The following is a 115343-nucleotide window of genomic DNA, read 5'->3' on the forward strand; positions in this document are numbered from 1 at the left end:
CCTGTACGGCAGTGAACATGATCAACGGCAAGGCGGTTGCCAGCGTCATTTTCTAAGCTGCCTGTACGGCAGTGAACCTGATGAATAAGCGCGTGTTTGAAATCGCCCTTTTCTAAGCTGCCTGTACGGCAGTGAACGCTGCGACCATCCCGGCTAACCCCGCCGGGACTTTCTAAGCTGCCTGTACGGCAGTGAACCCGTCCCGCGTGCGCTGGTCTGGTTTCGCGCATTTCTAAGCTGCCTGTACGGCAGTGAACCGGTAGCCGTGCGCCTCGCCCTCTGTGCGCCATTTCTAAGCTGCCTGTACGGCAGTGAACCCTATCTTTGGGATGCTGGGGCAGGTGCCAGTTTTCTAAGCTGCCTGTACGGCAGTGAACTGAAAGGAAACTACGCCATCTTATTGTTAGAAAAGAAAATAATCAACTTCCTGCATAAAACCCTTTTTTCTGGTACGTAAATTCGCATTATATAAATCAAAAGGTTACGTAATCATAAAAAAAAAGGGTCTAGCCGGTGGCGTCAGGGGCCTACTTCGGACGTCACAAACTACATTCAGGAAATAATGTGAACTACCGTTTCTGCACGTTGAGGCGCAACGACATCTGCAACCATAGAATGCGTGATGTCATGGAGCAGTCCTGTAAGAAGCGGCAGCATGTCGCGGTCAAAATGCGACACCAGCAGCACATGATTCAACGCCCGGCAGTAATCACACTTCGTTTCTGTATCTTCAAGCAACCACTCTTTTTGTCGCGGTTGTTCCGCTTCTTCCTCAAATTCCACCACCTGAAAATCACGCATTGATTCTGTGAGGCCGGATTTCACCTCTTCCAGGTAGGCTCCGAGACAACGGCAAACGGGCTGCGTTTGCGGAAGTGATTTGCAATCCAGCAGGATTTCGGTGAGCAGTTGGCAGCGCTCTGCAAGGGTTGGGAGATCGGGGTTGAGGGAGAGTTCGGTGTAGAGTTGGGCGAAGCTATTAATATTAGTCATATGTGATCCTTTATGCACGCAAGATTATCTGTGCACACACTTTCAGGACACCAATCCCGGCACCTGATTTTGCAGGTGCGCCGCCATTTTATTACTGTGGATTTATCCAGCAACTGACTTCGAAAGAAACTGGAAAGCGCCTCGCAAAATTCCTCTGCGGCCTGCTGCCCTCTCCCACGGGGATAGGGAGAAAAGCAGGCATAAAAAAACCGGGCTATAGCCCGGTTTTTAAGACCTACCTTACAACTCAGTGAGCCGCTTCCGGCTTGTGCTTCGCCGCACTCTGGAAATCGTACGTCAGCTCGTTCTTCGCCTGATCCAGCGCCACGGTCACCTGACCGCCGTCCACCAGCGAGCCAAACAGAAGCTCGTTCGCCAGCGGTTTCTTCAGGTTGTCCTGAATCACGCGCGCCATCGGACGGGCCCCCATCGCGCGGTCGTAGCCTTTCTCGGCCAGCCAGTTGCGGGCCTCCTGGCTCACTTCCAGCGAGACGCCTTTCTGATCCAGTTGAACCTGCAGCTCGACGATGAACTTATCCACCACCTGATGGATCACCTCGGTAGACAGGTGATCGAACCAGATAATGTTGTCCAGACGGTTACGGAACTCCGGCGTGAAGATCTTCTTGATCTCCTCCATCGCATCGGTGCTGTTATCCTGGTGGATCAGGCCGATGGATTTGCGCTCGGTTTCACGTACCCCGGCGTTAGTGGTCATCACCAGCACCACGTTGCGGAAGTCCGCCTTGCGCCCGTTGTTATCGGTCAGCGTCCCGTTGTCCATCACCTGCAACAGGATGTTGAACACGTCCGGATGCGCTTTCTCGATTTCATCAAGCAGCAGGACCGCATGCGGATGCTTGATCACCGCGTCGGTGAGCAGGCCGCCCTGGTCAAAGCCCACGTAGCCCGGAGGTGCACCAATCAAACGGCTGACGGTGTGACGCTCCATATACTCGGACATATCAAAGCGCAGCAGCTCGATGCCCAGCGCCTTAGAGAGCTGAACCGTCACCTCGGTTTTCCCCACGCCGGTCGGGCCGGCAAACAGGAAGGAACCAACGGGCTTGTGGTCATGCCCCAGGCCGGCACGGGCCATCTTGATCGCTTCGGTTAAGGCCTCAATGGCTTTATCCTGACCAAAGACCAGCATTTTCAGGCGATTGCCGAGGGTGCGCAGCGTATCGCGGTCGCTCTGAGAAACGCTCTTCTCAGGAATACGCGCGATGCGGGCGACCACGGACTCGATATCCGCCACGTTCACGGTTTTCTTACGCTTGCTGGCCGGCATCAGGCGCGCACGCGCCCCGGCCTCATCAATCACGTCAATCGCCTTATCCGGCAGGTGACGGTCGTTGATGTATTTCACCGCCAGCTCCACCGCCGCACGCACCGCTTTCGCGGTGTAACGCACGTCGTGGTGCGCTTCGTACTTGGTTTTCAGGCCGTTGATGATCTGCACCGTTTCGTCAACCGACGGCTCGGTGACGTCGATTTTCTGGAAACGACGCGCCAGCGCGCGATCTTTCTCAAAAATGTTGCTGAACTCCTGGTACGTCGTGGAGCCCATCACGCGGATCTTGCCGCTTGAAAGCAGCGGTTTGATCAGGTTTGCCGCATCCACCTGGCCACCGGAGGCCGCACCTGCGCCGATGATGGTGTGGATCTCATCGATAAACAGGATGCTGTTGGTGTCCTGCTCCAGCTGTTTCAACAGCGCCTTGAAGCGTTTTTCAAAATCACCGCGGTATTTAGTGCCCGCCAGCAGCGAGCCAATATCCAGCGAGTAGATGGTGCAGTCGGCAATCACTTCCGGCACGTCGCCCTGCACAATGCGCCAGGCAAGACCTTCGGCAATCGCCGTTTTACCCACGCCTGACTCGCCCACCAGTAGCGGGTTGTTCTTGCGGCGACGGCACAGCACCTGAATCGCGCGCTCCAGCTCTTTATCGCGGCCAATCAGCGGGTCGATGCCGCCAACGCGAGCAAGCTGATTAAGGTTGGTGGTGAAGTTTTCCATACGATCCTCCCCGCCTGCTTGCTCTTCATTGTTATTGACCTGATTGCTGGAATCCGATGCCTGGTTAGGCTCGTCTTTGCGCGTTCCGTGAGAAATAAAGTTAACCACGTCGAGGCGGCTGACTTCGTGTTTGCGCAGCAGATAGGCAGCCTGTGACTCCTGCTCGCTGAAGATGGCGACTAAGACGTTTGCGCCAGTCACTTCGCTACGTCCGGAAGACTGGACGTGGAATACCGCGCGCTGCAGCACGCGCTGGAAGCTGAGCGTCGGCTGCGTGTCGCGCTCCTCTTCACTGGCTGGCAGCACCGGTGTGGTTTGTTCGATGAAGGCTTCGAGTTCCTGACGTAGCGCCACCAGATCCACGGAGCAGGCTTCCAGCGCTTCGCGGGCAGATGGGTTGCTAAGCAGTGCGAGCAGTAAATGCTCGACGGTCATAAACTCATGTCGGTGCTCACGCGCTCTGGCGAAAGCCATGTTTAAACTGAGTTCCAGTTCTTGATTGAGCATAGGCACCTCCCCCAATTTTATGCCTTATCAGGCCTTTTCCAGCGTACACAGCAACGGATGCTCGTTCTCCCTCGCATAGTCGTTCACCATCGCCACTTTGGTTTCCGCCACTTCGGCGGTAAAAATGCCGCAGATAGCTTTGCCACGATAATGAACGGTAAGCATCAGTTGCGTTGCACGTTCTACATCATAAGAAAAGAACTTTTGTAGCACGTCAATAACAAATTCCATCGGCGTGTAATCATCGTTCATTAACATAACTTTATACATAGATGGCGGTTTTAGCGCGTCGCGCACTTTATCTTCCGCCAGCTGGTCAAAATCCAGCCAGTCGTTGGTCTTACCCATTTTGCATAACCACTTTGAATCTACCTCAGATGTTAGATAACAATCATCTATTACTGTCATCCGCGATGTCTGTCACAAACTGTTGCAATAGCGTTAACTGCTTCAAACTTTGGTTGATTATTGTCCCAACTCCAGCGCCAAACGCTTGACGACGTCTTTCGTTTATCTAAATTGTACAAGCGTGAGATGGCGAGGTTTTGAACAGCCCCCACTCCACCACCGGTTCATTCCATCTTAATTTATAAGATTTACGAAGGATGTCGAAGCATGGAAATGGGTACTGTTAAGTGGTTCAACAACGCCAAGGGGTTTGGCTTCATCTGCCCCGAAGGCGGCGGCGAAGATATCTTCGCTCACTATTCCACCATTCAGATGGATGGTTACAGGACGCTCAAAGCCGGGCAGTCCGTCCGGTTCGATGTACACCAGGGACCAAAAGGCAATCATGCAAGCCTAATCGTACCCGTTGAAGCAGAAACGGTTGCATAGCTCTCTGTTTTATTGTGTACATCACGCAGTCAAAATGCCAGCCCGATCGGCTGGCATTTTTATTTTCGGGTTATTCCCGAGCCAGCGCGTCCACCGGATCCAACCGCGCCGCGTTGCGCGCGGGCAGCCAGCCAAACAAAATCCCGGTAAAGGTGGAACACAAAAACGCGGTGAGTATCGCCATTGGCGAGAAGCCAATCTCCCAGCCGGGTAAGAAGAGCTGGAGCGCAAAGGCAATCATCATCGAGAGCGCAATGCCCATCGCGCCGCCCACCAGGCATACCAGCACCGCTTCAATTAAAAACTGCTGAAGCACGTCGCTGGCCCTGGCCCCGACCGCCATGCGGATGCCAATCTCCCGGGTGCGTTCAGTTACCGACACCAGCATGATGTTCATCACCCCGATACCGCCAACGACCAGCGAGATCACCGCCACCAGCGTCAGGAACAGCTGAAGAGTACGTGTGGTCTTTTCCGCCGTTTTCAAGAGGCCGTCCATATTCCAGGTGAAGAAATCCTTCTTCCCGTGGCGCAACGTTAACAGCCGTTCCAGCTGCTGTTCCGCCAGCGCGCTGTCGTAGCCCTCCTTCACGCGCACGGTGATGGAGTTAAGCCACGACTGGCCCATAATCCGCCCGGAGATGGTGGTATACGGCAGCCAGACGCGCAGGATCTTGCTGCTGCCGAACATCGACTGCTTCTCTTCCGCCACGCCAATGACCGTGGCAGGCATGTTGCCGACGAGGATCACTTCGCCCACCACGTTCGCTTTATTGGGGAAAAGCTGCCTGCGCGAGTTGGCGTCCAGCACCACCACCTGCGCCCTCCCCGCCAGCTGCTCGGCGTTGAAAGTGGCCCCTTCGCTGAAGGTCATGCCGTAGACGTTGAAGTAGTCGCCGCTCACGCCGTTGGCGCTGGCCGCCACGTCGATGTTGCCGTAGCGCAGACGCAGGTTTTGCGAGACCGCAGGCGTGGCGGAGTTCACCCACGGCTGCTTCTGAATCGCCGCCAGATCGTCATACTTGAGCGCCTGCTGATACTGCGGCTCGTCGTCGCCGAAGTCTTTGCCGGGATAAACGTCAATGGTGTTGGTCCCGATGGCGCGGATATCCGCCAGCACCAGCTGCTTGGCCGCGTCGCCCACCACCACAATCGACACCACCGAGGCGATACCGATAATGATGCCGAGCATGGTCAGCAGGGTGCGCATTTTGTTGGCCGCCATCGCCAGCCAGGCCATGGTCAGCGCTTCACGAAAGCCGCTGGAGAACTGCGCCCAGCCGGTCGACGCAGGCAGCGCTTCCTTCGGTGCCGCCGCGCGGGACTCACGCGGCGGCGGGTTGCTCACCAGCTCGCCGTCGTGGATCTCTATAATCCGTTCGGCCTGCGCCGCTACCTGCGGATCGTGGGTAACGATAATCACCGTGTGACCCTGATCGCGCAGCTGGTGCAGGATCGCCATCACCTCTTCGCCGGAGCGGCTGTCGAGCGCCCCGGTCGGTTCATCCGCGAGGATCACCTGCCCGCCGTTCATCAGCGCGCGGGCAATACTCACGCGCTGCTGCTGGCCGCCGGACAGCTGCGACGGCTGGTACTCCACCCGCTCCGCCAGCCCCAGACGCGTTAACAGCGCCTTCGCGCGCTCAAGGCGTTTCTTCCGCTCAACGCCCGCATACACCGCGGGAACCTCCACGTTCTGCGCCGCGCTCAGGTGAGAGAGCAAGTGGTAACGCTGGAAGATAAAGCCAAAGTGTTCCCGGCGCAGCTTCGCCAGCGCGTCGCCGTCCAGCGTCGAGACGTCCGTCCCGGCCACGCGGTACGTACCGCTGGTGGGTTTATCCAGACAGCCGAGAATGTTCATCAGCGTCGATTTACCGGAGCCCGATGCCCCGACAATCGCTACCATCTCGCCCGCCTCCACGCTCAGGGAGATGCCTTTCAGCACCTCTACCGGGCCGTCGCCGGACGGATAGCTGCGACGAATGTGCTTCAGCTCAAGCAGCGCGGTCATTTAGCGGCTCCGGGCAGGCTTTCGCTGATAACAACCTCCTCGCCCTCTTCCAGCCCTTTCTCCACCACCACGTCGGTGTCGTTGCGCGCGCCAATCACCACCTCGCGCTCGCGCGTTTCACCGTTGCGCAGCACTTTCACCTTGTAGCGATTGTCCCCGGCGGATTCACCCAGCGCGGAGAGCGGAACGGTCAGCACGTTCTTCACGCCGGTCAGCTGGATGTGCACCTGCGCGGTCATGTCCAGGCGCAGCACGCCCTTCGGGTTTGGCACTTCAAAACGCGCATAGTAGAAAATGGCGTCGTTAACCTTTTCCGGCGTCGGCAGAATGTCTTTCAGCACGCCTTCGTAGCGGGTCTGCGGATCGCCGAGTACGGTAAACCAGGCATTCTGACCCGGCTTAAGATGGATCACGTCCGCCTCGGAGACCTGGGCCTTCACCAGCATGGTGCTCATGTCCGCCAGCGTCAGAATATTTGGCGCCTGCTGGGCGGCAATCACCGTCTGGCCCTGCAGCGTGGTAATTTGCGTCACTTCCCCGGCCATCGGCGCGACGATCTTTGTGTAATCAAGATTGGTTTTCGCCGTATCCAGCGAGGCCTGATTACGCTTGATTTGCGCGTCGATCGTGCCAATCTGCGCCTGTTTCACCGCCAGTTCAGTCGCGGCGGTGTCTAAATCCTGTTTCGAGATAGCCTGGGTTTTCGCCAGCGCCTGCTGGCGGGTCAGCGTCACCTGCGCCAGGTTACGCTCTGCCTGCGCCTGCGCACGCTGCGCGCGCAGCTCCATCAGCGTCGCTTCCACTTCGCGGATCTGGTTCTCAGCCTGCTCGGGATCGATAACGCCAAGCAACTGGCCTTTTTTCACCTTGTCGCCAATCTCTACCGACAGCGTTTTCAGCTGGCCGCTGACCTGAGCGCCGACGTCAACTTTGCGCAGCGCATCAAGTTTGCCCGTCGCAAGGACATTTTGCTGCAGTTCACCCGGACGAACGATCAGCGTCTGGTACTGCGGCACAGGCGCGTTAAGCACCTGCCATAACCAGAATCCACCGGCTACAATCACCAGCGCCAGCAGCAGAAACAGCGTTCTGCGTTTTCCCTTGAGGTTCATAAATATTCCAAATAAATGTTCTGGCAATAATAAACGTTGATTCTATCTAAACGACTCCTTAACGAAACCCCTGTTCTCCGAAATCACCCTAATTTGTTTACAAGACGTTGATATTTCCCCTGCTGAAATAGCGGTATTCCAAAAGACTCAGGATTTATCATGTCTTCTATCGTCGATACACCTCTTCCAAACCTGACGCAGCCGACATCCGGCTGGCAGCTCTTCAAAAACCTGGCGTTCGGCAAGATCGCGCCCGGCCTTGCATGGCAGAACCCCGCCTATCGCCGTAAGTTCATGCTGCGTTCTCTGGCGACGCCCGTGAGCACCTCTCGCCTGTTAACAAACCTCGCTAAGCAGCCGCGTCTGATGCAGATGCTGCAGGTGCAGCCCGGTCTGCCGTGTCGGCTTCATCGTCCCTGGCTGACGGTGAAGATGGATCGCCAGCACGCGCTGGAATCCCTGAACTGGCACTATCAGGCCATGAGCCGCCAGCTCCCGGCCACGCTCCTGAAGGGCTATCTTTCGACGCAGGGGACTACGCTGCTGACCTTAACCGGGAAAGATGAACAGCAATTTACCGTCCGCCTGTGTGCCGATGCGTTCCTGGATAAAGAGGGAGAGGCCACCCTCACCTTCTGCGACGTTCAGAATACGGTGCTGGCGGAGCTAACCTTTACGCTCTGCCAGTTTGAAGGTAAATCGACGCTGTTCATCGGCGGTTTGCAGGGCGCGAAAGCGCATGTTCCCCATGAGCTGATCCAGAAAGCGACGAAGGCCTGCCACGGTCTGTTCCCGAAACGCCTGCTGGTTGAAGCCGCCATGACGTTCGGCGCCGCATTCCCGGTCGTGCAGATTGTTGCCGTCAGTAATGCCACCCATATTTATCGCAGCTGGCGCTACCGCAAGAAAAAAGAGGGAAAACTGCTGGCCGATTACGACGGCTTCTGGAGTTCCCTCGGTGGGGAAAAACAGGAGAGCGGCCACTTTATGCTGCCGCTTGCCATGCCGCGTAAACCCGTGGAAGAGATCGCGAGCAAAAAACGCGCCGAATACCGTCGCCGCTACGCGCTGCTGGATAGCCTGATTCAGCAGGTGAAACAGGCGACCGAACGTTAATCCGCCCTTCCGCGTGCCAGCCACAGCACGCGGGAGAACATTTTCCGCAGCAGGGTCGGAACCGCCTCTACGCCCCGCCTTCCCGCTTCCGTCGCCACTTCAATGGCTAAGTCCGGTTTCGACGAACGGTGAATAGCTTTGGCGATCACGCGCCGCATGTTCATCGGGACGTCGACCGGCACCATCGCAATGCGGTGGAATACATCGTCAAAGCCCTGACGGTACATAAAATGCTCCATGTCCATCGCGGGCAGCATCGTTAAATGGTCCCGTTCTTCTTCCCGCTCGTTGTTCAGCAGGCTGCGCACGGTTGAGGCATATTTTTTCCCCGCTTCGTCGCCGTCCACCAGCACATGCCATTCAATTCCCATTCGGCGGGCAAATTTTATCAGCGGTTTTAATCCCGACTGGGCAAATTCGATCACCTTAATACCTTCGGCATCAAAATGGTGGCCGCACTGGCGCGCCAGTTCGTTGATGACCCAGGTCTCCGTTTCCCCCTCCACCAGCAGCCAGCAGCGGGCGAAGAGCGACGAGGCGCGATTAAAGCGTATATGAAACGCGATTCGCCGCCCGTCTTCGGCGTTCATCCCGCCGGGCCCGAGGCGGTACGCGGATACGCGGGAGGACTCGCGCACCAGACGGCAGATGTGCTCCACCGGCGTCAGCGATAGCAGCTCACCGGAGTTGGTGGTGGTAATCCGCTGGAGCGGCAGCAGATTCAGCAGGTGCCACGCCACGGAGAGCATGATGGGGTGCAGGCGCGTTTCCGGATCTTCCACCAGCAGCAGCGGGCGGGCATCCCGGTCAAGACGCACGGTGCCCTTCGCCTGCAGAAGCGTTGAAAACAGCCCCAGCAAAATCACCCGATGGGTACGCCCGCCGGGCCGGTCGATCATCCGGTTGATGATGTCGAGATAGCGCCAGCTGCGCTGTTCATCATGAGAACGGCGGCGCATCAAACGATGGCGCGACTCCGAGGTGCCCTGCTCGGAAAAATAGTGCTCCAGCAGTTGCACCATCGCCGACAGCCCCTGACGAATTTGACCATCGGTGAGGTTTTGCGGACGCGACACCAGCTCTCGCGCCAGGAAATCCAGCTCGCGGGCGGTGACTTCCACCTCCGGCATATTCGGTACGGTGCCGTTACGAATACGGCGCATAAAGCGCGCATCGCGCAGGCGTAACACCGGCGTCAGGCGGATAAGGTGACGCGCCAGATCGTCGATATTCTCCAGCGGAATCGGGTTGGCTTTCTCATCGAGGAATTCACGCAGGGTCAGTACCCCCTCGTTTTCCGCCATCTCACCTTCCAGCCGATAGAAAATCCGGTGGAAACCGTCGTCGCAGGGCACCCAGCAGGGCGACAGCGGGCGGAAGCGACGCACGCGGTGACGGCCGGGTTCGGATTCACGGAACGTCAGGATGATATGCAGGTGCTTCTCGCGGCCCGCGATATCGCCGGGCGGGAACCAGAAATCATCGTGGACGAAGTGATACAGCTTGTCTTCGGGTGAAAGCAGCAGCGTCAGCGCATCAAGCAGGCTGGACTTACCCCACGCGTTCTCGCCGATCAGGACGTTGTTCTGCTCCAGCTGCAGCGACAGGCGGTTAATACCGCGAAACCCGACAATTTCCACACGTTCGAGAAGCATAGATCCCCCGCGAAATGATCACTTTTTCCTTTAAGTTATCAGCAGTATAGCGGCAGGAACCCTGGCACGACAGCAGAACATTCACCCTTGCGGGATTTGAACTATGCTCTATTTACCGCTGATTTGAACAAGGATTGACATCACATTGCCTTAAATCAAATTAACCGAATTTATTTAAGTGGCGAAGGGATGTTGTTGGTTTTTAAAATACGGGCTCTTTGAGTCGTCATCCCTTTATGGCGATATATCCCGCGCGCGGGAAAACGCGTGGAAAATTATTTTGAGGTGGTTATGTTTAGAAAATTGGCAGCAGAATGCTTTGGTACATTCTGGCTGGTATTTGGTGGCTGCGGTAGCGCCGTTCTGGCAGCAGCATTCCCGGAATTAGGTATTGGTTTTGTCGGCGTCGCGCTGGCATTTGGCTTAACCGTATTAACCATGGCTTTCGCCGTGGGGCATATTTCCGGCGGTCATTTTAACCCGGCGGTGACATTAGGCTTATGGGCGGGCGGGCGTTTCCCGGCGAAAGAGGTTATTGGCTACATCGTGGCGCAGGTGGTTGGCGGTATTATTGCGGCGGGCGTGCTGTACGTCATTGCCAGCGGTAAAGCAGGCTTTGACGCGGCGGCCAGCGGCTTCGCCTCTAACGGCTTCGGCGAACACTCTCCGGGCGGTTATTCCATGCTTTCTGCCATTGTAATTGAAATTGTACTGACCGCAGGCTTCCTGCTGGTGATCCACGGTGCAACCGACAAACACGCGCCTGCAGGCTTCGCGCCCATCGCCATTGGTCTGGCGCTGACGCTGATCCACCTGATCTCCATTCCGGTGACCAACACCTCCGTTAACCCGGCGCGCAGCACCGCCGTCGCCATTTTCCAGGGCGGCTGGGCGCTTGAACAGCTGTGGCTGTTCTGGGTGATGCCGATCGTCGGCGGTATTCTGGGCGGCGTGCTGTACCGCACTCTGCTGGAAAAACGCGATTAATCTTTCCCTCCCTCTCCCCGTGGGAGAGGGCCGGGGTGAGGGCAACAGGCCGCACCCCCACATAGACACAAGCCGGGTAAGGCGCAGCCGCCACCCGGCTTTTTTATTGCTCCTTTACCTGACAGCCTTTATTGGGTAGTGTCTCTGGCGCTTAACAGAAACTCAAAAGGACCGGCTGTTCATGTTTTCAGGACTCCTCATTATTCTGCTGCCCCTGATTGTGGGCTATCTTATTCCGCTGCGTCATGAATCGGCCTTAAAGCTTATTAACCGTTTTCTCAGCTGGATTGTTTACGTCATTCTGTTCTTTATGGGGATCAGCCTGGCCTTCCTGGATAATCTGGCGACAAATTTACTTTCCATCCTGCATTATTCTGCGGTCACCGTGGTGGTTATTTTGCTGTGCAATATTGCCGCCCTGCTGTGGCTGGAACGCACTATTCCGTGGAAAAATAATCACCACCAGGAAAAGCTTCCCTCCCGAATTGCAATGGCGCTGGAATCATTAAAGCTCTGCGGCGTCGTGGTGCTTGGATTTCTTCTGGGCCTTACCGGATGGACATTTTTGCAGCACGCGACGGACGCCAGCGAATATACCCTGATCTTCCTGCTGTTCCTGATTGGTATTCAGCTGCGAAATAACGGTATGACGCTGAAACAGATTGTCCTGAACCGTCGGGGAATGATCGTTGCCGTTATGGTTGTCGTCAGCTCAATGGTCGCGGGCGTGATTAATGCCTTTATTCTCGATCTGCCGCTGAAAACCGGCCTGGCGATGGCCTCCGGGTTTGGCTGGTACTCCCTCTCCGGTATTCTGCTGACCGAATCCTTCGGCCCGGTGATCGGCAGCGCTGCCTTCTTTAACGATCTGGCTCGAGAGCTGATTGCCATCATGCTGATCCCGGGTCTGGTTCGCCGCAGCCGCTCGACGGCACTGGGCCTGTGCGGCGCCACGTCGATGGACTTTACCCTGCCGGTCCTCCAGCGTTCTGGCGGGCTGGAGATGGTGCCCGCAGCCATCGTTCACGGCTTTATTTTGAGCCTGCTGGTTCCCGTCCTGATGGCGTTTTTCTCTGCCTGATACCTCTGTGGCGGTAGGGCTCCTGCCGCCAAAATTGCGCTAAATCAATCTCCCTCTATTTTGTCGCAGAAAGCTCTTTTCACCGTTCTGGCACAGGCATACCCTTAAACATGTATATTAAATATAACTTTTACAGGTGTGATTATGTTTTGTGTGCAATGTGAACAAACCATCCGTACCCCGGCAGGCAACGGCTGCTCTTACGCGCAGGGTATGTGCGGTAAAACCGCAGAAACATCAGACCTGCAGGATCTGCTGATAGCCGCCCTGCATGGTCTTTCCGCCTGGGCCTTCAAAGCCCGTGAATACGGCATCGTCGACCATTACGTCGACAGCTTCGCGCCGCGCGCGTTTTTCTCCACGCTGACTAACGTCAACTTCGATTCTCCGCGCATCGTCGGCTATGCCCGCGAAGCGATTGCCCTGCGCGAAGCTTTGAAAGCGCAGTGCCTGAATGCCGATACCAGTGCCCGCGTGGACAACCCAATGGCGGAGCTTCAGCTGGTGAGCGACGACCTGGGCGAGCTACAGCGCCAGGCCGCAGAATTTACCCCTAATAAGGACAAAGCGGCGATTGGCGAGAACATCCTTGGCCTGCGTCTGCTGTGCCTGTACGGCCTGAAAGGTGCAGCGGCCTATATGGAACACGCGCACGTTCTCGGGAAGTCAGATAACGACATTTACGCCCAGTACCACAAAATTATGGCGTGGCTCGGCACCTGGCCTTCCGACATGAACGCCCTGCTCGAGTGCGCAATGGAAATCGGCCAGATGAACTTCAAGGTCATGAGCATTCTGGATGCCGGTGAAACCAGCACTTACGGTCATCCGACCCCGACGCAGGTCAACGTCAAAGCGACCGAAGGCAAATGCATCCTGATTTCCGGCCACGACCTGAAAGATCTCTACAACCTGCTGAAGCAGACCGAAGGCACCGGCGTTAACGTCTATACCCACGGCGAAATGCTGCCCGCCCACGGCTACCCGGAACTGCGCAAGTTCAAGCATCTGGTGGGTAACTACGGCAGCGGCTGGCAAAATCAGCAGGTAGAGTTCGCCCGCTTCCCTGGCCCTATCGTGATGACCTCAAACTGCATCATCGACCCTACCGTGGGCGCGTATGACGACCGCATCTGGACCCGCAGCATCGTCGGCTGGCCGGGCGTGAGCCACCTTGAAGGCGACGATTTCGGTCCGGTTATCGAGCAGGCGCAGCAGATGGCGGGCTTCCCGTACAGCGAAATCGAACATCTGATCACCGTTGGCTTCGGTCGCGAAACGCTGCTGGGTGCGGCAGATTCTCTGATTGACCTCGTCAGCCGTGAAAAGCTGCGCCACATCTTCCTCGTTGGGGGATGCGACGGCGCGCGCGGCGAGCGTAACTACTTTACCGATTTCGCCACCAGCGTGCCGGATGATTGCCTGATCCTGACCCTGGCGTGCGGTAAATACCGTTTCAACAAGCTGGACTTCGGCAACATCGAAGGCCTGCCGCGCCTGATTGATGCAGGCCAGTGCAACGATGCTTACTCGGCCATCATTCTGGCGGTCACGCTGGCGGAAAAACTCGGCTGCGGCGTCAACGACCTGCCGCTCTCGCTGGTGCTCTCCTGGTTTGAGCAGAAAGCGATTGTCATCCTGCTCACCCTGCTCTCTTTGGGCGTAACCAACATCGTAACCGGCCCGACCGCGCCAGGCTTCCTGACGCCGGACCTGCTGGCGGTGCTCAATGAAAAATTCGGTCTGCGTTCCGTGACCAACGTTGAAGATGATATGAAACAACTGCTGAGCGCGTAAGGAGCGATTCATGACCATGCCAACTTCACAATGTCCGTGGCGGATGCAGGTTCATCACATCCATCAGGAGACGCCGGATGTGTGGACGCTGTCGCTGCTCTGCCACGACTACTATCCGTACCGTGCGGGCCAGTATGCGCTGGTCAGCGTTCGCAACTCGGCGGACACGCTTCGCGCCTATACGATCTCCTCCACGCCGGGCGTGAGCGAGTACATTACGCTCACTATCCGCCGCATTGATGACGGCGCAGGTTCTCAGTGGCTGACCCGTGACGTGAAGCGCGGAGATTACATCTGGCTGTCTGACGCGCAGGGGGATTTCACCTGTGACGACAAGGCAGACGATAAATTCCTGCTGCTGGCGGCGGGCTGCGGCGTAACGCCGATCATGTCGATGCGCCGCTGGCTGGCGAAGAACCGCCCGCAGGCCGACGTGCAGACGATCTTCAGCGTGCGCTCTCCGGAAGATGTGATTTTTGCCGAGGAGTGGCGTGATTATCCGGTGACGCTGGTGGCGGAACACAACGCGACCCACGGTTTTGTGCCCGGTCGCCTGAGCCGCGAGCTGCTGCAAAGCGTGCCGGACATTGCGAACCGTACCGTGATGACCTGCGGCCCGGCGCCGTACATGGATATCGTGGAGAAAGAAGTTAGAGCGCTTGGCGTGACCCGCTTCTTCAAAGAGCAGTTCTTCACGCCGGTGGCGGAAGCGGCAACCAGCGGGATTCAGTTCACCAAACTGCAGCCCGCACAGACCTTCTTTGGCCGCGTGGGCACCACGCTGCTGGAAGCGCTGGAAAGCAACAAGGTGCCGGTAGTCGCGGCCTGCCGTGCGGGCGTGTGCGGCTGCTGTAAAACGAAAGTGGTTTCCGGGGAATATACCGTCACCAGCACCATGACGCTGTCCGACGCGGAAATTGCCGAGGGTTACGTGCTGGCGTGCTCGTGCCATCCGCAGGGGGATTTGGTCCTCGCATAAGCAATAAACGTTCGATCGTAGGCCCGGTAAGCGTCAGCGCCACCGGGCTTTTTTGCCGGGTGGCACTGCGTTTACCCGGCCTACGTTGTGCATGCTGCCTGTACGGCAGTGAACTGGAACAATCTACACCTATCACCTTGTCAGATAAAGAATTCCCCTAAAAAATACCCCTTAAACCCTTTTTCATCACAAATAATTCCGCTTAATAAAATCAAAGAGTTAAAAACCACCAATAAAAAGAGGCCAGAGACCCTTATATTTTCAGTACCCAGCTTTATTGCCACGCAGGCGCTTTCCCTAACGCAAACCGCCCTGCCCCTAAACACGCCACCGCCAGCGAGCCAACAAAGAAGTACACCAGACTTTCAATCGCCCATGCCCCAACCTTATCGAGCGCGAACGTTTCACCCATTCCCACCATCAGCCATGCCACGATCATCGTTAACGCCAGCACCAGCGCGGCCGGGCGCGTAAAGAGCCCGACAATAATCAGGATCGGTGCCACCACTTCGCCAACCAACACGCCGTAGGCAATAAATCCCGGCAGCCCTTTCTCCACAAGCATGCCGCTGATAAAGCCCACGCCGCCAAACAGCTTATGCAAACCGTGAAAAAGCATCAGCCCACCGACGGCAAGTCGTAACAAGAGTTTGCCTAGATCGTCGTACGATAACTTTTCATTAACAGCAATTAACAATGATTTAACCATTTGAAATGATTCCTGTTTTCACTGAGACATCACCAGATTATGCCGAAGCGTTGCGCGTGAAAAGCACCTTTTAAATGGGGGGATTTGACGGGCAATACAGTGACTTTCTTCTAAGCTTGTAAGCGATATCACAAAAAGGAGACGGACAACCATGAAACAAACCGTGGCTGCATATATAGCGAAAACGCTCGAACAGGCTGGCGTAAAACGTATCTGGGGCGTGACCGGCGATTCCCTGAACGGGCTTAGCGACAGCCTGAACAAGATGAAAACCATCGAATGGATGCCGACCCGTCATGAGGAGGTCGCTGCCTTCGCCGCCGGTGCCGAAGCGCAGCTCACAGGAGAACTGGCCGTGTGTGCAGGCTCGTGCGGACCTGGCAACCTGCATCTGATCAACGGCCTGTTCGACTGTCACCGTAACCACGTGCCGGTGCTGGCGATTGCCGCCCATATCCCCTCTTCCGAAATCGGCAGCGGCTATTTTCAGGAGACGCATCCGCAGGAGCTGTTCCGTGAATGCAGCCACTACTGTGAGCTGGTTTCATCCCCGGAGCAGATCCCGCAGGTGCTGGCGATCGCCATGCGCAAAGCCGTACTAAACCGTGGCGTTTCCGTGGTCGTTATCCCGGGAGACGTGGCGCTCAAGGCTGCGCCTGAAGGGGCCAGCACCCACTGGTATCACGCCCCGCAGCCGGTGGTGACGCCAGCCGAAGAGGAGCTGAAAAAGCTGGCGCAGCTGCTGCGCTACTCCAGCAATATCGCCCTGATGTGCGGCAGCGGCTGTGCGGGCGCGCATAAAGAGCTGCTGGAATTTGCCGGTAAGCTCAAAGCGCCCATCGTCCACGCCCTGCGCGGCAAAGAGCACGTCGAATACGATAACCCGTACGATGTGGGCATGACCGGGCTGATCGGTTTTTCTTCCGGCTTCCACACCATGATGAACGCCGACACGCTGATCCTGCTCGGCACCCAGTTCCCGTACCGCGCGTTCTATCCGACGGATGCCAAAATCATTCAGATTGATATCAACCCGGCCAGCATCGGCGCGCACAGCAAGGTCGATATGGCGCTTATCGGCGATATTAAATCCACCCTTGCCGCCCTGCTGCCGCTGCTGGAAGAGAAAACCGACCGCAAATTCCTTGATAAGGCGTTGAGCGACTACCGCGACGCGCGCAAGGGGCTGGACGACCTCGCCAAACCGAGCGACAAAGCCATTCATCCGCAGTATCTGGCGCAGCAGATCAGCCATTTTGCGGACGACGACGCTATTTTTACCTGCGACGTCGGCACGCCCACCGTCTGGGCGGCGCGCTACCTGAAGATGAACGGCAAACGTCGCCTGCTCGGCTCGTTCAACCACGGCTCGATGGCCAACGCCATGCCGCAGGCGCTGGGGGCAAAAGCGACGGCACCGGAGCGTCAGGTCGTGGCGATGTGCGGCGACGGCGGGTTCAGCATGCTGATGGGGGATTTCCTGTCGGTGGTGCAGATGAAGCTTCCGCTGAAAATCGTGGTCTTTAACAACAGCGTGCTGGGCTTCGTGGCGATGGAGATGAAGGCCGGCGGCTATCTGACAGACGGCACCGAGCTGCACGACACCAACTTTGCCCGCATCGCCGAGGCCTGCGGCATCACCGGCATCCGCGTCGAGAAAGCCTCAGAGGTGGATGAAGCCCTGCAGCGCGCCTTCTCCATCGACGGTCCGGTACTGGTTGACGTCGTCGTCGCCAAAGAAGAGCTGGCGATCCCGCCGCAGATCAAGCTGGAACAGGCCAAAGGTTTTAGCCTCTACATGCTGCGCGCCATCATCAGCGGGCGCGGTGACGAAGTGATCGAACTGGCAAAAACCAACTGGCTCAGGTAAAACGTTTCGCATGACCTCTTAAAATAAAGGGATGTGAAATGATTGATTTGCGTAGTGATACCGTTACCCGCCCGAGCCGCGCCATGCTCGAAGAGATGATGGCCGCCCCGGTCGGGGACGACGTCTACGGCGATGACCCGACGGTCAACGAACTGCAGCGCTATGCGGCAGAGCTGAGCGGCAAGGAGGCCGCGCTGTTCCTGCCGACCGGCACGCAGGCTAACCTGGTGGCACTGCTCAGCCACTGCGAGCGCGGCGAAGAGTATATCGTCGGCCAGGGTGCGCATAACTACCTGTACGAAGCTGGCGGCGCGGCGGTGCTTGGCAGCATCCAGCCGCAGCCGATTGACGCCGCGCCGGACGGCTCCCTGCCGCTGGATAAAGTCGCGGCAAAAATCAAAGCTGACGATATTCACTTCGCCCGCACCCGGCTGCTCAGCCTCGAAAACACCCACAACGGTAAAGTGCTGCCTCGCGAATACCTGAAAGCGGCGTGGGCGTTTACCCGCGAGCGCAACCTCGGCCTGCACGTCGACGGCGCGCGCATCTTTAACGCCGTGGTGGAGTATGGCTGCGAGCTGAAAGAGATAACGCAATATTGCGACTCGTTCACCATTTGCCTCTCAAAAGGGCTGGGCACGCCGGTGGGTTCGCTGCTGGTCGGCAGCGCAGACTACATCAAGCGCGCCAACCGCTGGCGTAAAATGACCGGCGGCGGCATGCGTCAGGCGGGCATTCTGGCGGCTGCGGGACTGTACGCGTTAAAAAATAACGTGGCGCGCCTCAAGGACGATCATGACAACGCCGCGTGGATGGCAACGCAGCTGCGCGAGATCGGCGCGGACGTGATGCGTCACGACACCAACATGCTTTTTGTGCGCGTGGGCGACGAGCACGCCGCTGCGCTGGGTGAGTTTATGAAAGCGCGTGGCGTGCTGATCAACGCCTCCCCGGTCGTGCGCCTGGTGATGCATCTCGACGTGAGCCGCGAACAGCTGGCCGACGTGGTGAAACACTGGCAGGCGTTTTTACAGGGTTAAGGAGTATCACGTGCCGCAACATATTCTGGTGCTTGGCGCCAGCGGATATATCGGTCAGCACCTCACTACTGCATTAAGCCAGCAGGGGTATCAGGTGCGGGCAGCGGCACGCAATACCGAGCGCCTGCAAAAGCTTGGTTTGCCTGGCGTGACCTGTCACAACGTCGATCTCAACTGGCCGAAGGAACTCCCCGCGCTGCTGGAAGGGGTCGACACGCTTTACTACCTGGTCCACAGCATGGGCGAAGGCGGGGATTTTATCGCCCACGAGCGTCAGGTGGCGATGAACGTCCGCGATGCCCTGCTGCAAACCCCGGTTAAGCAGGTGATTTTTTTAAGCTCGCTCCAGGCACCCGAACACGAGCAGTCCGACCATCTGCGCGCCCGCCAACTGACGGCAGACACGCTGCGCGGGGCGAATATTCCCGTCACCGAACTGCGCGCCGGGATCATCGTCGGCGCGGGTTCCGCCGCCTTCGAAGTAATGCGCGATATGGTCTACAACCTGCCGGTGCTGACCCCGCCGCGCTGGGTGCGCTCGCGCACCACGCCGATTGCGCTGGAGAATTTGCTCCACTATCTGGTGGCCCTGCTGGATCACCCGGCAGAGCAACACCGCGTGCTGGAGGCGGCAGGCCCGGAAGTGCTGAGCTATCAGGAGCAGTTCGAACATTTCATGCGCGTCAGCGGACGCCGCCGCTGGCTGATCCCCATTCCCTTCCCGACCCGCTGGATATCGGTGTGGTTTTTGAATGTGATCACCTCGGTTCCCCCGACGACTGCCAAAGCACTGATCCAGGGGCTAAAACACGATCTGCTGGCGGACGATCGCGCGCTGCGCGCCTTAATTCCCCAGGACCTGATCCGCTTTGACGACGCGGTGCGCCATACGCTGAAAGAAGAAGAGAAGCTGGTAAACTCCAGCGACTGGGGCTACGACGCGCAGGCCTTTGCCCGCTGGCGCCCCGAGTACGGCTATTACCCGAAGCAGGCGGGCTGCACGGTAAAAACCTCTGCCAGCCTTCACGCGCTGTGGGAGGTGGTGAACCAGATCGGCGGCAAAGAGCGGTATTTCTTCGGCAATATCCTCTGGCAGACGCGCGGTGCGATGGATCTGCTGGTCGGTCACCGGCTGGCGAAAGGCCGCCCGGCGCATCCGTATCTTAAGCCAGGCGATGCGGTCGACAGCTGGAAGGTGATCGTCGTCGAGCCGGAAAAACAGCTGGCGCTACTGTTCGGCATGAAGGCGCCGGGGCTGGGGCGGCTCTGCTTTACGCTCAAGGACAAAGGCGATCATCGGGAACTGGACGTTCGCGCCTGGTGGCACCCACACGGGATGCCGGGTCTGTTCTACTGGCTGTTTATGATCCCCGCCCATCTGTTTATCTTCCGGGGAATGGCAAAACGCATTGCGCAACTGGCAGAACAAAAGACGAAAATAAGTTAATAAAACCCTCTTTCTTTCACCTTTCCCATTGCAACACATCGTAATTCACGAAAGAATGCGCACGAAATTCTTTTCAACACAGTGGATTGATATGAAGGTACTGGTTACCGGGGCGACCAGCGGCTTAGGCCGAAATGCGGTCGAATTTCTGCGCAACAAGGGCATCAGCGTCAGGGCCACCGGTCGCAACGAAGCGATGGGGAAACTGCTGCAAAAAATGGGCGCGGAGTTCGTCCATGCCGACCTGACGGAGCTGGTCTCCTCGCAGGCGAAGGTGATGCTCGCCGGTATCGACACGCTGTGGCACTGCTCCAGTTTTACCTCCCCGTGGGGAACCCAGGAAGCCTTCGATCTCGCCAACGTGCGCGCCACGCGTCGTCTGGGCGAATGGGCCGTCGCCTGGGGCGTGCGTAACTTTATCCATATATCCTCCCCGTCGCTCTATTTTGATTATCACCACCATCGCGACGTGCAGGAAGATTTCCGCCCTGCTCGCTTTGCCTGCGAGTTTGCCCGCAGCAAGGCGGCCAGCGAAGAGGTGATCGATCTGCTGGCGCAGTCAAACCCGCATACCCGTTTTACCGTCCTGCGCCCGCAGAGCCTCTTCGGACCGCACGACAAAGTGTTTATTCCGCGTCTGGCGCAGATGATGCACCACTACGGCAGCGTGCTGCTGCCGCGCGGCGGCGATGCGCTGGTGGACATGACCTATTACGAAAATGCCGTCCACGCCATGTGGCTGGCAAGCCAACCGGACTGCGATAAGCTTATCTCCGGTCGCGCCTATAACATCACCAACGGTGAACCGTGCACGTTGCGCAGCATTGTGCAGCGGCTGATTGATGAACTGCAGATCGACTGCCGTATCCGTTCCGTGCCCTACCCGATGCTGGACATGATCGCCCGCAGCATGGAGCGTTTTGGCAGTAAATCCGCCAAAGAGCCCGCGCTGACGCACTACGGCGTATCGAAGCTTAACTTTGATTTTACGCTGGATATCACGCGCGCGGAGACTGAGCTGGGGTATAAGCCGATTGTGACGCTGGATGAAGGCATTGTGCGCACGGCGGCGTGGTTACGGGATCACGGGAAGTTGCACCGCTAGCCTTTTTGCCCGGTGGCGGCTTCGCCTTACCGGGCCTACATCCCCTCGCGCCTCCGGGGAGAGGGGAAAGTGCAAATACTAAAACGGCAACCTTTCGGTTGCCGTTTGCTTTTACAGAGCCGTCCAGGCATCAGCCCATGCCAGACCTGCGCCTGGTTCATAGTATGCCGGGGAGTTGTTACACCAGCCGCTGTACGGGAACGGTTTGCACTGGAACAGTTTACCGTGGTTGTTCACGATATCACCTGCGTTGTACTTGCTGTTCGCGCTCCACGCCTGGTAAGTACCTTCGTCACCTGATGGCGTTGCCGCTTTCGCTTTCACGTTCAGCAGGTAAGTGGTGGTATTGCTCAGCTCGCCATCGCTGACGGTCAGGCTGATTTCAATCTGCTGCGCCGTTGCGGACTCAGGCGCCTTGAAGGTCACCACCGCTTTATCTTCGCCGGTCACAGTCTGGCCATCCTGAGAATGCCAGGTGTAGGTCAGCTTGTTGCCGTCCGCGTCGGTAGAGCCTTCCGCGCTCAGAGAAACCTGTGCGCCCGCTTCAACGGCACCGATTGGACCCGCAATCTGCGCAACCGGCGCGTGGTTCACCGCAACAGGTTCAGCCGGGGTTTCATCCGGCGTTGGCGCTGGAGCTGGTGCCGGCGTTTCATCTTCTGAAGGCGTTGGCGCTGGCGTTACCGGGGTTTCGTCCGGCGTTACGGCAGAGCCGTCATCGTTCACGATATTGACGTTATAGAACTTCTGCACGCACTTGGTATAGTCGCCGTCTTTGAACGCGCTGAACGGCGTCTGGTAGCCCACGAGCTGGCACGAGTAGGTCTTACCGTCTGGCGTATCCGCGCTCCATCCCCAGTCCTGCTCCCAGTAGATCTTCAGGGCGCCGGCACCGTATTCGTCGAACTGCTTCATGTTGGCGCAGCCCAGCACTTCATTGGCCGGAACAGGCACTTTCAGGTAGTTCGCGAACTCTTTGTAGTACTTGATACGGTTCTGAGACTGAGCAATTTCAGTCGGGCCGCCGCACTCTACGCCGCCGTTGATGATCTGGGTGGTCACACCGAAGCCAGGGACCAGACCGTTGGCTTTATCATGATCGTTCGGCTGCCACGTGCCGTCGATAACCTGCAGCATGCTTGGTTTTGGCGGCTGCGGGTAGGCGAAGAAGAAGATCGCGCTCGCCAGGTTCAGCCAGGTATCCGCCACCAGCTCAGGTTTATCCAGCAGGGTACGCACGTCGCCGTACATTGCTTCGGAGAACGGACCGTAGTTGTAGTTGTAGGACAGCTGCTTCGCGCCGCGACCGAAGTAGCTCAGGAAGTCGCCGTCTTTATCCTTACCGCACGGCCAGGTCTGGCCCTGCCATACTTTCGGGTCACATTCGCCGTTATAGCCGCCCTTCTGCCCTTCGCTCCAGCCCATTTCACGCACGTGGACCAGCGCCTGACGCCACTCGGCTTCCGGACGCCAGCTTTCGTGGCCGCCGGTTTCCTGGGCAAAGTGGGCAAACATGGTGGCCAGCTCTTTGCGGCAAATCGCATCGCTGTCGCGACCGTCGTTATAGGTCTTACACAGCGCCGGGAATTTACCTACGGCTTTCAGGAAGTTGCTGTAGGTATAGGCCTGAGCGCGCAGCGGGAAGAGATAATCCCAGTCGCTGGCCTTCACGATCCCTTCCACGCGCTTAACGTTGTCCGGGTTCGCCGCACGGCCTGGCTCAATCATTTCGACCTGCGCGTTATCAAGGGTCTGAATCGTCTCTTTAACGGAGGTCATCAGCGGGAAGTTAGTGAGCTCCTGCTCTTTCTTCGCCAGATCGCTGGCTTTCATGGTGTACGGCTCGCCGGTGGTCGCCTGCAAAGAGGCAGCCTGCGCCATAAAAGGTGCAACGCAAGCACCAGCAACAAGTACACTCAGTAACGTCCTTTTGTTCATTTCAATATTCCTGTTTCGTTAAGATTAAAAAAAGAATCCCGGTTTATGTATTAATCCATTAATAAATAAACCACAGACAGCTGTTTTCACTTTTCGAAGAACACCAAAAGGAATTCTTCAAAAAATAAAAAACGTTAATAACGCGCTGCTAATTTCAATTCCTGATATTTTTTCCAGACTTTGTGGGCATACATCATACGCTGCGGATAATTCTCTTTTTTCAACCCGGCGTTATAAGCTCCCACCGCTTCCCAGTTATAGCCGTAGACCTTAATCATGTTTGAGAGAATTGACGCTCCCACCATAATTGAGGTACAGGGTTCGGCCATCAACTGATATTCATCAATGCCTTTGCTCTCAAGCTCCGTAAAGTGCGAGCTGTTTATTTGCATTAATCCCACATCGCGAGTGCCATCGTGGTTTTGCCCAACCGCATACGGGTTCATCCCGGATTCAACGTTAGCAATGGCATACAGTAAATAAGGATCGACATGATAATAATGTGCAGCTCTGTCCCAACAATTTGCCAGTGCGCTTTGGCTTATTATCAATAACAATAATATTAACTTTTTCATTTTTACCTGCTGACATTTGCGGTTATTTCTCCTGGCCAACATCCTGTAAAATGAAGTTTGAATTGCTCCCCCCAATAAGGGGGGAGCATTTATTGGGCTAGATTATTTGCAGTCTGTTGCTGCGCCTTCTTTTACCCATACGTCGCTGTTAGCCGGGTTATCACCACGGGTCCACCATTTGGCACGGTAAACGCTGCCCTGGTAAGTGGTGGTATCACCGCCGTTATAGACCAGGTCAGAACGCCAGTTCATCTTCACGTTGCTCACCAGTTCCCATGCATCCACACCGAAGCCAGGCTGGTTGCCCTGCGTCCAGTACTTCGCTTTCCACACCAGATGGTCGAAGCTTACGGTATCGCCATTGTTGTAGATTTTGCTGGCATCCCACGCAGCATATTTGCTGGCGTTAGCATCGACAGGCGCATCGCAGCTACCGGTTGCAGAACCTTCGTCAGATGGCGGAGTCACATCATCAGCCGGAGGGGTCACATCGTCAGCTGGTGGGGTCACATCGTCAGCCGGAGGAGTCACCTCATCAGCCGGTGGCGTTACGTCAGCCGGTTTAGGATTCACAGTCACCTGCACGTTAGACTGCACGCTGGTTTTACCATCCGTCACAACAACGCTCAGCGTGTAAGAAGAGGTATTGTTCACCTCTGGCGCAGTGATGCGAACGTTAGCAGTATCGGTACCCGTTGCGTTCATATCAGCCGGTACGCTCCAGCTGTAGGTCAGCGCATCGCCATCAGGATCGGAGGCTTGTGCATGCAGAGAAATCGCTTCACCGGATTCAACGGTAACGGATTCCATGGCATTGATCACCGGAGCCTGGTTGGCCTTAGGCGCTTTGTTCACTACCTGTACGTCGATAGCGTTGCTCAACCCTTTCGCGTCGGTCACGGTCAGGCGGAACACCAGGTTCTGATCGCTGGTCACGGCCGGTACGCTGAAGCTGGCTTTCGCTTTGGTGCTGTTCGCCAGGGTCACGGTGGCGCCGGAAACCTGCGTCCATTTATAGGTCAGCGCATCGCCGTCCTGGTCGCTGGAGGCTGAGCCGTCGAGCGTGACAGTCGCCGGGCCCGTTACCGTCATGTCGGTTGCAGAAGCGACCGGCGCATGGTTGGTTACAACCGGCTCAACAGGCGTAGAGCTGCCGCCCAGCAGACTTTCGTTCATGGCATTCAGGATATCGCCGTTATCGGATTCGATAGACCATGCGAACAAACCACCCAGGTTTTTGCTCAGCACGTATTTGCCTTTCGCATTGACGGAACGGGCGTTATCGTATGTCACCAGCTCACCGGTGGATTTGTTGAACACGTACGGCGCTTCTGCTGCTTCGTCGTATTTGTATTCCCAGCCTGGTTTGCCCAGCATCTGGTTTACAATCTGACGGTAGTCAACAATACCGTTTTCCCATGTCCCTTTGATTGGACCTGTCGCGGTACCGGTGAATGGATTGTCACCCGTGTAACCGTGAACGCCGGTCCAGCCGCGGCCATACATGCCCGCACCGACGACGATCTTGCCAGGCTGAACGCCCTGCGCCAGCATCTCTTTCACTGCGTTATCGGTGGTGTAGTTGGTATCTGGTTTCCAGGACGCACCGTACAGCGCGGTCTGGTGACCCAAATCGGTATTACTCCACGCACCGTAGAAGTCGTAGCTCATCAGGAAGATATGGTCGATGTACTGCTGCGCGGTGTTGTAGTCCACGTCTTCGATCTTATCTTTACCTGCACCGATTGCCGTGGTCAGCTCGTAGGTACGGCCAGTTTCCGCAGACAGCTCGTTCAGCATCTGACGCAGGTCATGCATCAGCGCGGTGTAAGTCGCTTTGTCGGTCTGCGGGTTACCCAGCTTGGCGTTCTCACCGCCGCCGCCCGGGAATTCCCAGTCGATATCCACACCGTCGAATACTTTCCAGGTGGTCAGGAAGTCTTTAACGGACGCAACGAAGCGGTCACGCAGCACTTTGTTATCCATCTGATAGAACGGGTCAGACAGAGTCCAGCCGCCTACGGATGGCAGGATTTTCAGATCAGGATGGGCTTTTTTCATCGCCATCAGCTGGCCGTAGTTGCCTTTGTACGGGTCGTCCCAGTTGCTTACGCCCTGCTGAGGTTTTTGCAGCGCAGCCCACGGGTCGTGGATCGCCACGGTGTAGTCCTGGCGGCCCTGACAGGCGCGTTTCAGAGACTCCAGCGCGCCGGAGGATTTGGCGCTGTCGTTAATGCCGTCGCCGCCACAGATTGGAATGAAGCCGTACAGCAGGTGGTTAATGTTCGCGACAGGAATTTTGTCTGCCGAGAAGTTACGGTCGTACACGCCCCACTCAGGGAAGTAAGCGCCAACCACTTTATCGGTGTGCTGCGCGAACGCTTTGTTGTTTTCCAGCAGCGGGGTGTTCAGAGGAAGCAGGTGGCTACCGTCGGTGTCCGCCACGATGATCAGCTTGCTGGCGCTCTTGGTGCAGCCGCTGTCGTTACACAGCTCGACCTGCTCCTGATAGCGTCCGCCTTTCTTCACTTTAAAGGTCGCAGAGCCTGCGGCACTACCCGCACCGGTCCAGACGGTCTTGCCGTCCAGCAAAACTTTTGCAGACGTTGGGGCATCGCCGCTCCAGACGTTCCACTCCACCTTCACGTCAACGCCATCTTTATGCACTTTGATGAGGTTGTTGTAGTCCTGTGCCGCCTGATCCACCTCTACCAGCGCAAACTTATCATTGCCTGATGTAATTGACGGTGTACCCGGCGCCGCTGCAAATACTGAGCTTGTTGCGGCTGCAACAAAAAGCGCCAGATATTTAGGCTTCATAAATTTCATTTTTTATTTCCTGATAAATTTATTCGTAACGTAATAATCCATGTCTTCCTTGAGAGCATGGAGTCTATTTGCGTAATGCGTATTTAACCAACCTGAAAACCGTGACAAAAAACGTCTTGCTGCGTTGTATTCCTCCATAAAAAGATACAAGCCCAAATTCCGTGTAGCTTATATCTTTTACGATACACTGAGCGCAAAGAGACATCCTTCTCTTCCACCGTCAAAAAAACTTATAAAAAAACTTGACCTGTATATTTAAAATATGAAAGCAAACTGCTGTCCAATAAACACGACTATTCCAGCAAATGACAGATAGGGTCCGAAAGAAATAGTGAGGTTATTTTTATTTAAATTATTTAACGCGAAATAGCCCGCGATACCGCTCAACGCTGCGGCAAGTTCAATTGAAGGCAGCGCCTGCCAGCCGCACCAGGCACCTAAGGCCGCCAGCAGCTTAAAATCGCCGTAGCCCAGTCCTTCCCGCCCGGTCAGCAGGCGAAAGGCCCAGTAAAGCAGCCAGAGCGACAGATAGCCCGCTACCGCACCGAACAGCGCGTCCTGCAACGGCAATCTGTGGTCAAATGCATGGAGTAAGAGACCTGCCCACAACAGCGGCTGGGTCAGGCAGTCCGGAAGAAGCTGATGCTGCCAGTCGATTATCGCCAGAGGCAGTAAAAACAGCGCGAGTAACCACAGCGAAAACAACCCCTGAACGTCCGGCATGCACCAGGCCGTAACGCCAAAAAACAGCGCCGAGAAAAATTCGATCAAAAATAACCGCAGCGGGATGGTCGTGCCGCACTGGTGGCAGCGTCCCCGTAATAACAGCCAGCTGACCAGGGGAATATTTTCCCATGCAGCAAGCGTGTGCTGGCACACCGGACAGTGCGAGGCAGGAAAGAGCAGATTGCCGCTTCCCTCTTCATCCATCACAATTCCCGGCAGGCGCTCGGCAACAACGCCAAGAAAACTGCCCATAATCCCGCCCAGGATCGCACTCATTATCGGAAAACTAACCGGGCAGGCCTCCCGGATCAGCGAGAAGGTATTCATGCGTTTTTTGCCCAGGTGAGCTGCACCTGCGCTTTTACATCGCTGAGATGGTCAACCGGCGTGAGGTTTATTTTTTGCAATCTGACGCCGGAGGTCTGATTAATTTCGCGCAGCCAGTTTTTTAATTCATAAACATTTACCCGATTAACCACGAACGATAAAGTTTGTCCCTCCTGGCGCACGTCCGTCAGCGACAGGTTAATTTCATTGGCGCTTTTCTCGACCACTGTGCGTGGATTATCCGTTTTGACTAACTGAACCTGAAGATGATTTTTATCAATTTCATTGCGCATCCAGTTAAGCGTCTCTTTTTGTCTTTTAAGCGTCGATTTACTATTTTGAATCATATTATCCAAAGGGATGACTCCTGCGTAATACACCGCAGCCCCAAGCAGGGCAACGATGCAGAGTTTTAAAATAACTTTCTCCCGGGCGCTGTAGTTCTGGTAGCGTGATTTCAGCTGCGCGATTCGCTCTTTCATTTATGTTTCCCTGCGATCATGGCGGTATAGGGTTCGGTGGTTGAAACAGGCTGTAAGGTAAAATCGAAATTCTCACGGGTCTGGTTAACAAACGCCTGCAACGCGGGCTGGTTTTGCGCGCTGACGCTCAGCGTCAGCGTGTTTTGCTGCGCATCGTATTCCAGCAGATCGATTTCCATCGCAGGCACTGACTGCCGGGCGGCCGCCAGCTCGTCCAGCTGAAGGAAAATCCCCTTACTCTGTTTTTTGACGTTCTGACCAAAGTGATATTTGATATTGGTCTGGTGACGCATGCTGGGGAAATGGTGCTTATACACCTGGAGGATCTCCTCCTGTATCTGGTTTTCCTGCTGCACCAGCATCCAGGCCATCGCAACGCGCGGCCCCAGCAGCAGGCCAACGGACAGCAGGGCCGCAATCGCCACTGCGGCTTTCATGCTTTTCGCGACGCGCCCGTTACCGGCCTTAAGGCTGAATTCACCGTGAAGCAGATTCACGCGACAGGCCTGCCACTGCGGCTGGATCAGCACCAGCGGATGCTGCCAGGGCTGGGCAATGTCGACGTCCACACCAGCAGGCGCTTCGCCGTAACAGCACACCTCCCCCTCTCCGGCCTTCTGCATCAGAAGCGGCAGCAGGCTCGCTTCCATTTCGCTGGCAACATGCGGTGATAAACGTAGCCAGTAGCCGTCGTCCTGAGCGACAAGAGTACTTCCGCCAGCCGTCACGGGCAGCAGCCAGGCATCCGGCAGCACCTGGATCACTTTTAACCCCGCCTCCTGACAGCGGCTTAACCACCCGCGCAGCAGATCGGCGTCTATCGCCACCGCATCAACCTCAGCGCCTTTTTTGTTCAGCACCGTCCAGTGGAGATTATCCACCTCGCCAATCAGCGTCTCTTCCGCCATCCAGGAGAATGCCGTCGCCTGAGAGGCGACTTTCTTCGGCAGCGTAAAATGGCGGAAGATCATGCTGCTGGCGGGCAGCAGCAGACAAACACGGGCCGCCAGTGGGTGGTCCGCCAGCGCGTCCAGGCTCTCCAGCGTCTCAACCTGCTGGCTGCCGGAGACACACCCCATTATTTTCCCGCCCTCGCGGTTATCGGGACGAACAAAAAGTACCTGTTTCATAGCGATCTACTTTTCTTATTCAATCATTCGGTAACGACGTTGCCACGTCACGATCTCACCGGCCTCGTTATTGACCTGAAGCTGGCTAACCACGCGAAGCGTTAATTCATCGGTATTGCCGGTATAGTTCACGCGGAAATACCGGCTGCTGATGGAGAGAAGCTCAGCCACCTGCGGGAGATCGTCTTTCAACTGCGGGAAGGTCTGCTCCAGCGCTTTGCTGAAGGTTTCCATATTTTCCCAGCCGGTTTCTGGACGCGAATCAATCAGGCGAACGGCATCATCTTCCGTTAATTTTCCGGGGAACAGCGCGGCCAGTAAGGCGGCCTGTTCCGGTTTCAGGGTGTTCACATCCACCTTGCTGGCAGAGTCCGGCAGCGCGCAGAGCAGCTTGCTCACCTTCGGGTATGCCGCTACCGGGAACGCGGGCAGCTGTTTGATCTCCGCAATGGTGCGCATCATCTGGTTCGCGGGCTGTCGGGCGGGCACAACGCCCGCCCAGGCATCGCTCTCTGCACCGTCTTTGGCCGTCGTCGCGTCGCCATCGAGATAGTCCACCAGCTGTTGATACACCTCTTCTGCCGTAGTGTGGCTGATGCCGCTTTCCGTCAGGATCTGTTCAACAATCTGCTCGTTGCGCGGTTTTTCCGGCACGGCGGGCGCGTTTTGCCCCTGTGGTATTTTCTCTGCGGCCAGCAGGTTATTAACGTTAAAGCAGTCCTGCGCGTCTTCCACCTGACTGAGCACCGTATAATCTTCGCCCCGCGTCTCCAGCGGCTGGTGCCAGTCGCCTTCCAGGTTCAGAGCCTTGTTTTCACCGGTGGCGTCGGTCTGCAGGCGGTCCTTCACCACCTTCTCCTGCGCCTGCATCGCCCAGCGCAACTGCTGCTGGCTGACCTGATAATGGGTTTTCTGCAGATTGCGACAGAACTGCTGGCTAATTTTGGCGGCCAGCGCCGACATCATGACCAGCAGGATCAGCACCACCAGCAGCGCTACCCCTTTCTGTTTACGTAATGCACTCATGATTTTGCTTCCGGTGCCGGTGCCGCCACCGGCGCAGGCGTGGTCTCTGGCGCAGCGGCGGGCGCTGGCGCCGCCGCTTCAGGCATATCGCCCGGGGTCGTAAAGACCCAGCGCCAGGTATCGCCATTTTCCATGGTCAGCGTCAGCTCCACGCCGTCCGGCAGATGCGCCGGGTCGCTCCAGCTTTTCTGCCAGCCCTGACGATAAAAACGCCACTGCAGGGATTTCACCTCGCTGACAATCGGCACTTCATCGGGCTTCGCGTCCACCGGGCCATCAATCACCGGCCAGACGTCGCGATACAGACGCCCCTCTTCCAGGCGCCAGCGCACACGCTCCAGCTGGATCGTTCCGCTCACGCCATTCAGCGTGGTCAGCTCAAGCGCATCATCCACCTGACGAAACAGATCCGGCTCGTTACGCGGGGCGCGCGCCTGCAGCTGGTAGAAATCGCGCTCCATCAGATTCCAGGCCCGCTGCAGCTGATTGAGCTTCGCGGCGCTGGCGTCGGTTGCCGAACTGGTGCGCATTGCGCCGTCCAGAATTTGCCAGGCCAGGGTGCTGATCACCGCGAAAATGGTCAGGGCAATCATGATCTCCAGCAGGGTAAACCCGCGCTGGCGTCGCGTTTTTTTCACTTGCTCTCTCCCGGCGGAACGATCTGCAAAGCGATAACCGGCTGGCTGTCGTCCCCTTCCGCGTAGACGCGAATGGCGTTCGCCCAGCCGTTGTCGGCGGTTTTCACCCGCTGCTTGCGCCAGTTCCAGCTGCGCCCGCCCATGATTTCCGTCCCCTGCGCCTCGGCGTCCGGGAAGTCGGTTTTCGTGAGCTGCGCTTCCGCCAGCTGATTTTCCGCCACCCAGCTGGCCTGCAGCGTGTCGGCCAGGCCGTGAGTGAAACGCACGTTCAGGGAGACGGAGTTCATCAGCGCCAGCGCGGCGGTGGAGAAGATCACCAGCGCGACCATCACCTCCAGCAGCGTCATCCCCTTTTGCTTTTTGCCGTTAGCCATCGTTCTCTACCGATACAGGCGCAGCGCCTTGCGACACCACGCGGAAATGGTGCTGTTTGTCATAGCTTTGCAGCGTCAGCGTGAAGCGGCTGATTTCGCCGTCCGGTAAAAAGAGCACCTGCGGATCGGCGCTTACCGTGGCGGCAAGGCGCTGGGGCGAGAGCGAAACGTGCATCTCTTCCGGGAAATCGCCTTTGGTGGTAATACGCCCGGCGGATAACGGCACCCAGTGACGTTCGCCGTTTTTATCCTCGAGCGTCACCAGCTGATAATTATCCGTCGTGATGACCAGCCCGACGATATTTCCGTCCATCACCGCACGGTCTGAACCATAATCAACGAGGGCTTTTAATTGCTGGCCAAATATATCCGCACCGCTGCGTGAAGGTATTGTTGACACCACCATCATGGCGCAGCTGGCAAATATCACCAGCGCCAGAATAATTTCCAGCAACGTAAAGCCGCGTTGTTTATTCATTATTTCTCTTTCTTATCCAGAGACCAGTTCGTAATATCATCGGCGGTATTGGCTTCACCGTCCGGACCGGCGGAGAAGACGTCGACCGCGCCGTGTTCGCCCGGGCTAACCAGAATATAATCTCCGCCCCACGGGTCCTGCGGCAGGCGACGGATATAGCCATCAGCACGGTAGCCGTTTGGGATTGGCGCGATTTCAGGCTTGGTGACCAGCGCCTGTAAACCCTGCTCGGTTGTCGGGTAGCGGTGGTTATCCAGCTTATACATATCCAGCGAACCTTCGAGCGCGACAATATCGCTGGTTGCTTTTTGCGTATCTGCTTTTTCTTTATTGCCCATTAAGTTTGGCACCACCATGCTCGCCAGTACGCCGAGAATAACAATGACCACCATTAATTCGAGCAAGGTGAAACCCGCCTGACGCGCCAGGTTTTTACGTTTTAAAGCCATGATTTAACCTACCATATTATTAAGTTGCAGAAGCGGTTGTAATATTGACAGCACGATGAATAAAACAATCGTCGCCATGGATACCACCAGCGCCGGTTCAAATACCGACAGCGTTAATGTAATTCGATGCTGCAATGCCGATTCCTGGTTTTCCGCCGCGCGGTCCATTAAATTGCCTAATTCCCCGCTCTCTTCGCCGGAGGCAATCATATACAGCATGGTTGGCGGGAATAATTTCGCCTGTTCCAGCGCGGCATAGAGCGATGCCCCCTGACGCACGGTATCCGCCGCCTGCTCCAGCACCTGCCGGGCGTAGAGGTTTTCGATACCGTCCATCGCGATGTACATCCCCTCCAGCAGCGGCACGCTGCTGGCCTGCAAAATGCTCAGGGTGCGGATATAGCGGGCGCTGTTGATGGCGCATACCAGCTTTTTGATCGGCGAGCCGTTCACCAGCCAGCTGTGCCAGCGAAAACGGTTTTTGGCGTTTCTCAGCCAGGTCTTAAAGCCGACAAACCCGCCGCCGAGGATCCCCACGATGTAGATCCCGTACGCCTGCAGAAAATCACTCACCGCAATCAGCGTGCGGGTGGTGATCGGCAGCTGCTGCTTCATGTGGGTGAACTGCTCGATCACCTGCGGCACCACCGCCACCAGCAGAATGCTGATGACCGCGATGGCGACCACGGTCAGGGTAATCGGGTAGACCATCGCCTGCGTCAGCTTGCTTTTCATCTTCTGGCGCTGCTCGTTGTACTCCGCCAGCTTCTCCAGCACGTCGCCCAGGTGGCCGGTTTTTTCGCCGGCCATCACCAGGGTGCAGTAGAGCTTGTCGAAGGTGCGCGGGAACTGGCTAAACGCGTCGAACAGCGTGTGGCCTTCCACTACTTTCTCGCGGATCTCCACCACCATCGCCGCCAGCTTTTTGTCCTCCGTCTGCTTCGAGATAGCCTTCAGGGCGCTCTCCAGCGGCAGCGCGGCGTTGACCAGCGTCGAAAGCTGGCGGGTAAACATCGACAGCACCGGCGTGGAGAGCTTTGCGCCGGTTTTCGCTTTACCGGACGCCGCCGCCTCGCGGGTTTCGTTGATGCTGACGGGCATCAGCTTTTGCTCGCGAAGCCACTGGCGAACCTGCTTTTGCCCCTCGGCCTGCAGCGTGCCGCGCTGGGTTTTCCCCGCGCCGTCCGTTGCGGTCCAGGCGTAGAAGGCCATTACGCATCCCCCCCACGCTCGGCGGTGACGCGCATCACCTCTTCCAGCGAGGTCACGCCGCTAATCACCTTCAGCAGCCCGTTTTCACGCAGGCTGTAAGCCTGCTTAAAGAGCTGCGTCTCGATGGACATTTCGTCCTTATCTTCATGAATGGCGCGGCGCATGGTGCTGTCCACCACCAGGAACTCATGAATACCGGCCCGGCCCTGATAGCCGCTCTGGCGGCAGTGTTCACAGCCCACCGCGCGGTAGATTGCTTTTGGCGGCGCGTCCATAAAGCTGAACAGCGCTTTTTCATTGGCATCCAGCGGACTGGTGGTCCGGCAGTGCGTACACAGCCGACGCACCAGACGCTGGGCAATGACACCGAGCAACGATGAACCGATTAAAAAGGATTCCAGCCCCATATCCCGCAGGCGGGTGATCGCCCCTGCGGCGCTGTTGGTGTGCAGCGTAGACATGACCAGGTGACCGGTAAGCGACGCCTGCACCGCAATTTGCGCGGTCTCACCGTCACGAATTTCCCCGATCATCACCACGTCCGGGTCCTGACGCAGAATGGCGCGCAGCCCGCGGGCAAAGGTCATGTCCACGCGCGGGTTAACCTGCGTCTGCCCCACCCCTTCCAGCTCGTATTCAATCGGGTCTTCTACGGTCAGAATGTTGCGTTCGTGACCGTTCAGCGCCGAAAGAATGGCGTACAGGGTGGTACTTTTACCGGAGCCTGTCGGCCCGGTGACCAGGATAATGCCGTGCGGGCGGTCAATCAGCCCTTTCAGCTTCTCCAGCTCTTCATCAATCAGGCCCAGCTTATTGATGTCAGGCTTAAGATTGCTTTTATCGAGCAGACGCATCACCACGCGCTCGCCGTACTGGGACGGAATGGTCGAGACGCGCACGTCGATCGCCTTGCGGCCAATGCGCAGGGAGATACGGCCATCCTGCGGCAGGCGCTTCTCGGCGATGTCGAGTTTTGACATGACCTTGATGCGCGATACCAGCAGTGGCGCGAGCTTGCGCGCAGGCTGCAGCACCGGGCGCAGCACGCCGTCAACGCGGAAGCGAATGCTCAGCGTGCGCTCGAAGGTTTCGATATGAATATCCGACGCGCCGTCCTTCACCGCCTCGCCGAGAATGGCGTTGATCAGGCGGATCACCGGCGAGTTTTCGTCGTTATCGAGCAGATCTTCGTTATCCGGGATCTCCTCGGTTAACGCCATCAGGTCGATATCGGCGTCCATATCGTCCACCAGCTGCTGCGAGACGCCGCTGCTCTGCTGCCAGATTTTGGCCAGCATCTCGTCAAACGCTTCCGGCGTGAGGGTGACCGGGACGAACGCGCGTCCCAGCACCCGGCGCACTTCCAGCAGTGCAAATGCCGGGGTGTCATCACGGATATAGACGTCATTGTTATAAAATAAAACGCCGTTATCTTTTGCGTAGCTGCTGCTACACAGTGTTTTACTCAGTTCGTCCACGTTGCCCCTCCGCCTTACTCTTTAAACGGATTGCGTGTCGCGCTGGTTTTCACCGGTGCGGCATGGGTGGCCGTCTTAGTGTCGGCAGACGGAAACGCGGGCAGAATGGCGTTATCCGCTGGCTCAATAATGCCGAGCTTTTTCTCCTCCACGCGCTGCATCTGGCGAACGCGGATCTGGTCATATTTCTCTTTCGACGCGGCGCTGTAGTTGTCGTCGTCACGCAGGACGGTGGTATGGATAAACACCATCAGGTTGCGTTTCGACGTGTCCTGCGAGGTGTAGCGGAACAGCTGGCCCACCAGCGGGATATCGCCGAGCAGCGGCACTTTGGAAACCGACTGCTTGGTGACGTTTTCCATCAGGCCGCCGAGCACCACCGTCTGGCCACTGTGGACCATCACTTCGTTATTGATGGTGCGAGTGTTGAAGGTTGGGCCGAGGCTGGCGTCTTCCGTCGCGCTGTTGTCAACGCTGGAAACTTCCTGCTCAATCTTCAGGTGGATCATGTCACCGTCGTTAATCTGCGGCACAATTTTCAGCTTGGTACCGACGGTCTTACGCTCAACGGAGTTAAAGACGTTGTCGCCGCTGGTGGTCTGCGAACCGGCAAGGACCGGCACGTCCTGGCCCACGTTAAACGACGCTTCTTTGTTATCCAGCGTGACCACGCTCGGCGTGGAGAGAATGTCGTTTTTACCGTCGGTGGAGAGCGCGGTCATCAGGGCGCCGAAGTCGCCGTTGAAGAAACCGGTCGCCAGGCCAGTGAAGCTTGCCTCCTTCATGGTGCCGTTTTTAATCTGGCTGATAGGCAGGCCGGTTGAGCCGAACTGCACGCCGCCGTGCTTGCTGGTCCACTGCACGCCGAGATCCAGGCCGTTACCGTCCTGCACTTCAGCAATGATCGCTTCCACCAGTACCTGCGGACGGCGAATGTCGAGCTTGTCGATCACCTTCTCCAGGGAGTTCATCACGTTAGGCTGCGCGGTGATCACCAGCGCGTTCGTTGACTCGTCGGCGCTAATATTCAGATCGCTGGCCGACGTGGCGGTTTTCGACTTCGGCGCACCCGCCTTGTCTTTCAGCTGCTCGCCAATACCGGTCAGCACCGGAACCACTTTGGTGGCGCTGGCGTATTTGAGGTAGAAGACGCGGGTATTCCCCTCGTTGTTCTGCTCGCGATCCAGCTGATGGATCAGGGAACGGGTGCGCATGCGCGCATCTTCCGAACCGCTGATCACCAGGCTGTTGGTCTCGTCATCCGCTACCACCTTGGTGGCGAGCTGCGGCGCGTTCTGCCCCTTCTGCTCTTCGTTGTTGAGGTTGTTCAACATGTCGGAGAGCTCTTTGGCGGACGCAAAGCGCAGCGGTACGATTTCGCGACGCTGAATGCCGTCTCTGTCGACGCGCTGCACCAGATCCACCAGGCGGTTCACCACCGAGGCTTTCCCGGTTAACAGCAGGACGTTCGACGGCTCAAAATGCACCACGTTACCGATACCGGTGGCATCGTTCAGCTGGCGCAGCAGCGGGGCCAGCTCACGCACCGGCACGTTTTCCATGCGCACGACGCGGGTGATGATCTCATCGCCTTTGCCCGGATTTTTGCTGTCGGCCAGCGGGGCCCCGGCGGTGCGGGCTACGCTTGAGCGCACCACTTTGACCATGCCGTTGTCCATCGGGATCACCGACAGACCGTACAGGTCCAGCACGCTCAGGAAGAACTGGTAATACTCATCTTCCGTCAGCACGTTATAGGTTCTCACCGACACCGTGCCCTGAACGGACGGGTCGACGAGAATGGTTTTGTTAAGATTGCGGCCTACCGTATCGATAAACTCGCGGATATCGGTATTTTTAAAGCTCGCGCTAAAGTTGGCTGCAAGCAGCGAACTGGAATATAACGACAATGCGGTCAGCGCCACGCACGCCCAAGGAAATTTCTTCATGTCTGTACACTTGTTAATTGTTTAGAACATTAACCCGAATATTTTCAAGGTGAGCGTGACGTCTGACGACGACCTCCGCTTCTTTCATTTTCGACCAGTTGGCAATAATACTTTTTGCCTTTGCTTCATCGGTCATATCGACAGAGTTGACTTTCACAGCCACGTCGCCCTTTTCCAGCCCGGAATGGCTGAAGAACGCTGAGGCATTCCTTGGATTGATGTTGTAGCCTTCCAGTTGGCCTTTTTCGATTACCGGTTTTAACACCAGATAATCATCCAGATGCACGCTTTCCGCGCCTGCATCTTTCGTCGATTTGGTTACCGGGCCGCTGTCAACGCCGCCCTTAAAATAGTCAGGCTTATTTAATGCCAGTACCTGCGTAGCACCTTCATAATTAACCACCACATTGTCTTTGTTAATTTCCTGAATAAAGGCATCGTTAAAACCGGTCAGCGGCTCGCCTTCGCGATAGCTGCGCTGGCCTGCCGAGGTTTTAATCACCGCAAAGGAGAGCCAGGCATCGTCACTGCTGACAATTCCTTCAATTTCCGCTGCCAGCGGGGCTTTCGCGGCAGCCGGTAAGTTATCCTGACGCACCGCAGCCGTGAACAGAGTAAATGTCTTTTCTTCACGACGATTTTTCAGCGGCTGTTCATCAGATTTAGCCAACTTATTCGTAACTTTTTTATAATCTTTAAACGTCAGATAGCCTTGCTGGCCGCAAAAAATTAACAGCACAAACATAATACAAGGCGTTATCCACCGTGACAGAAATGAGAACCTCATTTTTCATCTGGCCTTTAGCAAAGCGGAAATAAGCAGCGTCGGGCTGCGCCAATATGTGTGAAAAATAGTAATTAACTGCCGTAAATACGACCATCGACTTCGCCATTAACTTTAATAAAAAAAACTATTGACCAAATAAAATCGGGATGTTAGGTCATTGCAACTGGATATTTTTACCCTGTGCGCAAATTGACCACCCTGTGGCGTTGCTTTACTTTCTCGTCCTGTTGCTATTCCTAATCAGAGACGGTAAGTCGTTATGTATCAGAGCCACTTTAAATTTAAACAACCGCCATTCAGAACAATCACGGGTTTCTCCGGCGATTTTCTGGTGCCTTATCATCAGGACGTATTCAACCTGCTGAAAGAGAAAAGCCAGGTGGCGGGAATTATCGGGCTCTTTTGTAACGACGCACCGCTGCTGGGCCACTTCAGCGATGCGCTGAAGGCCAGCCTTCCTGGCGCCATTGCCATCAACGCGTTTCCTAAGCTGAGTGCCAGTAGCCTGCTGTACAAGCTCAACCCGGGAACGAAAGAGAGCAAGAGCCGCATTCAGGCGGTGGATGCCGTGCTGCATCAGTGGCAGGGCGGAAAAAACCGCAGCAAAACCCTGGTCATCCGTCACGCGGAAGCGATGAAGGAGAACTGCCGTGAGGTGCTGGGGATGTTGCTTACGCGTGCTCAGGAGCTGGAGTTCCGTCTGTCCATCGTGCTGATGGGCAGCGCGGATCAGGAAGCCGCCCTCTTACACCCATCTGAACTTCGCGAATATGCCCATACCCGTCATACATTGCGTCCCCTGACCTGCCGGGAATTTCTCAGCTATGTGCAGGCGCAGTGTGAAGAACACGGGTGCGAGAATTCGCCGCTAACCCCGGCGCGCGTGCGCAAGATGCACGCGCTGACCAAAGGCAACATCAGCAAACTGAATGAACTGGCGCACCTGTCAATGCTCGCGGCCTGGACCGAACGTGCAGCGCAGGTCAGCCCGCGTCATTTACGCCTGGCGGCAGGCGAGATCCTCCCGGCAAAAAAACACGGTAAGCGCCTGGCGACCGTGGGATTGTTCGCCTCGGTTCTGTTCGCCGCCTGCGGATGGTATTTAACCGCCTCAATCAATGCAAAACTGCCGATTCAGCTTCCCGTACCGGCGAGCTGGAAACAGCAGAAGTCAAAAGCCGACGCGCCTGTCGTGCCGGTTATCGACAATGAAGTGGTTAATCAGCCGGATGCGATGCATCAGCTGTACCTGATGTGGGGGTATGACGCCTCCGCGGATGATGCGCTGTGTCAGAACGCCGGGAAGGTCAATCTGATGTGTAAACAGGGTAACGCGTCACCGGATACGCTGGCACAGGAGGGTTATCCGTGGGTCAGTGAACTCAAAACCGGTAACCATCTTAACTACGCTGTTGTCGCCCGCGTAGGCGATGACTCGATGGATCTGCTGATGAATAACCGCACCTGGCAGGTGAGCCGCAGCTGGTTTAACCAGCATGCCACCGGTAACTTTACCCAGCTGCATCGCCTGACGCCGGAAGGCAAAGATGCCATCAGCGCCGCCAGCGATGCGAAAGACATGGGCTGGCTGGATCAGGCGCTGAGTCTGGCTCTTGGCCAGCCTGAAACCCATGCTCAGACCTGGACGGCTGAGATGATGAAACGCACCCGCGAGTTCCAGCAAAAAATGCATCTGCATGTGGATGGTATTCCAGGGGAAGATACGCTGATGCAGTTAATGCGTGAAACCCATACCACGCCGAGCGTGTTGATTCAGGCCACGCATGCCACACCGGACGCCAACACGCAGGAGAAGCATTCCTAATGTCTACCATCTGTCTTGCGGCTCAGCGCAGCTACACCACCGGAGAGGCGGTCTGGTTTTCGTACCGCCTCCCCAGCCTGAGAAAAATTTGTGGTCATACCTTTTTATGGGTATTGGGTTTGTGCGCCCTGGTCATGGCAGGGCTGTACGCGCATATTTACTGGAATTTGCGCCACCCGACCCCTGAACCGGTAAAAGCGAGCGTCGCTAAACCGGAAACGCAGCTTTCCGATATGCATTATGTGTACGTGAGTAAACCGTTCCCGCATCCGCATCCTAAACCGGCGCCGGTACGGGAAGAGATGCCGCCCATGCAGGATCTGCCGATAAGCACCGATGATGCTGACTGGCAGCAGGCCCCTGACAGCACCGTGCCGCAGGATGCCGGGCACGATACCTCGCGTGATACCCTGCCGGGAACCGAGGCGCACGAAAACGCCACCGCGTCGTCGGGAAGTGAGGATGCTTCGTTAGCCGAATTGTTTAAGCAGGCGTTGAAAGAACAAGAGCAGGATTATTCTCAAGGCAAAATTCCCGCGCCGCCGGTTGACGAAACGCAGGATCAATCGCAAAGCAGTTTGTTGCATAACGATAACGTCCAGTCTCCTTTGAGTAAAAAAGGAGACCGGCTGGAGTAGTTAATATTTTTCAGGGAGCGTGGTGAGGTTAAGCAGACGACCTTTCTCTACCACAATATATTGACCTTTTTTCAGGTCGGAGAGGATTTTAATAATGGTACTGCGGGCCAGGTTGGTATATTCCTGAATATAGTCATAGATATTAATATCGCGCTGCTGGTGAACAATCAGCTCATTAATTTCGTAGAGGAATTCGCGGACCACAGAATAGGCGCTACGGGCGACCAGAACATCATCGCGTTTGCTCAGCAGGCAGATGTACCAGGAGAGCACTTTGGTCAATTCAGGCCACAGATTTTTCTCGGTCATAAGCTGCGCGAAGGCCTCTTTTTTGATGCTGCGTACCACGGTGTTTGCGCGGACCAGGCCGTACATATGGGCTGACTGATAGAAAATAGCGGACAGGCCAAACACGCACTGTCCGGTGACGGTAAACATGCAGAGTTCGTCTGATTCACGACGGAATTCGACTTCGCCGCTGACGATAATATGAATATACTGAGAGTCAGCAGTGGAAATTTTCTGCCATTTCTTTAAGGTTTTCTCTTCAAAACCTTCCGTGGCAGAAATAATGGCTTCCATTTCAGGTTGTGGACGTAATTTTTTACCGTAAATGCTTAACATTGTTATACCCATTTAAGATTAGATTTATTAGACATAGCATGGCCGCGGCATTAAAACCGAAAACCAACAATCTTTTCCTGATGAAAGGCTCAAGGAGAAAATAAGAACACCTGCCGCCAGCAATATTTTTTTGATTTACTTAGCAAGCTATGTGTCTATCTTAAATCCGGATAATTTTAAGTCAATTTACTAAAAATGAATTGAGTTTGTACTTAAGATTAATCTCAAGCACAAATAAGGGGAAAACGCGCATTCGGGCGCAAACCGAAGGTTTACCCCTGCCCGTATTTCTCTAAAAGGGCTTCTGCAATGGCCATCGTTTCCACATCCGCGACGCCGTTCCATACCTGCGGGCGATAGTGCATCTGGAAGGCGGTGATAACGCGTTGCTGCTGCTGATCCGTGGCGTTGTCCGGCACCTCATAGCCATAGCGCATCAGCAGGTCGAGCAGGGCTGCACGATCTACCTCCTGATAGCGCGGACGACCATTGATATAGAAGTTCACGCGCCCGGCATCGGGCCAGGCCCCAATCCCCTGCTTCGCCAGCGCCTGCCAGGGAAACAGCGGGCCGGGATCGTCCTTACGCTGGGGCGCGATATCAGCATGCGCCACCACGTTCTGCGGTTTAATGTCATACCGGGCGATAATGTCTTTCGCCAGCGGGATAAGCGCCGCGATTTGCGCGGGCTCAAACGGGGCGAAAACTTTCACACCGTCGCGCTTCTGCCAGCCGCGGTTCTCCAGCTCAATGCCGACAGACGTGTCATTGATCCGGTTGGTGCCGCGCCAGAAGCTGATGCCCGCATGCCAGGCCAGCTCGCTCTCCGGCACCAGCTGCCAGATGCGCGGTTTGCCGTCGGGTGCGGGCGGCTTCGCAGGGATGAGATAGTGGGAGCTGACGTTTTTGTCCGTCAGCGTGGCCAGCGAGGTGTCGAAGTCGTCGGCGGTGTAGTGGATCACCAGCACCTTTATGCGCGGGTAGGCCGCCTGCGCCTGATGGCGAGTATCCAGCTCGTAGGCACCTTTATCAACAATGCCTTTTTCCTGGGCGCATCCTGCCAGCAACATCGCCAGCAGGAGCGTTGAAAGCGAGCGCTTCATCGACGGGTTTTCACCGCCGTGCCGCTTACGCTCACCATCAGCATGCTCGAATCTTTGCCGACGGTTTCATAATCAATATCGATTCCTACAACGGCATCTGCTCCCAGCGCTTTGGCCTGCTCGCCCAGCTCCTTAAACGCAATTTCGCGCGCTTTACGCAGCTCTTTTTCGTACGCGCCGGAGCGTCCACCGACGATGTCACGAATCCCGGCAAAGAAATCCCGGAAAATGTTCGCGCCCAGAATCGCTTCGCCGGTGACCACGCCGCAATACTCGGTAATGGTCTGTCCTTCCAGGGTTGGCGTTGTTGAAAACTGCATACTTTCTCTCCTTCTTTAGCGTTCAATGCGTTAGCAACAGCATTATCGGTTCGTTACGCTATGATTGAAAGGATAGTTAATAAATAAGGAAATCAACATGCGCTACTCTGCTTTAACACTTTTAGTGCCCTGCGCGCTGGTGCTCAGCGCCTGTACTACCACGGTCACGCCAGCCTTTAAGGATATCGGTACCCGCAGCGGCCCCTGCATAGACGGCGGCCCGGATACCGTGGCGCAACAGTTCTATGATTACCGCATTCAGCATCGCGGAAATGATCTCACCGCCCTGCGCCCGTACCTGAGCGATAATCTTGCAAAACTGCTCAACGATGCGACTCGCGATCCGCAGCATAACGCCCTGCTGAAATCCGATCCGTTCTCCAGCCGCAGCACGCTGCCGGACAGCGCCGAGGTGGCCAGCGCGTCAACCATCCCGAACACCGATGCGCGGAACATTCCGCTGCGCGTGAAGCTGACCCAGGGAACCCAAACCTGGCAGGACGAAGTGCTGATGATCCGTGAAGGCCAGTGCTGGGCGGTGGACGATGTGCGCTATATCGGCGGCAGCGTTCATGCCCCGGCCGGCACGCTGCGCCAGTCGATTGAGAACCGCTAGATCATTAGTGATAAAAATGTTACCCCCGTAAAATGTCCGGCATTTCACGTGGAATGCCGACATTTATACTCGCCGACCTTGCCGTTCGCTATTTTGTGCTATGTTTAAGAGGAAATGCGGGTTATATTTAACTTTTAACGCAGAAATATTGCATAACTATTCTGTCAACGGTACTATCTGCGGCCTCAATTGCTATAGATTGCCTGGATGAGTAAAGACTGCCCCGATGAGTATTAAACTAAACGGCATTAACTGCTTCTACGGCGCACACCAGGCGCTGTTTGACATCACGCTGAACTGCCCGGAAGGCGAAACGCTGGTTTTACTTGGCCCAAGCGGTGCAGGCAAAAGCTCCCTTCTGCGCGTCCTTAATCTGCTTGAAATGCCCCGTTCCGGTACGCTGGCTATCGCCGGTAACCATTTTGATTTCGCGAAAACCCCGTCAGATAAAGCTATACGCGAACTGCGTCAAAACGTCGGCATGGTCTTCCAGCAATACAATCTCTGGCCGCACCTGACGGTGCTGCAAAACCTGATTGAAGCCCCGTGCCGCGTGCTGGGGTTAAGCAAAGATCAGGCCATCGCGCGTGCTGAAAAGCTGCTGGAGCGTCTGCGCCTTAAGCCCTACAGCGACCGCTATCCGCTGCACCTCTCTGGGGGTCAGCAGCAGCGCGTGGCGATTGCCCGCGCGCTGATGATGGAGCCCGCGGTACTGCTGTTTGATGAGCCGACCGCGGCGCTGGACCCGGAAATCACCGCCCAGATCGTCAGCATCATTCGCGAACTGGCGGAAACCAATATTACGCAGGTCATTGTTACCCACGAAGTGGAAGTGGCGCGTAAAACCGCCAGCCGTGTGGTCTACATGGAAAACGGGTATATCGTTGAGCAAGGTGACGCGAGCTGCTTCGCGAACCCGCAAACCGATGCCTTCAAAAACTATTTATCTCATTGATTGTGTCAGGGGAAATATAATGAAAAAAGTATTACTTGCCGTGCTGCTTGCTGGCGTTACCCTTTCCGCTACCGCAGCCCAGACCATTCGTTTCGCCACGGAAGCCTCCTACCCTCCGTTTGAGTCCATTGATGCGAACAACAAAATTGTTGGCTTCGACGTAGACCTGGCAAACGCCCTGTGTAAAGAGATCGACGCAACCTGTACCTTCAGCAATCAGGCGTTCGACAGCCTGATCCCAAGCCTGAAGTTCCGCCGTATTGACGCCGTCATGGCAGGTATGGACATCACTCCTGAGCGCGAAAAGCAGGTGCTGTTCACCACCCCTTACTACGACAACTCCGCCCTGTTTATTGGTCAGAAAGGTAAATTCACCTCTGTCGATCAGCTGAAAGGCAAGAAAGTCGGCGTGCAGAACGGCACCACGCACCAGAAGTTCATCATGGATAAACATCCGGAAATCACCACCGTTCCGTACGACAGCTACCAGAACGCGAAGCTGGATCTGCAGAATGGCCGTATCGACGGGGTATTTGGTGATACCGCTGTCGTGACCGAGTGGCTGAAAGCCAACGACAAACTGGCGCCAGTGGGCGACAAAGTGACCGATAAGGACTACTTCGGTACCGGTCTGGGGATTGCCGTTCGTCAGGGCAACACCGAGCTGCAGCAGAAATTCAACGCTGCGCTGGAAAAAGTGAAGAAAGACGGCACCTACGAAACCATCTACAAAAAATGGTTCCAGAAGTAATTCCTGATGAATGAAATTTTTCCTTTAGCAAGCGCCGCCGGGATGACCGTCGGCCTTGCCGTTTGCGCACTGATTATCGGCCTGGTGCTGGCAATGTTCTTTGCGGTGTGGGAATCAGCAAAATGGTTCCCCGTCGCCTGGGCGGGCTCCGCGCTGGTCACCGTACTGCGTGGGCTACCGGAAATTCTGGTGGTCCTGTTCATCTATTTCGGCTCCTCACAGCTGCTGCTCACGCTGTCGGACGGCTTCACGATGAATCTCGGCTTTGCGCAGATACCGGTGCAGATGCAGATTGACAACTTTGACGTCAGCCCGTTCCTCTGCGGCGTGATTGCCCTATCCCTGCTCTACTCCGCGTACGCGTCGCAAACCCTGCGCGGTGCGCTGAAAGCGGTACCGCAGGGGCAGTGGGAATCCGGTCAGGCGCTGGGCATGTCGAAAGCAGCGATCTTCTTCCGTCTGGTGATGCCGCAGATGTGGCGCCACGCCCTGCCGGGCCTGGGCAACCAGTGGCTGGTATTGCTGAAAGATACCGCGCTGGTGAGCCTGATCAGCGTGAACGATTTGATGCTGCAAACCAAAAGCATCGCCACCCGTACTCAGGAGCCATTTACCTGGTACATCGTGGCGGCGGCTATCTACCTGGTAATCACGCTGCTCAGTCAGTACATCCTAAAGCGTATTGACCTGCGTGCGACGCGCTTTGAACGGAGACCAGGCTGATGCTTGAATATTTCCCGGAGCTGATGAAAGGGCTGCACACCAGCCTGACGCTGACCGTGGCGTCCATCATTGTGGCGCTGATCCTGGCGCTCATCTTCACCATCATCCTGACGCTGAAAACGCCGGTGCTGGTTTGGATCGTGCGCGGCTACATCACCCTGTTTACCGGTACGCCGCTGCTGGTGCAGATCTTCCTGATATACTACGGTCCGGGCCAGTTCCCGTCACTGCAGGCGTATCCGGTTATCTGGCACCTGCTCTCTGAGCCGTGGCTCTGCGCTCTGATTGCCCTTTCGCTGAACAGCGCGGCCTATACCACCCAGCTGTTTTACGGGGCGATCCGTGCCATCCCGGAAGGACAATGGCAGTCCTGCGGGGCGCTGGGCATGAGCAAAAAAGACACGCTGGCGATTCTGCTGCCGTACGCCTTCAAGCGCGCGCTCTCCTCTTACTCCAACGAAGTGGTGCTGGTGTTCAAAAGTACCTCGCTGGCCTACACCATCACCCTGATGGAAGTGATGGGTCACGGGCAGCTGCTGTACGGGCGCACCTATGACGTGATGGTGTTCGGCGCGGCCGGCGTGGTGTATCTGGTGGTGAACGGTCTGCTGACGCTGATGATGCGACTGATTGAGCGTAAAGCGTTAGCGTTTGAGCGCAGAAATTAATCACGCGAGTGCATAAAACGTAATTATCAGAGCGGATAACCCGATGGCTTATCCGCTTTTTTTTATACCTCATACAATATTTAATCATATTTATTGCATATAAATTCATTAACTGGCATTGTACATCCATGCCGCAGACACGGCGCATAATGACAAGATAGACAGACGGGAGCATTACAATGAAAAAGTTAGTTCTGGCCGCACTACTCGCCACCTTCGCCGCTGGCGCATCCGCTGCTGATAAGATCAATTTTGGCGTTTCGGCCACCTATCCGCCGTTTGAATCGCTGGACGCCAGCAATCAGATCGTCGGTTTCGATATCGACCTGGCGAAAGCCCTGTGCAAGCAGATGCAGGCCGACTGCACCTTTACCAACCATGCCTTCGACAGCCTGATCCCGTCGCTGAAATTCAAGAAATACGATGCGGTGATCTCCGGGATGGACATCACGCCGGAGCGCAGCAAGCAGGTGGCGTTCACCGACCCGTACTACGCCAACTCGGCGGTGGTGATTGCGAAGAAAGGGGCTTATAAATCCTTTGACGAGCTGAAAGGCAAACGCATCGGGATGGAAAATGGCACCACGCACCAGAAATACCTGCAGGACAAACATCCTGAAGTGAAAACCGTGGCCTATGACAGCTACCAGAACGCGATTATCGACCTGAAAAATGGCCGTATCGATGGCGTATTCGGCGACACCGCGGTAGTGAACGAATGGCTGAAAACCAACCCGCAGCTGGGTACGGCAACGGAAAAAGTGACCGATCCGCAGTACTTCGGCACGGGCCTCGGCATCGCGGTACGCCCGGATAACAAAGCCCTGCTGGAAAAACTGAACGGCGCGCTGAAGGCGATTAAAGCAGACGGCACGTACCAGAAAATCAGCGAGCAGTGGTTCCCGCAGTAATCTCTTTTTGCCGGGTGGTCTGGCCTACGGGGGTGGTCTGTAGGCCGGGTAAGCGCAGCGCCACCCGGCAATTTCTCACAGCGGCACAAAGAACCTGAACCGCGCCCCGCTCACGGACTCCATCAGCCTGATCCCGCCGCCGTGCAGCTCCAGCATTCGCTTAACGATTAACAGCCCTAACCCGCCGCGGTTCTCCCGCGATGCCTGGGTATTCAGCGCCGAAGGCCGCTGGAACAGATCGTCGCGCAGCGCGGCATCCACGCCCGTTCCGGAGTCTGCCACTTCGACCTGAAGCCGTTCATTCTCCTGCCAGACCGCCAGACGAATTTCCCCGCCAGTGGGCGTATGACGCATCGCGTTATCGAGGAGGTTGGTCACCACGCGCTCGATCATCGACACATCGGCATTGACCAGCGGCAAGGGGCCCGGCACGTCAATATGCAGATTCACCTCGCGCGTGCGGGCGGTAAGCTCAAACTTCTGCGCCACGTCGGAAATCAGCTCTCCCATCGCGAAACGCTCGCGCTGCGGCTTAATGCCGCCGTGCTCAAGGCGCGCCAGCTCGAAAAGCTGCTGGGAAAGATGTCGTACCTTTTGTCCCTGACGCAGCGCGGTGGCGAGATACTGCTGGTGCTCCTGCGGCGTCAGGGTGGCGGATTTGAGCGACAGGGTTTCAAGATAGCCCAGCAGCGAGGTCAGCGGCGTGCGAAGATCGTGCGAAATGTTGGCGATAAACTCCCGGCGCTGGCGATCGCTGTCGGCCAGCTGGTCCCACTGGCGGGTAATTTTCCGCGCCAGCTCGATGAAACTGTTGCGCAGGAGCGCCACTTCGTCATTGGCCGCGGCATCCGGCGGCTGTGCTGCGAGCAGCCTGATTGCGCTAATGCTGTCCTGCTCCAGGCCGGTGACCTCTTCCGTCAGGCGCTTAACCGGACGCGTTACCCAGTACCAGACCAGCAGACCCGCCAGCAGGCCAAACAGCGCGACCCACAGCAATGACCAGAGCACCGTGCTCCAGAGCGCCTTATGCCAGGCCATTTCCGCCAGCGCGTTCGACTCCTCGCCCTGCAAAATGATGTACAGGTAGCCCTTAAGCTCGCCGTCCTGTCGCAGCGGCGTGGCGCTGAACACTTTTTTATTTTGACTGCGCGGGTCGTCGCCCAGTACCGGTATGGCGGTACCGCTCAGGAAGGTCTGAACCGGTGCCAGGTCGATTTTTTGCCGCTGAATATGGCCGGGCGGTGCGGCATCGGCCAGGATTTCGCCGTCCGGCGAGATAACGTACAGTTCAACGCTCGGGTTGAAGGTCATCAGCCGGTCGAACAGCGGCTTCAGCGCGGTGCGGTCAACCCTGCCCTGCGCGTCCAGAATCGGTTCCCGCTGGACGATCTGCTGCGCCAGGCCGCCCGACAACCGCTGCACCATCGCGTTGCCGTACTGCATACTGCTGTAGAGCTGTACCGCGCAGGCGACGGTAGCACAGAGCATCATCAGCAGGACAAACAGCAGCGTCAGACGCTGGCTCAGGCTAAAGCGGCGCATCATGGTTTGGCTCCGCAAATTTATAGCCCTTGCCCCAGACGGTGCGAATTATCTCCGGCTCGGCGGCGTCCTTCTCAATCTTGATGCGCAGGCGGTTGATATGGGTGTTGACGGTGTGCTCGTAGCCTTCGTGCTGATAGCCCCACACCTGCTCCAGCAGCGCCAGACGGGAAAACACCTCGCCTGGATGGCGGGCGAAGAAGTACAGCAGTTCGAATTCGCGCGGGGTGAGATCCACCACCTGGCCGTGAAGCAGCACGCTGCGCGCCAGAGGATCGATCGTCAGGCCGTGGGCCTGAATTTGCCCGTCAGCCTGCGCCTGCCCCATCGCCTGCTGGCGGCGGAACAGCGCTTTGATGCGGGCAATCAGTTCCTGCACTGAAAAGGGTTTTGCCAGATAATCATCGGCGCCGGTTTCCAGCCCGGTGATGCGGTCGGTTTCGCTGCTGCGGGCGCTGATGATGATCACCGGCAGGTAGCGGGTCATCTGGCGGATGCGGCGACAGATCTCCAGGCCGTCAACGTTGGGCAGCATCAGGTCGAGGATCACCGCATCCCACGGCTGTTTTTCAAGGCGCTGCAGGGCGTTGCCCCCGTCGGGCTCGTGGGTGATGGCGTAGCCTTCGTCTTCTAAGTTGAGCCGCAGAAGCGCCGCGATATCGTGGTCGTCTTCCACCAGCAGGATCTGCTTCATGGGTAAGCCTTTATTCATCTCTTATGACGTAAGCTTACCTGATTTTATGGGCGGGCAGAGTTCACATTTTGTTTAAGATTTCACGAGCAACGTCAGGACTTCATAATGCGCGGTATGCGGGAACATATCGAAAAGCTGCACGCGTGCAATGCGATAGCCCGGCAGTTGAGCGATGTCTTTCGCCATGGTCTGCGCGTTACAGCTTGAATAGACGATGTATTCCGGCGCCATCTGGCTCAGGTAGTCGCACAGGGATTTGCCAATCCCACGACGCGGCGGATTAACCAGCACCAGCTCCGGCACGTTGCCTTGCCCGGTCGCGAACTGCGTGGAGTCCAGCGCCTGGAAGTGCAGGTTGGTTAACCCCAACTCGGCGGCGGACTGCTTTGCGCAGGCAATCGCTTCGGCGGAGATCTCAATGCCGGTGAGCTGCATCTCAGGCGTGGCGCAGTGCAGGCCAAAACCGCCCACGCCGCAGAACAGGTCCCACATATGATGGATGTTTAACGCGCGCACCCAGTCGCGGGCGGTGGCGTACAGGCTGCTTGCCACGGTCGGGTTGGTCTGGAAGAAGCTTTGCGGGCGGATCCACAGCGGCACGCCGTTGAAGCTCTCCGCCAGCGCGTGCTGGTCGGTGAAGAAAACCTCTTTCTCCCCTTCCATGATCGCCATATGCACCGGCTGAATGTTTGCGGTAATCACCTTTAACTGAGGAAGCTGTTCCTGCAGCCACGGCAGCGCCGCGCGCAGCTGCGCCAGCTTGGCTTCCGAGCGCAGCACGAAGCGCAGCATCATGCCGCCGTCGATCTGGCTTTCCGTCAGGAGAAGGTACTTCAGCTCGCCGCGCCTGCGGGCAACGTTGTAAGGCGTTAACCCCGCGCGAGCGATAAACGGTTTCAGTGCGGCAAAGACCGGCTCAAACGACGCGGGATAGAGCGGGCAGTCGGTTAAGTCTTCCGGCGTGCCGTCGCGGTGCAGCATCCCCAGCAGCGGTTTTTCAACGCTGCCGCTGACCACCATTTTGGCTTTGTTGCGAAAGCCCTGCTCCGGGCCGCTGACGGGTGCGCACCACTCGCCCACCGCGCGTGCTGCCAGCAGCTGTTGCAGGTCGGCCATTTTGGCGGTGAGTTGTTGAGAAACCGGCTGTTCTATCCACTGACAGGAGCGGCAGCGTCCGGCGTCATAGAGTGCGCACTGCATATGAAAACCTTAAGGAAAACGAGGGCTGCGATTATACACATTATTGCAGGCGGAAGAACCGCCGACTGGACGCCGGAACGAAAAGCAGGCAGAGCACCAGCATATCCGGCAGTTTTTGCATGACCAGCGCATGGAAAATCTCACGTCGCGACTCGCCCGGAATGCTGAACAGCTCAGGATAGCCATAGCCCAGCGAGGCGGCCCACAGATAGCTGGCGGCGGTCACCTGAGTGAGCAGATAGACCCAGCGCGCCCAGTTTCGCCCTTTGACCAGCGAAAACGCGCAGTAGATCTCGATAAACACCAGCACCAGGCTGCTTAAAAAGACCAGCGTCAGATTCCACGTCTGCACGCTGCGGTGAATGAATTCCCCGATGCCGCGCACCCCCAGCGTATTCAAAATCATCAGCACGTCCAGGCAGCGGATCATAATAATGGCGAGCGCCGCCACCTGAACCAGCGCAGGAACGTTAGGACGGGCGTGCGTAATACGTGATTTTTTTACTAATCCCAATGTTTTACTTCCCTGAAAAACAGTGCCGCGTCATGCGCGGCACATCACCGGAAATTTTAAATCCTTCAGCCGCGTCTTGCACGCTGGATATCGCGCACGCGCTGTTTTTCCGCGCGCGCCATCAAATACCAGGCGATAAATCCGACAATTCCGACCACGCCGAGGATGATAGAGGCCAGGGCGTTGATCTCCGGGTTCACCCCCATGCGCACGCTGGAGAAGACCAGCATCGGCAGCGTCGTCGCGCCCGGCCCTGAGACAAAGCTGGCGATAACCAGATCGTCGAGGGAGAGCGTGAACGCCAGCAGCCAGCCGGAGATCACCGCCGGCATAATCATCGGCAGGGTAATGATGAAAAAGACCTTTAGCGGCGTGGCGCCGAGATCCATCGCCGCCTCTTCAATGGAGCGGTCCAGCTCGCGCAGGCGCGAGGAGATCACCACCGCCACATACGCGGTACAGAAGGTGACGTGCGCCAGCCAGATGGTAAGCATGCCGCGATCCGCCGGCCAGCCGATGGCGTGCGCCAGGGCCACGAACAGCAGCAGCAGCGACAGGCCGGTAATGACGTCCGGCATCACCAGCGGGGCAGTGATCATAAAGGCGAAACCGTTTGAGCCGCGAAAACGCCCGAAGCGCACCATCACCAGCGCGGCGATGGTGCCCAGAACGCAGGCCATCGTGGCCGCCAGCGCGGCAATGGTCAGGCTCAGCCCCACCGCGCTCATCATTGCGTCGTCGTGGAACAGCTCGCTGTACCAGCGCGTCGACCAGCCCGCCCAGACCGTCACCAGTTTGGAACTGTTGAACGAGTAGAGCACCAGCATCAGCATCGGCGCATACAGGAAGGTGAAGCCGATAACGAGGATCAGAATGCGCCACGGGGAGCGTACTACCGGTAAGTTGTTCATCCGCGATCTCCCATCTGTTTCTGCTGATGCTTATGGAACCACATGATCGGGACGATCAGCAGCAGGAGCATGATAATCGCCACCGCCGACGCCACCGGCCAGTCGCGGTTATTGAAGAACTCCTGCCACAGCACGCGGCCAATCATGATGCTGTCCGGCCCGCCGAGCAGTTCCGGGATCACAAACTCCCCGACTGCCGGAATAAACACCAGCATCGACCCGGCAATGATTCCGCCTTTGGTCAGCGGGACAATCACGCTGAAGAAGGTCTTAAGCGGACGCGCGCCGAGATCGAGCGAGGCTTCCACCAGCGAGTAGTCAATCCGCGTCAGGGCGGTGTAAATCGGCAGCACCATAAACGGCAGATAGGCATACACAATGCCGATATAGACCGCAAGGTTGGTGTGCAGGATGGTCAGCGGCTGATCGATAACCCCAAGCCACATCAGAAAATTATTCAGCACCCCGTTGTTTTTCAGGATCCCCATCCACGCGTAAACGCGTATCAGAAACGAGGTCCACGACGGCAGGATCACCAGCAGCAGCAGGATGTTGCGCGTTGACGGCTTGCTGTGCGCCACGGCCCACGCCAGCGGGTAGCCCATCACCAGACAGCAGAGCGTCGAGATCGCCGCCACCTGCAGAGACTGCAGATAGGCTTCGAAATAGAGCGGATCCTCGGTGAGCTGGAGGAAGTTGCCCAGATTCAGCGTCAGCGTCAGCTGCCCGTCGGCCCACTCCCACAGATCGGTATATGGCGGGATCGCCCGCGCCATCTCCGCCAGGCTGATCTTAAAGACGATCAGGAACGGCAGCAGGAACAGCAGGATCAGCCACACGTAAGGCATGGCGATTACCAGCTTGCGCCCATGGTTCATCTTAAGGCGCGTCAGCCAGTGGGCAAAGCCGCCCGGTTTTATGACGCGGGCTGGAGGTTCAAGTGTGCTCATGATCGCTCCTTATACCGTCAGCACGACGCAGCTGTCCGCGTCCCAGCACAGGCGCACTTCGTCGCCCCAGGTCGGCTGCCCCTTGCGGTAGCGATGTTCGTTCTGTAGCTGCGCGCTGAGCATCTGTCCGCTTTTCAGACGCACGTGGTAAATGGAGAGATCGCCCAGATAGGCAATGTGCACCACTTCCCCGACGGCAAAGTTATAGCCATCGGCAGGCGGATCGTCACAGAGCATGATCTTCTCCGGGCGCAGCGCCACGTAGACCGGCACGTTATCCACCACCGAGCTGTCAGGATCGACCTTAAGCGGATGCTGCAGCCCCGGCGATTCGATGACCAGACCATCCTCCTGACGATCCTTCAGCAGCCCTTCGAAGACGTTAACCGATCCGATGAACTCCGCGCTGTAGCGGGTGGTCGGATGCTCGTAAATCTCTTCCGGCTCGCCAATCTGCACGAACTTCCCGCGGTTCATGATCGCGATACGCCCGGCCATGGTCATGGCCTCTTCCTGGTCATGGGTGACCATCACGCAGGTCACCCCCACGCGCTCGAGGATATCGACCACTTCGAGCTGCATACGGTCGCGCAGCTTTTTATCCAGGGCGCCCATCGGCTCGTCGAGCAGCAGCAGTTTCGGGCGTTTCGCCAGGCTTCTCGCCAGCGCCACGCGCTGACGCTGACCGCCGGAAAGCTGGTGCGGCTTACGCTTCGCGAACTCCTGCATATGCACCAGGCTCAGCATTTCGGCCACGCGCGCGGTGATTTCGGCTTTCGGCAGCTTGTCCTGCTTCAGGCCAAAGGCGATGTTTTGCTCCACCGTCATGTGCGGAAACAGCGCGTAGGACTGGAACATCATGTTAATCGGGCGCTGATACGGCGGCACGCTGGAGAGATCCACACCATCGAGCATGATTTGCCCGGCGGTGGGCTGTTCAAAACCGGCCAGCATACGCAGCAGGGTCGATTTGCCGCAGCCCGATGCGCCCAGTAGCGCGAATATTTCGCCTTTATAGATAGTCAGGCTGACGTCGTCCACGGCATGCTGGCCATCGAAAGATTTGGTGAGGTTACGAATTTCAAGAAGCGGGGTCAGCGCTTTACGGACTTTCGCCTGCGGGCGGGGGATCGCGTCATTCACGGGGTGTTCTCCGGTAGAGATCAAATCATGGTGCAGGCGCACCAAAACGGTGCGCCTGTTGCCGGGGGCGCTTCGCTCGCCCGGCCTGTGACAAAGGGTTATTTACCGCTTTTCACCTTGGTCCACGCGCGGGTACGCACGCGGTCAATTTTTGGATCCTGAACTTTCAGGGTGAAGAGCTTGGCGAACACATCCGCTGGCGGATAGATAGCCGGGTTATTGCGGATTTCTTCGCTCACCAGCGGCACGGAGGCCTTGTTACCGTTGGCGTAGTAAACGTGGTCGCTGATGTGGGCGATCACCTCAGGACGCATCAGGTAATTCAGGAACTGGTAGGCTTCCTCTTTGTTTTTCGCATCAGCCGGCATGGCGAAGACGTCAAAGAAGGCCAGCGCCCCCTCTTTCGGAATAAAGTAGGACACATTCACGCCGTTTTTCGCCTCTTTCGCGCGGTTCGCCGCCTGCCACACGTCCCCTGCCCAGCCGATCGCCACGCAGATGTCGCCGTTCGCCAGGTCGTTGATGTACTGTGACGAGTGGAAGTAGCGAATGTTTGGACGCAGCTTCAGCAGCAGATCGGTCGCCGGGCCGGTGTAATCATCGGCTTTATTGCTGTTCGGGTCTTTGCCCAGGTAGTTCAGTACGGTGGCGAAAATCTCTTCCGGCGCATCGAGGAAGGAGACGCCGCAGCTTTTCAGCTTCTCAAGGTTTTCCGGCTTCAGCACCACGTCCCAGCTGTCCAGCTTCACGTCCGGGCCCAGCGCCGCCTTCACTTTATCGACGTTAAAACCGATGCCGGTGGTCGCCCAGAGATACGGCATCGCGTATTTGTTGTCTGGATCGTGCTTAGCCACCAGCTTCAGCACTTCCGGATCGAGATTTTTCCAGTTCGGTAATTTGCTCTTATCCAGCGGCTGGAAGACGCCTGCCGTCAGCTGGCGCTCCAGGAAGCTTGCGGAAGGTACCACGAGGTCAAACCCGGTGCTGCCCGCCATCAGCTTTCCTTCCAACACTTCGTTGGAATCGAAAACGTCATAGACCACTTTAATGCCGGTCTCTTTTTCAAAATTCGCGACCGTGTCCGGCGCAATATAGTCAGACCAGTTGTATACGTGCAGCGTTTTTTGTTCCGCAGCGAGCGTGCCGGCAGAGACGGCCATCAGAGCACCCGCAACCAGACCCGATAACCATTTTTTATTCAAGGCGATCATAGTGTTATTCCTTCTGAAAGCTCGTTAACAAACGAACTAAACTGTGCAATCTGGATATATGCAAAAATCATGCATAGTTTGTCGCTCTGCTCAAAATAAAAAGAAACCTCTTTACCCGGCAGGATCCGCTCGCTTTTTTAAGCATCGCAAGAATAACTGTAGCCCGTGTCTCCGGCTATAGCCCAGACGAAAAAACGCCTTTTATCAATTTTTTATGCAGGTTAAGTCTACGTGATAAGCCGAAATGGCCTTGAGGGAGGTGAAAAATTCTTTAAAGAAAGGTTAAAGGCAGCAGAAAAAATGGCCTTCTGCAGCCGCTATGGCAGCGACTGCGTAAAAGTCAGACAGGCTTAGTGAAGAAAATTGGGAGATGCATCATTATTCTCAGCATCGTCCTCCGCGCTGTACAGCAGATGATGTGCATTGGCTTCCATCATAACCATGGAAATTTGCTCTTCGCTCAGGCGCATAAACCAGGCGAACTGCTTGAACGACAGCCCTGCCCCGGAGAATAAAGACTGGCAAACGACCAGTTTTGGCAGATTATCGTCCTGTATATCGAGAAATGCTTTCACCGTCAAAGAACTGGCGTTGATAGCCGAGAGATCGGAGGCCAGCGCCAGCAGCGCAGAAGGCTTCACTTCGGCCAGCGCGGAAAAAAGGATCACGTCGTTAATCAGATCGATTTTGGCATCGAAAATGCCGTCGAAATTCTGCATATGAGGCAGATGCAGCGCCTGGCAGGAATCACATTCGAAGAAGGTGATCCCGGCATCATCAAGCCATTGACGTAACGTATCCAGTGTAGGTACGACCTGTAAATCCATCGCTGTGCAGCCTCTTTAGTAAAAACTTCGCATAGGGTACTCAAAAAGCGCCCGGTAATCCATTTAACCGCCCGTTTTCAGACAGTAACCCGGCGTGGCATGACGCTCGATCCATGAGATCATTTTACCTGCAATATCGACCCCTGTGGTTTTTTCCACACCTTCCAGCCCCGGGGAGGCGTTCACCTCCATCACCAGCGGCCCGCGCGTCGCGCGCAGAAGGTCCACGCCCGCTACGTCCAGCCCCAGGGTTTGCGCCGCTTTCACGGCTATTTCCCGTTCGCGTTCGCTAATATCGGCTACCCGCGCAACGCCGCCGCGGTGAAGGTTAGAGCGGAAGTCGCCCTCTTTGGCCTGGCGCTCGATGGCCGCCACGACCTCGTTCCCCACCACGAAACAGCGAATGTCGCGCCCTTTCGCCTCTTCAATGTACTCCTGCACCAGAATGTGCGCATTCAGCCCGCGAAAGGCGTCGATCACGCTCTCCGCCGCCTGACGCGTTTCCGCTAACACCACGCCAATACCCTGCGTGCCTTCCACCAGCTTGATCACCAGCGGCGCGCCGCCCACCATATCGATCAGATCGCTGGTGTCGTCCGGTGAATGGGCAATGCCCGTGACGGGGAGATCGATCCCCTGTCGGGCGAGGAGCTGCAGGGAGCGCAGCTTATCGCGGGCGCGGGAAATGGCGACGGATTCGTTGAGCGGATAGCTGCCCAGCATCTCGAACTGGCGCAGCGCGGCGGTGCCGTAGTAGGTAATCTGGGAGCCGATGCGGGGGATCACCGCATCGAAGTGCGGCAGCTTGCGGCCTTTGTAGTGAATCGACGAGGCGGCGGGGTCGATGTTCATATAGCAGGACATCGGGTCGAGGATCTCAACCTGATGCCCGCGTTTCGCCGCCGCTTCTCGCAGGCGCTTACATGAATAGAGCGTTCCGTCCCGGGACAATATGGCAATTTTCACCCTGCACCTCTCTGAAGACATGGAAAAAGCCTGCATATCATATACGCAGGCAGGCGCAGGAGGAATGGACTATCGCGTTGCCCAGCCCTGCTTGTGCAGATACTCAAGAATAAACGGGCGGTTTTCTTTGATGATGGTGCGGCGAATATGGTCCGTCCAGGTGTCGCGACGGTTATTGCTGCCGCGCGTCATGTAGTAGTTCGCCAGCTCTTCGTCGTATTGTTTCAGGACATCCTGATCGACCGGCTGGTAATGGTTTTCATGCACCAGCATCGCGGCAGGAATGCGCGGCTTGAGATCCGGGTTGTCCGCCGGCCAGCCGAGGCAGAGGCCAAACAGCGGCAGCACGTGTTTTGGCAGCTTCAGCAGGTCGGTCACGCTTTGAATGTTGTTACGCAGCCCGCCGATATAGACACCGCCTAACCCCAGCGATTCCGCGGCCGTAAAGGCGTTTTGCGCCATCAGCGCGGTATCCACCACGCCCAGCAGCAGCTGTTCGGCCAGCCCCAGCTCGGCCTCAGGGCAGATCTGCAGGTGGCGGTTAAAGTCGGCGCAGAACACCCAGAACTCGGCTGCCTGAGCCACATGCTTCTGCCCGCCGGTGAGCGTCACCAGCTGTTCACGCATGGCTTTATCGGTAATGCGGATAATCGAGCTGCACTGCAAAAAGCTGGAGCTGGAGGTGGCTCTTGCGCTGTCAATAATCGCATTACGCTGCGCCTCGGTAATCGGCTCATCGGTAAAGTGGCGAATGGAGCGGTGGGACTGGAGCAGGTCTATGGTTGGCGTCATCTTGTCTCTCTTTAGTCTTGCTTAATACGTATGGCAGCCAGTATAGGCAATGATGTGCGCAGTGTAATTGGCGAAACATAGCTGATAGATATTATAACGACAGGCGAAACCTTCTTTAATGACGGCGGGTTATGGGGCACTATACGTGTCATTCGCCGTCAGGCTTGTTTTTTGAGGAGAGAGAAATGTTTGCAGTAATTTTTGGTCGTCCAGGGTGCCCTTACTGTGTGCGCGCGAAAGAGCTGGCTGAGAAATTGACCGAAGAGCGCGATGACTTCAACTTCCGCTATGTGGACATCCACGCGGAAGGCATCACCAAAGCCGACCTGGAAAAAACCGTCGGTAAGCCGGTTGAAACCGTGCCGCAGATCTTCCTCGATCAGAAACACATCGGCGGTTGCACCGACTTTGAGGCCTACGCTAAAGAGCATCTGGGCCTGTTTGCCGAGCAGTAATGAAGAGACGCCCTCACCCTGAGGGCGTTTTTATTTGCGGTGCCGTCGGTGCTGAACCAGGCTGCGCACAAACAGGTAGCACAGCGCGCCAAGCGCGCACCAGAATACGCCGCTCAGCAACCACGCCAGCTCCTGCCAGAAACTCCGCGTTGAAATATACATCAGGCGCATCATCAGCAGACACAGCGGTGCAGCGAGCATGGCGCCCAGCAGCGGCTTCACCACCTCCCCTTGACGGGAGAGAAAACTGGCGGCAGCCCCCGGCAACGTGAAGAAGAGCAACCCCAGCTCAGGATGCCCGGACGCCCTGAACGCGCCCTTTACATTAAATGCGAGCGACATGCACACGACCGTGAACAGCAAAAAACAGCTGATCACCCCCGCCCAGTTTCGTTTCATATTCAAACTATCCTCCTGACTTATCTCTATCAAATACACATTCGTCGGGTAGACGCCCAGTCAGATAAAGCAGTGCGGCAATCCATGCCAAAGTACGCACAGGGTGATGCGATAATCAGTAGCTGTCAGTAGCTAATGCGATTAAACTACACGCCAGCTAATGTTTTAGGGAATAAAGCAGGAAACAGGGAGCGTTAGCGCTTTTCCCTGATCCAGAAAACAGTAGCCCAAAAAGTCCTTTCATTCAACAACTTACTGGTAAACAAGAAGTTAGCCTCCGTGAATATAAACGTCGCAGACTTGTTAAATGGGAATTACATCCTGTTATTATTTGTGGTACTGGCGCTGGGTCTTTGCCTGGGTAAATTGCGCCTGGGTTCGGTTCAACTCGGTAATTCCATTGGCGTTTTAGTCGTCTCCTTATTATTAGGCCAGCAGCACTTCAGCATTAACACGGACGCGCTGAACTTAGGTTTTATGCTGTTTATTTTTTGCGTTGGCGTAGAAGCGGGACCTAACTTTTTTTCAATTTTCTTCCGCGACGGCAAAAATTATCTGATGCTGGCGCTGGTGATGGTCGGCAGCGCGCTGCTGATCGCGTTAGGACTGGGCAAACTGTTTGGCTGGGATATCGGGCTTACGGCCGGTATGCTGGCCGGCTCTATGACGTCAACCCCCGTGCTCGTGGGCGCCGGTGATACGCTGCGGCATTCCGGCATGGCGGGCGCGCAGCTCTCTACCGCCCTCGACCATCTGAGTCTGGGCTACGCCCTGACCTATCTGATTGGTCTGGTGAGCCTGATCGTTGGCGCGCGCTACCTGCCAAAACTGCAGCACCAGGATCTGCAGACCAGCGCCCAGCAAATCGCCCGCGAGCGCGGCCTGGATACCGATTCCAAACGTAAAGTCTATCTCCCGGTTATCCGCGCCTACCGCGTCGGGCCGGAGCTGGTGGCATGGGCAGACGGCAAAAATCTTCGCGAACTGGGAATTTACCGCCAGACGGGCTGCTACATCGAACGTATCCGCCGCAACGGCATTCTGGCGAACCCGGACGGCGACGCGGTGCTGCAGATGGGCGACGACATCGCGCTGGTGGGTTACCCGGACGCGCACGCCCGTCTCGACCCGAGCTTCCGTAACGGCAAAGAGGTGTTCGACCGCGACCTGCTCGACATGCGCATCGTCACCGAAGAGATCGTGGTGAAAAACCATAACGCCGTGGGCCGCCGCCTGGCGCAGCTGAAGCTGACCGACCACGGCTGCTTCCTCAACCGCGTGATCCGCAGCCAGATTGAGATGCCTATCGACGACAACGTTGTGCTCAACAAAGGCGACGTGCTGCAGGTCAGCGGCGACGCGCGACGCGTAAAAACCGTTGCCGACCGCATCGGCTTTATCTCTATTCACAGCCAGGTCACCGACCTGCTGGCCTTCTGCGCCTTCTTCATCGTTGGCCTGATGATCGGGATGATCACCTTCCAGTTCAGCAACTTCAGCTTCGGCATCGGTAACGCCGCCGGTCTGCTGTTCGCCGGGATCATGCTGGGCTTCCTGCGAGCCAACCATCCGACCTTCGGCTACATTCCGCAGGGCGCGCTGAACATGGTGAAAGAGTTCGGTCTGATGGTGTTTATGGCGGGCGTCGGCCTGAGCGCGGGCAGCGGCATCGGCCACAGCCTGGGCGCCGTCGGCTGGCAGATGCTGGTTTCCGGCCTTATCGTCAGCCTGGTACCGGTAGTGATCTGCTTCCTGTTCGGCGCCTACGTGCTGCGTATGAACCGCGCCCTGCTGTTCGGGGCAATGATGGGGGCGCGTACCTGTGCCCCGGCGATGGAAATCATCAGCGATACCGCGCGCAGCAACATCCCGGCGCTGGGGTATGCAGGCACCTATGCTATCGCGAACGTACTGCTGACGCTGGCGGGTACGCTGATTATCATCATCTGGCCGGGACTCGGATAACTCCTAAGTTTGCGCGTAATGAAAAAATTTTTGTAACGCGCAGAACTTTTTTAGCAGGGGGCAGTCATAACTAGTGCCACTGCTTTTCTTTGATGTCCCCAATTTGTGGAGCCCATCAACCCCGCCGTTTTGGTTCAAGGTTGATGGGTTTTTTGTTGCCTGAAATTCCCCTTTCTGTAATCTGACCTTCTCTCTTCCCACCAAAACATATATGATTAAACGAATATGATTTAATCTACCCTCAGGAACACCCATGCTCCACCCGCTCCAGCTCTTCAAAATCCTCTCCGACGAAACGCGACTCGCCATCGTCATGCTGCTTCGCGAAACGGGAGAATTGTGCGTCTGCGATCTCTGCGCCGCCACCGCCGAATCTCAGCCGAAAGTCTCCCGCCACATGGCCTTGCTGCGCGAGTCCGGGCTGGTTATCGATCGTCGCGAGGGCAAATGGGTCCATTACCGTCTCTCTCCCAACATGCCGGCATGGGCGGCAGCCGTTATCGACACCAGCTGGAACTGCCTGCGGGAAGAGACGCGCATGAAGCTGAAAAACCGACTCCCGGGCTCATGCTAATCAAAACATATTCATGAAATCAGATATAACGGAGTAAGCGATGTTTCTGGCAGGGGCAATTTTTCTGTTTACGCTGGTACTGGTCATCTGGCAGCCCAAAGGGCTCAGTATCGGCTGGAGCGCGACCATTGGCGCCGTGCTGGCGCTGGCCAGCGGGGTAATTCACATTAACGATATACCTGTGGTCTGGAATATCGTCTGGAACGCCACGGCGACGTTTATCGCCGTCATCATTATCAGCCTGCTGCTGGATGAGTCCGGCTTTTTCGAATGGGCGGCGCTGCACGTTGCCCGCTGGGGAAACGGTCGTGGGCGATTGCTGTTTACTTATATCGTGCTGCTGGGTGCGGCCGTGGCGGCGCTGTTTGCCAATGACGGCGCGGCGCTGATCCTGACGCCTATCGTCATCGCCATGCTGCTGGCGCTGGGGTTCAGCAAGCAGGCCACGCTGGCGTTTGTGATGGCGGCAGGTTTTATCGCCGATACCGCCAGCCTGCCGCTGATTGTCTCCAACCTGGTCAACATCGTGTCGGCAGACTTCTTTAAGCTGGGGTTCAGCGAATACGCCTCGGTGATGATCCCCGTTGATATCGCCGCGATTGTCGCAACGCTGGTGATGCTGCATCTCTTCTTCCGCAAGGAAATTCCACCGGAATATGACCTGGCGAAACTTCAGGAGCCCGCGCGGGCCATTCACGATCTCCCGACGTTCAGAACGGGCTGGATCGTGCTGCTGCTTCTGCTCGTTGGCTTCTTTGTGCTTGAACCTCTCGGCATTCCGGTCAGCGCCATCGCCACCGTCGGCGCGCTGATTTTATTCGCTGTCGCAAAACGGGGACATGCAATAAACACCGGAAAAGTGCTGCGCGGCGCACCCTGGCAAATTGTTATTTTCTCGCTCGGGATGTATCTGGTGGTGTATGGCCTGCGCAATGCCGGGCTGACGGATTATCTCACAGGCGTGCTGAATAGCCTGGCCGGACACGGACTGTGGGCCACCACGCTGGGAACCGGGTTTATCACCGCGTTTCTGTCATCCATAATGAACAATATGCCCACGGTGCTGATTGGCGCGCTCTCCATCGAGGGCAGTACGGCGACGGGACTGATCAAGGACGCGATGATTTACGCCAACGTGATTGGCTGCGATCTGGGGCCGAAAATCACGCCTATCGGCAGTCTCGCCACCCTGCTCTGGCTTCACGTGCTGGCGCAGAAAAACATAACGATTACCTGGGGCTACTATTTCCGGACGGGCATCATCATGACGCTGCCGGTCCTGTTTGTGACGCTCGCCGCGCTGGCGCTACGTCTCTCCTTCACACTGTAATGAGCCACTGATATGAGCCACATCACCATTTACCACAACCCAGCCTGCGGCACCTCGCGCAACACGCTGGAGATGATCCGCAACAGCGGCACGGAGCCGGAGATTATCCTCTATCTGGAAACCCCGCCGTCGCGCGATAAGCTGACCACCCTGATTGCCGATATGGGGATTTCGGTGCGGGATCTGCTGCGCACAAACGTGGAGCCCTATGAACAGCTCGGTCTTGCCGACGATAACTTCAGCAACGACAAGCTTATCGACTTTATGCTGCAACACCCGATCCTGATTAACCGTCCGATCGTGGTCACGCCGCTGGGCACCCGCCTGTGCCGCCCGTCTGAAGTTGTCCTCGACATTCTGCCGGACGCGCAGAAAGGAGCGTTTACGAAAGAGGATGGCGAAGCCGTCGTGGACGCCAGCGGGAAAAAAATCGAACGCAGGTAAAACAGGCAGGGCGAGTGATACCTAAGGGTTGCCCTCGCCCGCAATTCTCCCCACCATGGCCCGAATTTCCTCCCGGCTTAATGGCTCTCGGTCAGTCACATAGTGCAGCGTCATCCCTTCGATGAAGGCATCCAGCGCGCGGGTGGTGACCGGGTCGAACCACTGCTCCAGCGTGGTCTGGCTCATTTTCATCCAGTCCTGCATCACCGTTTTGAGCGCCGCGCTGCGGTGCATAAAGGCGTAAAGCTGATACATCAGCGCCATGTTGTGCGGCGTGGTCACCTGCGAGCTGTGGATCAGGGTGGTGATGGATTCACACGCCATCTCCGGCCCGGTGACGCCCGCGAAGAAATCCCGGTACTGCTGCGACATCTGCCGGGTAAACCACGTGAAGGCCTCCTCCAGCAGCGGCTCCATGCCGTCGAAATAGTAGGTCATTGACCCCAGCGGCACGCCCGCGCAGGTGGCGATTTTGCGGTGCGTGACGGCGTGAATACCGTGTTCGGCAATGGTGTCCAGCGTCGCCTGGAGAATTTTTTCACGTCGATGCGGATCGTTCGGTGGTCTGCTCATAAATCCCTCACCTGGTTTGTGTACAAATGTACACAAACTTGCTAGTGTTGTCGCTATTGTTGTACTTCTGGTGCTACCCCAATGACGCTGACCTCTCCCCGCAAAGCCCTGCAGCTCCGCATGTGGGCGCTGTTTATGTTCTTCTTCATTCCCGGTCTGCTGATGGCCTCCTGGGCCACACGTACGCCCGCCATTCGCGACATTTTGTCCGTCTCCACCGCGGAGATGGGCATCGTGCTGTTCGGCCTGTCGATAGGCTCCATGAGCGGCATTCTCTGCTCCGCGTGGCTGGTAAAGCGCTTTGGCACGCGGGCGGTGATCCGCACCACCATGTGCTTCGCGGTAATTGGGATGATCGTGCTAAGCGTGGCGCTGTGGTTTGCTTCGCCGGTGCTGTTTGCCCTAGGGCTGACGGTATTTGGCGGCAGCTTCGGCTCGGCAGAGGTTGCGATTAACGTTGAAGGGGCGGCGGTCGAGCGCGAGATGAACAAAACCGTGCTGCCCATGATGCACGGCTTCTATAGCCTCGGCACGCTCGCCGGTGCGGGCGTGGGGATGGCGCTGACGGCCTTTGGCATGAGCGCGAATCTGCATATCCTGCTGGCGGCGCTGGTATGCATCATTCCGATCCTGACCGGCATTCGGGCGATCCCGAACGGTACCGGCAAGAATTCCGCTGAAGAACAGCATTCGACGGAAAAAGGGCTGCCCTTCTACCGCGATTTCCAGCTGCTGCTCATCGGCGTGGTGGTGCTGGCGATGGCCTTCGCGGAAGGTTCTGCCAACGACTGGCTGCCGCTGCTGATGGTGGACGGCCACGGCTTTAGTCCGACCTCCGGCTCGCTGATTTACGCCGGGTTTACGCTGGGGATGACCGTCGGGCGCTTCACCGGCGGCTGGTTTATCGATCGCTACAGCCGCGTGGCGGTAGTGCGCGCCAGCGCCCTGCTCGGCGGCCTGGGTATCGCGATGATCGTCTTTGTGGACGTGGACTGGATTGCCGGGGTCTCGGTGATCCTCTGGGGTCTGGGCGCGTCGCTCGGCTTCCCGCTGACTATTTCGGCCGCCAGCGACACCGGCCCGGATGCCCCGACCCGCGTCAGCGTGGTGGCGACCACGGGCTACCTCGCCTTCCTGGTCGGGCCGCCGCTGCTCGGTTTCCTCGGTGAGCACTACGGGTTGCGCAGCGCCATGCTGGTGGTGTTAGGGTTGGTGATTATCGCGGCGCTGGTGGCGCGCGCGGTGGCAAAGCCGGAAACGGAACAAACGTCAATGGAGAAGGGATATGAGCGTTAAACTGATCGCCGTCGACATGGATGGCACATTCCTGAGTGATGCCAAGACCTATAACCGCCCGCGCTTTCTGGCGCAGTATGCGCGCATGAAGGAGCAAGGCATTCGCTTTGTGGTCGCCAGCGGCAACCAGTATTACCAGCTGATCTCCTTCTTCCCGGAGATCGCGCATGAAATTGCCTTTGTTGCCGAAAACGGCGGCTGGGTGGTCGATGCCGGAGAAGATGTGTTCAACGGCGAGCTGACAAAAGCGCATTTCAGCACCGTGGCCACCGTCTTAAACGATGTTCCCGGCATTGAGATTATCGCCTGCGGGAAAGGCAGCGCCTACACGCTTAAGGCCTATGACGATGCCTTCATTGATATCGCGTCAAAATATTATCACCGTCTCGAAAGGGTGCAGGATTTCAACAGCCTGAACGACATCTTCTTCAAGTTCGGGCTCAACGTTTCCGATGACGAAATTCCGCGCATTCAGGCGCTGCTGCATGAAAAGCTCAGTGACATTATGGTGCCCGTCACCACCGGTCACGGCAGCATTGACCTGATTATCCCCGGCGTGCATAAAGCCAATGGCCTGCGGATCCTGCAAACGCGCTGGGGCATCGAGGACAGCGACGTGGTGGTCTTTGGTGACAGCGGCAACGACGTGGAGATGCTGCGTCAGTCCGGGTTCAGCTTTGCGATGACAAATGCCAAACCGCATATTAAAGCGGAGGCGCGCTTTGAAGCACCGCATAATAACGAGGAAGGCGTTTTAAACGTGATTGAGAAGGTGTTGAACGGGGAGGCACCGTTTAATTGACCGCATGCGGTATGGCGGCCTCGCCCCTCACCCAGGCACTCTCCCCAATGGGGAGAGGGAAAAAAGATTATGGTTGCAGGGCGTTTCCGACGCGTTTGTCCTTCAGGAACACCACCATCAGGCCAACCCACAGCGCGCCGTTGGCGAGGTTAAACAGGCTGAACAACCCGTTGCCGCCCAGCGCGTAAGCGTGCTTGCTCACCTCGATACCGACGGTAAAAATCAGCATCTGCAGCATGCCCATCGCCGCGGACACCGTGCCTTTACTCATCTCGCTCGCAAACAGGGTCAGGCGCACCAGGCCAGCGTTCGCCACGCCAATTCCGAAGGCATAAATGCTCAGCCCCGCCGTCATCCACAGGTAGGCGTGGGATGACGCGACGGTCGCTACCGCAGCCAGAATCAGCCCTGCCGCAATCGGCCAGCCGCCCATGATAATCAGTGAACGCACGGTGCGGCGAGACGTCAGACGGGCCAGCACCAGGTTACCGATAATTAACGCGCCAAAGATCGGCACCTGCAGCAGGCCGTACTCATAGCTGCTGAGCTTTTCACCGCTGATGATAATCACCGGTGACTGCGCGATCCACGCCAGCAGAGGCAGGCTAACGAATCCGGTCGCCAGCGCCCCCGCCACAAAGCGGCCATTTTGCAACACGGCTTTGTAATCCCGGCCCAGCTCTTTCAGCGAGAGTTTTTCGCCCAGACGGGTAGCCGTTTCCGGCATCGCACGGTGCAGGCCAAAGAAGGCGATGGCGGCGAGAACGGCAAAAAGCACAAACATCCCTTCCCAGGGGGCCACATGCACCCACGCGGCTCCCACCAGCGGCCCGAGTAAGGGGGCGATCAGCGCCACGTTCGCCATCAGCGCGGTAATTTTGATACACACCGCCTCCTCAAACGACTCCTGGATGGCGGCATACCCCACGGCACCGATAAAGCACAGGCTCACCCCCTGCAGGAAACGCAGCAGGGTAAATTGTTCAATGTTTTGCGCCAGCAGCGTGGCGAGGCAGGTAACGATAAACCACACCACGCCCGTCAGCATCACCGGACGGCGGCCAATACGATCCGACAGCGGGCCTAACAGCCACTGCAAAAACATGCCGCCAGCCAGATAGGCGGTCATGGAGGTCGGCACCCACTCGATTCCCGCGTTGTACTGCTCCACAACGGCCAGCATACCGGGCTGGATCATATCGTTGCCGATATAGGTAGAGAATTCGTAGAGCACCAGACACAGAGGGAAAAGCAACGCCTGACGACCCAGACGTGAACCAGAAGAAGAACGGTTTAACATGCAATCTCTTTATAATGACAAAATCGCGACGAGTTTAATGAAATGCCGTAATCCGAGATAGTGATTTATCGAGGAGAAACAGAAATAAAGCACATATCGTCTTCGTTTAAGGTTTCCTTAAGTTGACAGATTTATGATAGCGCGATTACTCGTCAATGATCCCTAATTATGGCACTCACTTCCAGCCGTTCAGAATTGTCTAACTTACAGACTAATAAGACAAAACAACTTTACCGCTTACCGTCCCGCTTTTATGGTTATCAGCTTTTGGTGCTAGTAGCGCTTGCCGTGGTGTTTACGTGGCTATCGCGCGATGAAGCGCTCGACAGATGGATCACCGGCTTCTGGTATGACGCGGCGACACAGACTTTCCCGCTGCAGAAAGACCACCTGCTGGATCTGCTGAACCATCGTCTGGCGAAATACATTGCGATTGGCTTAGGCGCCGTGGCGCTGCTTTACGGCGCTTACAAACGTAACGCAAGGCTTGTCACAGCCGCGCTGCTGATGGGGCTTGGCGCGCTGGTGGTTGGCGTGCTGAAAAGCATCAGCCACCACAGCTGCCCGTGGGATCTGGTGGAATATGGCGGTAAGGCCGTGTCTTACCCCCTGTTCAGCGCCGTTCCGGCAGACAGCGGCCCGGGCCGCTGCTTCCCGGGTGGCCATTCTTCCAGCGGCTTTATGGTGATGGGGCTGTTTTTTGCCTTCTGGCGCGAGCGTCCGCGTCTCGCCTGGAGCTTTGTGGTCCTTGGCGCGGTTATGGGTCTGGCGATGGGCTTCGGCCAGGTGATGCGCGGGGCACATTTTTTCTCTCACAACCTGTGGGCCGGGTGGTGGGTCTGGTTTTCCCAGGTGGCGGTCTACGGGCTGGTTTCCACCCGGTTTGCAAAAGAGTGATTACGCTATGCTAGAGAATCTGAATTATCAGCTGTTTTATCTGATCAACGCCACCCCGGCCTCGCCAGAGTGGATGATTGATTTTGCCACCTTTCTGGCGAAAGACCTTATCAGCATCGTGCCTGCGCTGGCTGCCATTCTCTGGCTGTGGGGGCCGCGCAGCCAGGTTAAGGCACAGCGCCAGCTGGTGATCAAAGTCGCGATGGCGCTCGGGGTAAGCGTGCTGGTCAGCTATCTTCTCGGCCACGCATTCCCGCACGATCGTCCTTTTGTCGATCGCATTGGCTACACCTTCCTGCACCACGCGCCGGATGACTCTTTCCCGAGCGATCACGGTACGGTTATCTTCACCTTCGCGCTGGCTTTCCTGTTCTGGCATCGCCTGTGGTCGGGGGCGGTGCTGATGGTAGTCGCTGTGGCTATCGCCTGGTCGCGCGTCTATCTTGGCGTCCACTGGCCGCTGGATATGGTGGGCGGTTTCCTGGTGGGGCTGATAGGCTGCGTGAGCGCGGCTATCCTGTGGAATCTCTTCGGTGAGGCGCTCTACCGCGGGCTCTCTTCGCTCTATCGCGCCATTTTTGCTATCCCGATCCGCAAAGGCTGGATACGTGACTAATCCCAACCGGACAGGTTACACTGAGCCCCCGCCCTGCGGGGGCTCACTTTTTTATCCCGAGGAACTATGGAAACACGACGCGATGACCGCATTGCTCAGCTGCTGCAGGCGCTGAAGCGCAGCGATAAGCTGCATTTGAAGGAAGCCGCCAACCTCCTCGGCGTCTCAGAGATGACCATTCGTCGCGATCTGAACAGCGACAGCGCCCCCGTGGTACTGCTGGGCGGGTACATCGTCCTTGAGCCGCGCAGCGCCAGCCATTATCTGATCAGCGACCAGAAGACGCGTCTTGTTGAAGAGAAGCGCAAAGCCGCGCGCCTTGCGGCCACGCTGGTTCAGCCGCACCAGACGCTGTTTTTTGACTGCGGCACCACTACGCCGTGGATTATCGAAGCCATCGACAGCAGCATTCCCTTTACCGCCGTGTGCTACTCCCTGAACACCTTTCTGGCGCTTCAGGAGAAACCCGAGTGCCGGGTGATCCTCTGCGGCGGCGAGTTTCACGCCAGCAACGCCATCTTTAAGCCGCTTAACCTGCAGGACACGCTTAGCAATTTATGCCCGGACATCGCGTTTTATTCTGCCGCAGGCGTGAACGTGCGCCAGGGTGCAACCTGCTTTAATCTGGAGGAGCTGCCGGTCAAGCACTGGGCGTTAAATGCCGCGCAGTATCATGTGCTGGTGGTCGATCACAGCAAGTTTGGCAAGGTGCGTTCGGCAAGAATGGGTGAGCTGGCGCAGTTTGACGCTATCGTCAGCGATTGCCGCCCCGATGACGAGATTGTGGCCCATGCAAAGGCACAGCAGGTGAAGTTGATGTATTGAGGTTATGCCGGGTAAGCGCAGCGCCACCCGGCATAAAACTTAACTAAACCAGCTGCCAAACCAGCTATGGAATTTCATCAACACGAAATCCCACATCCGGCTGAAGAAGCCGCCCTCTTCCACCGCTTCCATCACAATCAGCGGACGCTGTTCAATCGACTTGCCGTTTAGCTGGAAATCAATCGTCCCGACCACCTGGCCTTTTTTCAGCGGCGCGGTGAGCTGCGGTTCGGTCAGGGTATAGCTTGCTTTCAGGTTTTTCAGCTGACCGCGTGGAATGGTCACGGAACCGGCCTCACCCGCCCCCAGATTCACCTCGCTCTTGTCACCAAACCAGACGCGCTGGCTGACGAACGTGGCATCCGGTTTAATCGGCGTCACGGTTTCATAGAAGCGGAAGCCCCAGGTCAGCAGTTTTTCTGACTCGTTAAAGCGGATGCGGTCGGTTTTGGTGCCCAGCACCACCGAGATCAGGCGCATGTCGCCCTGCGTCGCGGAGGCCACCAGGTTGTAGCCCGCGCCAGCCGTGGTGCCGGTCTTCATTCCGTCCACGTTAACGTTGCTGCTCCACAGCAGGCGGTTGCGGTTCGGCTGGCGAATTTTGTTGAAGGTAAACTCTTTCTCTTTGTGGATGGCGTATTCATCCGGCACGTCGTGGATCAGCGCTTTTCCCAGCAGCGCCATGTCGCGCGCGGTACTGAACTGTCCCGGCGCATCCAGGCCGTGGACCGTTTTGAAGGTGGTGTTGGTTAAGCCGAGCTTTTGCGCATAGCCATTCATCAAACCAATGAAAGAATCCTGACTGCCGGCAACGTAGTCGGCCAGCGCGATACAGGCATCATTTCCCGACTGAATGATTACCCCTTTGTTCAGATCGGAGACGGAGACCTGATCGCCTGGCTTCAGGAACATCACCGACGAGCCCCGCAGCGCCGGGTTGCCGGTCGCCCAGGCATCCTTCCCGATGGTGACCATATCGTCCAGCTTGATCTTGCCCGCTTTTAACGCCTGCCCGACCACATAGCTGGTCATGATTTTGGTCAGGCTGGCCGGATCGAGTTTCTCATCCGCATTGCCTTCCGCCAGCACCTTACCGCTGGAATAGTCCATCAGTATCCAGGCGCGCGCGTCCACAGGCGGCGCTTCGGGCGCAGCCTGTTCAGCCGCGTAGAGTGTTGGTGCAAACAGGAAAAGAAGCGCAGAGCCTGCCGCCAGGCTGCGCAGAGAAGTCATTTTTCGCGTCATAAATGCCACCCGAGTGTCCATTCAAAAATTACGTCACATCACCGTGTCGCAAGAAGCGATGAGTAATAGCGCACTAAAACGGTTAAAGAAACCCAACGAGGGTAAAGTTATTAAAGTTTATGCAATAACATTCATTTACGCTTTGATTCAGGCGATTTTTTTGTCTTCTGTTGCGTAATTGTTAGGTTTATCTCACCATGGCAAAAAGCCGAACCGGATTCACACTCATCAGGAGTAAATATGATTACGCTGTGGGGCAGGAATAATTCGACCAACGTTAAGAAAGTGCTCTGGACGCTGGAGGAACTGGATTTACCGTTTAACCAAATCATGGCTGGCATGTCGTTCGGCGTGAACAAAGAGGCCGACTATCTGGCGATGAACCCGAACGGCCTGGTGCCGCTGCTGCGTGATGACGAAACAGACGCAACGCTTTGGGAGTCCAACACCATTGTGCGTTACCTCGCCGCCCAGTACGGTCTTGGCCGCCTGTGGGTCGAAAACCCGGCGCAGCGCGCGCAGGGTGAGAAGTGGATGGACTGGGCAAATCAGACGCTCTCTCCCGTTCACCGCGTGATCCTGATGGGGCTGGTGAGAACCCCTGAAGCCGAGCGCGACTACCCCGCCATTCATGCCGCGCAGGATGCCTGCGAAAACCTGTTTGCGATGATGGACGATGAGCTGGCGAAGCACGCCTGGTTCTCCGGCGATACGTTCGGCGTGGGGGACATTGCCGTAGCGCCGTTCGTCTGGAACCTGACCAACCTCGGTCTGAAATGGACGCCGCGCCCGAACCTTGACCGCTGGCTTAAGCAGCTTGGCGAGCGCCCGGCGTACCGTAACGTGGTGATGATCCCGGTCACCTGATTACGCACCGGACGGGCTGACTTTTAACAGCTGCCCGTCCGTTTCGTCAGTCAGGACATACAGATAGCCATCCGGCCCCACTCGCACATCGCGAATACGTTGCTCCCGGTCGCCCAGGATCCGCCCGTCCTCCGTCACCTTATTGCCGTCCACGCTCAGCACGATAACGTCCTTTTCCTTCAGCGCCCCAATAAACAGCTTGTTTTTCCACTGCGGGAACACGTCGCTATTATAGAACGCCATGCCGCTGACCGCGGGCGACACTTTCCAGACAAACAGCGGCTTTTCGGCTCCCTCAACGTGCTCGCCTTTGGCTTCCGGGATTTTCAGCCCGCTGTAGTTAATGCCGTGCGTTGCCAGCGGCCAGCCGTAATTTTTGCCCTTCTCCGGGATGTTGATTTCATCCCCGCCGCGCGGGCCGTGCTCGTTCAGCCACAGCGTGTCGCTCCACGGGTTCATCGCCATCCCCTGCGGGTTACGAATGCCGTAAGACCAGATTTCGGGTCGCGCACCGGGGGTATTCACAAAGGGGTTATCCGGCGGCACTTTACCGTCTTCGGTGAGGCGCACCACCTTACCCTGCAGCTTGTCCAGATCCTGCGCCGTCGGGCGCTGGTTGTTCTCGCCGAGTCCAATAAAGAGATACCCTTTGCCGTCGAACACCAGTCGCCCACCAAAATGGTTACCGGTTGAGAGTTTCGGCATCTGGCGGAACACTACCTGGAATCCCTCGATGCGGGAAAGATCGTCGCTCAGGCGGCCATAGCCCACCGCCGTTCCGGCCTTGCCGTCACGCCCGGCTTCGGCGTAGCTCAGCCAGACGCGGCGCGACTTTTCAAAATCAGGCGCCAGCAACACGTCCAGCAGTCCTCCCTGGCCGTTCGCCCACACCTTCGGCACGCCGACAATGGGATCGGAAAGTCCTTTCCCGGCCTGCCAGTGCTTGAGCTGCCCGCCCTTAAGAGTGACCAGTAAACCGTCATTACCCGGCAGGAACGCCATCGACCAGGGGTGATCGAGTCGGTTTTGCAGCACCTCTACCTTTACCGCCTCTGGCGCAGCAAGAAGCGAAAACGGAATAAACAATGCAGGCAGGAAAATCAACGAGGATCGAGGCATAAAGCGCTCCTTTTTCGGCATATGGCATAAAGATTAGCCATTACCTCCGGGCGCGTTACCACTTTTACAAAAGCTTAATCAGATGGGGGGAGTTGCCTCCCCCCGAACTCAGTGCTGTGCAAGCGTCTCGTGCTTGTTAAGACACATGATGCAAAGAGAGAGCGTTGTCAGGCAGTTTTCAAGCTTCTCCGCGTTAACAGCGATAAAAGTCGGGCAGTCGTGGCGTCCGTTCATTAAACATACCCCTGCAATGGAGAGCACCTCAGCGGCGCGACGCAGCGCCATCAGCTCGCATTCATCGTATTCCGCCTTCAGGGTCGGTGCTTTTTCACGCATGAAATTACACAGTTCAAACAGATTATCACGCAGATGTTCGCTTTCGCTGACTGACATATAGCCCTTTGCCTTCCTGAGCTGCAGATAGGCGGCCAGGTCGATTCGGGCGTTGATCAGCTTGTTAAGCAGATCGCGTTTCAGTCTGTCAACGGACATGCTATTTCCTCCTCTGTCAGCCATGTTGCACATTCAGAATAAGGTTATTTTTTGTACAGTTTAATGCCTGAGATCAATTATTCTTAACTGATTAACATTATTTACAATGTTACAACCTCGGCCTGGCGCATCCGCCTTGCAAAGAGTGTATAAATCCCCCGCGATACGCTGTAAAATCCCGCCCTGATAACTCCATAGTTGATGAATTTTTAACCTATGAGCAATGTTACGCACCAGCCGAAAATCGGCTTCGTCTCCCTGGGCTGCCCGAAAGTCTAAAATAATACATTGATAACTTTGTTCTAAACCCCGGTATTACTGACCCAGACGCAAAAACTCCGGGATATAAACCCGGCGCTTTTAATCAACATTTAATGCTGTCTCCCACAAATTCATTCTTCACGAAAGCCGGGTTTACCGTTGGCTTTACGCCATTCTTTAACCTCTTTAACCACCCCTTCAGGACTATCTTCACGGTCATCTCGGGGGTAGTAGATAAGGTCAGACCCGTCAGGGTGCTCGGTCAGGCGCTTAAATTCCAGTATGTTTTTTATATCTTCACTTTCTGAAGTGTCCGCAACGTTGAAGAGTTTACGGACGAACTCCAGGAACTCGTTTTCTGTGTAGTCACTTATGCTTTTCAATTACTCACCTCGATGGATCTCAATGTGGCGTTTCGGTGTTACAACGCCCATGTTGTCAACGTCGTACACTTCGCCGCCTTCGCTGATCGGTCTAATATGATGAATATCATATTTGATCTTGCCGCCAACTTGTTCGGATTCTCTCGGGGCGGGTGCTTTTCCTGCTCGAATATTACCTAAGTTACCTCGTTTAAATTGTTGGCTCAATTCAGGATCTTTGCTTACTTCTAGCCAGAATGCTTCCCTGAAGCCGTCGAAGCTGGAGAAGGTACGCCCACGCAGTTTATCGGCGATCTGAAATGGAATCGGAGAGCCATTCCCCTGACCCGCATCGGTTAACCATGTGCCTGTCACTTTCTTGCCCTTGCCAGTGACTTGTCCCGGATTGTTGCGAATATAGATATAAATTGGCGGGATGTCTGATACGGGCAGCATCAGAATATAATCCGCGAAATTTTTCTCATCCGGTGCCGGGGTTGTTGTGCTGGTGCTCTGAGTTCCATCCGGTAACGGGTTAACAAGGATGGTTCCCGGTAGCTTTGGAGGTGTCTGATTACCTGTGTTTGACGGAGCGTTAACACCGGAATGATCTGGGGTCCAGATAAGGGTAACGGGGTTTTCTTCCTCAGTGGTGAAGGTGTACGCCTCATAGCGGCGGTCCCATTCCATCTTACGGACTCGCACCATATCCTTACCCGGTGGCGTGTGATATCCACGCGGTACGGGATTTCCGTTGATGTCATTCTCCCAGGTGTAACGCACGCGAGTAGGCGCTTCACGAATCTGTGCAAGCCGCATACGGTCGATGAAGTCCTGTTCTCCTTCATTGAGTTTGCCGGGCATCATGCCTACCAGGAATCCGGCAACGGAGGCACCAGCGCCGCCAGCGGCGATTTCCGTAGCTCGTACCGCCCATGTTCCATATGTAGCGAATCGTCCGGCGACATGTTCCAGAACGCCAGCGCCTGCGGTGGCTGTCTGTGCTCTGGCCGCGCTGGCAGCGGCTGCGACTGCGGCCTGGTATTGCATCTCTTCGTGATTGCCGTTGAACCACTTATACAGGGCGCTACGCTTCTTCGGTTCAGTTACATCTTCCGGGGCTTGTGGCTTTTTCTTTGCCGTCTGTGCATGCTGTGGGGCATCTGAATCTGTTACGGCGTCAACAGCAGGTGCTGCCCGGAACAGGCCCATTTCTGCAAAATTAGTATGAGGCTCTTGTTGTTTACCTGCATCTGTATTCCCTGAACCACGCTCGCGGGATTTAGCGAAGACAGGGACAGGCCGCAGTACAGCAGGGCCAGCCGCTGGTGATGAATTTGAGGAAAAAATTGTCGGCGGTGTGGTTGCCGTTATCGGTGCCGACGTTCTGGATTCGCCGCGTGATTCATAGGTTTGAACGGTTATCTGCGGGATGATTTTTGCATTACAGGGACAACTGCTGAAACTGTCCAGACTGCCTGCAACAAGGCGACCATCCGTTTTAATCCATCCAATGCCACCGACGATGCGGTAAATATTGCCATCTTTACCACATGATACCCGGTCACCCATTCGGGCAACTGATATGCCGTTGGTTCTTCTGTTTGATGCTCCTTCCAGCACACGACCACCACAAGTGGTGGGGTCATACATATGCAAAATGTATCCTCTTGCCATAAGTCCTTCTACTTATTATAAAAATAATCCAACAGGCCATTTTACATGCAATAACCACACTATCAATAAGCACTATTTCTAAGTAAAACACCGTTTCAAAACAAGAAAAATCAGGTAATATCGAAAAGCCGCGCTAACCGCAATTCTTCAGTACAATTTTCCCGCCAACCTCTGTAGAATTCCTGCCCTGACCATTCCAAAAATCGAACAATTTTTAACCTATGAGCAATGTTACGCACCAGCCGAAAATCGGCTTCGTCTCCCTGGGCTGCCCGAAAAACCTGGTGGATTCAGAACGCATCCTGACCGAACTGCGCACCGAGGGCTATGACGTGGTGCCAAGCTACGACAACGCCGATATGGTGATCGTTAACACCTGCGGCTTTATCGACAGCGCGGTGCAGGAGTCACTGGAAGCGATCGGTGAAGCGCTGACCGAAAACGGCAAAGTGATCGTTACCGGCTGCCTGGGCGCGAAAGTGGACCAAATCCGCGAAGTGCACCCGAAGGTGCTGGAGATCACCGGCCCGCACAGCTACGAGCAGGTGCTGGAACATGTTCATCACTACGTGCCAAAACCAAAGCACAACCCGTTCCTGAGCCTGGTGCCGGAACAGGGCGTGAAGCTGACGCCGCGTCACTACGCCTACCTGAAAATTTCTGAAGGCTGCAACCATCGCTGCACCTTCTGCATCATCCCGTCCATGCGTGGCGATCTGGTGAGCCGTCCGATTGGCGAAGTGCTGGCGGAAGCGAAACGTCTGGCCGATGCGGGCGTGAAGGAGCTGCTGGTGATTTCCCAGGACACCTCGGCTTACGGCGTAGACGTTAAACACCGCTCCGGTTTCCACAACGGCGAGCCGGTGAAAACCAGCATGGTGGGCCTATGCGAGCAGCTGTCCAAACTCGGTATCTGGACGCGCCTGCACTACGTTTACCCGTACCCGCACGTTGACGACGTCATCCCGCTGATGGCGGAAGGCAAAATCTTGCCATACCTGGACATCCCGCTGCAGCACGCCAGCCCGCGTATCCTGAAGCTGATGAAACGCCCTGGCTCCGTTGACCGCCAGCTGGCGCGCATCAAGCAGTGGCGTGAAATCTGTCCGGATCTGACCCTGCGCTCCACCTTTATCGTCGGCTTCCCGGGTGAAACCGAAGAAGACTTCCAGATGCTGCTCGACTTCCTGAAAGAAGCCCGTCTGGACCGCGTCGGCTGCTTCAAGTACAGCCCGGTGGAAGGCGCAACCGCCAACGAGCTGGCGGATCAGGTGCCGGAAGAGGTTAAGGAAGAGCGCTGGAACCGCTTCATGCAGCTGCAGCAGCAGATTTCTGCCGAGCGTCTGCAGGAGAAAGTGGGCCGCGAGATCATGGTTATCATCGACGAAGTGGACGAAGAAGGCGCGATTGGCCGCAGCATGGCGGACGCCCCTGAAATCGACGGCGCGGTGTACCTGAACGGCGAAACCAACGTTAAGCCGGGTGATATTATTCGCGTCAAAGTTGAAAACGCGGACGAGTATGACCTGTGGGGTAGCCGGGTTTAATCTTACTGCACATCTTTTACAGGCCGGGTGAGGCGTAGCCGCCACCCGGCACATTTCACTGCACTACCCCTTAATCCTCGGATCCAGCGCGTCGCGCAGTCCATCCCCCAGCAGGTTAAACGCTAGCACGGTCAGGAAAATCGCCAGGCTCGGGAAGATCGCCACGTGTGGCGCAATCACCATATCGGCCCTCGCCTCGTTCAGCATCGCACCCCACTCCGGCGTCGGCGGCTGTGCCCCTAACCCCAGAAACGACAGGCTGGCCGCCGAGATAATCGACACGCCGATACGCATGGTGAAATAGACCACGATGGACGACACCGTCCCGGGCAGAATATGGCTGAACAGAATGGTGGTATCGCTGGCCCCCATGCTGCGGGCGGATTCAATAAACGTCTGCTGTTTCAGCACCAGCGTATTGCCGCGCACCAGGCGGGCAAAGGCCGGAATCGAAAACACCGCGACCGCAATGATGACGTTGGCCATACCGCTGCCCATAATGGCGACAACGGCAATCGCCAGCAGAATGCCGGGGAAAGCAAACAGCACGTCGCAGATGCGCATGATGATGCGGTCCCACCAGCCTTCATAATACCCGGCGACGAGCCCCAGCACGGTACCGATAGCCGCGCCGATCAGCACCGCGACTACCCCGGCGGCGAGAGAAATTTGCGCCCCCACCAGCACGCGGCTGAAGATATCGCGGCCAAGCGAGTCCACGCCGAACCAGTGCAGCATTGAGGGGCCGTCGTTCAGGCGGTCGTAGTCAAAGTAGTTTTCCGCATCAAACGGCGCTACCCACGGCGCAACGATCGCCACCGCAATCAGCACCAGCACGAACAGCCCCGCCGCCATTGCGACCGGCTGACGGCGAAAACGTCGCCAGAATTCGGACCACGGGGTGCGGACATGCTCCGGTTTCAGCCCCGGCATCGCGTTCAAAACGGCCTGACGCCGCCAGTTCAACAATCGCATCTTACTTATACCTGATGGCCGGGTTAATGGCGGCGTAGAGCACGTCCACCACTAAGTTGATAAGAATAAACTCCAGCGAGAAAAGCAGGACTTCTGCCTGAATCACCGGGTAGTCGCGCATCTCGACGGAATCGACCAGAAGGCGCCCCAGCCCCGGCCAGTTGAAGACCTTTTCGACGACGATAGAGCCACCCAGCAGGAAACCAAACTGCAGCCCCATCATCGTCACCACCGGGATCATCGCATTGCGGAACCCGTGCTTGAGAATGACCCACTTCTCGCTGACTCCTTTCGCCCGCGCGGTGCGGATATAATCTTCGCTCAGCACGTCCACGAACGAGGCGCGGGTAAAGCGGGCCATCACCGCCGACACGGCAGCGCCCAGCGTCATGGAGGGCAGAATGTAATGCTTCCAGGTATCGGCCCCGACGGTCGGCAGCCAGCCCAGTTCAACGGAAAAGATTTGCATCAGCAGCATCCCCAGCGCGAATGCCGGGAAGGAGATGCCGGTCACCGCCAGGGCCATGCCGAGCTTGTCCGGCCAGCGGTTGCGCCAGACGGCCGCAATAATCCCCGCGCCCAGCCCAAACGCCACCGCCCAGCCCATGCTGGCAATCGTTAGCCAGAACGTGGGCATAAAGCGGCTGGCAATCTCCTCCGACACCGGACGCCTCGACACCATCGAGATACCAAAATCGCCCTGCAGAACGTTACACATATAGTGCAGAAACTGCATATACAGCGGCTGGTCGAGGCCCAGCTGTTTACGCACCAGCTCAATGACGGTGGCATCCGCTTCGGGCCCGGCTACCAGACGCGCCGGATCGCCCGGCAGCATGTGGACAAACAAAAACACCAGCACCGCCACTATCAGCAGCGTCGGGATAAGCCCCAGCAGACGTTTACAAACATAATTCAGCATGAGGTTTATTTTAAATCCGCATCGTCAAAGCTAAAGCCGGTGTCCGGCATGATGTAGAACCCGGTCAGCGCTTTGTTATGGGCTGAGACCAGTTTCTCCACCACCAGCGGTACCCACGGCGACTCTTTCCAGATAATGTCCTGCGCGTCCTTGTAGAGGCGGGCTTTCTCTTCCGGTTTGGTGGTTTTCAGGGCATCGGCCAGGTCTTTGTCCACCTGCGGATTGCTGTAAAACGCGGTGTTGAACAGGGTTGGCGGCCAGTTCTGCGAGGCGAACAGCGGCGACAGCGCCCAGTCGGCTTCACCGGTCGAGGCCGTCCAGCCTGTGTAGAACATCCGCACGCCGCTCTCTTTCTGCCCTTTCCCCTCCACTTCTGCCGCACGCTGCCCGGCATCCATCGCGGTCACCTGCGCCTTGATACCCACCTGCGCCAACTGCTGCTGGGTAAACTGCAGCACCTTCTGCGCGGTGCTGTGATTGTGCGACGACCACAGCGTGGTGCTGAAGCCGTTCGGGAAACCCGCCTCTTTCAGCAGCTCGCGCGCTTTAGCCGGATCGTACGGCCATGGCTGATAGCTTTGCGCATACGCGATAGACGGCGGCAGCACGCCGGTGGCCGGGGTGGCATAACCCGCAAAAGCGACCTTCACCAGCGCCTGACGGTTAATGGCATAGTTGATGGCTTCACGCACCTTCGGGTTATCGAACGGCTTCTGCGTGACGTTCATGCTGATGTAGCGCTGCATGATAGACGGGCTGGCAACCAGCTCCAGCTTGCTGTTTTTCTGCAGAATGGCGGCCTGCTCATACGGGATGGGGAAGGCAAACTGCGCCTCGCCGGTTTGCAGCATTGCCGCGCGGGTGTTGTTATCCACCACCGGACGCCAGGTGATGGTGTCCAGCTTCGGCAGTCCCTGCTGCCAGTATCCCGCGAATTTTTTCACCTTCACAAAATCGGTCTGGTTCCAGGTGAGCAGCTCGTACGGCCCGGTTCCCACCGGGTGGAAGCCGATCTCTTTACCGTACTTTTTCAGCGCGGCGGGCGAGATCATCGCCGTCGCCGGATGCGCCAGAATATTGATAAACGCGGAGAATGGCTCTTTCAGGGTGATTTTTACCGTTGCCGGGTCGACTACCTCGGTGCTGGCGATATTTTTATACAGGTTATAGCGCTTGAGGCTGTTTTCAGGATTGCTGGCACGGTCGAGGTTGACCTTTACCGCCTCAGCATTGAAATCAGTCCCGTCCTGGAACTTCACGCCGGAACGGAGCTTGATGGTATAGACCAGCCCGTCGTCGGATACGGTGTACCCCTCCGCCAGCACATTTTTCAGCTTCATCTCTCTGTCGAGACCAAACAGCCCCTGATAGAACGATTTCGCCACCGCCTGGGAGAGCGTGTCGTTGGCGTCGTACGGATCGAGCGTGGTGAAGTTGGAGCCGACGGCAACCACCACGTCTTTGGCGGCGAACGCGGGGGCAGCGGCCAGGGCTGCCGTCACGCTCGCGGCTAACAACCATTTACGCGCTACAAATGTAACCATTGTGTTCTCCTGCCTGTTGTAAGTTATAACCGTGAGAAGGCATTGTCCTGGCGCGGCGGAGCCACGAAGTGGCCCGGACCAACCTCACGCAGCGTGACGCGCTCCACGGCTTCGCCGCGTTTACGAATGTTGCTCGGCATCTCATCCTGCAGCAGCACGCGCTGGCCGTGGCGGTGCGCGGGATCGGCAACCGGGACCGCCGCAATAAGCTTGCGGGTGTAGGGGTGCTGCGGATTCTCAAACACCGCCCTTCGCGGGCCAATCTCCACGATCTGCCCCATAAACATCACCGCCACGCGGTGGCTGATACGCTCTACCACCGCCATATCGTGCGAGATAAACAGGAAGGCAATGCCCATATCCCGCTGTAAATCCAGCAGTAAGTTGATAATTTGCGCCCGGATCGAGACATCCAGCGCCGAGACGGATTCATCCGCAATCACCACCTTCGGGTTCAGCGCCAGCGCGCGGGCGATGCAGATACGCTGCCGCTGCCCGCCGGAAAACTCGTGCGGATAACGCCAGGCGTGTTCCGGCTTCAGGCCAACTCGCTCCAGCAGCCAGGCCACACGACGCTGCGCCGCCTCGCCGTCGAGCAGGTTATGCACCCGCAGCGGCTCCATAATTGAGTACCCTACCGTATGGCGCGGGTCGAGAGAGGCATACGGATCCTGGAAGATAAACTGAATATCTCGCCGTATCGCCTGTAATTTATTATCTGGCAGGGTGTCGATACGTTCACCGTTAAAGGTTATCGTCCCCTCCTGGGTCTCCACGAGCCTGAGCAGCGCCCGCCCGGTGGTGGATTTCCCGCAGCCGGACTCTCCTACCAGCGCCAGCGTTTCACCCGGCCAGAGATCAAAACTGACGTTTTCCACCGCATGCACTTCGCGCTTCAGGCGGTTGAAAATTCCGCTGCGCAGCGGAAAGCGGGTCACCAGATTGCGCACTTCGAGTATCGGTTTACCCGACACCACGGTGTCCTGCTCGCCTTCATCCTCCTGCGGCTCTGTCGCCTCCAGGGAAATCAGCGGAAAACGGCGCGGCAAATCGCTGCCGTTCATTGCCCCAAGCCGCGGCACCGCCGCCAGCAGCGCTTTGGTGTAAGGATGCTCGGGGGCATGAAAAATCTGCTCGACCGCACCGGTTTCCACAGCATTGCCCTTGTGCATCACCAGCACCCGATCGGCGATGTCAGCCACCACGCCCATATCGTGGGTGATAAAAATCACCCCCATCTCCATCTCCTGCTGCAGCACTTTGATGAGCTGCAGGATCTGCGCCTGAATCGTCACGTCCAGCGCCGTCGTCGGCTCATCGGCGATCAGCACCGCCGGACGGCAGGAGAGCGCCATGGCAATCATCACCCGCTGGCGCATGCCGCCGGAAAGCTGATGCGGGTAGCGCCCCAGAATGGCCTGCGCCTCCGGAATGCGCACCAGCTCCACCATGCGTCTCGCTTCCCTGAGCGCCTCATCGCCGCTCAGCCCCTGATGCAGCCGGATGGACTCGGCAATTTGCTCCCCGACCGGGAACACCGGGTTCAGGGAGGTCATCGGCTCCTGGAAGATCATCGCGATATCCGCCCCGCGCACGCCCTGCATCTGCGCGCCGCTCAGCTCGTTTAAATCGATGACCTGACGGTTACGGCGGCGCAGGAGCATTTTCTCGCTGCTGATTTGCCCGCCCGTCTGTTCCAGCAGGCGCATCAGCGCCAGCGCGGTGACCGATTTACCGGAGCCGGATTCGCCAACAATCGCCAGCGTCTCGCCGCGCCTGAGCGAGAACGATAAATTCTGTACTGCGGGGATGAACTGCCGCTCTTCCTGAAACGCAATATTCAGCTGATGGACAGCCAGCACCTCGCGGTTGTCCAGTTCTTCAGTGTGCGGCACGCGCTGCCCCCTTATTCACGATAGATGCCCGTGCTCGGCTCATCACCGGCATAGCCCCAGGCGCGGTACATGCCTTCGCTGTTGAACGGCAGGGCCACGTTGCCCTCACGATCGACCGCAATCAGCCCGCCGACGCCGCCCAGGGCAGGTAATTTTTCCATCACCACGCGCTCGCAGGCCTCGCTCAGGCTTAAACCGCCGTAATCCATCAGCGCGGTGATGTCGTAGGCCGCGAGGGCGCGAATAAACACTTCCCCGGTGCCGGTACACGACACCGCTGCCGTGGCGTTATTGGCATAGCAGCCCGCGCCGGGCAGCGGGCTGTCGCCGACGCGTCCCGGCAGCTTGTTGGTCATGCCGCCCGTTGACGTCGCCGCCGCGAGGTTACCGGCTTTATCGAGCGCCACCGCGCCAACCGTGCCCATTTTGGTGGTTTCATCCAGCGGCGCAGTATGGTCAAGCTGCGTTATGCCCGCCGTACGGGCTTCCAGCAGCTGCTGATAGCGTTCTTCCGTGGAAAACAGATCCGGCGATACCGGTTCTATTCCGTGCTCAAAGGCAAATTTTTCCGCCCCGGCGCCCGCCAGCAGAACGTGCGGGCTCTCCTCCATCACCAGACGCGCCGCCAGCACCGGATTTCGCAGATGGCTCACGCCCGCCACGGCGCCCGCCTTCAGGGTGACGCCGTCCATCACGCAGGCGTCCAGCTCGTGGGTTTCATCCCGGGTAAAAACCGAACCTATTCCGGCATTAAAGAGCGGACACTCTTCCAGCAGGCGCACCGCCTCGGTGACCACATCCAGCGCGCTCTCGCCCGCTTCCAGCATTTTCTGGCCCGTTTCCACAATGGCGTACAGCGCGTCAATGTAGCGCTTTTCCTGCTCGGGACTGAGCTGTGCACGGGTGATTGCCCCTGCGCCGCCATGAATTGCGATTACCGCATTAACCATTCGCATCACCCGTTAGCCTGATTCGCGGCTTTTTCTATAAATATCATTATCGTCGATGAAACTTCAGATGATTTTTGAATATAGAAAGACGCAACAGTGATGTAAAGCGTACACCCATCGGGTCATACAGTTAGCCGCACTTTTCTGCCATAATGGGCGCTTTCGTTGTTACTCCGCAGGAGCCCACCATGGATTTTACCGCCGGACTGATGCCGCTTGAAACGGCACTCTCGCAGATGCTTGACCGTATTTCTCCGCTGCATGACGTTGAGACGCTGCCGCTTGTGCGCTGTTTTGGTCGTATTGCCGCGCGCGATATCGTCTCGCCGATGAACGTGCCGGGGTTCGATAACTCCGCGATGGACGGTTACGCGGTGCGCCTGGCGGATCTCCAGACGGGTAACGCCCTGCCGGTGGCGGGTAAAGCCTTTGCGGGCCAGCCGTTTGGCGGCGAATGGCCTGCGGGCACCTGCGTGCGCATTATGACTGGCGCGCCGGTTCCGCAGGGCTGCGACGCCGTGGTGATGCAGGAAGAGACCGAGCAGACCGACGACGGGGTACGTTTTACCGCGAACGTTAAAGCGGGTCAGAACATCCGCCGCACGGGCGAAGACATCACCCTCGGCGCGACCGTTTTTGCCGCCGGGCAGAAATTGACGGTAGGTGAACTGCCGGTGCTGGCGTCGCTCGGCATCGCGGAAGTTGACGTTGTCCGCAAGGTGCGCGTGGCGGTCTTCTCCACCGGCGACGAGCTGCAGCTTCCGGGCCAGCCGCTGCAGGACGGCCAGATTTATGACACCAACCGCCTGGCGGTACACCTGATGCTAGAGCAGCTGGGCTGCGAGGTGATTAACCTCGGCATCATTCCAGACGACCCGGAAAAACTGCGCGCGGCATTTATCGAGGCGGACAAATCCGCCGACGTGGTCATCAGCTCCGGCGGCGTCTCCGTGGGCGAAGCGGATTACACTAAAACCCTTCTTGAAGAGCTGGGCGAAATCGCCTTCTGGAAGCTGGCGATTAAGCCGGGCAAACCGTTCGCGTTTGGCAAGCTTCCGCACAGCTGGTTCTGCGGCCTGCCGGGTAACCCGGTCTCTGCGGCACTCACCTTCTACCAGCTGGCGATCCCGCTGCTGGCGAAGCTTTCCGGCAACAAAGCCAGCCCGCTGCCGGAACGCCTGCGCGTGCGTGCCGCTACGCGGCTGAAAAAATCGCCGGGTCGTCTCGATTTCCAGCGCGGCATTCTGGTCCGCGGCGCGGACGGTGAGCTCGAAGTGAGCACCACCGGACATCAGGGCTCGCACATTTTCAGCTCCTTCAGTCTGGGTAACTGCTTCATCGTGCTGGAGCGCGAGCGTGGCAACGTGGAAGCCGGCGAATGGGTTGAGGTTGAGCGCTTTAACCACCTGTTCGGAGGCTGACATGACGGTGGAGCTGAGCGACCAGGAGATGATGCGCTACAACCGCCAGATCGTGCTGCGCGGGTTTGACTTTGAGGGGCAGGAAGCGCTTAAGGCAGCCAAAGTGCTGGTCGTCGGTCTCGGCGGGCTGGGCTGCGCCGCCGCGCAGTATCTTACGGCGGCGGGCGTGGGCAGGATGACGCTGTTGGATTTCGATACCGTCTCGGTGTCCAACCTGCAGCGCCAGACGCTGCACAGCGACGCGACGGTTGGCCAGCCGAAGGTGGACTCTGCCCGCACGGCGCTGGCGCGCATCAACCCCAACGTTCAGTTCACCCTGATTGACGCGATGCTGGATGACGACGCGCTGTTCGCGCAGATTGCGCAGCACGATCTGGTGCTCGACTGCACCGATAACGTCGCCGTCCGTAACCAGCTGAACGCGGGCTGTTTTGCCCACAAAACCCCGCTGGTCTCCGGCGCGGCAATCCGCATGGAGGGGCAAATTAGCGTCTTCACGTACGCGGATGGTGAACCCTGCTACCGCTGCCTGAGCCGTCTGTTTGGCGAGAATGCGCTGACCTGCGTCGAGGCGGGCGTGATGGCACCACTCGTCGGCGTGATTGGCTCATTGCAGGCAATGGAAGCGATTAAAGTGCTGGCGCACTACGGCACGCCTGCCGCGGGGAAAATCGTGATGTATGACGCGATGACCTGTCAGTTCCGCGAGATGAAGCTGATGCGCAATCCGGGGTGTGAGGTTTGCGGAGGTTAAAGCAAACGGCAACCTTCAGGTTGCCGTTTTAGTGTTTGCTCCCTCTCCCTGTGGGAGAGGGTTGGGGTGAGGGCATCAGGCCGCACCCGTCAGATAGACGTCCGTCCAAACGCCCCCTGCCAGTCCTGCTCAAACTTCACGATCGCCGCATCCACCGCAGGGGAAGTAATAAACTGCTGCGCGACGTCCAGCGGCAGCGTGATGGACTCGCACCCTGCCAGCAGGCAGTCCAGCGCCTGACGCGGGGTTTTAAAGCTCGCGGCCAGCACCTTTGACTGCGGCGCGTGCAGCGCCAACAGCTGCTGCAGTTCAATCACGGTCTGGATCCCGTCCCCGCCCTGCGCGTCCACGCGGTTAACGTAAGGGGCCACATACTCAGCTCCGGCCAGGGCGGACAGCATCCCCTGCGCGGCGCCATACACCGCCGTGCCCAGCGTCGGGATCCCTTCCGCTTTCAGCATCTTAATAGCCGCCAGCCCTTCCGCGGTCACCGGCACCTTCACCACCAGGTCGTTAATGATAGCGCGCAGCTTGCGCGCGTCTTCCACCATCCCTTCGGCGGTGGTTGCCATTACCTGCGCAAACAGACGGCCCTTACCGCCCAGCGCGTCGTGCAGCGCGGGCAGCAGCTCATCTAGCGGCGTTTTTCCTGCCGCCACAATGCTTGGGTTGGTGGTCACGCCCGCCAGCGGGAAGATACGCGCCAGCTTTTTGACTGCCGCAACGTCAGATGTGTCGAGATAAAGTTCCATGATGTCACCCTCAAAATTAGCCTGCACTTACCCTATCACGATAAAACCTGCTCAAGAGTTGACCTGAATCAAGATAACTTTCATTCGAAAGTCATTTAATCTTCATATGCAACTTGAGGGCAAAAATATGATCTTCAATATTCAGCGTTATTCCACCCACGACGGCCCGGGTATTCGAACCGTGGTGTTCCTGAAAGGCTGCTCGCTGGGCTGTCGCTGGTGCCAGAACCCGGAAAGCCGCTCGCGCAGCCGGGACGTGCTGTTTGACGCGCGCTTGTGTCTGGAAGGCTGCGACCTGTGCCAGCTGGCGGCACCGGGCTGTATCGAACGCGCGCTCAATGGCCTGGTCATCCACCGTGAAAAGCTGAGTGAAGAGACGATTAATGCCCTCACCGACTGCTGCCCGACGCAGGCGCTTACCGTCTGCGGTGAAGAGAAGAAGGTGGACGAGATCATGGCCACCGTGCTGCGCGACAAACCCTTTTATGACCGCAGCGGCGGCGGGATCACCCTCTCCGGCGGCGAGCCGTTTATGAACCCGGAGCTGGCGCACGCCCTGTTCAAGGCCAGCCACGAACAGGGTATCCACACCGCCGTCGAAACCTGCCTTCACGTGCCGTGGCACTATATCGAGCCGTCATTACCGTACGTCGATCTGTTCCTCGCCGACCTTAAGCACGTCGACGGAGCGGTGTTCAAACAGTGGACCGACGGTTCGGCCAAACGGATCCTGGACAACCTGAAGCGCCTGGCCGCGGCCGGGAAAAAGATGACCATCCGCGTGCCGCTGATCCAGGGCTTCAACGCGGATGAAGCCTCCATCACCGCCATTACCAACTTCGCTGCCGACGAACTCGGCGTCGATGATATTCATTTTTTGCCGTATCACACGCTGGGCATGAACAAATACACCCTGCTCGGCCAACCCTACTCTGCCCCTGAAAAACCGCTGGATAACCCTGCCCTGCTGGATTTCGCGCAGCAGTACGCCTGCCAGAAAGGGTTAACCGCGACCTTACGAGGATAAACCTATGACCACCCTGAATCTCAACACCCTCAGCGAACGTATTAAAGCGCATAAAATGGCGCTGGTGCATATCGTCAAGCCGCCGGTCTGTACCGAGCGCGCGCAGCATTACACCGAAATGTACCAGCAGCACATGGACAAGCCGATCCCGGTGCGTCGCGCCCTGGCGCTGGCACATCACCTGGCGGAACGCACCATCTGGATCAAGCACGACGAGCTGATTATCGGGAACCAGGCCAGCGAAGTGCGCGCTGCGCCGATCTTCCCGGAATATACCGTCTCCTGGATTGAGAAAGAGATTGACGATCTGGCGGACCGTCCGGGTGCGGGCTTCGCGGTGAGCGAAGAGAACAAGCGTGTGCTGCATGAAATCTGCCCGTGGTGGCGCGGCCAGACGGTGCAGGACCGCTGCTACGGCATGTTCACCGACGAGCAGAAAGGCCTGCTCGAAACCGGCATCATCAAAGCCGAAGGCAACATGACCTCCGGCGACGCGCACCTGGCGGTAAACTTCCCGCTGGTGCTGGAGAAAGGTCTCGACGGCCTGCGCGCCAAAGTGGCCAAACGCCGCTCGCGCATCAATCTGACGGTGCTGGAAGACCTGCACGGCGATCAGTTCCTGAAGGCAATTGATATCGTGCTGGAAGCCGTCAGCCTGCACATCAAACGCTTCGCCGACCTGGCGCGTGAGATGGCGTCTACGGAAACCCGCGAAAGCCGCCGCGACGAGCTGCTGGCGATGGCGGAAAACTGCGACGTGATTGCCCACGAGCCGCCAAAAACCTTCTGGCAGGCGCTGCAGCTGTGCTACTTCATTCAGCTGATCCTGCAGATTGAGTCCAACGGCCACTCCGTCTCCTTCGCGCGTATGGACCAGTATCTCTACCCGTACTACCGCCGCGACGTGGAGCTGGACCAGAGCCTGGATCGCGAGCACGCCATCGAGCTGCTGCACAGCTGCTGGCTGAAGCTGCTGGAAGTGAACAAGATCCGCTCCGGCTCGCACTCCAAAGCCTCTGCCGGCAGCCCGCTGTACCAGAACGTTACCATTGGTGGTCAGAAGCTGGTTAACGGCGAGCCGATGGACGCGGTGAACCCGCTCTCCTACGCGATTCTGGAATCCTGCGGTCGCCTGCGCTCTACCCAGCCAAACCTGAGCGTGCGCTACCATGCGGGCATGAGCAACGACTTCCTCGACGCCTGCGTGCAGGTGATCCGCTGCGGCTTCGGGATGCCTGCCTTTAACAACGACGAAATCGTGATCCCGGAATTCATCAAGCTCGGCGTTGAGCGCGATGATGCCTACGACTACGCGGCCATCGGCTGCATCGAAACCGCTGTGGGCGGCAAGTGGGGCTACCGCTGCACCGGCATGAGCTTTATCAACTTCGCCCGCGTCATGCTGGCGGCGCTGGAAGGCGGCCGCGACGCCACCAGCGGCAAGGTGTTCCTGCCGCAGGAAAAAGCGCTCTCAGCCGGCAACTTCGACAATTTCGAGGAGGTGATGGCGGCGTGGGACAGCCAGATCCGCTACTACACCCGCAAATCTATCGAAATTGAGTACGTGGTAGACACCATGCTGGAGGAGAACGTCCACGATATTCTCTGCTCGGCGCTGGTGGACGACTGCATCGAACGCGCGAAAAGCATCAAGCAGGGCGGCGCGAAGTATGACTGGGTCTCCGGCCTGCAGGTGGGTATCGCCAACCTCGGCAACAGCCTGGCAGCGGTGAAAAAGCTGGTCTTTGAGCAGGGCGCTATCGGTCAGCAGCAGCTGGCGGCGGCGCTGGCGGATGACTTCGACGGGCTGACCCACGAGCAGCTGCGCCAGCGCCTGATCAACGGTGCGCCGAAATACGGCAACGATGACGATAGCGTGGACATGCTGCTGACCCGTGCTTACGAAACCTACATTGAGGAGCTGAAGCAGTACCACAACCCCCGCTACGGCCGCGGCCCGATTGGCGGTAACTACTACGCGGGCACGTCGTCTATCTCCGCTAACGTACCGTTCGGCGCGGCAACGATGGCGACGCCGGACGGACGTAAGGCCCACACCCCGCTGGCGGAAGGGGCAAGCCCGGCTTCCGGTACCGACCACCTCGGCCCGACCGCGGTGATCGGCTCGGTCGGTAAACTGCCTACCGAGGCGATCCTGGGCGGCGTGCTGCTTAACCAGAAGCTGAACCCGTCGACGCTGGAAAACGACAGCGATCGCCAGAAGCTGATGGTGCTGCTGCGCACCTTCTTCGAGGTGCACAAGGGCTGGCATATTCAGTACAACATTGTCTCGCGCGAAACGCTGCTGGAGGCGAAGAAACACCCTGACCAGTATCGAGACCTGGTGGTACGCGTTGCGGGTTACTCGGCGTTCTTCACCGCCCTGTCGCCGGATGCGCAGGACGATATTATCGCCCGTACTGAGCATACGCTGTAGCGAAGTATTCCCTCTCCCCGTGGGAGAGGGAGAAAACACTAAAAACGGCAACCTCGGTTGCCGTTTTGCTTTTACTTTCGAATGAAATTAAATTTGTGCTCCCCGTCACCTTGTTATTAGAATGTTTCAAAACGCAGTGACCCAGGAGCACAGTATGACCGTTAAAGTTATCGTCACCGATATGGACGGAACTTTCCTTGATGATGCCAAGCAGTACGATCGTGACCGCTTCCAGGCACAGTTTGAGCAGCTTAAATCCCGCGATATTGAATTCGTTGTCGCCAGCGGCAACCAGTATTACCAGCTCATCTCCTTCTTCCCCGAGCTGAAAGAGCAGATCTCCTTCGTGGCGGAGAACGGCGCGCTGGTGTTCGACCACGGCGAACAGGTTTTCCACGGCGAGCTGACCCGCCATGAGTCGCAGATCGTTATTGGCGAACTACTGAAAGACGAAGGGCTGAACTTTGTAGCCTGCGGGCTGGAGAGTGCCTACGTCAGCGACAAAGCCCCGGACGCCTTCGTGGCGCTGATGTCAAAGCACTATCACCGCTTAAAACGCATCAGCGATTACCGCGAAATCGACGACGTGCTGTTTAAGTTCTCCCTGAACCTGCCGGACAGCGATATCCCGAACCTGGTCGATAAACTGCACGTCTCCCTTGACGGCATCATGAAGCCGGTCACCAGCGGTTTCGGTTTTGTCGATTTGATTATCCCCGGCCTGCACAAAGCCAACGGCATTAGCCGCCTGCTGAAACGCTGGAAAATCTCCCCGCAGGAGTGCGTCGGCATTGGCGACAGCGGCAACGATGCCGAGATGCTGAAGCTGGTGAAATACTCTTTTGCGATGGGCAACGCGGCGCAGAGCATTAAAGACATTAGCCGCTACAGCACCGACGATAACAACCATCAGGGCGCGCTGAACGTCATTCAGGCCGTGCTCGACAACCACTCTCCTTTCGACGTCTGATCCTTTCCTCGCCGGAGCCCCGCTCCGGCCTCTCACTCTTTTTCCGTCCTGTGGCTTGCGTCAAGTTTTTAAACTTGCATTAACTTATTTTTAACTTAAAGTATCACTTGTAGATATTTTTACTTTCGAATGAAAGATGCGAGGCAGTTATGACCTTTACCAGTGAAACCTTGCCGGCGGACCACAAAGCGGCAATCCGTCAGTTAAAACGTGAGTTACGCGCGCAGATCGGCGACGTGCAGGCGGTGTTCGACAAGCTCAGCGATAAAATCGCCACCCGCGTGGCGGAGATCAACGCCCTGAAAAATAAAGGCGAATCCGTCTGGCCGGTGATTCCGTTTGCAGATGTGAAAAACGGCACGATTACCGACGCTCAGCGCGAGGCCGTTAAGCGCCGCGGCTGCGCGGTGATTAAAGGTCACTTCCCCCGCGAGCAGGCGCTGGCGTGGGATCGGTCGATGCTCGACTACCTCGATCTGAACAAGTTTGACGAGGTGTACAAAGGGCCGGGCGACAACTTCTTCGGCACCTTAACCGCCTCCCGCCCGGAGATTTACCCGATCTACTGGTCCCAGGCGCAAATGCAGGCGCGCCAGAGCGAAGCGATGGCGCAGGTGCAGTCGTTCCTGAACCGTTTATGGACATTCGAGAGCAACGGCAAGCAGTGGTTTAACCCTGACGTGAGCGTGATTTATCCGGACCGCATTCGCCGCCGTCCGCCGGGAACCACCTCCAAAGGGCTGGGGGCGCATACCGATTCCGGCGCGCTGGAGCGCTGGCTGCTGCCGGCTTACCAGCAGGTGTTTGCCCGCGTGTTTGACGGCAACGTCGAGAAATACGATCCGTGGAACGCCGCGCACCGTACTGAAGTGGAAGAGTACACCGTGGATAACACCACCAAGTGCTCGGTGTTCCGCACCTTCCAGGGCTGGACGGCGCTGTCGGACATGATCCCCGGCCAGGGGCTGCTGCACGTGGTGCCGATCCCGGAAGCAATGGCCTACATTCTGCTGCGTCCGCTGCTGGACGACGTGCCGGAAGACGAACTCTGCGGCGTGGCGCCGGGGCGCGTGCTGCCGATTTCCGAGAAGTGGCACCCGCTGCTTGTCGAAGCATTAACCAGTATTCCGGCGCTGGAAGCCGGCGATTCCGTGTGGTGGCACTGCGACGTGATCCACTCTGTCGCGCCGGTGGAAAATCAGCAGGGCTGGGGCAACGTGATGTACATCCCCGCCGCGCCAATGTGCGAGAAGAACCTCGCCTATGCGAAAAAGGTCAAGGAAGCGCTGGAAACCGGCGCGTCGCCGGGAGACTTCCCGCGCGAGGATTATGAAAAAAGCTGGCAGGACCGTTTTACCGTGAACGATCTCAATATCCACGGCAAGCGTGCGCTGGGCATGGCTTAACTGTCGTACAGCCCTTCCCGCTCCACGGCGGTGCGTCGTTTCCCCTGACGTATCCGCCGTACCGATTCCCGCACGGCCAGCGTGCCGTTCAGCAGCAATGTTCCTACCGGCGCGTCCGGGCGCATCAGCCGCTGCTGGAGCATATGCACCGCTTCCGTTCCCAGCTCGTCGCGGGGAACATGCACCGCCGTTAAGGGCACATCCTGAATCGCCGCCAGATTAAAGCCGTCAATGCTCATCACCGAGACGTCCTGCGGCACGCGCAGACCGTGATTTTGCAGCGCGCTGATGGTGCCTGCCGCCATAAAGTCCCCGCCTACCAGGAACGCCGTCGGCAGGTCTTTTCCCTTCTGTTGGTTAAGCCACTCGCTCACCAGTTGCTCCGTCTCTCTGGCGCTGAAGCTTGGCACCACCAGCAGATCGCGCCTGTCGTTAAACCTGAGATTATGAGCGTGCCACGCGTCGCGGATCCCCGCCAGGCGCAGCTCCATGGTGTAGCGACGCAGGCACAGCACGTTCATCACCTCGCGGTGCCCCATCTCGAACAGGTACTCCGCCGCCCGCTCGCCGATGGCGCGATGATCCGGGGCAACGGCAGGCAGGCGCATGCGGCGGTCCCGGCAGTTAATCAGCATGCAGGGTTTCCCCACATCCACCGCCAGATCGTGGATATGCGGATCGTCGATACCGAGCAGAATGGCCGCCTGGGTATCCGGCTCGTTCATGCGTGCCAGAAAAATCTGGGCGTCGCTGTCGTTCTCCTCCAGCGCGCAGTAGCGCAGCCGAACCTCGTGCGAGGCAAGCCCTTTGCTCACGCTCTGGATCACGCGGTAGTAAAAGATGTCGGACCGCTCGTCGAAGGCACGCTGAGGGGCAAAAACCACCAGGCTGTTAAGCAGCAGACGCCCCGCCGCCATGCCGTCCATCACCCCCAGCTCCCGCGCGCACGCCAGCACCTTAGCCCGCGCCTTTTCGCTGGTATTCGCTTTGCCTGCCAGCACACGGGAAACCGTACTGATGGAGAGCTGGGTACGGGCGGCGATTTCGGTGATTTTTAGCCTTTTGTCCATTTTGTGATCTGGCTCCATTTGCGAAATGAAAAAATTTTCATAGCGTGTTCATCAGGCAATAACTGACATAAAGACCATCATGCCAGAGGGTTTACGTCAGTTATGAGAAATTTTGCACAAAATCCACTTTTGCCCTCTCATTTTCTTCCCTAAGGTGAACTTGTCACACAGCTTCCATACTAGTTGTATAGCAACTTAAGCATTCTAAGCGGATAGAAATCAAAGGCATAACAATCTGTGTGACACCTGAACCTCCGTCCCCTTACCGTCCGTCTTGTGGAGAGTAAAATGAGTCAGGACATCAATAACACCGTTGCGACAAGCAAAACCCGTCGCGTCATTAAGAATTTGCGCTGGTACGTGCTGGTGCTGTTTTTACTTGGCGTCACCGTTAACTACATCACCCGTAACTCGCTGGGGATCCTCGCCCCGGAACTGAAAGAGAGCCTCGGGATCACCACCGAGCAGTACTCCTGGATAGTCGGCGCGTTTCAGATCGCCTACACCATTTTCCAGCCCCTGTGCGGCTGGCTGATTGACGTCATCGGCCTGAAGATTGGCTTTATGGTCTGCGCCGGGATCTGGGCGCTGATGTGTATCTTCCACGCGGGCGCCGGAAGCTGGCTGCACCTGGCCATTCTGCGCTTCTTTATGGGCGCTTCCGAAGCTGCCGCCACGCCAGCGAACGCCAAAACCATCGGCGAATGGTTCCCGAAATCAGAGCGTCCCGTTGCCGCCGGCTGGGCGGGCGTGGGCTTCTCCATCGGCGCGATGCTGGCCCCGCCTATCATCTACTTTGCTCACGCGTCGTTCGGCTGGCAGGGCGCGTTTATGTTTACCGGCGTGCTGGCGCTGCTGTGGGTGATCCTCTGGTGGGCGTTCTACCACAACCCGGAACAGCACCCGAACCTGAGCCGCGACGAGCTGGCGTTTATCAAGCAGGATAACGAACCCGCACCGGTCAAGCTGCCCTTCCTGACCGCGCTGAAAACCGTCTCGAAAAACAAACGCTTCTACGGTATCGCCATCCCGGCCTTTATGGCAGAACCCGCCTGGGCGGTGCTGAGCTTCTGGGTGCCCCTGTACCTCGCCAAAGAGCACGGCATGGACCTGAAGCAGATCGCGATGTTTGCCTGGCTGCCCTTCCTCGCCGCCGACCTCGGCAGCGTGGCAAGCGGCTACCTGACGCGCCTGTACACCCGCTGGTTCGGCTGCTCCCGCGTGAACTCGGTGGTGGCAAGCTCCGTCACCGGCGCGTTTCTGATGATTTCTCTGGCCATCGTCGCCGTGACCCGCGACCCGTATATCACCATCGTGCTGATCTCCATCGGCGGCTTCGGGCACCAGATTATCTCCTGCATGCTGAGCGCGCTGGTGGTGGAGTCCTTCGATAAGGGCCAGATGGCGACCGTCAACGGCATGCGCGGCTCGGCGGCGTGGATCGCCAGCTTCCTGTTTTCCCTGTTAATCGGGGTGACCGCCGACAAAATCGGCTTCAACCCGCTTTTTATTGCCATGGGCTTTTTTGACCTGATTGGCGCTCTCTTCCTGGTGGCATTTATTGCTGAACGTCGCGCCAAGCGCGCCTGATAGTGGATGTATTGCATATGAAAACCCTGAAAAACTGGACCGTTGATAAGCAGTCTGCGAATCATCTGGAGCTGCTGGTGGATAATCAGCACCGCCTGTGCCTGTACGTGCTGGAACAGAACCTGTTCCGCGTGCTGATCAAACGCAAAGGCGAGCTGGCGCTGGACCGCACCTGGAGCATCGCGCCGGAACAAGACGTGCCGTGGGAAGGCCGCCGTCGTGACGACTTGAGCGGTTTCTCCTGCCCGGCCTGGACCCTGACGCAGCAGGATGACGCAGTGACGGTGGCAACCGAGCAGCTGCGCGTGACCGTCCACCAGCCCCTGTGGCTGGAGTGGCACTACCGTAATGATGCGGGCGAATGGCAGCCGCTGGTCCAGGATCGCCCGACCAGCGCCTACCTGCTGAACGCCCACGGCGACGGCGTGGCGCACTATCTCAGCCGCCGCAAGGACGAGCGTTTCTACGGCCTGGGCGAGAAAGCGGGCGATCTGCAGCGCAACGGCAAACGTTACGAGATGCGCAACCTGGACGCCATGGGCTATAACGCCGCCAGCACCGATCCGCTTTATAAGCACATTCCGTTTACCCTCACCCGCCGCGATGACGTGAGCTACGGCCTGTTCTACGACAACCTGAGCAGCTGCTGGCTGGATCTGGGCAACGAGATCGACAACTATCACACCGCCTATCGCCGCTGGCAGGCGGAAGCGGGCGATATTGATTATTACATCTTTACCGGCAAGCGCGCACTGGACGTCACCAAAGCCTTCGTGCGCCTGACCGGGAAAACGCTGTTTGGGCCGAAGTGGAGCCTGGGCTACAGCGGCTCGACCATGCACTACACCGACGCACCGGACGCGCAGAATCAGCTGATGAACTTCATCCGCCTGTGCGAAGAGCACGCCATTCCGTGCGATTCGTTCCAGCTCTCGTCCGGCTATACCTCCATCAACGGCAAGCGCTACGTCTTCAACTGGAACTACGACAAAGTGCCGCAGCCGAAGGCGATGAGCCAGGCCTTCCACGACGCGGGACTGAAGCTTGCGGCCAACATCAAGCCGTGCCTGCTGCAGGATCATCCGCGCTACGGTGAAGTGGCGGAGAGCGGCCTGTTCATCCGTGATTCAGAAACCGACGCGCCTGAACGCTCCAGCTTCTGGGATGACGAAGGCTCGCACCTCGACTTTACCAACCCGCAGACGGTGCAGTGGTGGCAGAACGGCGTGACCACACAGCTGCTGGAGATGGGTATCGACTCCACCTGGAACGACAACAACGAGTATGAAGTGTGGGACGGGGAAGCCCGCTGCTTTGGCTTCGGCAAGGAGATCGCCATCAAGCACATTCGCCCGGTGATGCCACTGCTGATGATGCGCGCCTCGCTGGAAGCGCAGCAGCGCTTTGCGCCGGAGAAGCGTCCGTATCTCATCTCCCGCTCCGGCTGCGCCGGGATGCAGCGCTACGTTCAGACCTGGAGCGGCGACAACCGCACTAACTGGGACACGCTGCGCTATAACATCCGCATGGGGCTGGGCATGAGCCTGTCCGGATTATTCAACGTCGGTCACGACGTGGGCGGTTTCTCCGGCGACAAGCCGGACGCCGAGCTGTTCGTGCGCTGGGTGCAGAACGGCGTAATGCACCCGCGCTTTACCATCCATTCCTGGAATGACGATCGCACCGTGAACGAGCCGTGGATGTATCCGGGCGTCACGCCTGCCATTCGCGGCGCGATTGAGCTGCGCTACCGCCTGCTGCCGTATCTCTACACCCTGCTCTGGCAGGCGCACGCCGACGACGAGCCGATGCTGCGCCCGACCTTCCTCGACCACGAGCACGACGCGCAGACCTTCGAAGAGTGCGATGACTTCCTGCTGGGCCGCGACCTGCTGGTCGCCAGCGTCGTCGAAGCCGGGCAGCGCGAGCGCCGCGTCTGGCTGCCAGATAACGAAACGGGCTGGTACGATTTTTACACCCACGCGTGGTATGCGGGCGGGCAATCCATCGTCCTTGATGCGCCGCTGGAAAAACTGCCGCTGCTGGTGCGCGCCGGGGCCGGTCTGCCGCTTAGCGAGCGCATCACGCATGTGAGTGCTGAAAAAGATTCGACCCGCGAGCTGAAGCTGTTCCCAGTTAAAGGCGTCGGCACAACCACGGGGCTGCTGTTTGAAGACGACGGTGAAAGCTGGGGCTATAAGAAGGGCAATGCGCTGTGGGTGGAATGGGAAATGGAGTGTGATGGCGCAACCATCAACCTGAAGGTGAACGCGCGCGGGGATTATCGTCCGGCGTGGAAGGCGCTGAAGGTGTCGTTACCGGCGGGGGAAAAACGTACGCTGCGGGTGAATGGGGTTGAAGGGAGCGAGTGGGTGGTGTAGTACGGCCTGATGCTCTCACCCTAACCCTCTCCCACGGGGAGAGGGGATAAAGGCACGACGCCTTTCCCTAAGTATTTCGCGCTGCAGGAAGGCGGCAAACCTGTGAATCCCCGGGAGCTTACATAAGTAAGTGACCGGGGTGAACAGGTGCAGCCAACGCATCTGCAGCGTGAAAGACGACGGGAAATTAGCCGTCGATACCTTTGCTGCGCAGGTAATCTTCGTAGTTACCGGTGAAGTCCACCACGCGCTCTGGCGTAATTTCGATCACGCGGGTCGCCAGGGAGCTGACGAACTCACGGTCGTGAGAGACGAAGATCAGGGTGCCCTGATACATCTCCAGCGCCATGTTCAGCGATTCGATAGATTCCATATCCAGGTGGTTAGTCGGTTCGTCCATCACCAGAATGTTCGGTTTTTCCATCATCAGCTTGCCGAACAGCATGCGGCCTTTTTCACCACCGGAGAGCACTTTGGCGGGCTTTTTGATGTCGTCCTGGCTGAACAGCAGACGCCCCAGAATGCTGCGCACCGCCTGCTCGTCGTCACCTTCCTGCTTCCACTGGCTCATCCAGTCGAAGACGGTCAGGTCATTTTCGAACTCGTATTCGTGGTCCTGCGCGTAGTAACCAATCTGCGCGTTTTCAGACCACTTCACGGTGCCGTTGTCCGGCTGCAGTTCACCCACCAGGGTTTTCAGCAGGGTAGATTTACCCACGCCGTTGGCGCCCAGAATGGCAATCTTCTCACCCACTTCCAGCAGCAGGTTGAAGTTTTTAAACAGCGGGCCTTCATCGAAGCCTTTGGTAAGGGCTTCCACTTCCAGGGCGTTACGGAACAGTTTCTTGTCCTGCTCGAAGCGGATGAACGGGTTCTGACGGCTTGAGGCTTTAACCTCTTCCAGCTTGATTTTGTCGATCTGACGGGCACGCGATGTTGCCTGACGGGATTTAGAGGCGTTGGCGCTGAAGCGGCTGACGAAGGACTGCAGGTCCGCAATCTGCGCTTTCTTCTTGGCGTTGTCGGCAAGCAGACGTTCACGCGCCTGGGTGGCTGCCGTCATGTACTCGTCGTAGTTGCCCGGATATACGCGCAGCTCACCGTAGTCCAGATCCGCCATGTGCGTACAGACCATGTTCAGGAAGTGACGGTCGTGCGAGATGATGATCATGGTGCTGTCGCGGTCGTTCAGCGTCTGCTCCAGCCAGCGGATGGTGTCGATATCCAGGTTGTTCGTTGGTTCGTCGAGCAGCAGGATGTCCGGGTTAGAGAACAGCGCCTGCGCCAGCAGCACGCGCAGCTTCCAGCCTGGCGCGACTTCGCTCATCGGGCCGTAATGTTGTTCAACCGGAATACCGACGCCCAGCAGCAGTTCGCCCGCACGCGCTTCCGCAGAGTAGCCGTCCATTTCGCCGTACTGCGTTTCCAGATCGGCCACTTTATAGCCGTCTTCTTCGCTCATTTCGGCGAGACCGTAGATACGATCGCGCTCCTGCTTCACTTCCCACAGCTCCGCGTGCCCCATGATCACGGTGTCGAGCACGGTGAACTCTTCGAAGGCGAACTGATCCTGACGCAGCTTACCGATACGCTCGTTCGGATCGAGCGACACGTTGCCCAGCGTCGGCTCTAAATCGCCGCCGAGGATCTTCATAAAGGTGGATTTTCCGCTACCGTTGGCACCAATCAGGCCGTAACGGTTGCCGCCGCCAAATTTGACGGAAATGTTTTCGAACAGCGGCTTACTGCCAAACTGCATAGTGACGTTGCTGGTAACTAACACGGAGAGATTCCTGCGAAAAGTGTGATAAACACGGCATTATGCCACAATTCCGAATTGAGATCCCGTGTTGCGGCAATCCACTAAACTTTAACAAAATCGAAAAAAATGTGATTTCGTACACATCTGAATTCCCTGTTAGCGGGAATGCACATATAATGCGCTCCCATCACAGATTCAGACTTATCAACTCATCGCCTGAATGGCTTAGATACCTCGCACAACATGAACATGAAATTAACAACGCTTTTTGCGGCGGCGTTAGCCGTAGTAGGTTTTTGTAAGACCGCGTCTGCGGTGACGTATCCCCTGCCGACAGACGGAAGCCGTCTGGTGGGTCAAAACCAGGTGGTGACGGTGCCTGAGGGTAACTCTCAGCCGCTGGAGTATTTCGCCGCGCAGTACCAGCTGGGCCTGTCCAACATGCTGGAAGCGAACCCGGGCGTTGACCCGTATCTGCCAAAAGCAGGTACCGTGCTGAATATTCCTCAGCAGCTGATCCTGCCGGATACCGTTCATGAAGGCATCGTGATTAACAGCGCCGAAATGCGTCTGTATTACTACCCGAAAGGCACCAACACCGTTATCGTGCTGCCAATCGGTATCGGCCAGTTGGGTAAAGACACCCCGCTGAACTGGACCACCAAAGTAGAGCGTAAGAAAGCAGGCCCAACCTGGACGCCGACGGCAAAAATGCACGCGGAATACATCGCTGCGGGCGAGCCGCTGCCCGCCGTTGTGCCAGCCGGCCCGGATAACCCGATGGGCCTGTACGCGCTGTACATTGGTCGTCTGTACGCCATCCACGGCACCAACGCCAACTTCGGTATCGGCCTGCGCGTGAGCCACGGCTGCGTGCGCCTGCGTAACGACGACATCAAGTTCCTGTTCGAAAACGTGCCGGTCGGTACGCGCGTGCAGTTCATCAACGAACCGGTGAAAGCGACGTCTGAGCCAGACGGCAGCCGCTACATCGAAGTGCACAACCCGCTCTCCACCAGCGAAGACCAGATCAACAACAACGAGATCGTGCCGATTACGCTGAACAGCGCGGTGCAGTCAGTGACCTCTCAGCCAGACGTGGAAACCACCATCGTCGACCAGGCGATTCAGAACCGTTCCGGTATGCCGGTGCGTCTGAACTAATTACGCGCATCAAAAAAGCGGGCCTCGAGGCCCGCTTTTTTTTATCCGTTATTCACTATCACAATCCCGCCGTGGTCGTAGCGATAGTGGCAGTGGGCATACTCCAGCGGCGTGCCATCTTCCAGATAAATGACCTGCTCCACCTCCAGCACCGGATCGGTTTCCTCACAGACCAGATGCTCTCTGTCCAGCGCGCTGGGCTTTAGCGCCCGCACGACCCGGTATGACCCCATAATTTTCAGCCCCAGGGTTTCCTGAACGTACTGAAACACTGACCCTTCAAGGTGGTTTTTCGTCAGGCCCGGCACCAGATTCATCGGCATCACCGTGGAATCCAGCGACATCGGTTCGCCGTTCAGTAAACGCAGGCGAATGAAGTCGTAGATCGGCGCATCGGCGTTAATCATCAGCGACGCCTGCTCTTTTTCGTTCGGGAAGCGCAGTTCGAAATGCACCACCTGGCTCGTGACCGTACCCAGATGCGCCCAGGTTTTGGTCGCGCCAAAGTAGTCGCTGCCGGAGAGATCCCACTGCGAGAGCTGGAGGAAGTTTTTGCGGATGAACGTCCCCTGCCCCTGGCGGGTGTAGACCAGCCCTTCGACGATCAGCTGGCGCATCGCCTGCTGAATAGTCATCCGGCTGGTACTGAACTCCGCCGCCAGTGCAAACTGATCCGGCAGGGGTTCGTTGGCGGCGTACTGCTGGCTGATAATGCGTTTCTTAATTTCCCGCGCTATGGTGATGTACTTCGCCGCCATCGTCCTTCCTTTCTGTTAGTTTTCTATCCCGCTGTTTTTCAAGGCCACTCGCTCGGCAATTTTGAGGAAAGGCAGGTAGAAGAATACACCAAATACGATGATTGCCAACTGGACCACCACGGCGCGCCAGTCCCCCGCCGTCGCCAGCCAGGCGCTGAGGATCGGCGGCGTGGTCCAGGGGATCATCACCACGCAGCGGGACATTAACCCCAGCGTGGTGCAGAGCCAGGCGAAGTAAATGCCGATGGCGGGCAGCAGCACAAACGGGATCATCAGCGGCAGGTTAAAGACGATCGGCAGGCCGAAAATCACCGGCTCGTTGATATTAAACAGGCCCGGTGCCAGCGACAGACGCGCCACCTGCTTCGCCGATTGTTGCCGCGAGAAGATAAAGATGGCGATCAGCAGCGAGATCGTGCTGCCCGTACCGCCCACCATGCCAAACGTCGGCACAAAGATGTTGTTGATGATGTGCGGGATGGGCTGTCCGTTGGCGAAGGCCAGCATGTTCTCGTTGGTGTTAATCAGTAGAAACGGCTCCAGCACCACGCTGTTGACCACCGACTGATGAATGCCGAGCGTGAACAGGAAGTTGCCGAAGCTGTAGATGAAAATCGTCCCCGGCAGGCTGGTGTTGATCAGCCGCAGCGGCTGCTGGATAAAGGTCGTGATGAGATGGATCAGATCCGTATGCAGCACGTTTGCCAGCAGCGCCGCCAGCACGGCGAACACCGACAAGGTAAGAATGGTTGGGATCAGCGCGGTAAAGGATTTGCTCACCGCCGGGGGTACGTTTTCCCCCAGCGAAATGTGCAGCGCCTTCAGCCGCGAAATGGCGATGAACAGCTCGGTGGAGAGCAGGCCAATCAGCACCCCGGCGAAAATCCCGGTGGAGCCGATATTGGCGAACGTCAGCACCTGCGTCACGCTGACCGCAGCGTCGCTGCCAACGGGCGTAACCTGTAAGCGCATCGGCATCATGATGATAAAGCTGCTGACGGCGATAACCACTGCCGAGACCGGATTGTCGAAATCTTTGTTGCGCGCCAGCGACCAGGCAATCATCGGCGCCAGCAGCAGCGCGGCGATGTTCAGCGTGCCGTTAATAATCGCCTCGCCCCACACCTTAAACTGTGTGAGCGTGTCGCCCTCAAAAATCCACGGGAACACCACGTTGTTCACCAGCACCGCCAGACCGGCGAGGATGAAAATCGGCATCACCGTGGCGAAGGCGTCGCGCAGGGATCGCAGGTGCACCTGGTTTGCCAGGCGCGCCGAGAACTCAACAAATTTATCGACAAAGGACTGCATGTGCGGTGTGATTTTTGTTTCAGACATAGCGGAGTGTTCCCATCAATCAGTCACAAAAACGGCCCGGCAGCGTACGGCTTACATCTCGCGTCCGTTGGTATGGATAACCTGTTTTAACCACGCGTAGCTCTTCTTCGGCACGCGCTTAAGGTCTTTCAGGTCATGATTCTCGCGGTTGACGTAGACCACGCCGTAGCGCTTACGCATGTCACCCTGAGAGCTGAGAATGTCAATTAACCCCCAGCCGAGATAGCCAATGACCTCTGCGCCATCCTCGAACATGGCTTCCTTCATGGCCTCGATATGCGCCCGGTGGTAGTCGATGCGGTAGGTGTCCTCAATCGGGTTAACCCCGTCCCAGGACTCAATCACCCCAATACCGTTTTCAATCGGGAAGACCGGCATGCGCCAGTCGTTGGCATAACGCGTGATGATGGTGCGAAAACCGAGCGGGTCAATCTGCCAGTTCCACTCGGTGGCTTTCAGGTAGGGGTTATTTTTCTCACCGTGCAGCAGGTAATAGTTGACCGGCGTGCCTTCCGGGATCGCATCGCTGTCCAGCGTTTTGCTGGCATAGTAGCTGAAGGCCATAAAGTCGTTTTTCGTGCGGGCAAACAGAGCGAGATCGTCGGCGCGATAGATATCACCGAAGCCCTCCTGCTCTACCACCGCCATCACCGCCGGGCTGTAGCCCTGGCCTGCAAAGACGCGCAGCAGGTTCTGGTTGAGGAATTCGTCATACTGCTGGGCGCAGAAGATATCGCGCGGCTTGCAGGTGGCCGGATAGATCAGCTGGTGCGCCAGCATGCCGCCCATTAGCTGGCCTGGCTTAGTCTGGTGCAGGTATTCGGTCAGCGACATGTGCGCCATCATCGCATGGTGCTGAAGCTCATACAGCTCGCGCAGGGTTTTCTCGCCTTTCATATAGCCGGAAATGCGGAACGCTTCCGGCATATGGAAGATGTTCTGCTCGTTAAAGGTCAGCCAGTACTTTACCCGGTCGCCGAAGCAGTCGATCATCTTTTTGCCGTAGCGGATAAAAGCCTCCACCACGCGGCGATCGTTGAAGCCGTTGTACTCCTGCGCCAGCGCCAGCGGCATGTCGAAGTGGTAGAGGCAGACCATCGGCTCGATGCCGCGGGCGATGAGATCGTCAATAAAGCGGTCGTAAAAGGCGATGCCCTCGTCGTTGAACGCGCCGTCGCCCTGCGGGCAGACGCGGCTCCAGGAGATCTGGAAGCGGTAGCAGTTCATGCCCAGATCCTGCATCAGGTCGAAATCTTCCCGGTAGCGGTGGTAGGAGTCGGTGGCCACTTTCCAGTCGGAGATGTTTTCTCCAGCTTCGCGAATGTCGTACACCGACATCCCCTTTCCGCCCTCATTCCAGGCCCCTTCCGTCTGCATGCTCGACACCGAGTTGCCCCATAAGAAGTTGGCTGGCAGTGATTGATTCATGGTTGCCTCCTATATGACTAGTCATTTAAATGATATGACTAGTCATATAGTCGGAGATGAAATTTCGATCAAAGGGGAGGAACGATTTTTGTGAGATGGGTTTGAATAATGACGAGGGATGTCTTGCGAACTGCGCCCTGGCAGCAAGTCCTATTGCTGCCAGACGTAAATGAGTCTGCGCAATTCAGGGAAAAGATACCGAACCGCCGAACTCCATATAGATTTTTGCCAGATTATTTAACTGGTTAAAGCGATTTTCATACAGTGCCAGTTCAGCCTGACGGCGTTTCTCCTGAGCATCAAGCCAGAAAGAAATTCGCACCGCGCCCTGGCGATAGCGAACTTCGTTTAGCCTCTCTGATTTTTTCGCCAGTTCCAGGCCTTCACGTAGAAGCGTCTCCTGTTCCAGGAGTTGATGACGCAAAGCAAGCGCATCTTCTATGCTACTCATCGCCTTGTAAAGTTCCTGTTTAAACTCCAGAACCCGTTGCTCGTAGTCGTTGCGGGCAATCTTCACGTCCATGCCCCTTTCTCTCCATTCCAGGAACGGCAGGGTCAGGTTTGCTCCAACAGAGCCTACAGGATTTTCCAGGAAGGCCATAAGGCTGCTGCTGCTGGTGCCAAGCGAGCCGGTCAGACTAAACGCTGGATAAAATGCAGTACGCTGTACATCAACGGTGGCCAATGCTTCCCGTACCCGCCACTCTTTAGCGCTGATATCGGGTCGATGCCGCAGCACGTTGACCGGGATCTTTCCACTGACCTGCGGCAGTGGTCCCATTGGTAACGCTTTCGGTTCGACTATCGCGCTGCCCGGCGCGGTTCCAAGCAAAACGGCTTGCTGATTGAGCGCCTGTAAACGTTCATTCTTCAACGCCGCCAGCCTGTTTTCCTGCGAAAGCACGCCCTGCTGAGCATCCACAACATCCAGAGAGGAGGCACCGCCCGCGGCATAACGCGCGTTAGCCAGGCGCAGCGTCTCTTTTGCATAGTTGATGCTTTGTTGCAGGACAGACAGCTGCTGGTTAATAAAGCCTAAGCGCCAGTAATTATTACTGGCATTTGAAAGCAGCGTCAGGCGTGCAGAACGCAGATCCTCTTCCGAGGCAAAACGTGCCCACGCCTTCGCATCGCGCTGCCGCGCTATTTTGCCCCACAGATCCAGCTCATAGCTGGTATTAATACTGGCAACGCTGCCCCTGCTCCAGTTGGCTGAGCTGTTCAGCTGTTTTTTACCGTCAAGCGCGAGCGAACCTTTTAGTCCCGGATCGTTTGTGATGCCAATCCGCTCTTCTTCCAGGCGGGCGCGATAAACACGCAATACTGCTCCAGCGACATCGTTATTGCGCACCATCACCTGCCGCAGCCAGCCGTCGAGGTCTGGATCGTTAAAGGCCTGCCAGTCGAACGGCATCCTCTCCTCCGCAGCATCCGCCTGATACCAGTTGGCAGGGTATTTCACCTCAGGAGGCTGATAGTCGCTTTTCAGAGAGTCGGCGCAGCCAGCACTAAGCAGGACAGCAAGGCATACCGTTAAAGGGGATAATATTTTCATGGGTTACTCGCTGGCCAGTGAAACGACCGGATCCATCCTTGCTGCCTTGCGGGCAGGGAGATAACCAAAGATCATGCCGATTAAAGTTGAGCAGAAGAATGCGGCAGCAGCGGCCTGCCACGAATAAATGGCGGTGAAAATGCCCCCTGCCAGCGCGGTGAACAGCCCTCCGGCGGCATACGACAGTGCAATACCTAACACTCCGCCTATTAGACATACCAGCACAGCCTCAATCATAAACTGCTGCATGATATCGCCCTGACGCGCACCGACCGCCATTCGTACGCCAATCTCATGGGTCCGTTCCGTGACCGACACCAGCATGATATTCATCACCCCAATGCTGCCGATCATCAGCGAGATGCAGGCCACCATCAGAATCAGGATGCTAAAGGTCATTGAGGTCCGTTCGATTGATTGTCGAATCTGCTCGAAATTATAAAGCTGGAAGTCTTTCACGCCGTGGCGTTGAGTGAGAAGCTGAGAAATAGCGCTGACCGCTGCCTCGTTGGCAACATCATCCTTAAGCCTTACGCTGATGCTGGTCAACACCGGTTTTCCTGTCATTCGATACATCACCGTGCTGTAAGGCATCCAGACGTTAATGCGATTAGGCGCATAGCTTCGGCTGTTCCCTTTGGCGATGCCGACAACCCGTGCAGGCACGGAACCCAGAAAAACGATTTGCCCAAGTGCCTTGAGTCCCGCATCGTCAAATAACGCCTTGCGGGCGTTTTCATCAATGATGACTTCCTGCGAGGCATTTCGATCGTCCTGGAAAGTTGATCCCTGCAACAGTTCAATACCGTTTACGCGAAAATGATCGCGCCCAACGCCATTGATCGTGGCGGTAGCGGATTTACCCAGAAAGCGAATGTTGTCGGAAGCGTTAACTTCGGGGCTGACGCTGTCAACAAACCCCTGCTTTGCTAATGCTTCGGCGTCTGCCGGGACCAGTGTACGAATGGCTTCAGTGCTGTCGTCAAAGAAATCCCTTCCCGGGTAGATGCTCACCACGTTGGTTCCAAGCTCCTTGATATTATCAAGGGTTCGCTGTTTCGCGCCTTCTCCCAGTGCCACCACCGTAACAACCGCGGCGATACCAAAAATAATGCCCGTCATGGTTAACGTCGTGCGCAGGCGATGCGCATTCATCGCTTTTAACGCCATGTGCAGGGATTCACGGGTACGGTCAACAATACTTTGCCACCAGCTTTGCTGAACGCTGTCAGGTCGTTTAAGGGCAACCCCGGAGGTAACACGACTGCCGGTATCAGAAATAATTTCACCGTCACGCAGCTCAATAATACGGTTAGCATGCTGCGCTACCTTCATATCATGTGTCACCATAACCACGGTATGGCCACGCTGATTCAGTTCACTGAGTATTGACAGTACCTCCTGACCGGACTGCGTATCCAGCGCGCCGGTGGGTTCATCCGCCAGAATGATTTCACCGCCGTTAATCAGCGAGCGGGCAATACTCACACGCTGCTGCTGGCCGCCTGAAAGCTCTCCCGGCTTATGATGTTCACGACCTTCCAGCCCGAGTCTTCCAAGCAATGTCGCCGCGCGCAGACGGCGCTTTTCGCGCTCACTGTTGGCATAAATCGCCGGAATTTCAACGTTACTTAACGCGCTCAGGTCGGGCATTAAATGATAACGCTGGAAGATAAAACCGATGTGCTCACGGCGGATCCTTGCCAGATCGTCAGGTGAAAGCTGGGCGGCATTTTGACCGCTGATAAAGTAATCGCCACAATCAGGGACATCGAGACAGCCCATAATATTCATCAGGGTTGACTTACCGGAACCGGAGGCGCCGATGATCGCGACCATCTCCCCAGCAGCGATAGTCAAATCAATCCCTTTAAGCACGGTGAGATCCTGTCCACCGTTCCTGTAAGTGCGGCTGATGCCCTTGAGTTCTATGATATTACTCAAGATACAAACCCTTCCCCGGGCGCTTTTTCACCCGGCTGCGATAACACAACATGTTCCCCGACTTTTACACCGTCCAGGATCTGGATATCCACACTGTTAGTAATGCCGGTTTTGACCTCACGGGTTTCCAGCCGGTTATCACTGGTCAATATCTGCACCTGCTGTTTGTTGCCACTCACCTTGTGCACAGCCTGAATCGGCACCAGTAACGTATTTTTAGCTTCTCCAGCCAGCAAGGTCACCTGTGCTGTCATGGCAATTCGCAGCCGATTTTCTGGATTGGGGACATCCAGCAGCGCGTTGTAGTACACCGAAGCATTTGACGTGCCTGACCCTGAGGCTGAGCTACTGCTGGCAAGGCTATCATCTTTCATAACCGACTCAGGTGCCAGTTCAACGGTACGTAACGTGGCGTCATAATGCTTATCCGGCTCAGAGAAAATGGTGAATCTGGCTTTCTGTCCCGGTGAAATTCGCGTGATATCCGCCTCAGAGATCTGGGCTTTAATTGTCATCACGTCCAGACGTGCGAGTTTGATAATGGTCGGCGCACTTTGGCTGGAGTTAACCGTTTGGCCCTGTTGGGTGACAACGGCAATAACAATGCCGTCCATGGGAGCAACAACTTTTGTATAACCCAAATCGACCTTTTTCTTGTCGACATCAATTTGCGCCTGGACGAGTTTGGCGTTCAGTGCCGATAGCTCAGCGCGGGTACTGGCCAGCGTGGTTTCAGCCGTTTCGAAATCTTCTCTCGAGCTGGCATCCTCATTTAACATCTGGCGCTGGCGCTTAAAACGCAATGAGGCTTGCTTCAACTGCGCCTGCTTAGCCTGAAGGTCCGCTTTTACCACGTTGAGAGCAGCTTCTGCGTTGCGTAAATCATTCCGCTGCGGCACGTCATCAATTTCAGCGATGAGCTGCCCTTTAGTGACACGATCGCCTAACTTCACCTTCAGCGACTTAACCTGGCCAGAAACCTGTGCCCCAACGTTGACCCGCTCAATCGCATCAATTCGACCGGTAGCAAGTACGGCGTTTTCAATATCGCCGATGCGTACTGGAGCGGTAACATACTCAGGAACCTCGGGGCTTCTCAGGAAGAAGAACAAGGCGATGCTAAAAATAATTAGCAGAGCCGCAGCACAGGTCATTACGCGTCGGGGAGGGAATTTTGTTAACATTACGCAGGTTTTCCATAACGATAAACAGCAGTGAATCAGGCATCATAGTAACATCGCCAGTATTTACGGGAGGTAAACCCGCGCTATTTGGTGAAGTAGCGTCATCGTAGACCCCCGCCATCAATTACACAGAATCACCAGGTCCGCCTGTAAACCGCCGCAAGCGTGGGATTTTGTGCCTAAATCCACAGAGTCCCCTTTTGCTGAGCCCCACCTGCGATTTTTCCCATAATCGATTCATTGTGCATTAAGTGCTTAATTATAGTTGCAACTCACATATGATAATAGTAATTATTATCATTAGCATTTGCACTGATGGTTTATCTGGCAAGGTATACAGAGGTCTCAGGAAACAAGCCTCTCCAGGTTTGTTGAACGGTCTCACACTCAACAAATGCATCTGAACACCGCGGCGTGGCAGCACGACGCCGCCTGGGCTGTTCAAAAGGACAACGGCGCGTAAGCGTTAATGGAAGCCGGGACAAGGAATTCCCGATTCACCAGCCTACGTCACGGAATAGTCAGCGACAGGACCGTTCGTAAGGCTGATGAAACTCAAAAAGGACGCAGCGTCTGTCAAAGCAGGCTTAACGAAAATTAACGTCCTGCTGCTGGCATATGACTGCGTCGACTTCCTGATTTAGTTCGTCAAGCGGAGAGGGATTTTCTCATGCGTATTTTGTTTGTAGGCCCGCCTCTCTATGGGCTGCTGTATCCTGTGCTGTCTCTGGCACAGGCGTTTCGCGTTAACGGCCATGAAGTGCTGATCGCCAGCGGAGGAAAATTCGCCCAAAAAGCGGCAGAAGCAGGGCTGGTGGTATTTGACGCCGCACCCGGTTTTGATTCTGAAGCTGACTATCGCCGCCGCGAGGCACAGCGAAAAGAAAGCAACATCGGCACAAAAATGGGCAACTTCTCATTCTTCAGCGAAGAGATGGCCGACCACCTGGTGGAGTTTGCCGGACACTGGCGGCCCGATCTCATCATCTACCCGCCGCTCGGGGTCATCGGGCCTCTGATTGCCGCCAAATACGATATACCGGTCGTAATGCAAACCGTCGGCTTCGGCCATACGCCCTGGCATATCAAAGGCGTAACGCGTTCGCTCGCGGACGCCTATCATCGCCACGGCGTTGGGGCCGCACCGCGCGATATGGCCTGGATCGACGTAACACCACCGAGCATGAGCATTCTTGAAAACGACGGAGAACCCATTATTCCCATGCAGTACGTCCCGTACAACGGCGGCGCGGTGTGGGAACCGTGGTGGGAGAGGACGCCCGACCGTAAACGTCTGCTGGTGAGTCTCGGTACCGTCAAACCGATGGTCGACGGCCTTGACCTGATCGCCTGGGTGATGGATTCCGCCAGTGAAGTCGATGCCGAGATCATCCTGCATCTTTCGGCCAATGCGCGGTCGGATCTGCGCTCACTGCCCTCAAATGTTCGCCTGGTCGACTGGATACCCATGGGAGCCTTCCTGAACGGCGCAGATGGCTTCATTCATCATGGTGGCGCGGGCAATACCCTGACGGCGCTGCACGCCGGTATTCCACAGATCGTCTTCGGCCAGGGTGCCGATCGCCCGGTAAATGCCCGCGCTGTTGTCGAACGCGGCTGCGGGATCATCCCCGGCGACGACGGCCTGTCGAGCAGCATGATCAATGCTTTCCTCGACAATCGCGCGCTTCGCGACGCCTCTGAAGAGGTAGCGGCGGAAATGGCAGCGCAACCCTGTCCGAGCGAGGTGGCGAAAAGCCTGATCGCGAGGGTACAGAAAGGGTAGCCACTACGCCGTCATGACGATCATACGCCAGCACACATCCAGGAGATACGCCCGTAACAATGCGGGACCGGATCGGGCTGGCGCTTTTTTTTGCACAGCGATCCGACTTGGATCCTATTTTTTACAGACGGAGGAGGCTTAATGCCTGCGACTCACTCTCCCACTCCTGCGCGGTCCTGGATAGTTCGCCTGGCACGCGTGTGCTGGGAACGTAAGAAACTTAGCATCATCGTAGTGGTAGCGTCGGTCTCGACCATTCTGCTGGCCGCGCTGACGCCGTTGCTGACAAGGCAAGCGGTGAACGACGCGCTGGCGGGCAATCCGACTCGTCTGCCGTGGCTGGCCTGCGGGCTATTGCTGATTGCCTTTTTTGATTTCATCGGTAACTACGTGCGCCGCGGTTATGCCGGGGAGCTCTCGCTCTGGGTGCAGCACACCCTGCGAGGACGGGCATTCGACAGTATTCAAAAACTTGACGGCGCAGGCCAGGACGCACTGCGCACCGGGCAGGTGATTTCACGGACCAACAGCGATCTGCAGCAGGTGCATACCCTGCTACAGATGTGCCCGGTGCCGCTGGCGGTGTTCACTTATTACATTGCCGGCATTGCCGTGATGCTGTGGATGTCACCCGCCATGACGCTCATCGTCGTGTGCGTACTGGCATGCCTGGCTATCACTGCGCTGCGCGCGCGTCGCCGGGTCTTCGCGCAAACCGGGCTGGCCTCGGACCGACTGGCAAATCTCACCGAACATATGCGCGAGGTGCTGGCGCAGATCTCAGTGGTAAAATCCTGCGTGGCGGAGCTGCGTGAAACGCGCTGGCTGGATCGCCAGTCGCGGCAGATGGTGCGGGTACGCATCGGCGCGGCCATCTCGCAGGCGATGCCAGGTGCCACCATGCTGGCGCTACCGGTGCTCGGGCAAATCGTCCTGCTGTGCTACGGCGGCTGGTCGGTTATGCACGGTCGCATCGATCTCGGCACCTTCGTGGCGTTTGCCAGCTTCCTCGCGATGCTGACCGGGCCAACCCGTGTACTGGCATCGTTTCTGGTTATCGCCCAGCGCACCCAGGCGTCCGTGGAGCGCGTGTTTGCTCTGATCGACACCCGTTCGCAGATGGAAGACGGGACGGAGGCGGTTAACGGTCAGGTTATCGGGCTGCAACTGGAGAATATGAGCTTCGAGTACCGTGGCGGCAGACGCATCCTCAGCGATGTCTCCTTTTCCCTGCACGCCGGTGAAACGGTGGCGGTAGTGGGCGCATCGGGTTCCGGGAAATCCACGCTGCTGATGCTGCTGGCGCGTTTTTACGATCCCAGCGCCGGAGAGATATGGCTCAACACCAGCGCAGGCCGACAGAACCTCCGCGATCTCAGGCTGGAGGCGCTTCGTCGTCGGGTAGGCGTTGTGTTTGAGGATGCTTTTCTGTTTGCCGGTTCGGTGGCGGAAAATATCGCCTACGGGCACCCTCAGGCAACGGCGGACGACATTCGCCTCGCGGCGAGGGCAGCAGGAGCCAGCGATTTTATCAACGCCCTGCCGAAAGGTTTCGATACCCAATTAACCGAACGCGGTACGAATCTTTCCGGCGGACAGAGGCAGCGAATCGCGCTGGCACGGGCGCTCATTACCGCGCCGGAAGTGTTGATCCTCGATGACACCACCTCGGCGGTCGATGCCGGTACTGAAGCGGAGATCAACACCGCGCTGAGTCGCTATGCTGACGAAAAGCATATGCTGCTGGTGATTGCCCGACGCCGTTCGACGCTTCAGTTAGCCAGCCGGATTGTGGTGCTGGATAAGGGCCGGGTGGTGGACACCGGAACCCAGGCAGAACTTGAAGCGCGCTGTCCGGCGTTCCGCGTGCTGATGACCGGCGACGGCGATTTCCTCACGCCTTCCCACAGTGGGCCTAACGGATTGTGGCCGACCGTACCAGCGGCACAAGACGATGCGGCGCAGACGGGGGATAAAGGCTTTGTCGCCCGTATGACGCGCGTGCCGGAAAATGCAGTACAGCAGGCGCTGGCCGGTAAAGGCCGCAAAGTCACGTCGCTGCTGAAGCCCGTGGCGTGGATGTTCGTCATCGCCGCCCTGCTGATCGCCCTCGATTCGGCGGCAGGCGTCGGGGTACTTATACTGCTGCAGCGCGGCATTGACTCCGGCGTTGCCACAGGCGATATCTCGACTATCGGCCTCTGTGCCCTATTCGCCCTGTGCCTGGTGGCCGTGAGCTGGTGCTGTTATTCACTACAGACAGTCTTCGCCGCCAGAGCGGCAGAGTCAGTCCAGCATACGGTGCGCTTGCGCAGCTTCGGCCATATGCTGCGTCTTGGTCTCCCCTGGCATGAAAAGCATGTCGATTCGCGTCTGACCCGCATGACCGTAGATGTGGACTCTCTCGCCCGCTTTCTGCAAAACGGCCTTGCCGGTGCAGCCACCAGCCTGGTGACAATGTTCGCCATCGCCGCCGCCATGTTCTGGCTCGACCCGCTCCTGGCGCTGACGGCATTAAGCGCGGTGCCAGTGGTCGCACTGGCAACCTGGATTTATCGCCGCCTCAGCTCCCCTGCTTATGCGCAGGCGCGGCTGGAAATAGGCAAAGTCAACAGCACCCTGCAGGAGAAAGTCTCCGGCTTGCGCGTTGTGCAATCGCATGGCCAGCAGGAACAGGAAGCCGCCCGGCTGCGCGCGTTATCGGATCGGTTCCGTGCGACCCGCGTACGTGCGCAAAAATACCTTGCCGTCTATTTCCCGTTCCTGACCTTCTGCACCGAGGCCTCCTATGCCGCCGTTCTTCTGGTGGGTGCATCGCGGGTCGCCGAAGGCGAAATGACCGCCGGGGTGCTGGCGGCTTTCTTCCTGCTGCTGGGGCAATTCTATGGGCCAGTGCAGCAGTTATCAGGAATTGTCGACGCCTGGCAGCAGGCGACGGCCAGCGGCAAACATATCAATGAACTGCTGGCGACCGAAGGCACAGAGAACATCGAGCCCTCTTCCGCACCGCCCGCCACCGGCGCGCTGCATCTTGATGAGGTCACGTTCAGTTATCCCGACAGCCCTGAACCCGCGCTGAACAAACTTACCCTGACAATCCCTGAGGGAAGGGTCGTCGCGGTCGTTGGTCGCAGCGGTGCGGGTAAGTCAACGCTGATTAAGCTGATCGCCGGATTGTATTCCCCCACCCACGGCAGGATCAGCATTGGCGATCGGATAATTGATGATGCCTCGCTTTCCGATTACCGTCGCCAGATTGGGCTGGTCGATCAGGATGTGGCGTTGTTTAGTGGTGATATCGCGGAAAACATTCGTTATTCACGGCCATCCAGTACCAATGACGACGTTGAGATTGCCTCTCAACAGGCAGGGCTGTATGAGACGGTGCGCAATCTGCCGCAGGGATTCCGGACACCGGTGAATAACGGCGGTGCCGATCTGTCCGCAGGTCAGCGCCAGCTGATTGCGCTGGCCCGCGCACAACTGGCGAATGCTCACATCCTGCTGCTCGATGAAGCCACGTCACGCCTGGATCGCACATCCGAAGAGCGATTGATGTCATCGTTAACAGACGTCGCGCACACCGGGAAGCACCTGGCGCTGATTGTGGCGCACCGTCTGACCACCGCGCAGCGCTGCGATCTGATTGCCGTTATCGATAAGGGGCAGCTTGCGGAATACGGCACCCACGAACAGCTGTTAGCGGCCGGCGGCCTCTACACCCGCTTGTGGCATGACAGCGTCGGCAGCTCTGTTCCCCATCGCCAGCACGACATCACGGGGGAAATCGTGGAAGAGTAATTGCGCACGTAAGACATTACAAAACACGCGCTAAAGCGGCTGTTCCCGGAATAGCCGCTTTAGCTATTTATACTGACACCCTTCATATTCAAAGAGAGTGAATGCTGAACATGCAACAACATCCCTCTGCTATCGCCAGGCTGCGCAGCCAGCTGGCAGCAGGCCACATTGCTAACCTTTCTGACTTCTGGCGAGACGCTGAGTCGCTAAATGTACCGCTGGTGACGCCAGTCGACGGAGCGAAAGACGAGCGTGATGTGACATTTCTATGGCGCGCCAGGCACCCTCTACAGGGCGTTTATCTGCGTCTGAATCGGGTGACGGATAAAGAGCACGTGGCGAAAGGGATGATGACCGCCCTTCCCGCGACGGATATCTGGACTCTGACACTGCGTTTACCCGCAAGCTACTGCGGCTCCTATTCGCTGGTGGAAATCCCCCCCGGCACCCCGGCCGAGACGATTGCACAGTCCGGAGGCCGCTTTGCTACCCTCGTCGGGCACGCCGATCCGCTAAACAAAACGCCGGGGATCAACGTTCGGGGAAGCACACAGGAGTCGGTGCTGGCGCTTGATAAAGCCCCCGCCCAGTCCGAATGGCGCGGCGGGTCACCCAGCGGGCAATTGCTTACCTCGGCGCGCACTCTCGCCGGGGAATCGCGCCGGGTTCGGCTCTATCTGCCGGACGTTGATGTTTCGCAGCCCCTCGGCCTGGTGGTACTGCCCGATGGTGAAACCTGGTTCGATCACCTTGGCGTATGCGCGGCAATTGACGCCGCCATAAACAACGGACGCATCGTGCCTGTGGCTGTACTTGGCATCGACAATATCGATGAACACGAGCGAACTGCGATACTCGGCGGGCGCAGCGAGCTGATAAAGGATATCGCCGGCCAGTTGTTGCCGACGATCCGCGCCGAACACCCACAGCGGCGGTGGGCAGACCGTTCGCGCACCGTGCTGGCCGGACAGAGCCTCGGCGGGGTCAGCGCGCTCATGGCCGCTCGTTACGCACCGGAAACGTTCGGGCTGGCGCTCAGCCACTCCCCTTCGATGTGGTGGACGCCAGAGGGTGCCAGCCGGCCAAACGTGTTCAGCGAAACCGATTCGTCATGGGTGAGCGAACATCTGCTTTCTACCCCGCCGCAGGGCGTGCGCATCCGCCTGTGCGTGGGATCGCTGGAAGGTTCGACGGTACCCCACGTTCAGCGGCTGCATCAGCAGTTGCTTACCGCTGGCGTCGACAGCCATTGCGCAATGTATACCGGAGGTCACGATTACGCATGGTGGCGCGGCGCACTGATTGACGGGCTTGGTTTACTCCAGGGTTGACTTGACCCGCGAACACTTTCAGGCAACTGTACAGGCTTCCTGAATAAAGAAAATGTCACCTGCGGAAAAGGAATAAACATCAGATGTATGCCCGCAAGTATCGCCCAACACGCTCACGCAAGGCGCTTGTCACTCTTCTTTCTGGTCTCACCCTTATCTGGAATGCGCACGCTTTCGCAAAGCCGGATATGCAGCCACTGGGGCCGAATATCGCCGATAAAGGCTCTGCGTTTTACCATTTCAGCGTCAACTCGTTCGACTCCGCCGATGGCAGCCGCCATTATCGGGTATGGACGGCCGTGCCAAATAAAGCCGCACCGGCGTCGGGCTACCCGATTTTATATATGCTCGACGGCAACGCAGTTATGGACCGCCTGAACGACGACCTGCTCAAACAGCTGGCAGAAAAATCACCGCCGGTGATTGTGGCTGTCGGGTATCAGACCAACCTCCCCTTCGATCTCAACGGCAGGGCCTACGACTATACGCCAGCAGAAGAAAGCGGCAAAACGGATACCCGCAACGGGCGTTTTAACCGTAAGAGTGGGGGTAGCAACGACTTCCGCCAGTTACTGGAAACGCGTATAGCGCCAAAGGTGGAACA

General features: G+C 57.2%; 101 protein-coding genes and 1 CRISPR repeat array (1 of these 102 running past the window's edge). Of the genes, 43 read left to right on the top strand and 58 right to left on the bottom strand.

Annotation, left to right across the window (positions count from 1 at the left end; translation table 11 throughout):
• Positions 1-49: 49 nt before the first annotated feature.
• A CRISPR array of direct repeats spans positions 50-377; the repeat unit is 28 nt; unit sequence TTTCTAAGCTGCCTGTACGGCAGTGAAC.
• A 175-nt stretch (positions 378-552) separates the two neighbouring features.
• From IM313_RS12910 to clpS, 3 genes are all read right to left on the bottom strand, one after another.
• On the bottom strand, positions 553-993 hold the full coding sequence (locus IM313_RS12910; RefSeq protein ID WP_049136603.1) for a hypothetical protein: 441 nt from the start codon (positions 991-993) through the stop codon (positions 553-555).
• A 247-nt stretch (positions 994-1240) separates the two neighbouring features.
• Positions 1241-3520, bottom strand: a complete 2280-nt coding sequence (clpA, locus tag IM313_RS12915) for an ATP-dependent Clp protease ATP-binding subunit ClpA (RefSeq protein WP_028012550.1) — start codon at positions 3518-3520, stop codon at positions 1241-1243.
• A 27-nt stretch (positions 3521-3547) separates the two neighbouring features.
• Positions 3548-3868, bottom strand: a complete 321-nt coding sequence (gene clpS / locus IM313_RS12920) for an ATP-dependent Clp protease adapter ClpS (protein WP_006174393.1) — start codon at positions 3866-3868, stop codon at positions 3548-3550.
• Positions 3869-4135: 267 nt separating this feature from the next.
• Between clpS and cspD the strand changes: the two genes are divergently transcribed.
• The gene (gene cspD / locus IM313_RS12925) at positions 4136-4357 is read left to right on the top strand and encodes a cold shock-like protein CspD (RefSeq protein ID WP_006809408.1); all 222 of its coding nucleotides are present in this window, start codon (positions 4136-4138) and stop codon (positions 4355-4357) included.
• Positions 4358-4427: 70 nt separating this feature from the next.
• Here the strand turns inward: cspD and macB are convergent, their stop codons facing one another.
• Both macB and macA read right to left on the bottom strand, forming a co-directional pair.
• Entirely contained in the window at positions 4428-6368 is a 1941-nt protein-coding gene (gene macB, locus IM313_RS12930; RefSeq protein WP_192970848.1) for a macrolide ABC transporter ATP-binding protein/permease MacB, read from the bottom strand.
• Complete coding sequence (gene macA, locus IM313_RS12935) at positions 6365-7480, bottom strand: macrolide transporter subunit MacA (RefSeq protein WP_028012548.1); 1116 nt, start codon at positions 7478-7480, stop codon at positions 6365-6367. The genes macB and macA overlap by 4 nt, the downstream gene beginning before the upstream one ends.
• A gap of 159 nt (positions 7481-7639) precedes the next feature.
• Between macA and IM313_RS12940 the strand changes: the two genes are divergently transcribed.
• Positions 7640-8596: a VirK/YbjX family protein gene (locus tag IM313_RS12940; protein WP_047368198.1), complete on the top strand. Its 957-nt coding sequence runs from the start codon at positions 7640-7642 to the stop codon at positions 8594-8596.
• On the opposite strand, the gene IM313_RS12945 is transcribed toward IM313_RS12940, so the two are convergent.
• Positions 8593-10251, bottom strand: coding sequence for an ATP-dependent endonuclease (locus IM313_RS12945; RefSeq protein ID WP_041910643.1), 1659 nt, complete (start codon positions 10249-10251; stop codon positions 8593-8595). The genes IM313_RS12940 and IM313_RS12945 overlap by 4 nt on opposite strands.
• Before the next feature lie 291 nt (positions 10252-10542).
• Here IM313_RS12945 and aqpZ point away from each other — a divergent pair, with 291 nt between their 5' ends.
• From aqpZ to hcr, 4 genes are all read left to right on the top strand, one after another.
• A complete protein-coding gene (gene aqpZ / locus IM313_RS12950) occupies positions 10543-11238 on the top strand; it encodes an aquaporin Z (RefSeq protein WP_028012545.1) in 696 nt (231 codons plus the stop codon).
• A 181-nt stretch (positions 11239-11419) separates the two neighbouring features.
• Positions 11420-12319, top strand: a complete 900-nt coding sequence (locus IM313_RS12955) for a lysine exporter LysO family protein (RefSeq protein WP_028012543.1) — start codon at positions 11420-11422, stop codon at positions 12317-12319.
• A gap of 144 nt (positions 12320-12463) precedes the next feature.
• Positions 12464-14116, top strand: coding sequence for a hydroxylamine reductase (gene hcp, locus IM313_RS12960; protein ID WP_048999359.1), 1653 nt, complete (start codon positions 12464-12466; stop codon positions 14114-14116).
• A 10-nt stretch (positions 14117-14126) separates the two neighbouring features.
• The gene (gene hcr, locus IM313_RS12965) at positions 14127-15095 is read left to right on the top strand and encodes an NADH oxidoreductase (RefSeq protein ID WP_028012541.1); all 969 of its coding nucleotides are present in this window, start codon (positions 14127-14129) and stop codon (positions 15093-15095) included.
• Between the two features lie 274 nt (positions 15096-15369).
• On the opposite strand, the gene IM313_RS12970 is transcribed toward hcr, so the two are convergent.
• Positions 15370-15804: a DoxX family protein gene (locus IM313_RS12970; protein ID WP_192970846.1), complete on the bottom strand. Its 435-nt coding sequence runs from the start codon at positions 15802-15804 to the stop codon at positions 15370-15372.
• A gap of 151 nt (positions 15805-15955) precedes the next feature.
• Here IM313_RS12970 and poxB point away from each other — a divergent pair, with 151 nt between their 5' ends.
• The 4 genes from poxB to IM313_RS12990 all read left to right on the top strand — a co-directional run bounded on the left by poxB (position 15956) and on the right by IM313_RS12990 (position 21266).
• Positions 15956-17674: a ubiquinone-dependent pyruvate dehydrogenase gene (gene poxB / locus IM313_RS12975; RefSeq protein WP_028012539.1), complete on the top strand. Its 1719-nt coding sequence runs from the start codon at positions 15956-15958 to the stop codon at positions 17672-17674.
• A gap of 38 nt (positions 17675-17712) precedes the next feature.
• Positions 17713-18714, top strand: coding sequence for a low-specificity L-threonine aldolase (gene ltaE, locus IM313_RS12980; protein WP_192970845.1), 1002 nt, complete (start codon positions 17713-17715; stop codon positions 18712-18714).
• A gap of 10 nt (positions 18715-18724) precedes the next feature.
• On the top strand, positions 18725-20161 hold the full coding sequence (locus IM313_RS12985) for an SDR family oxidoreductase (protein ID WP_192970844.1): 1437 nt from the start codon (positions 18725-18727) through the stop codon (positions 20159-20161).
• Positions 20162-20252: 91 nt separating this feature from the next.
• Complete coding sequence (locus IM313_RS12990; RefSeq protein WP_028012536.1) at positions 20253-21266, top strand: NAD(P)-dependent oxidoreductase; 1014 nt, start codon at positions 20253-20255, stop codon at positions 21264-21266.
• Positions 21267-21377: 111 nt separating this feature from the next.
• Here the strand turns inward: IM313_RS12990 and IM313_RS12995 are convergent, their stop codons facing one another.
• From IM313_RS12995 to gspC, 15 genes are all read right to left on the bottom strand, one after another.
• A complete protein-coding gene (locus IM313_RS12995; protein ID WP_192970843.1) occupies positions 21378-23204 on the bottom strand; it encodes a chitinase in 1827 nt (608 codons plus the stop codon).
• Positions 23205-23338: 134 nt separating this feature from the next.
• Complete coding sequence (iagB, locus tag IM313_RS13000; protein ID WP_045261797.1) at positions 23339-23779, bottom strand: type III secretion system invasion protein IagB; 441 nt, start codon at positions 23777-23779, stop codon at positions 23339-23341.
• A 102-nt stretch (positions 23780-23881) separates the two neighbouring features.
• On the bottom strand, positions 23882-26608 hold the full coding sequence (locus tag IM313_RS13005; RefSeq protein WP_047368191.1) for a glycosyl hydrolase family 18 protein: 2727 nt from the start codon (positions 26606-26608) through the stop codon (positions 23882-23884).
• 255 nt (positions 26609-26863) lie between these two features.
• Positions 26864-27661 carry an A24 family peptidase gene (locus tag IM313_RS13010; protein ID WP_192970842.1) on the bottom strand — a complete coding sequence of 266 codons (798 nt, stop codon included), beginning with the start codon at positions 27659-27661 and terminating at the stop codon, positions 26864-26866.
• Positions 27658-28143 carry a type II secretion system protein GspM gene (gene gspM, locus IM313_RS13015; RefSeq protein ID WP_045261799.1) on the bottom strand — a complete coding sequence of 162 codons (486 nt, stop codon included), beginning with the start codon at positions 28141-28143 and terminating at the stop codon, positions 27658-27660. Before gspM ends, IM313_RS13010 begins: the two co-directional genes overlap by 4 nt.
• Entirely contained in the window at positions 28140-29273 is a 1134-nt protein-coding gene (gene gspL / locus IM313_RS13020) for a type II secretion system protein GspL (protein ID WP_192970841.1), read from the bottom strand. Before gspL ends, gspM begins: the two co-directional genes overlap by 4 nt.
• Before the next feature lie 15 nt (positions 29274-29288).
• Positions 29289-30299, bottom strand: a complete 1011-nt coding sequence (gene gspK / locus IM313_RS13025) for a type II secretion system minor pseudopilin GspK (RefSeq protein ID WP_192970840.1) — start codon at positions 30297-30299, stop codon at positions 29289-29291.
• Entirely contained in the window at positions 30296-30937 is a 642-nt protein-coding gene (gene gspJ / locus IM313_RS13030) for a type II secretion system minor pseudopilin GspJ (RefSeq protein ID WP_045261801.1), read from the bottom strand. Before gspJ ends, gspK begins: the two co-directional genes overlap by 4 nt.
• The gene (gene gspI / locus IM313_RS13035; protein WP_028012527.1) at positions 30934-31311 is read right to left on the bottom strand and encodes a type II secretion system minor pseudopilin GspI; all 378 of its coding nucleotides are present in this window, start codon (positions 31309-31311) and stop codon (positions 30934-30936) included. The genes gspJ and gspI overlap by 4 nt, the downstream gene beginning before the upstream one ends.
• Positions 31304-31789 (bottom strand): type II secretion system minor pseudopilin GspH, encoded by a 486-nt coding sequence (gene gspH / locus IM313_RS13040; protein WP_028012526.1) that lies wholly within the window; start codon positions 31787-31789, stop codon positions 31304-31306. The genes gspI and gspH overlap by 8 nt, the downstream gene beginning before the upstream one ends.
• Positions 31789-32238 carry a type II secretion system major pseudopilin GspG gene (gspG, locus tag IM313_RS13045; protein ID WP_028012525.1) on the bottom strand — a complete coding sequence of 150 codons (450 nt, stop codon included), beginning with the start codon at positions 32236-32238 and terminating at the stop codon, positions 31789-31791. Before gspG ends, gspH begins: the two co-directional genes overlap by 1 nt.
• A 3-nt stretch (positions 32239-32241) precedes the next feature.
• Positions 32242-33450, bottom strand: a complete 1209-nt coding sequence (gene gspF, locus IM313_RS13050; RefSeq protein WP_045261802.1) for a type II secretion system inner membrane protein GspF — start codon at positions 33448-33450, stop codon at positions 32242-32244.
• On the bottom strand, positions 33450-34928 hold the full coding sequence (gene gspE / locus IM313_RS13055; RefSeq protein WP_006809432.1) for a type II secretion system ATPase GspE: 1479 nt from the start codon (positions 34926-34928) through the stop codon (positions 33450-33452). Before gspE ends, gspF begins: the two co-directional genes overlap by 1 nt.
• A 14-nt stretch (positions 34929-34942) precedes the next feature.
• Positions 34943-36877 carry a type II secretion system secretin GspD gene (gene gspD / locus IM313_RS13060; protein ID WP_192970839.1) on the bottom strand — a complete coding sequence of 645 codons (1935 nt, stop codon included), beginning with the start codon at positions 36875-36877 and terminating at the stop codon, positions 34943-34945.
• Between the two features lie 13 nt (positions 36878-36890).
• Positions 36891-37622, bottom strand: coding sequence for a type II secretion system protein GspC (gene gspC / locus IM313_RS13065; protein WP_192970838.1), 732 nt, complete (start codon positions 37620-37622; stop codon positions 36891-36893).
• Between the two features lie 301 nt (positions 37623-37923).
• Here gspC and IM313_RS13070 point away from each other — a divergent pair, with 301 nt between their 5' ends.
• Both IM313_RS13070 and IM313_RS13075 read left to right on the top strand, forming a co-directional pair.
• Positions 37924-39489, top strand: coding sequence for an ExeA family protein (locus IM313_RS13070; protein WP_192970837.1), 1566 nt, complete (start codon positions 37924-37926; stop codon positions 39487-39489).
• Positions 39489-40127, top strand: a complete 639-nt coding sequence (locus tag IM313_RS13075) for a hypothetical protein (RefSeq protein WP_192970836.1) — start codon at positions 39489-39491, stop codon at positions 40125-40127. Before IM313_RS13070 ends, IM313_RS13075 begins: the two co-directional genes overlap by 1 nt.
• On the opposite strand, the gene IM313_RS13080 is transcribed toward IM313_RS13075, so the two are convergent.
• From IM313_RS13080 to IM313_RS13090, 3 genes are all read right to left on the bottom strand, one after another.
• Entirely contained in the window at positions 40128-40751 is a 624-nt protein-coding gene (locus tag IM313_RS13080) for a helix-turn-helix domain-containing protein (RefSeq protein WP_028012518.1), read from the bottom strand.
• A gap of 272 nt (positions 40752-41023) precedes the next feature.
• Positions 41024-41854, bottom strand: coding sequence for an N-acetylmuramoyl-L-alanine amidase (locus tag IM313_RS13085; RefSeq protein WP_192970835.1), 831 nt, complete (start codon positions 41852-41854; stop codon positions 41024-41026).
• Entirely contained in the window at positions 41851-42174 is a 324-nt protein-coding gene (locus IM313_RS13090) for a heavy metal-binding domain-containing protein (RefSeq protein WP_028012516.1), read from the bottom strand. The genes IM313_RS13085 and IM313_RS13090 overlap by 4 nt, the downstream gene beginning before the upstream one ends.
• 97 nt (positions 42175-42271) lie before the next feature.
• Between IM313_RS13090 and IM313_RS13095 the strand changes: the two genes are divergently transcribed.
• The 6 genes from IM313_RS13095 (at position 42272) to artJ (ending at position 46798) form a co-directional block, all read left to right on the top strand.
• A complete protein-coding gene (locus IM313_RS13095) occupies positions 42272-42790 on the top strand; it encodes a lipoprotein (RefSeq protein WP_126817714.1) in 519 nt (172 codons plus the stop codon).
• 226 nt (positions 42791-43016) lie between these two features.
• Entirely contained in the window at positions 43017-43745 is a 729-nt protein-coding gene (gene artP / locus IM313_RS13100; RefSeq protein ID WP_008500030.1) for an arginine ABC transporter ATP-binding protein ArtP, read from the top strand.
• Between the two features lie 19 nt (positions 43746-43764).
• On the top strand, positions 43765-44496 hold the full coding sequence (gene artI / locus IM313_RS13105) for an arginine ABC transporter substrate-binding protein ArtI (protein WP_008500032.1): 732 nt from the start codon (positions 43765-43767) through the stop codon (positions 44494-44496).
• Positions 44497-44502: 6 nt separating this feature from the next.
• The gene (gene artQ / locus IM313_RS13110; RefSeq protein ID WP_192970834.1) at positions 44503-45219 is read left to right on the top strand and encodes an arginine ABC transporter permease ArtQ; all 717 of its coding nucleotides are present in this window, start codon (positions 44503-44505) and stop codon (positions 45217-45219) included.
• The gene (artM, locus tag IM313_RS13115) at positions 45219-45887 is read left to right on the top strand and encodes an arginine ABC transporter permease ArtM (protein WP_028012513.1); all 669 of its coding nucleotides are present in this window, start codon (positions 45219-45221) and stop codon (positions 45885-45887) included. The genes artQ and artM overlap by 1 nt, the downstream gene beginning before the upstream one ends.
• A gap of 179 nt (positions 45888-46066) precedes the next feature.
• A complete protein-coding gene (artJ, locus tag IM313_RS13120) occupies positions 46067-46798 on the top strand; it encodes an arginine ABC transporter substrate-binding protein ArtJ (RefSeq protein WP_015571008.1) in 732 nt (243 codons plus the stop codon).
• Between the two features lie 75 nt (positions 46799-46873).
• Here artJ and IM313_RS13125 read toward each other — a convergent pair whose 3' ends face one another.
• The 11 genes from IM313_RS13125 to nfsA all read right to left on the bottom strand — a co-directional run bounded on the left by IM313_RS13125 (position 46874) and on the right by nfsA (position 57548).
• Complete coding sequence (locus IM313_RS13125; protein ID WP_192970833.1) at positions 46874-48343, bottom strand: ATP-binding protein; 1470 nt, start codon at positions 48341-48343, stop codon at positions 46874-46876.
• Positions 48327-49034 (bottom strand): response regulator transcription factor, encoded by a 708-nt coding sequence (locus IM313_RS13130; protein WP_041912037.1) that lies wholly within the window; start codon positions 49032-49034, stop codon positions 48327-48329. Before IM313_RS13130 ends, IM313_RS13125 begins: the two co-directional genes overlap by 17 nt.
• Positions 49035-49106: 72 nt before the next feature.
• Entirely contained in the window at positions 49107-50234 is a 1128-nt protein-coding gene (rlmC, locus tag IM313_RS13135) for a 23S rRNA (uracil(747)-C(5))-methyltransferase RlmC (RefSeq protein WP_192970832.1), read from the bottom strand.
• 40 nt (positions 50235-50274) lie between these two features.
• Complete coding sequence (locus IM313_RS13140) at positions 50275-50748, bottom strand: YbjO family protein (protein WP_028012509.1); 474 nt, start codon at positions 50746-50748, stop codon at positions 50275-50277.
• 65 nt (positions 50749-50813) lie between these two features.
• Positions 50814-51659: a putrescine ABC transporter permease PotI gene (gene potI / locus IM313_RS13145; RefSeq protein ID WP_192970831.1), complete on the bottom strand. Its 846-nt coding sequence runs from the start codon at positions 51657-51659 to the stop codon at positions 50814-50816.
• The gene (gene potH, locus IM313_RS13150; RefSeq protein ID WP_048999345.1) at positions 51656-52609 is read right to left on the bottom strand and encodes a putrescine ABC transporter permease PotH; all 954 of its coding nucleotides are present in this window, start codon (positions 52607-52609) and stop codon (positions 51656-51658) included. Before potH ends, potI begins: the two co-directional genes overlap by 4 nt.
• A gap of 9 nt (positions 52610-52618) precedes the next feature.
• Entirely contained in the window at positions 52619-53752 is a 1134-nt protein-coding gene (gene potG / locus IM313_RS13155) for a putrescine ABC transporter ATP-binding subunit PotG (protein WP_045630953.1), read from the bottom strand.
• Positions 53753-53850: 98 nt separating this feature from the next.
• A complete protein-coding gene (gene potF, locus IM313_RS13160) occupies positions 53851-54963 on the bottom strand; it encodes a spermidine/putrescine ABC transporter substrate-binding protein PotF (RefSeq protein ID WP_192970830.1) in 1113 nt (370 codons plus the stop codon).
• Positions 54964-55313: 350 nt separating this feature from the next.
• Positions 55314-55790 carry a YbjN domain-containing protein gene (locus tag IM313_RS13165; protein WP_003858385.1) on the bottom strand — a complete coding sequence of 159 codons (477 nt, stop codon included), beginning with the start codon at positions 55788-55790 and terminating at the stop codon, positions 55314-55316.
• A gap of 63 nt (positions 55791-55853) precedes the next feature.
• A complete protein-coding gene (gene rimK, locus IM313_RS13170) occupies positions 55854-56756 on the bottom strand; it encodes a 30S ribosomal protein S6--L-glutamate ligase (protein WP_028012504.1) in 903 nt (300 codons plus the stop codon).
• 69 nt (positions 56757-56825) lie between these two features.
• Entirely contained in the window at positions 56826-57548 is a 723-nt protein-coding gene (gene nfsA, locus IM313_RS13175) for a nitroreductase NfsA (protein ID WP_192970829.1), read from the bottom strand.
• Positions 57549-57733: 185 nt separating this feature from the next.
• Between nfsA and IM313_RS13180 the strand changes: the two genes are divergently transcribed.
• Positions 57734-58003 (top strand): GrxA family glutaredoxin, encoded by a 270-nt coding sequence (locus IM313_RS13180; RefSeq protein ID WP_028012502.1) that lies wholly within the window; start codon positions 57734-57736, stop codon positions 58001-58003.
• A gap of 30 nt (positions 58004-58033) precedes the next feature.
• Here IM313_RS13180 and IM313_RS13185 read toward each other — a convergent pair whose 3' ends face one another.
• The gene (locus tag IM313_RS13185) at positions 58034-58402 is read right to left on the bottom strand and encodes an inner membrane protein YbjM (protein ID WP_080339193.1); all 369 of its coding nucleotides are present in this window, start codon (positions 58400-58402) and stop codon (positions 58034-58036) included.
• Between the two features lie 279 nt (positions 58403-58681).
• Between IM313_RS13185 and IM313_RS13190 the strand changes: the two genes are divergently transcribed.
• The 4 genes from IM313_RS13190 (at position 58682) to arsC (ending at position 62715) form a co-directional block, all read left to right on the top strand.
• Positions 58682-60367: an aspartate:alanine antiporter gene (locus IM313_RS13190; RefSeq protein ID WP_014169303.1), complete on the top strand. Its 1686-nt coding sequence runs from the start codon at positions 58682-58684 to the stop codon at positions 60365-60367.
• Positions 60368-60620: 253 nt separating this feature from the next.
• Complete coding sequence (locus IM313_RS13195) at positions 60621-60941, top strand: metalloregulator ArsR/SmtB family transcription factor (protein ID WP_048999343.1); 321 nt, start codon at positions 60621-60623, stop codon at positions 60939-60941.
• Positions 60942-60981: 40 nt separating this feature from the next.
• Entirely contained in the window at positions 60982-62271 is a 1290-nt protein-coding gene (locus tag IM313_RS13200; protein WP_192970828.1) for an arsenic transporter, read from the top strand.
• A gap of 12 nt (positions 62272-62283) precedes the next feature.
• Positions 62284-62715, top strand: coding sequence for a glutaredoxin-dependent arsenate reductase (gene arsC, locus IM313_RS13205; protein ID WP_192970827.1), 432 nt, complete (start codon positions 62284-62286; stop codon positions 62713-62715).
• Between the two features lie 21 nt (positions 62716-62736).
• Here arsC and IM313_RS13210 read toward each other — a convergent pair whose 3' ends face one another.
• Entirely contained in the window at positions 62737-63288 is a 552-nt protein-coding gene (locus IM313_RS13210; protein ID WP_028012492.1) for a TetR/AcrR family transcriptional regulator, read from the bottom strand.
• Positions 63289-63369: 81 nt separating this feature from the next.
• Between IM313_RS13210 and IM313_RS13215 the strand changes: the two genes are divergently transcribed.
• Positions 63370-64584, top strand: a complete 1215-nt coding sequence (locus IM313_RS13215; protein ID WP_192970826.1) for an MFS transporter — start codon at positions 63370-63372, stop codon at positions 64582-64584.
• Entirely contained in the window at positions 64574-65386 is an 813-nt protein-coding gene (locus IM313_RS13220) for a Cof-type HAD-IIB family hydrolase (protein ID WP_192970825.1), read from the top strand. Before IM313_RS13215 ends, IM313_RS13220 begins: the two co-directional genes overlap by 11 nt.
• Positions 65387-65453: 67 nt before the next feature.
• Here IM313_RS13220 and IM313_RS13225 read toward each other — a convergent pair whose 3' ends face one another.
• Entirely contained in the window at positions 65454-66686 is a 1233-nt protein-coding gene (locus IM313_RS13225; RefSeq protein WP_047362755.1) for an MFS transporter, read from the bottom strand.
• Positions 66687-66854: 168 nt separating this feature from the next.
• On the opposite strand from IM313_RS13225, the gene IM313_RS13230 reads away from it, so the two are divergent.
• The 3 genes from IM313_RS13230 to deoR all read left to right on the top strand — a co-directional run bounded on the left by IM313_RS13230 (position 66855) and on the right by deoR (position 69024).
• Positions 66855-67583 carry a phosphatase PAP2 family protein gene (locus IM313_RS13230; RefSeq protein WP_192970824.1) on the top strand — a complete coding sequence of 243 codons (729 nt, stop codon included), beginning with the start codon at positions 66855-66857 and terminating at the stop codon, positions 67581-67583.
• Between the two features lie 7 nt (positions 67584-67590).
• On the top strand, positions 67591-68199 hold the full coding sequence (gene ybjG, locus IM313_RS13235) for an undecaprenyl-diphosphate phosphatase (protein ID WP_028012487.1): 609 nt from the start codon (positions 67591-67593) through the stop codon (positions 68197-68199).
• A 66-nt stretch (positions 68200-68265) separates the two neighbouring features.
• Positions 68266-69024 carry a DNA-binding transcriptional repressor DeoR gene (deoR, locus tag IM313_RS13240; RefSeq protein WP_047368171.1) on the top strand — a complete coding sequence of 253 codons (759 nt, stop codon included), beginning with the start codon at positions 68266-68268 and terminating at the stop codon, positions 69022-69024.
• 39 nt (positions 69025-69063) lie between these two features.
• Here deoR and dacC read toward each other — a convergent pair whose 3' ends face one another.
• Entirely contained in the window at positions 69064-70269 is a 1206-nt protein-coding gene (dacC, locus tag IM313_RS13245; protein WP_032644979.1) for a serine-type D-Ala-D-Ala carboxypeptidase, read from the bottom strand.
• Positions 70270-70509: 240 nt separating this feature from the next.
• On the opposite strand from dacC, the gene IM313_RS13250 reads away from it, so the two are divergent.
• A complete protein-coding gene (locus tag IM313_RS13250; RefSeq protein ID WP_028012484.1) occupies positions 70510-71136 on the top strand; it encodes a glutathione S-transferase family protein in 627 nt (208 codons plus the stop codon).
• Here IM313_RS13250 and IM313_RS13255 read toward each other — a convergent pair whose 3' ends face one another.
• From IM313_RS13255 to IM313_RS13270, 4 genes are all read right to left on the bottom strand, one after another.
• On the bottom strand, positions 71137-72255 hold the full coding sequence (locus IM313_RS13255) for a PQQ-dependent sugar dehydrogenase (RefSeq protein ID WP_192970823.1): 1119 nt from the start codon (positions 72253-72255) through the stop codon (positions 71137-71139).
• A gap of 108 nt (positions 72256-72363) precedes the next feature.
• Positions 72364-72747: a biofilm formation regulator BssR gene (bssR, locus tag IM313_RS13260; protein ID WP_048960862.1), complete on the bottom strand. Its 384-nt coding sequence runs from the start codon at positions 72745-72747 to the stop codon at positions 72364-72366.
• A 392-nt stretch (positions 72748-73139) separates the two neighbouring features.
• Positions 73140-73391 carry a bacteriocin immunity protein gene (locus IM313_RS13265; RefSeq protein ID WP_136343032.1) on the bottom strand — a complete coding sequence of 84 codons (252 nt, stop codon included), beginning with the start codon at positions 73389-73391 and terminating at the stop codon, positions 73140-73142.
• On the bottom strand, positions 73392-75047 hold the full coding sequence (locus IM313_RS13270) for an S-type pyocin domain-containing protein (protein WP_193056099.1): 1656 nt from the start codon (positions 75045-75047) through the stop codon (positions 73392-73394).
• 221 nt (positions 75048-75268) lie between these two features.
• Between IM313_RS13270 and rimO the strand changes: the two genes are divergently transcribed.
• Positions 75269-76594 carry a 30S ribosomal protein S12 methylthiotransferase RimO gene (gene rimO / locus IM313_RS13275; protein ID WP_045259986.1) on the top strand — a complete coding sequence of 442 codons (1326 nt, stop codon included), beginning with the start codon at positions 75269-75271 and terminating at the stop codon, positions 76592-76594.
• Positions 76595-76657: 63 nt separating this feature from the next.
• On the opposite strand, the gene gsiD is transcribed toward rimO, so the two are convergent.
• Genes gsiD through iaaA form a run of 5 tightly spaced genes read right to left on the bottom strand, consistent with a single transcriptional unit; the run spans position 76658 to position 82880 of the window.
• Entirely contained in the window at positions 76658-77569 is a 912-nt protein-coding gene (gene gsiD, locus IM313_RS13280) for a glutathione ABC transporter permease GsiD (RefSeq protein WP_028012480.1), read from the bottom strand.
• 1 nt (position 77570) lies between these two features.
• Positions 77571-78491, bottom strand: a complete 921-nt coding sequence (gene gsiC / locus IM313_RS13285) for a glutathione ABC transporter permease GsiC (RefSeq protein WP_045630942.1) — start codon at positions 78489-78491, stop codon at positions 77571-77573.
• 5 nt (positions 78492-78496) lie between these two features.
• The gene (gene gsiB / locus IM313_RS13290; RefSeq protein WP_048999336.1) at positions 78497-80035 is read right to left on the bottom strand and encodes a glutathione ABC transporter substrate-binding protein GsiB; all 1539 of its coding nucleotides are present in this window, start codon (positions 80033-80035) and stop codon (positions 78497-78499) included.
• 23 nt (positions 80036-80058) lie between these two features.
• On the bottom strand, positions 80059-81930 hold the full coding sequence (gene gsiA, locus IM313_RS13295; protein WP_192972080.1) for a glutathione ABC transporter ATP-binding protein GsiA: 1872 nt from the start codon (positions 81928-81930) through the stop codon (positions 80059-80061).
• Between the two features lie 11 nt (positions 81931-81941).
• A complete protein-coding gene (gene iaaA / locus IM313_RS13300; RefSeq protein WP_192972081.1) occupies positions 81942-82880 on the bottom strand; it encodes a beta-aspartyl-peptidase in 939 nt (312 codons plus the stop codon).
• A 188-nt stretch (positions 82881-83068) separates the two neighbouring features.
• On the opposite strand from iaaA, the gene moeA reads away from it, so the two are divergent.
• Both moeA and moeB read left to right on the top strand, forming a co-directional pair.
• Positions 83069-84301: a molybdopterin molybdotransferase MoeA gene (moeA, locus tag IM313_RS13305; RefSeq protein ID WP_192972082.1), complete on the top strand. Its 1233-nt coding sequence runs from the start codon at positions 83069-83071 to the stop codon at positions 84299-84301.
• A 1-nt stretch (position 84302) separates the two neighbouring features.
• Complete coding sequence (gene moeB / locus IM313_RS13310; protein ID WP_192972083.1) at positions 84303-85055, top strand: molybdopterin-synthase adenylyltransferase MoeB; 753 nt, start codon at positions 84303-84305, stop codon at positions 85053-85055.
• Between the two features lie 89 nt (positions 85056-85144).
• On the opposite strand, the gene fsa is transcribed toward moeB, so the two are convergent.
• Positions 85145-85807, bottom strand: coding sequence for a fructose-6-phosphate aldolase (gene fsa, locus IM313_RS13315; protein ID WP_028012473.1), 663 nt, complete (start codon positions 85805-85807; stop codon positions 85145-85147).
• A gap of 127 nt (positions 85808-85934) precedes the next feature.
• On the opposite strand from fsa, the gene IM313_RS13320 reads away from it, so the two are divergent.
• The 4 genes from IM313_RS13320 to IM313_RS13335 all read left to right on the top strand — a co-directional run bounded on the left by IM313_RS13320 (position 85935) and on the right by IM313_RS13335 (position 91647).
• Positions 85935-86834, top strand: coding sequence for a glycyl-radical enzyme activating protein (locus IM313_RS13320; RefSeq protein ID WP_192972084.1), 900 nt, complete (start codon positions 85935-85937; stop codon positions 86832-86834).
• A 4-nt stretch (positions 86835-86838) separates the two neighbouring features.
• Positions 86839-89271: a formate C-acetyltransferase/glycerol dehydratase family glycyl radical enzyme gene (locus IM313_RS13325; RefSeq protein ID WP_192972085.1), complete on the top strand. Its 2433-nt coding sequence runs from the start codon at positions 86839-86841 to the stop codon at positions 89269-89271.
• A gap of 154 nt (positions 89272-89425) precedes the next feature.
• Positions 89426-90241, top strand: a complete 816-nt coding sequence (locus tag IM313_RS13330; protein ID WP_045259978.1) for a Cof-type HAD-IIB family hydrolase — start codon at positions 89426-89428, stop codon at positions 90239-90241.
• Positions 90242-90390: 149 nt separating this feature from the next.
• The gene (locus IM313_RS13335; RefSeq protein WP_041910700.1) at positions 90391-91647 is read left to right on the top strand and encodes a DUF1479 domain-containing protein; all 1257 of its coding nucleotides are present in this window, start codon (positions 90391-90393) and stop codon (positions 91645-91647) included.
• Here IM313_RS13335 and IM313_RS13340 read toward each other — a convergent pair.
• Positions 91644-92717: a LacI family DNA-binding transcriptional regulator gene (locus tag IM313_RS13340; RefSeq protein ID WP_047368158.1), complete on the bottom strand. Its 1074-nt coding sequence runs from the start codon at positions 92715-92717 to the stop codon at positions 91644-91646. The two genes, IM313_RS13335 and IM313_RS13340, sit on opposite strands and share 4 nt — an antisense overlap.
• Positions 92718-93005: 288 nt before the next feature.
• Between IM313_RS13340 and IM313_RS13345 the strand changes: the two genes are divergently transcribed.
• Together IM313_RS13345 and IM313_RS13350 are read left to right on the top strand one after the other, a co-directional pair.
• On the top strand, positions 93006-94307 hold the full coding sequence (locus IM313_RS13345) for an MFS transporter (protein WP_028012467.1): 1302 nt from the start codon (positions 93006-93008) through the stop codon (positions 94305-94307).
• A gap of 17 nt (positions 94308-94324) precedes the next feature.
• Positions 94325-96688, top strand: coding sequence for a TIM-barrel domain-containing protein (locus IM313_RS13350; RefSeq protein ID WP_192972086.1), 2364 nt, complete (start codon positions 94325-94327; stop codon positions 96686-96688).
• A gap of 187 nt (positions 96689-96875) precedes the next feature.
• On the opposite strand, the gene IM313_RS13355 is transcribed toward IM313_RS13350, so the two are convergent.
• Positions 96876-98471: an ABC-F family ATPase gene (locus IM313_RS13355; RefSeq protein WP_041910703.1), complete on the bottom strand. Its 1596-nt coding sequence runs from the start codon at positions 98469-98471 to the stop codon at positions 96876-96878.
• A 222-nt stretch (positions 98472-98693) separates the two neighbouring features.
• Here IM313_RS13355 and ldtB point away from each other — a divergent pair, with 222 nt between their 5' ends.
• Positions 98694-99614, top strand: a complete 921-nt coding sequence (ldtB, locus tag IM313_RS13360; RefSeq protein ID WP_008501186.1) for a L,D-transpeptidase — start codon at positions 98694-98696, stop codon at positions 99612-99614.
• A 41-nt stretch (positions 99615-99655) separates the two neighbouring features.
• Here ldtB and IM313_RS13365 read toward each other — a convergent pair whose 3' ends face one another.
• The 6 genes from IM313_RS13365 to IM313_RS13390 form a co-directional block, all read right to left on the bottom strand.
• Positions 99656-100372 carry a GntR family transcriptional regulator gene (locus tag IM313_RS13365; RefSeq protein WP_025912880.1) on the bottom strand — a complete coding sequence of 239 codons (717 nt, stop codon included), beginning with the start codon at positions 100370-100372 and terminating at the stop codon, positions 99656-99658.
• Between the two features lie 15 nt (positions 100373-100387).
• The gene (locus tag IM313_RS13370) at positions 100388-101710 is read right to left on the bottom strand and encodes a PTS sugar transporter subunit IIC (RefSeq protein WP_048999183.1); all 1323 of its coding nucleotides are present in this window, start codon (positions 101708-101710) and stop codon (positions 100388-100390) included.
• 51 nt (positions 101711-101761) lie between these two features.
• Entirely contained in the window at positions 101762-103138 is a 1377-nt protein-coding gene (locus tag IM313_RS13375) for a glycoside hydrolase family 1 protein (RefSeq protein ID WP_192972087.1), read from the bottom strand.
• Positions 103139-103322: 184 nt separating this feature from the next.
• The gene (locus IM313_RS13380) at positions 103323-104693 is read right to left on the bottom strand and encodes an efflux transporter outer membrane subunit (protein ID WP_192972088.1); all 1371 of its coding nucleotides are present in this window, start codon (positions 104691-104693) and stop codon (positions 103323-103325) included.
• Positions 104694-104696: 3 nt separating this feature from the next.
• Complete coding sequence (locus tag IM313_RS13385; protein ID WP_192972089.1) at positions 104697-106637, bottom strand: MacB family efflux pump subunit; 1941 nt, start codon at positions 106635-106637, stop codon at positions 104697-104699.
• Positions 106634-107821, bottom strand: coding sequence for an efflux RND transporter periplasmic adaptor subunit (locus IM313_RS13390; RefSeq protein WP_023303343.1), 1188 nt, complete (start codon positions 107819-107821; stop codon positions 106634-106636). The genes IM313_RS13385 and IM313_RS13390 overlap by 4 nt, the downstream gene beginning before the upstream one ends.
• Positions 107822-108491: 670 nt before the next feature.
• Between IM313_RS13390 and iroB the strand changes: the two genes are divergently transcribed.
• The 4 genes from iroB to IM313_RS13410 form a co-directional block, all read left to right on the top strand.
• The gene (gene iroB, locus IM313_RS13395; RefSeq protein ID WP_017384908.1) at positions 108492-109607 is read left to right on the top strand and encodes a salmochelin biosynthesis C-glycosyltransferase IroB; all 1116 of its coding nucleotides are present in this window, start codon (positions 108492-108494) and stop codon (positions 109605-109607) included.
• A 141-nt stretch (positions 109608-109748) separates the two neighbouring features.
• A complete protein-coding gene (gene iroC, locus IM313_RS13400; RefSeq protein ID WP_192972090.1) occupies positions 109749-113408 on the top strand; it encodes a salmochelin/enterobactin export ABC transporter IroC in 3660 nt (1219 codons plus the stop codon).
• Positions 113409-113509: 101 nt separating this feature from the next.
• Complete coding sequence (locus IM313_RS13405) at positions 113510-114739, top strand: esterase family protein (protein ID WP_192972091.1); 1230 nt, start codon at positions 113510-113512, stop codon at positions 114737-114739.
• A gap of 83 nt (positions 114740-114822) precedes the next feature.
• A protein-coding gene (locus IM313_RS13410) for an alpha/beta hydrolase (protein ID WP_028012457.1) crosses the window boundary here: on the top strand, positions 114823-115343 show its 5' portion. Its footprint extends 436 nt past the window's final position; only the first 521 of its 957 coding nucleotides appear in the window; the start codon lies at positions 114823-114825; its stop codon lies off the right edge, out of view.

The sequence above is a fragment of the Enterobacter cloacae complex sp. P2B genome (assembly GCF_014895985.1).
Classification (GTDB): domain Bacteria; phylum Pseudomonadota; class Gammaproteobacteria; order Enterobacterales; family Enterobacteriaceae; genus Enterobacter; species Enterobacter bugandensis.

What these genes read in the sequence shown, in the direction of transcription:
- IM313_RS12910 (WP_049136603.1), bottom strand. Translation starts at nt 993, where the DNA reads ATGACTAATATTAATAGCTTCGCCCAACTCTACACCGAACTCTCCCTC.
- clpA (WP_028012550.1), bottom strand. Translation starts at nt 3,520, where the DNA reads ATGCTCAATCAAGAACTGGAACTCAGTTTAAACATGGCTTTCGCCAGA.
- clpS (WP_006174393.1), bottom strand. Translation starts at nt 3,868, where the DNA reads ATGGGTAAGACCAACGACTGGCTGGATTTTGACCAGCTGGCGGAAGAT.
- cspD (WP_006809408.1), top strand. Translation starts at nt 4,136, where the DNA reads ATGGAAATGGGTACTGTTAAGTGGTTCAACAACGCCAAGGGGTTTGGC.
- macB (WP_192970848.1), bottom strand. Translation starts at nt 6,368, where the DNA reads ATGACCGCGCTGCTTGAGCTGAAGCACATTCGTCGCAGCTATCCGTCC.
- macA (WP_028012548.1), bottom strand. Translation starts at nt 7,480, where the DNA reads ATGAACCTCAAGGGAAAACGCAGAACGCTGTTTCTGCTGCTGGCGCTG.
- IM313_RS12940 (WP_047368198.1), top strand. Translation starts at nt 7,640, where the DNA reads ATGTCTTCTATCGTCGATACACCTCTTCCAAACCTGACGCAGCCGACA.
- IM313_RS12945 (WP_041910643.1), bottom strand. Translation starts at nt 10,251, where the DNA reads ATGCTTCTCGAACGTGTGGAAATTGTCGGGTTTCGCGGTATTAACCGC.
- aqpZ (WP_028012545.1), top strand. Translation starts at nt 10,543, where the DNA reads ATGTTTAGAAAATTGGCAGCAGAATGCTTTGGTACATTCTGGCTGGTA.
- IM313_RS12955 (WP_028012543.1), top strand. Translation starts at nt 11,420, where the DNA reads ATGTTTTCAGGACTCCTCATTATTCTGCTGCCCCTGATTGTGGGCTAT.
- hcp (WP_048999359.1), top strand. Translation starts at nt 12,464, where the DNA reads ATGTTTTGTGTGCAATGTGAACAAACCATCCGTACCCCGGCAGGCAAC.
- hcr (WP_028012541.1), top strand. Translation starts at nt 14,127, where the DNA reads ATGACCATGCCAACTTCACAATGTCCGTGGCGGATGCAGGTTCATCAC.
- IM313_RS12970 (WP_192970846.1), bottom strand. Translation starts at nt 15,804, where the DNA reads ATGGTTAAATCATTGTTAATTGCTGTTAATGAAAAGTTATCGTACGAC.
- poxB (WP_028012539.1), top strand. Translation starts at nt 15,956, where the DNA reads ATGAAACAAACCGTGGCTGCATATATAGCGAAAACGCTCGAACAGGCT.
- ltaE (WP_192970845.1), top strand. Translation starts at nt 17,713, where the DNA reads ATGATTGATTTGCGTAGTGATACCGTTACCCGCCCGAGCCGCGCCATG.
- IM313_RS12990 (WP_028012536.1), top strand. Translation starts at nt 20,253, where the DNA reads ATGAAGGTACTGGTTACCGGGGCGACCAGCGGCTTAGGCCGAAATGCG.
- IM313_RS12995 (WP_192970843.1), bottom strand. Translation starts at nt 23,204, where the DNA reads ATGAACAAAAGGACGTTACTGAGTGTACTTGTTGCTGGTGCTTGCGTT.
- iagB (WP_045261797.1), bottom strand. Translation starts at nt 23,779, where the DNA reads ATGAAAAAGTTAATATTATTGTTATTGATAATAAGCCAAAGCGCACTG.
- IM313_RS13005 (WP_047368191.1), bottom strand. Translation starts at nt 26,608, where the DNA reads ATGAAATTTATGAAGCCTAAATATCTGGCGCTTTTTGTTGCAGCCGCA.
- IM313_RS13010 (WP_192970842.1), bottom strand. Translation starts at nt 27,661, where the DNA reads ATGAATACCTTCTCGCTGATCCGGGAGGCCTGCCCGGTTAGTTTTCCG.
- gspM (WP_045261799.1), bottom strand. Translation starts at nt 28,143, where the DNA reads ATGAAAGAGCGAATCGCGCAGCTGAAATCACGCTACCAGAACTACAGC.
- gspL (WP_192970841.1), bottom strand. Translation starts at nt 29,273, where the DNA reads ATGAAACAGGTACTTTTTGTTCGTCCCGATAACCGCGAGGGCGGGAAA.
- gspK (WP_192970840.1), bottom strand. Translation starts at nt 30,299, where the DNA reads ATGAGTGCATTACGTAAACAGAAAGGGGTAGCGCTGCTGGTGGTGCTG.
- gspI (WP_028012527.1), bottom strand. Translation starts at nt 31,311, where the DNA reads ATGGCTAACGGCAAAAAGCAAAAGGGGATGACGCTGCTGGAGGTGATG.
- gspH (WP_028012526.1), bottom strand. Translation starts at nt 31,789, where the DNA reads ATGAATAAACAACGCGGCTTTACGTTGCTGGAAATTATTCTGGCGCTG.
- gspG (WP_028012525.1), bottom strand. Translation starts at nt 32,238, where the DNA reads ATGGCTTTAAAACGTAAAAACCTGGCGCGTCAGGCGGGTTTCACCTTG.
- gspF (WP_045261802.1), bottom strand. Translation starts at nt 33,450, where the DNA reads ATGGCCTTCTACGCCTGGACCGCAACGGACGGCGCGGGGAAAACCCAG.
- gspD (WP_192970839.1), bottom strand. Translation starts at nt 36,877, where the DNA reads ATGAAGAAATTTCCTTGGGCGTGCGTGGCGCTGACCGCATTGTCGTTA.
- gspC (WP_192970838.1), bottom strand. Translation starts at nt 37,622, where the DNA reads ATGTTTGTGCTGTTAATTTTTTGCGGCCAGCAAGGCTATCTGACGTTT.
- IM313_RS13070 (WP_192970837.1), top strand. Translation starts at nt 37,924, where the DNA reads ATGTATCAGAGCCACTTTAAATTTAAACAACCGCCATTCAGAACAATC.
- IM313_RS13075 (WP_192970836.1), top strand. Translation starts at nt 39,489, where the DNA reads ATGTCTACCATCTGTCTTGCGGCTCAGCGCAGCTACACCACCGGAGAG.
- IM313_RS13080 (WP_028012518.1), bottom strand. Translation starts at nt 40,751, where the DNA reads ATGTTAAGCATTTACGGTAAAAAATTACGTCCACAACCTGAAATGGAA.
- IM313_RS13085 (WP_192970835.1), bottom strand. Translation starts at nt 41,854, where the DNA reads ATGAAGCGCTCGCTTTCAACGCTCCTGCTGGCGATGTTGCTGGCAGGA.
- IM313_RS13090 (WP_028012516.1), bottom strand. Translation starts at nt 42,174, where the DNA reads ATGCAGTTTTCAACAACGCCAACCCTGGAAGGACAGACCATTACCGAG.
- IM313_RS13095 (WP_126817714.1), top strand. Translation starts at nt 42,272, where the DNA reads ATGCGCTACTCTGCTTTAACACTTTTAGTGCCCTGCGCGCTGGTGCTC.
- artP (WP_008500030.1), top strand. Translation starts at nt 43,017, where the DNA reads ATGAGTATTAAACTAAACGGCATTAACTGCTTCTACGGCGCACACCAG.
- artI (WP_008500032.1), top strand. Translation starts at nt 43,765, where the DNA reads ATGAAAAAAGTATTACTTGCCGTGCTGCTTGCTGGCGTTACCCTTTCC.
- artQ (WP_192970834.1), top strand. Translation starts at nt 44,503, where the DNA reads ATGAATGAAATTTTTCCTTTAGCAAGCGCCGCCGGGATGACCGTCGGC.
- artM (WP_028012513.1), top strand. Translation starts at nt 45,219, where the DNA reads ATGCTTGAATATTTCCCGGAGCTGATGAAAGGGCTGCACACCAGCCTG.
- artJ (WP_015571008.1), top strand. Translation starts at nt 46,067, where the DNA reads ATGAAAAAGTTAGTTCTGGCCGCACTACTCGCCACCTTCGCCGCTGGC.
- IM313_RS13125 (WP_192970833.1), bottom strand. Translation starts at nt 48,343, where the DNA reads ATGATGCGCCGCTTTAGCCTGAGCCAGCGTCTGACGCTGCTGTTTGTC.
- IM313_RS13130 (WP_041912037.1), bottom strand. Translation starts at nt 49,034, where the DNA reads ATGAAGCAGATCCTGCTGGTGGAAGACGACCACGATATCGCGGCGCTT.
- rlmC (WP_192970832.1), bottom strand. Translation starts at nt 50,234, where the DNA reads ATGCAGTGCGCACTCTATGACGCCGGACGCTGCCGCTCCTGTCAGTGG.
- potI (WP_192970831.1), bottom strand. Translation starts at nt 51,659, where the DNA reads ATGAACAACTTACCGGTAGTACGCTCCCCGTGGCGCATTCTGATCCTC.
- potH (WP_048999345.1), bottom strand. Translation starts at nt 52,609, where the DNA reads ATGAGCACACTTGAACCTCCAGCCCGCGTCATAAAACCGGGCGGCTTT.
- potF (WP_192970830.1), bottom strand. Translation starts at nt 54,963, where the DNA reads ATGATCGCCTTGAATAAAAAATGGTTATCGGGTCTGGTTGCGGGTGCT.
- IM313_RS13165 (WP_003858385.1), bottom strand. Translation starts at nt 55,790, where the DNA reads ATGGATTTACAGGTCGTACCTACACTGGATACGTTACGTCAATGGCTT.
- nfsA (WP_192970829.1), bottom strand. Translation starts at nt 57,548, where the DNA reads ATGACGCCAACCATAGACCTGCTCCAGTCCCACCGCTCCATTCGCCAC.
- IM313_RS13180 (WP_028012502.1), top strand. Translation starts at nt 57,734, where the DNA reads ATGTTTGCAGTAATTTTTGGTCGTCCAGGGTGCCCTTACTGTGTGCGC.
- IM313_RS13185 (WP_080339193.1), bottom strand. Translation starts at nt 58,402, where the DNA reads ATGAAACGAAACTGGGCGGGGGTGATCAGCTGTTTTTTGCTGTTCACG.
- IM313_RS13195 (WP_048999343.1), top strand. Translation starts at nt 60,621, where the DNA reads ATGCTCCACCCGCTCCAGCTCTTCAAAATCCTCTCCGACGAAACGCGA.
- IM313_RS13200 (WP_192970828.1), top strand. Translation starts at nt 60,982, where the DNA reads ATGTTTCTGGCAGGGGCAATTTTTCTGTTTACGCTGGTACTGGTCATC.
- arsC (WP_192970827.1), top strand. Translation starts at nt 62,284, where the DNA reads ATGAGCCACATCACCATTTACCACAACCCAGCCTGCGGCACCTCGCGC.
- IM313_RS13210 (WP_028012492.1), bottom strand. Translation starts at nt 63,288, where the DNA reads ATGAGCAGACCACCGAACGATCCGCATCGACGTGAAAAAATTCTCCAG.
- IM313_RS13215 (WP_192970826.1), top strand. Translation starts at nt 63,370, where the DNA reads ATGACGCTGACCTCTCCCCGCAAAGCCCTGCAGCTCCGCATGTGGGCG.
- IM313_RS13220 (WP_192970825.1), top strand. Translation starts at nt 64,574, where the DNA reads ATGAGCGTTAAACTGATCGCCGTCGACATGGATGGCACATTCCTGAGT.
- IM313_RS13225 (WP_047362755.1), bottom strand. Translation starts at nt 66,686, where the DNA reads ATGTTAAACCGTTCTTCTTCTGGTTCACGTCTGGGTCGTCAGGCGTTG.
- IM313_RS13230 (WP_192970824.1), top strand. Translation starts at nt 66,855, where the DNA reads ATGGCACTCACTTCCAGCCGTTCAGAATTGTCTAACTTACAGACTAAT.
- ybjG (WP_028012487.1), top strand. Translation starts at nt 67,591, where the DNA reads ATGCTAGAGAATCTGAATTATCAGCTGTTTTATCTGATCAACGCCACC.
- deoR (WP_047368171.1), top strand. Translation starts at nt 68,266, where the DNA reads ATGGAAACACGACGCGATGACCGCATTGCTCAGCTGCTGCAGGCGCTG.
- dacC (WP_032644979.1), bottom strand. Translation starts at nt 70,269, where the DNA reads ATGACGCGAAAAATGACTTCTCTGCGCAGCCTGGCGGCAGGCTCTGCG.
- IM313_RS13250 (WP_028012484.1), top strand. Translation starts at nt 70,510, where the DNA reads ATGATTACGCTGTGGGGCAGGAATAATTCGACCAACGTTAAGAAAGTG.
- IM313_RS13255 (WP_192970823.1), bottom strand. Translation starts at nt 72,255, where the DNA reads ATGCCTCGATCCTCGTTGATTTTCCTGCCTGCATTGTTTATTCCGTTT.
- bssR (WP_048960862.1), bottom strand. Translation starts at nt 72,747, where the DNA reads ATGTCCGTTGACAGACTGAAACGCGATCTGCTTAACAAGCTGATCAAC.
- IM313_RS13270 (WP_193056099.1), bottom strand. Translation starts at nt 75,047, where the DNA reads ATGGCAAGAGGATACATTTTGCATATGTATGACCCCACCACTTGTGGT.
- rimO (WP_045259986.1), top strand. Translation starts at nt 75,269, where the DNA reads ATGAGCAATGTTACGCACCAGCCGAAAATCGGCTTCGTCTCCCTGGGC.
- gsiD (WP_028012480.1), bottom strand. Translation starts at nt 77,569, where the DNA reads ATGCGATTGTTGAACTGGCGGCGTCAGGCCGTTTTGAACGCGATGCCG.
- gsiC (WP_045630942.1), bottom strand. Translation starts at nt 78,491, where the DNA reads ATGCTGAATTATGTTTGTAAACGTCTGCTGGGGCTTATCCCGACGCTG.
- gsiB (WP_048999336.1), bottom strand. Translation starts at nt 80,035, where the DNA reads ATGGTTACATTTGTAGCGCGTAAATGGTTGTTAGCCGCGAGCGTGACG.
- iaaA (WP_192972081.1), bottom strand. Translation starts at nt 82,880, where the DNA reads ATGGTTAATGCGGTAATCGCAATTCATGGCGGCGCAGGGGCAATCACC.
- moeA (WP_192972082.1), top strand. Translation starts at nt 83,069, where the DNA reads ATGGATTTTACCGCCGGACTGATGCCGCTTGAAACGGCACTCTCGCAG.
- moeB (WP_192972083.1), top strand. Translation starts at nt 84,303, where the DNA reads ATGACGGTGGAGCTGAGCGACCAGGAGATGATGCGCTACAACCGCCAG.
- fsa (WP_028012473.1), bottom strand. Translation starts at nt 85,807, where the DNA reads ATGGAACTTTATCTCGACACATCTGACGTTGCGGCAGTCAAAAAGCTG.
- IM313_RS13320 (WP_192972084.1), top strand. Translation starts at nt 85,935, where the DNA reads ATGATCTTCAATATTCAGCGTTATTCCACCCACGACGGCCCGGGTATT.
- IM313_RS13325 (WP_192972085.1), top strand. Translation starts at nt 86,839, where the DNA reads ATGACCACCCTGAATCTCAACACCCTCAGCGAACGTATTAAAGCGCAT.
- IM313_RS13330 (WP_045259978.1), top strand. Translation starts at nt 89,426, where the DNA reads ATGACCGTTAAAGTTATCGTCACCGATATGGACGGAACTTTCCTTGAT.
- IM313_RS13335 (WP_041910700.1), top strand. Translation starts at nt 90,391, where the DNA reads ATGACCTTTACCAGTGAAACCTTGCCGGCGGACCACAAAGCGGCAATC.
- IM313_RS13340 (WP_047368158.1), bottom strand. Translation starts at nt 92,717, where the DNA reads ATGGACAAAAGGCTAAAAATCACCGAAATCGCCGCCCGTACCCAGCTC.
- IM313_RS13345 (WP_028012467.1), top strand. Translation starts at nt 93,006, where the DNA reads ATGAGTCAGGACATCAATAACACCGTTGCGACAAGCAAAACCCGTCGC.
- IM313_RS13350 (WP_192972086.1), top strand. Translation starts at nt 94,325, where the DNA reads ATGAAAACCCTGAAAAACTGGACCGTTGATAAGCAGTCTGCGAATCAT.
- ldtB (WP_008501186.1), top strand. Translation starts at nt 98,694, where the DNA reads ATGAACATGAAATTAACAACGCTTTTTGCGGCGGCGTTAGCCGTAGTA.
- IM313_RS13365 (WP_025912880.1), bottom strand. Translation starts at nt 100,372, where the DNA reads ATGGCGGCGAAGTACATCACCATAGCGCGGGAAATTAAGAAACGCATT.
- IM313_RS13370 (WP_048999183.1), bottom strand. Translation starts at nt 101,710, where the DNA reads ATGTCTGAAACAAAAATCACACCGCACATGCAGTCCTTTGTCGATAAA.
- IM313_RS13375 (WP_192972087.1), bottom strand. Translation starts at nt 103,138, where the DNA reads ATGAATCAATCACTGCCAGCCAACTTCTTATGGGGCAACTCGGTGTCG.
- IM313_RS13380 (WP_192972088.1), bottom strand. Translation starts at nt 104,693, where the DNA reads ATGAAAATATTATCCCCTTTAACGGTATGCCTTGCTGTCCTGCTTAGT.
- IM313_RS13390 (WP_023303343.1), bottom strand. Translation starts at nt 107,821, where the DNA reads ATGTTAACAAAATTCCCTCCCCGACGCGTAATGACCTGTGCTGCGGCT.
- iroB (WP_017384908.1), top strand. Translation starts at nt 108,492, where the DNA reads ATGCGTATTTTGTTTGTAGGCCCGCCTCTCTATGGGCTGCTGTATCCT.
- iroC (WP_192972090.1), top strand. Translation starts at nt 109,749, where the DNA reads ATGCCTGCGACTCACTCTCCCACTCCTGCGCGGTCCTGGATAGTTCGC.
- IM313_RS13405 (WP_192972091.1), top strand. Translation starts at nt 113,510, where the DNA reads ATGCTGAACATGCAACAACATCCCTCTGCTATCGCCAGGCTGCGCAGC.